The 113,517-nt window shown below is 64.6% G+C and carries 103 protein-coding genes, 6 tRNA genes and 1 pseudogene (2 of these 110 running past the window's edge); 41 read left to right on the forward strand and 69 right to left on the reverse strand.

What is annotated here, in order from left to right; translation table 11 throughout:
• The 5 genes from E1N52_RS14880 to crcB form a co-directional block, all read left to right on the forward strand.
• A protein-coding gene (locus E1N52_RS14880; RefSeq protein WP_133183521.1) for a primary-amine oxidase crosses the window boundary here: on the forward strand, positions 1-1,466 show its 3' portion. It extends 517 nt beyond the left edge of the window; the window shows 1,466 of its 1,983 coding nt (coding positions 518-1,983); its start codon lies off the left edge, out of view; its stop codon occupies positions 1,464-1,466.
• A complete protein-coding gene (locus tag E1N52_RS14885) occupies positions 1,426-2,454 on the forward strand; it encodes a hypothetical protein (protein ID WP_133183522.1) in 1,029 nt (342 codons plus the stop codon). Before E1N52_RS14880 ends, E1N52_RS14885 begins: the two co-directional genes overlap by 41 nt.
• 49 nt (positions 2,455-2,503) lie before the next feature.
• The gene (styD, locus tag E1N52_RS14890) at positions 2,504-3,982 is read left to right on the forward strand and encodes a phenylacetaldehyde dehydrogenase StyD (protein WP_133183523.1); all 1,479 of its coding nucleotides are present in this window, start codon (positions 2,504-2,506) and stop codon (positions 3,980-3,982) included.
• A 123-nt stretch (positions 3,983-4,105) separates the two neighbouring features.
• Positions 4,106-4,849, forward strand: a complete 744-nt coding sequence (locus tag E1N52_RS14895) for an SDR family oxidoreductase (RefSeq protein ID WP_133183524.1) — start codon at positions 4,106-4,108, stop codon at positions 4,847-4,849.
• A 179-nt stretch (positions 4,850-5,028) separates the two neighbouring features.
• Positions 5,029-5,409, forward strand: a complete 381-nt coding sequence (gene crcB, locus E1N52_RS14900) for a fluoride efflux transporter CrcB (protein WP_133183525.1) — start codon at positions 5,029-5,031, stop codon at positions 5,407-5,409.
• 67 nt (positions 5,410-5,476) lie between these two features.
• Here the strand turns inward: crcB and cfa are convergent, their stop codons facing one another.
• Entirely contained in the window at positions 5,477-6,640 is a 1,164-nt protein-coding gene (gene cfa / locus E1N52_RS14905; RefSeq protein ID WP_205965616.1) for a cyclopropane fatty acyl phospholipid synthase, read from the reverse strand.
• 233 nt (positions 6,641-6,873) lie between these two features.
• Here cfa and E1N52_RS14910 point away from each other — a divergent pair, with 233 nt between their 5' ends.
• A complete protein-coding gene (locus E1N52_RS14910) occupies positions 6,874-7,290 on the forward strand; it encodes an HIT family protein (protein WP_133183527.1) in 417 nt (138 codons plus the stop codon).
• A 36-nt stretch (positions 7,291-7,326) separates the two neighbouring features.
• On the opposite strand, the gene E1N52_RS14915 is transcribed toward E1N52_RS14910, so the two are convergent.
• Positions 7,327-7,998, reverse strand: a complete 672-nt coding sequence (locus tag E1N52_RS14915; RefSeq protein ID WP_133183528.1) for a nitroreductase — start codon at positions 7,996-7,998, stop codon at positions 7,327-7,329.
• Between the two features lie 86 nt (positions 7,999-8,084).
• Positions 8,085-8,345, reverse strand: a pseudogene (locus tag E1N52_RS14920) (porin); the annotation flags it as partial.
• 159 nt (positions 8,346-8,504) lie between these two features.
• On the opposite strand from E1N52_RS14920, the gene E1N52_RS14925 reads away from it, so the two are divergent.
• Positions 8,505-8,595, forward strand: a tRNA-Ser gene (locus tag E1N52_RS14925).
• Between the two features lie 113 nt (positions 8,596-8,708).
• Here the strand turns inward: E1N52_RS14925 and E1N52_RS14930 are convergent.
• The 4 genes from E1N52_RS14930 to acs all read right to left on the reverse strand — a co-directional run bounded on the left by E1N52_RS14930 (position 8,709) and on the right by acs (position 13,928).
• A complete protein-coding gene (locus E1N52_RS14930) occupies positions 8,709-9,071 on the reverse strand; it encodes a hypothetical protein (RefSeq protein WP_052405710.1) in 363 nt (120 codons plus the stop codon).
• 393 nt (positions 9,072-9,464) lie between these two features.
• Positions 9,465-11,483 (reverse strand): sodium:solute symporter family protein, encoded by a 2,019-nt coding sequence (locus tag E1N52_RS14935; RefSeq protein ID WP_133183529.1) that lies wholly within the window; start codon positions 11,481-11,483, stop codon positions 9,465-9,467.
• Complete coding sequence (locus E1N52_RS14940) at positions 11,480-11,845, reverse strand: DUF4212 domain-containing protein (RefSeq protein WP_133183530.1); 366 nt, start codon at positions 11,843-11,845, stop codon at positions 11,480-11,482. The genes E1N52_RS14935 and E1N52_RS14940 overlap by 4 nt, the downstream gene beginning before the upstream one ends.
• Positions 11,846-11,945: 100 nt before the next feature.
• Entirely contained in the window at positions 11,946-13,928 is a 1,983-nt protein-coding gene (acs, locus tag E1N52_RS14945) for an acetate--CoA ligase (protein WP_133183531.1), read from the reverse strand.
• 338 nt (positions 13,929-14,266) lie between these two features.
• On the opposite strand from acs, the gene E1N52_RS14950 reads away from it, so the two are divergent.
• The 9 genes from E1N52_RS14950 (at position 14,267) to E1N52_RS14990 (ending at position 22,042) form a co-directional block, all read left to right on the forward strand.
• Positions 14,267-15,163, forward strand: a complete 897-nt coding sequence (locus E1N52_RS14950; protein WP_133183532.1) for a DMT family transporter — start codon at positions 14,267-14,269, stop codon at positions 15,161-15,163.
• Positions 15,164-15,337: 174 nt separating this feature from the next.
• Positions 15,338-15,982 carry a TIGR00645 family protein gene (locus E1N52_RS14955; protein WP_133183533.1) on the forward strand — a complete coding sequence of 215 codons (645 nt, stop codon included), beginning with the start codon at positions 15,338-15,340 and terminating at the stop codon, positions 15,980-15,982.
• A 53-nt stretch (positions 15,983-16,035) separates the two neighbouring features.
• Positions 16,036-17,559 carry a fumarate hydratase gene (locus E1N52_RS14960; RefSeq protein WP_069262504.1) on the forward strand — a complete coding sequence of 508 codons (1,524 nt, stop codon included), beginning with the start codon at positions 16,036-16,038 and terminating at the stop codon, positions 17,557-17,559.
• A gap of 201 nt (positions 17,560-17,760) precedes the next feature.
• A complete protein-coding gene (gene bfr, locus E1N52_RS14965) occupies positions 17,761-18,240 on the forward strand; it encodes a bacterioferritin (RefSeq protein ID WP_110857464.1) in 480 nt (159 codons plus the stop codon).
• Between the two features lie 70 nt (positions 18,241-18,310).
• Positions 18,311-19,171 (forward strand): glutamate racemase, encoded by an 861-nt coding sequence (murI, locus tag E1N52_RS14970; RefSeq protein ID WP_246089072.1) that lies wholly within the window; start codon positions 18,311-18,313, stop codon positions 19,169-19,171.
• Positions 19,172-19,535: 364 nt separating this feature from the next.
• A complete protein-coding gene (locus E1N52_RS14975; protein WP_028208420.1) occupies positions 19,536-19,790 on the forward strand; it encodes a (2Fe-2S)-binding protein in 255 nt (84 codons plus the stop codon).
• 288 nt (positions 19,791-20,078) lie between these two features.
• The gene (locus tag E1N52_RS14980; RefSeq protein WP_133183535.1) at positions 20,079-20,810 is read left to right on the forward strand and encodes an energy transducer TonB; all 732 of its coding nucleotides are present in this window, start codon (positions 20,079-20,081) and stop codon (positions 20,808-20,810) included.
• 47 nt (positions 20,811-20,857) lie between these two features.
• A complete protein-coding gene (locus E1N52_RS14985) occupies positions 20,858-21,604 on the forward strand; it encodes a MotA/TolQ/ExbB proton channel family protein (protein WP_133183536.1) in 747 nt (248 codons plus the stop codon).
• A gap of 18 nt (positions 21,605-21,622) precedes the next feature.
• Entirely contained in the window at positions 21,623-22,042 is a 420-nt protein-coding gene (locus tag E1N52_RS14990) for an ExbD/TolR family protein (RefSeq protein ID WP_133183537.1), read from the forward strand.
• Positions 22,043-22,459: 417 nt separating this feature from the next.
• Here the strand turns inward: E1N52_RS14990 and E1N52_RS14995 are convergent, their stop codons facing one another.
• Complete coding sequence (locus E1N52_RS14995; RefSeq protein WP_246089073.1) at positions 22,460-23,500, reverse strand: LysR family transcriptional regulator; 1,041 nt, start codon at positions 23,498-23,500, stop codon at positions 22,460-22,462.
• A gap of 121 nt (positions 23,501-23,621) precedes the next feature.
• On the opposite strand from E1N52_RS14995, the gene E1N52_RS15000 reads away from it, so the two are divergent.
• From E1N52_RS15000 to hemP, 4 genes are all read left to right on the forward strand, one after another.
• On the forward strand, positions 23,622-24,503 hold the full coding sequence (locus E1N52_RS15000; RefSeq protein WP_133183538.1) for a pirin family protein: 882 nt from the start codon (positions 23,622-23,624) through the stop codon (positions 24,501-24,503).
• 137 nt (positions 24,504-24,640) lie between these two features.
• On the forward strand, positions 24,641-25,039 hold the full coding sequence (locus E1N52_RS15005) for an OsmC family protein (RefSeq protein ID WP_133183539.1): 399 nt from the start codon (positions 24,641-24,643) through the stop codon (positions 25,037-25,039).
• A gap of 38 nt (positions 25,040-25,077) precedes the next feature.
• On the forward strand, positions 25,078-25,563 hold the full coding sequence (locus E1N52_RS15010; RefSeq protein WP_133183540.1) for an SRPBCC family protein: 486 nt from the start codon (positions 25,078-25,080) through the stop codon (positions 25,561-25,563).
• 174 nt (positions 25,564-25,737) lie between these two features.
• Positions 25,738-25,998, forward strand: coding sequence for a hemin uptake protein HemP (gene hemP / locus E1N52_RS15015; protein ID WP_133183541.1), 261 nt, complete (start codon positions 25,738-25,740; stop codon positions 25,996-25,998).
• A gap of 277 nt (positions 25,999-26,275) precedes the next feature.
• Here the strand turns inward: hemP and E1N52_RS15020 are convergent, their stop codons facing one another.
• The 6 genes from E1N52_RS15020 to uvrB all read right to left on the reverse strand — a co-directional run bounded on the left by E1N52_RS15020 (position 26,276) and on the right by uvrB (position 32,520).
• The gene (locus E1N52_RS15020; protein WP_133183542.1) at positions 26,276-26,683 is read right to left on the reverse strand and encodes a GlcG/HbpS family heme-binding protein; all 408 of its coding nucleotides are present in this window, start codon (positions 26,681-26,683) and stop codon (positions 26,276-26,278) included.
• Between the two features lie 142 nt (positions 26,684-26,825).
• Positions 26,826-28,253 carry a 4Fe-4S binding protein gene (locus E1N52_RS15025; RefSeq protein WP_133183543.1) on the reverse strand — a complete coding sequence of 476 codons (1,428 nt, stop codon included), beginning with the start codon at positions 28,251-28,253 and terminating at the stop codon, positions 26,826-26,828.
• A complete protein-coding gene (locus E1N52_RS15030; protein ID WP_133183544.1) occupies positions 28,250-29,095 on the reverse strand; it encodes an FTR1 family iron permease in 846 nt (281 codons plus the stop codon). The genes E1N52_RS15025 and E1N52_RS15030 overlap by 4 nt, the downstream gene beginning before the upstream one ends.
• 52 nt (positions 29,096-29,147) lie before the next feature.
• The gene (locus E1N52_RS15035) at positions 29,148-29,492 is read right to left on the reverse strand and encodes a cupredoxin domain-containing protein (protein ID WP_425468067.1); all 345 of its coding nucleotides are present in this window, start codon (positions 29,490-29,492) and stop codon (positions 29,148-29,150) included.
• A gap of 91 nt (positions 29,493-29,583) precedes the next feature.
• Positions 29,584-30,132, reverse strand: coding sequence for an iron transporter (locus E1N52_RS15040; protein WP_133183546.1), 549 nt, complete (start codon positions 30,130-30,132; stop codon positions 29,584-29,586).
• A gap of 306 nt (positions 30,133-30,438) precedes the next feature.
• On the reverse strand, positions 30,439-32,520 hold the full coding sequence (uvrB, locus tag E1N52_RS15045) for an excinuclease ABC subunit UvrB (RefSeq protein WP_133183547.1): 2,082 nt from the start codon (positions 32,518-32,520) through the stop codon (positions 30,439-30,441).
• A 345-nt stretch (positions 32,521-32,865) separates the two neighbouring features.
• Here uvrB and E1N52_RS15050 point away from each other — a divergent pair, with 345 nt between their 5' ends.
• Positions 32,866-34,065: an amino acid aminotransferase gene (locus tag E1N52_RS15050; protein WP_133183548.1), complete on the forward strand. Its 1,200-nt coding sequence runs from the start codon at positions 32,866-32,868 to the stop codon at positions 34,063-34,065.
• Positions 34,066-34,188: 123 nt separating this feature from the next.
• Here the strand turns inward: E1N52_RS15050 and E1N52_RS15055 are convergent, their stop codons facing one another.
• Together E1N52_RS15055 and E1N52_RS15060 are read right to left on the reverse strand one after the other, a co-directional pair.
• Positions 34,189-35,469: a DUF3734 domain-containing protein gene (locus E1N52_RS15055; protein ID WP_133183549.1), complete on the reverse strand. Its 1,281-nt coding sequence runs from the start codon at positions 35,467-35,469 to the stop codon at positions 34,189-34,191.
• A gap of 29 nt (positions 35,470-35,498) precedes the next feature.
• Positions 35,499-36,302: a 3-hydroxybutyrate dehydrogenase gene (locus E1N52_RS15060; RefSeq protein ID WP_133183550.1), complete on the reverse strand. Its 804-nt coding sequence runs from the start codon at positions 36,300-36,302 to the stop codon at positions 35,499-35,501.
• A 261-nt stretch (positions 36,303-36,563) separates the two neighbouring features.
• On the opposite strand from E1N52_RS15060, the gene E1N52_RS15065 reads away from it, so the two are divergent.
• Both E1N52_RS15065 and E1N52_RS15070 read left to right on the forward strand, forming a co-directional pair.
• Positions 36,564-37,535: a potassium channel beta subunit family protein gene (locus E1N52_RS15065; RefSeq protein ID WP_133183551.1), complete on the forward strand. Its 972-nt coding sequence runs from the start codon at positions 36,564-36,566 to the stop codon at positions 37,533-37,535.
• A gap of 195 nt (positions 37,536-37,730) precedes the next feature.
• The gene (locus E1N52_RS15070; protein ID WP_133183552.1) at positions 37,731-38,576 is read left to right on the forward strand and encodes a 23S rRNA (adenine(2030)-N(6))-methyltransferase RlmJ; all 846 of its coding nucleotides are present in this window, start codon (positions 37,731-37,733) and stop codon (positions 38,574-38,576) included.
• Positions 38,577-38,605: 29 nt separating this feature from the next.
• Here E1N52_RS15070 and E1N52_RS15075 read toward each other — a convergent pair whose 3' ends face one another.
• The 3 genes from E1N52_RS15075 to cueR all read right to left on the reverse strand — a co-directional run bounded on the left by E1N52_RS15075 (position 38,606) and on the right by cueR (position 40,051).
• Positions 38,606-38,995 carry a hypothetical protein gene (locus E1N52_RS15075; RefSeq protein ID WP_205965617.1) on the reverse strand — a complete coding sequence of 130 codons (390 nt, stop codon included), beginning with the start codon at positions 38,993-38,995 and terminating at the stop codon, positions 38,606-38,608.
• Between the two features lie 183 nt (positions 38,996-39,178).
• Positions 39,179-39,328 (reverse strand): DUF3563 family protein, encoded by a 150-nt coding sequence (locus E1N52_RS15080; RefSeq protein ID WP_083245111.1) that lies wholly within the window; start codon positions 39,326-39,328, stop codon positions 39,179-39,181.
• A gap of 297 nt (positions 39,329-39,625) precedes the next feature.
• On the reverse strand, positions 39,626-40,051 hold the full coding sequence (gene cueR, locus E1N52_RS15085) for a Cu(I)-responsive transcriptional regulator (RefSeq protein ID WP_133183553.1): 426 nt from the start codon (positions 40,049-40,051) through the stop codon (positions 39,626-39,628).
• Positions 40,052-40,213: 162 nt separating this feature from the next.
• Here cueR and E1N52_RS15090 point away from each other — a divergent pair, with 162 nt between their 5' ends.
• Together E1N52_RS15090 and E1N52_RS15095 are read left to right on the forward strand one after the other, a co-directional pair.
• On the forward strand, positions 40,214-40,420 hold the full coding sequence (locus E1N52_RS15090) for a heavy-metal-associated domain-containing protein (protein WP_133183554.1): 207 nt from the start codon (positions 40,214-40,216) through the stop codon (positions 40,418-40,420).
• 11 nt (positions 40,421-40,431) lie between these two features.
• Positions 40,432-41,349, forward strand: coding sequence for a dTDP-4-dehydrorhamnose reductase family protein (locus E1N52_RS15095; protein WP_133183555.1), 918 nt, complete (start codon positions 40,432-40,434; stop codon positions 41,347-41,349).
• Between the two features lie 73 nt (positions 41,350-41,422).
• Here E1N52_RS15095 and E1N52_RS15100 read toward each other — a convergent pair whose 3' ends face one another.
• The 5 genes from E1N52_RS15100 to E1N52_RS15120 all read right to left on the reverse strand — a co-directional run bounded on the left by E1N52_RS15100 (position 41,423) and on the right by E1N52_RS15120 (position 49,442).
• Entirely contained in the window at positions 41,423-44,905 is a 3,483-nt protein-coding gene (locus E1N52_RS15100; protein WP_133183556.1) for an error-prone DNA polymerase, read from the reverse strand.
• A 34-nt stretch (positions 44,906-44,939) separates the two neighbouring features.
• Positions 44,940-46,538, reverse strand: a complete 1,599-nt coding sequence (locus tag E1N52_RS15105; protein WP_133183557.1) for a Y-family DNA polymerase — start codon at positions 46,536-46,538, stop codon at positions 44,940-44,942.
• Positions 46,447-47,298 carry a translesion DNA synthesis-associated protein ImuA gene (imuA, locus tag E1N52_RS15110; RefSeq protein WP_133183558.1) on the reverse strand — a complete coding sequence of 284 codons (852 nt, stop codon included), beginning with the start codon at positions 47,296-47,298 and terminating at the stop codon, positions 46,447-46,449. The genes E1N52_RS15105 and imuA overlap by 92 nt, the downstream gene beginning before the upstream one ends.
• A 273-nt stretch (positions 47,299-47,571) precedes the next feature.
• Positions 47,572-49,194 carry an NAD(P)/FAD-dependent oxidoreductase gene (locus E1N52_RS15115; RefSeq protein ID WP_133183559.1) on the reverse strand — a complete coding sequence of 541 codons (1,623 nt, stop codon included), beginning with the start codon at positions 49,192-49,194 and terminating at the stop codon, positions 47,572-47,574.
• Between the two features lie 171 nt (positions 49,195-49,365).
• Positions 49,366-49,442: transfer RNA gene (locus E1N52_RS15120), tRNA-Pro, on the reverse strand.
• Positions 49,443-49,605: 163 nt separating this feature from the next.
• Between E1N52_RS15120 and sixA the strand changes: the two genes are divergently transcribed.
• Positions 49,606-50,070, forward strand: a complete 465-nt coding sequence (gene sixA, locus E1N52_RS15125) for a phosphohistidine phosphatase SixA (protein ID WP_133183560.1) — start codon at positions 49,606-49,608, stop codon at positions 50,068-50,070.
• 218 nt (positions 50,071-50,288) lie between these two features.
• The gene (locus tag E1N52_RS15130) at positions 50,289-51,107 is read left to right on the forward strand and encodes a GNAT family N-acetyltransferase (protein WP_133183561.1); all 819 of its coding nucleotides are present in this window, start codon (positions 50,289-50,291) and stop codon (positions 51,105-51,107) included.
• A 109-nt stretch (positions 51,108-51,216) separates the two neighbouring features.
• Here the strand turns inward: E1N52_RS15130 and ppx are convergent, their stop codons facing one another.
• Complete coding sequence (gene ppx, locus E1N52_RS15135) at positions 51,217-52,818, reverse strand: exopolyphosphatase (RefSeq protein WP_425468065.1); 1,602 nt, start codon at positions 52,816-52,818, stop codon at positions 51,217-51,219.
• Between the two features lie 214 nt (positions 52,819-53,032).
• Here ppx and ppk1 point away from each other — a divergent pair, with 214 nt between their 5' ends.
• A complete protein-coding gene (gene ppk1, locus E1N52_RS15140) occupies positions 53,033-55,096 on the forward strand; it encodes a polyphosphate kinase 1 (protein WP_133183719.1) in 2,064 nt (687 codons plus the stop codon).
• 80 nt (positions 55,097-55,176) lie between these two features.
• On the opposite strand, the gene phoR is transcribed toward ppk1, so the two are convergent.
• The 11 genes from phoR to E1N52_RS15195 form a co-directional block, all read right to left on the reverse strand.
• Positions 55,177-56,490, reverse strand: a complete 1,314-nt coding sequence (phoR, locus tag E1N52_RS15145; protein WP_133183562.1) for a phosphate regulon sensor histidine kinase PhoR — start codon at positions 56,488-56,490, stop codon at positions 55,177-55,179.
• A 132-nt stretch (positions 56,491-56,622) separates the two neighbouring features.
• Complete coding sequence (gene phoB / locus E1N52_RS15150; protein WP_042261377.1) at positions 56,623-57,324, reverse strand: phosphate regulon transcriptional regulator PhoB; 702 nt, start codon at positions 57,322-57,324, stop codon at positions 56,623-56,625.
• Between the two features lie 33 nt (positions 57,325-57,357).
• Positions 57,358-58,062, reverse strand: a complete 705-nt coding sequence (phoU, locus tag E1N52_RS15155) for a phosphate signaling complex protein PhoU (RefSeq protein WP_069262534.1) — start codon at positions 58,060-58,062, stop codon at positions 57,358-57,360.
• A gap of 19 nt (positions 58,063-58,081) precedes the next feature.
• Positions 58,082-58,930: a phosphate ABC transporter ATP-binding protein PstB gene (gene pstB, locus E1N52_RS15160; protein WP_133183563.1), complete on the reverse strand. Its 849-nt coding sequence runs from the start codon at positions 58,928-58,930 to the stop codon at positions 58,082-58,084.
• Between the two features lie 18 nt (positions 58,931-58,948).
• Entirely contained in the window at positions 58,949-59,833 is an 885-nt protein-coding gene (gene pstA, locus E1N52_RS15165) for a phosphate ABC transporter permease PstA (RefSeq protein ID WP_425468068.1), read from the reverse strand.
• A gap of 8 nt (positions 59,834-59,841) precedes the next feature.
• Positions 59,842-60,828 carry a phosphate ABC transporter permease PstC gene (pstC, locus tag E1N52_RS15170; protein WP_133183565.1) on the reverse strand — a complete coding sequence of 329 codons (987 nt, stop codon included), beginning with the start codon at positions 60,826-60,828 and terminating at the stop codon, positions 59,842-59,844.
• A 207-nt stretch (positions 60,829-61,035) separates the two neighbouring features.
• Positions 61,036-62,067, reverse strand: a complete 1,032-nt coding sequence (gene pstS / locus E1N52_RS15175) for a phosphate ABC transporter substrate-binding protein PstS (RefSeq protein ID WP_133183566.1) — start codon at positions 62,065-62,067, stop codon at positions 61,036-61,038.
• A gap of 429 nt (positions 62,068-62,496) precedes the next feature.
• Positions 62,497-63,849, reverse strand: coding sequence for a phosphoglucosamine mutase (gene glmM, locus E1N52_RS15180; RefSeq protein WP_133183567.1), 1,353 nt, complete (start codon positions 63,847-63,849; stop codon positions 62,497-62,499).
• A gap of 99 nt (positions 63,850-63,948) precedes the next feature.
• On the reverse strand, positions 63,949-64,854 hold the full coding sequence (gene folP / locus E1N52_RS15185) for a dihydropteroate synthase (protein WP_133183720.1): 906 nt from the start codon (positions 64,852-64,854) through the stop codon (positions 63,949-63,951).
• Positions 64,855-64,973: 119 nt separating this feature from the next.
• Positions 64,974-66,860 carry an ATP-dependent zinc metalloprotease FtsH gene (gene ftsH / locus E1N52_RS15190; RefSeq protein WP_133183568.1) on the reverse strand — a complete coding sequence of 629 codons (1,887 nt, stop codon included), beginning with the start codon at positions 66,858-66,860 and terminating at the stop codon, positions 64,974-64,976.
• Between the two features lie 198 nt (positions 66,861-67,058).
• A complete protein-coding gene (locus E1N52_RS15195) occupies positions 67,059-67,721 on the reverse strand; it encodes an RlmE family RNA methyltransferase (RefSeq protein WP_133183569.1) in 663 nt (220 codons plus the stop codon).
• Between the two features lie 274 nt (positions 67,722-67,995).
• On the opposite strand from E1N52_RS15195, the gene E1N52_RS15200 reads away from it, so the two are divergent.
• Entirely contained in the window at positions 67,996-68,541 is a 546-nt protein-coding gene (locus E1N52_RS15200; RefSeq protein WP_133183570.1) for a YhbY family RNA-binding protein, read from the forward strand.
• Between the two features lie 56 nt (positions 68,542-68,597).
• Here E1N52_RS15200 and E1N52_RS15205 read toward each other — a convergent pair whose 3' ends face one another.
• The 6 genes from E1N52_RS15205 to gloB form a co-directional block, all read right to left on the reverse strand.
• Entirely contained in the window at positions 68,598-69,059 is a 462-nt protein-coding gene (locus tag E1N52_RS15205; protein ID WP_133183721.1) for a DUF4149 domain-containing protein, read from the reverse strand.
• Positions 69,060-69,146: 87 nt separating this feature from the next.
• Positions 69,147-69,623, reverse strand: coding sequence for a transcription elongation factor GreA (gene greA, locus E1N52_RS15210; RefSeq protein ID WP_133183571.1), 477 nt, complete (start codon positions 69,621-69,623; stop codon positions 69,147-69,149).
• A 219-nt stretch (positions 69,624-69,842) separates the two neighbouring features.
• Positions 69,843-73,097 (reverse strand): carbamoyl-phosphate synthase large subunit, encoded by a 3,255-nt coding sequence (gene carB, locus E1N52_RS15215; protein WP_133183572.1) that lies wholly within the window; start codon positions 73,095-73,097, stop codon positions 69,843-69,845.
• A 141-nt stretch (positions 73,098-73,238) separates the two neighbouring features.
• Positions 73,239-74,378, reverse strand: a complete 1,140-nt coding sequence (gene carA / locus E1N52_RS15220; protein ID WP_133183573.1) for a glutamine-hydrolyzing carbamoyl-phosphate synthase small subunit — start codon at positions 74,376-74,378, stop codon at positions 73,239-73,241.
• A gap of 602 nt (positions 74,379-74,980) precedes the next feature.
• Entirely contained in the window at positions 74,981-76,624 is a 1,644-nt protein-coding gene (locus E1N52_RS15225; RefSeq protein WP_133183574.1) for a transglycosylase SLT domain-containing protein, read from the reverse strand.
• Positions 76,625-76,778: 154 nt separating this feature from the next.
• The gene (gene gloB / locus E1N52_RS15230) at positions 76,779-77,615 is read right to left on the reverse strand and encodes a hydroxyacylglutathione hydrolase (protein ID WP_133183575.1); all 837 of its coding nucleotides are present in this window, start codon (positions 77,613-77,615) and stop codon (positions 76,779-76,781) included.
• A gap of 20 nt (positions 77,616-77,635) precedes the next feature.
• Here gloB and E1N52_RS15235 point away from each other — a divergent pair, with 20 nt between their 5' ends.
• The 4 genes from E1N52_RS15235 to E1N52_RS15250 all read left to right on the forward strand — a co-directional run bounded on the left by E1N52_RS15235 (position 77,636) and on the right by E1N52_RS15250 (position 79,904).
• Entirely contained in the window at positions 77,636-78,529 is an 894-nt protein-coding gene (locus tag E1N52_RS15235) for a class I SAM-dependent methyltransferase (protein WP_133183576.1), read from the forward strand.
• Entirely contained in the window at positions 78,526-78,975 is a 450-nt protein-coding gene (gene rnhA / locus E1N52_RS15240) for a ribonuclease HI (protein ID WP_133183577.1), read from the forward strand. Before E1N52_RS15235 ends, rnhA begins: the two co-directional genes overlap by 4 nt.
• A 58-nt stretch (positions 78,976-79,033) precedes the next feature.
• Positions 79,034-79,780: a DNA polymerase III subunit epsilon gene (dnaQ, locus tag E1N52_RS15245; protein ID WP_133183578.1), complete on the forward strand. Its 747-nt coding sequence runs from the start codon at positions 79,034-79,036 to the stop codon at positions 79,778-79,780.
• Positions 79,781-79,829: 49 nt separating this feature from the next.
• Positions 79,830-79,904, forward strand: a tRNA-Val gene (locus E1N52_RS15250).
• A gap of 219 nt (positions 79,905-80,123) precedes the next feature.
• Here the strand turns inward: E1N52_RS15250 and E1N52_RS15255 are convergent.
• From E1N52_RS15255 to E1N52_RS15265, 3 genes are all read right to left on the reverse strand, one after another.
• Complete coding sequence (locus E1N52_RS15255; protein ID WP_133183579.1) at positions 80,124-80,579, reverse strand: DUF2214 family protein; 456 nt, start codon at positions 80,577-80,579, stop codon at positions 80,124-80,126.
• Between the two features lie 91 nt (positions 80,580-80,670).
• A complete protein-coding gene (locus tag E1N52_RS15260) occupies positions 80,671-81,654 on the reverse strand; it encodes a hypothetical protein (protein WP_133183580.1) in 984 nt (327 codons plus the stop codon).
• A 385-nt stretch (positions 81,655-82,039) separates the two neighbouring features.
• Positions 82,040-83,104 carry a glycosyltransferase family 4 protein gene (locus E1N52_RS15265; RefSeq protein WP_133183581.1) on the reverse strand — a complete coding sequence of 355 codons (1,065 nt, stop codon included), beginning with the start codon at positions 83,102-83,104 and terminating at the stop codon, positions 82,040-82,042.
• A 781-nt stretch (positions 83,105-83,885) separates the two neighbouring features.
• Between E1N52_RS15265 and E1N52_RS15270 the strand changes: the two genes are divergently transcribed.
• Complete coding sequence (locus E1N52_RS15270) at positions 83,886-85,721, forward strand: ABC transporter ATP-binding protein (RefSeq protein ID WP_133183582.1); 1,836 nt, start codon at positions 83,886-83,888, stop codon at positions 85,719-85,721.
• Between the two features lie 85 nt (positions 85,722-85,806).
• Here the strand turns inward: E1N52_RS15270 and otsA are convergent, their stop codons facing one another.
• Positions 85,807-87,237 carry an alpha,alpha-trehalose-phosphate synthase (UDP-forming) gene (gene otsA / locus E1N52_RS15275; protein ID WP_133183583.1) on the reverse strand — a complete coding sequence of 477 codons (1,431 nt, stop codon included), beginning with the start codon at positions 87,235-87,237 and terminating at the stop codon, positions 85,807-85,809.
• Between the two features lie 112 nt (positions 87,238-87,349).
• Positions 87,350-88,102 (reverse strand): trehalose-phosphatase, encoded by a 753-nt coding sequence (otsB, locus tag E1N52_RS15280; protein ID WP_133183584.1) that lies wholly within the window; start codon positions 88,100-88,102, stop codon positions 87,350-87,352.
• 390 nt (positions 88,103-88,492) lie between these two features.
• Between otsB and E1N52_RS15285 the strand changes: the two genes are divergently transcribed.
• The 3 genes from E1N52_RS15285 (at position 88,493) to E1N52_RS15295 (ending at position 90,570) form a co-directional block, all read left to right on the forward strand.
• Positions 88,493-89,062 carry an SCO family protein gene (locus E1N52_RS15285; RefSeq protein WP_246089080.1) on the forward strand — a complete coding sequence of 190 codons (570 nt, stop codon included), beginning with the start codon at positions 88,493-88,495 and terminating at the stop codon, positions 89,060-89,062.
• A 66-nt stretch (positions 89,063-89,128) separates the two neighbouring features.
• Positions 89,129-89,596 (forward strand): copper chaperone PCu(A)C, encoded by a 468-nt coding sequence (locus E1N52_RS15290; protein ID WP_133183585.1) that lies wholly within the window; start codon positions 89,129-89,131, stop codon positions 89,594-89,596.
• A gap of 89 nt (positions 89,597-89,685) precedes the next feature.
• Positions 89,686-90,570, forward strand: a complete 885-nt coding sequence (locus E1N52_RS15295) for a cytochrome c oxidase assembly protein (RefSeq protein WP_133183723.1) — start codon at positions 89,686-89,688, stop codon at positions 90,568-90,570.
• Positions 90,571-90,609: 39 nt separating this feature from the next.
• On the opposite strand, the gene E1N52_RS15300 is transcribed toward E1N52_RS15295, so the two are convergent.
• The 7 genes from E1N52_RS15300 to uvrC form a co-directional block, all read right to left on the reverse strand.
• Positions 90,610-91,098 (reverse strand): GNAT family N-acetyltransferase, encoded by a 489-nt coding sequence (locus tag E1N52_RS15300; protein ID WP_133183586.1) that lies wholly within the window; start codon positions 91,096-91,098, stop codon positions 90,610-90,612.
• An 86-nt stretch (positions 91,099-91,184) separates the two neighbouring features.
• Entirely contained in the window at positions 91,185-91,457 is a 273-nt protein-coding gene (locus tag E1N52_RS15305; protein ID WP_133183587.1) for a DUF2164 domain-containing protein, read from the reverse strand.
• 123 nt (positions 91,458-91,580) lie between these two features.
• Positions 91,581-91,654, reverse strand: a tRNA-Cys gene (locus E1N52_RS15310).
• A 128-nt stretch (positions 91,655-91,782) separates the two neighbouring features.
• Positions 91,783-91,858: transfer RNA gene (locus E1N52_RS15315), tRNA-Gly, on the reverse strand.
• A gap of 78 nt (positions 91,859-91,936) precedes the next feature.
• Positions 91,937-92,012: transfer RNA gene (locus E1N52_RS15320), tRNA-Gly, on the reverse strand.
• Positions 92,013-92,199: 187 nt separating this feature from the next.
• A complete protein-coding gene (gene pgsA / locus E1N52_RS15325) occupies positions 92,200-92,790 on the reverse strand; it encodes a CDP-diacylglycerol--glycerol-3-phosphate 3-phosphatidyltransferase (protein ID WP_042261239.1) in 591 nt (196 codons plus the stop codon).
• Between the two features lie 123 nt (positions 92,791-92,913).
• A complete protein-coding gene (gene uvrC, locus E1N52_RS15330) occupies positions 92,914-95,139 on the reverse strand; it encodes an excinuclease ABC subunit UvrC (protein WP_133183588.1) in 2,226 nt (741 codons plus the stop codon).
• 201 nt (positions 95,140-95,340) lie between these two features.
• Here uvrC and earP point away from each other — a divergent pair, with 201 nt between their 5' ends.
• The 4 genes from earP (at position 95,341) to E1N52_RS15350 (ending at position 99,490) form a co-directional block, all read left to right on the forward strand.
• Entirely contained in the window at positions 95,341-96,525 is a 1,185-nt protein-coding gene (gene earP / locus E1N52_RS15335; protein WP_133183589.1) for an elongation factor P maturation arginine rhamnosyltransferase EarP, read from the forward strand.
• A 171-nt stretch (positions 96,526-96,696) separates the two neighbouring features.
• Positions 96,697-97,254 carry an elongation factor P gene (gene efp, locus E1N52_RS15340; protein WP_133183590.1) on the forward strand — a complete coding sequence of 186 codons (558 nt, stop codon included), beginning with the start codon at positions 96,697-96,699 and terminating at the stop codon, positions 97,252-97,254.
• 304 nt (positions 97,255-97,558) lie between these two features.
• Positions 97,559-97,768 (forward strand): CsbD family protein, encoded by a 210-nt coding sequence (locus tag E1N52_RS15345; RefSeq protein ID WP_028206671.1) that lies wholly within the window; start codon positions 97,559-97,561, stop codon positions 97,766-97,768.
• A 336-nt stretch (positions 97,769-98,104) separates the two neighbouring features.
• Complete coding sequence (locus E1N52_RS15350) at positions 98,105-99,490, forward strand: sigma-54-dependent transcriptional regulator (protein ID WP_133183591.1); 1,386 nt, start codon at positions 98,105-98,107, stop codon at positions 99,488-99,490.
• A gap of 91 nt (positions 99,491-99,581) precedes the next feature.
• On the opposite strand, the gene nagZ is transcribed toward E1N52_RS15350, so the two are convergent.
• The 15 genes from nagZ to fabF form a co-directional block, all read right to left on the reverse strand.
• Positions 99,582-100,622, reverse strand: coding sequence for a beta-N-acetylhexosaminidase (gene nagZ / locus E1N52_RS15355; protein WP_133183592.1), 1,041 nt, complete (start codon positions 100,620-100,622; stop codon positions 99,582-99,584).
• A gap of 44 nt (positions 100,623-100,666) precedes the next feature.
• A complete protein-coding gene (gene acpS / locus E1N52_RS15360) occupies positions 100,667-101,065 on the reverse strand; it encodes a holo-ACP synthase (RefSeq protein WP_069262930.1) in 399 nt (132 codons plus the stop codon).
• Between the two features lie 55 nt (positions 101,066-101,120).
• Positions 101,121-101,885 (reverse strand): pyridoxine 5'-phosphate synthase, encoded by a 765-nt coding sequence (gene pdxJ / locus E1N52_RS15365; protein ID WP_133183593.1) that lies wholly within the window; start codon positions 101,883-101,885, stop codon positions 101,121-101,123.
• The gene (gene recO, locus E1N52_RS15370) at positions 101,882-102,895 is read right to left on the reverse strand and encodes a DNA repair protein RecO (RefSeq protein WP_246089075.1); all 1,014 of its coding nucleotides are present in this window, start codon (positions 102,893-102,895) and stop codon (positions 101,882-101,884) included. The genes pdxJ and recO overlap by 4 nt, the downstream gene beginning before the upstream one ends.
• An 18-nt stretch (positions 102,896-102,913) precedes the next feature.
• Positions 102,914-103,819: a GTPase Era gene (gene era, locus E1N52_RS15375; protein WP_133183594.1), complete on the reverse strand. Its 906-nt coding sequence runs from the start codon at positions 103,817-103,819 to the stop codon at positions 102,914-102,916.
• 54 nt (positions 103,820-103,873) lie between these two features.
• The gene (gene rnc, locus E1N52_RS15380) at positions 103,874-105,043 is read right to left on the reverse strand and encodes a ribonuclease III (protein ID WP_133183595.1); all 1,170 of its coding nucleotides are present in this window, start codon (positions 105,041-105,043) and stop codon (positions 103,874-103,876) included.
• A gap of 220 nt (positions 105,044-105,263) precedes the next feature.
• Positions 105,264-106,160: a signal peptidase I gene (gene lepB, locus E1N52_RS15385; RefSeq protein ID WP_133183597.1), complete on the reverse strand. Its 897-nt coding sequence runs from the start codon at positions 106,158-106,160 to the stop codon at positions 105,264-105,266.
• Between the two features lie 33 nt (positions 106,161-106,193).
• Entirely contained in the window at positions 106,194-107,987 is a 1,794-nt protein-coding gene (lepA, locus tag E1N52_RS15390; RefSeq protein WP_133183599.1) for a translation elongation factor 4, read from the reverse strand.
• A 175-nt stretch (positions 107,988-108,162) separates the two neighbouring features.
• Positions 108,163-108,486, reverse strand: coding sequence for a glutaredoxin family protein (locus E1N52_RS15395; RefSeq protein WP_133183601.1), 324 nt, complete (start codon positions 108,484-108,486; stop codon positions 108,163-108,165).
• Positions 108,487-108,503: 17 nt separating this feature from the next.
• Positions 108,504-110,009: a DegQ family serine endoprotease gene (locus E1N52_RS15400; protein WP_133183603.1), complete on the reverse strand. Its 1,506-nt coding sequence runs from the start codon at positions 110,007-110,009 to the stop codon at positions 108,504-108,506.
• A gap of 24 nt (positions 110,010-110,033) precedes the next feature.
• Positions 110,034-111,095 (reverse strand): MucB/RseB C-terminal domain-containing protein, encoded by a 1,062-nt coding sequence (locus tag E1N52_RS15405; protein WP_133183725.1) that lies wholly within the window; start codon positions 111,093-111,095, stop codon positions 110,034-110,036.
• A gap of 5 nt (positions 111,096-111,100) precedes the next feature.
• The gene (locus tag E1N52_RS15410; RefSeq protein ID WP_133183605.1) at positions 111,101-111,742 is read right to left on the reverse strand and encodes a sigma-E factor negative regulatory protein; all 642 of its coding nucleotides are present in this window, start codon (positions 111,740-111,742) and stop codon (positions 111,101-111,103) included.
• A gap of 90 nt (positions 111,743-111,832) precedes the next feature.
• Entirely contained in the window at positions 111,833-112,432 is a 600-nt protein-coding gene (gene rpoE / locus E1N52_RS15415) for an RNA polymerase sigma factor RpoE (protein WP_027795258.1), read from the reverse strand.
• Positions 112,433-112,545: 113 nt separating this feature from the next.
• Positions 112,546-113,043: a protein YgfX gene (locus E1N52_RS15420; protein ID WP_246089076.1), complete on the reverse strand. Its 498-nt coding sequence runs from the start codon at positions 113,041-113,043 to the stop codon at positions 112,546-112,548.
• A protein-coding gene (gene fabF, locus E1N52_RS15425) for a beta-ketoacyl-ACP synthase II (RefSeq protein ID WP_133183606.1) crosses the window boundary here: on the reverse strand, positions 113,040-113,517 show its end. Its footprint extends 764 nt past the window's final position; the window shows 478 of its 1,242 coding nt (coding positions 765-1,242); its start codon lies off the right edge, out of view; its stop codon occupies positions 113,040-113,042. The genes E1N52_RS15420 and fabF overlap by 4 nt, the downstream gene beginning before the upstream one ends.

Consider the following 113,517-nt stretch of genomic DNA (forward strand, 5'->3'; position numbering starts at 1 on the left):
ACAATGGTTACGCGCACCCAATCGAAGGCGTCGTCGCCGTGGTGGACCTGCTGGCGCACAAAGTGATCGAGCTGATCGACGACGGCCGCATCATCCCCATTCCGCGCGCCAAGCATAACTACGACACGCCGAGCCTCGGCGAACCGCGCGACACCGTCAAGCCGCTCTCAATCAACCAGCCCGAAGGCCCGAGCTTCACGATAGACGGCTGGCAGGTTAGTTGGCAGAACTGGAAATTCCGTGTGGGCTTCACGCCGCGCGAAGGGCTCGTGCTGAACCAGATCACATGGGACGACGGCAAGAGCGCGCCGCGCCCTATCGTCTACCGCGCGAGCGTGACCGAGATGTGCGTGCCCTACTCGGACCCCACCACGAACCACTACTGGAAAAGCGCGTTCGATGCGGGCGAATACGGACTCGGCAAGCTCGCGAACCAGCTCGAACTGGGCTGCGATTGCCTCGGCACGATCCGCTATTTCGACATTCCTTCCGCCGACGACTTCGGCAACGGCTTCACCATGAAGAACGCCGTGTGTCTGCACGAAGAGGATTACGGCACGCTCTGGAAGCACTATGAGTTCCGCACTGGCGTGTTCGAGATGCGCCGTTCACGCCGCCTCGTGATCTCGTTCTTCGCGACCGTGGGCAACTACGATTACGGCTTTTACTGGTACTTCTATCAGGACGGCACGATCCAGCTCGAATGCAAGCTCACGGGCATCATCCAGACTTCCGCAGTGGCGGAAGGCGACAGCTACCCGTGGGGCGGCATGGTCACCGAAAACCTGGGCGGCCCGACGCATCAGCACTTCTTCAACGCGCGCTTGCACATGATGGTGGACGGCGAGAAGAACTCCGTCACCGAGCACGAATTCGTGCCACGTGCGATGGGTGCGGAGAATCCGTACGGCAACGTGTTCGATACGACGAAGCGTGTGCTCAAGACCGAGCAGGAAGCGGCGCGTAACGCCAACGGCCAGACCGGGCGTTTCTGGAAAGTCGTGAACCCGAACGTGAAAAACCGCGTGGGCGCGAATCCGGGCTACAAGCTCATCATCAACGACTCGCCGCTCATGCTCGCCGATCCCAACTCGAAGGTGCGCCAGCGCGGCGGCTTTGCCACGCGCCACGTGTGGGTCACGCCGTACGACACGACGCAGCGCTACGCAAGCGGCGACTACCCGAACCAGCACGCCGGCGGTGACGGCCTGCCCCGCTATATCGAGGCGAACCGCAACGTGGAGAACGAGGACATCGTGTTGTGGCACAGCTTCGGCCACACGCACGTGTGCAAGCCCGAGGATTTCCCCGTGATGCCGGTGGAGTATGCGGGCTTCATGCTCAAGCCCAACAACTTCTTCTATGGCAATCCCGCGATGGACCTGCCGGGCGGGCGCGATCCGCACAGCGTGCAGGACGGCGCAGATGCGCCCGAAGCAAAATCGTGCTGCCACAGCAAGCAGTGAGCACGCGATGATGCCGCGCGAGCGCCGCCTTGTTGTGATGCACGCGATACGCCCGCTGTGTGTCTGGGCGTCGATCACGGGCGGCGCGAGCGCGCTTGCGGCAGGCGTCATGATCGCGGCGATGCAGGCGGGCGCGCCGTTTTCCGCATTCGCCGCAAGCGCGCTTGCCTTGCTTGCGATGGCGCTCATTCCTGGCGCGCTTGCGCGCGGCTTCGCCACGCACTCCACCGTGCCGATCGCGAGCGCACTCGTACTCACGATGGCCGCAATGAGCGCCGGGGCACGCTCAGGCGAAACGCTCGCGCAGACGCCGCTCATATTGGGCGGCGCTGCCCTGATCGCCGCCGCGTGTCTGCACTTGCGGCGCACGCGTGATCACGCGGCAAGCTCGATGCATCAGCACACGACGGCGCCCGTGTGGCGCAACGGCGTGCTGCTCGTCGCACCCGCGTTGCTTGCGGGCCTGTCGAGCGGCGTGCTCGCGCGCTTCCAGTTTTTCGCGCTCTGCGGCGCTGCTGCAATGTCCGTGACGCAGGTCGTGACGTCACTCGCCGTGGTGAGTCTCGCAGGCTGGCTCGCCGATCGCGTCGATTACCGGCGCGCGCTGCTCGTGCTCTTCGTACTGCGCGGCGCGCTGCTCGCGGCGCTCACGCTCGATTGCTTCGCGCCGTGGGCCACGCTCGCCGCACCGGCATTCGCCGTGCTCGACTACCTGACGCTCCCCACGCTCATGCGAGGCGGCCGAGCGTTTCGCGCATCGGGTGCCGGCTGCCCCGGCCTCGCACATCATGCGGGCATGGTGGCAGGCGCGGCGCTCGCCACCACGTCATGGGGCTTTGGACAGGGTTTTTACGCGCTGTTCATCGTTGGGGGCACGCTCAATCTTGCATGCGCATACGCATTCGCGACGCCAAGCCGATTCGGCACCCACACGCCCTACTCGGCTTCAGCCGCACTCGCTGCGGGTAGCACAATCGAATTACGCTGACCAACCCCCGAAAAAAACATTCGCATTACTACCGAAATCAGGAGACGGTATGGACCGCCAGGACTTCACGCACACGATTCGCACACAGATGTTCGTCGACGGACGTTTTAGCGAAAGCGGCAACGGCCGCACGTTTGCCGTATTCAATCCCGCCACGGGCGAAGAGATCGCCCAGGTGCCCGACGCCAGCGACGCCGACATCGACGCCGCCGTCACCGCCGCGCGCCGCGCTTTCGAAGCCGACACATGGCGGCGCATGCCCCCCGCCGCGCGCGAGCGCCTGCTGCTCAAACTCGCCGACCTCGTCGAGCAGCACGGCGACGAACTCGCTGCGCTCGAAACGCTTAACCAGGGCAAGCTGCTCGGCTTCTCGAAGATGCTCGAAGTGGGCGGCAGTGTGCAGTGGCTGCGCTATATGGCCGGCTGGGCGACCAAGATCGAGGGCAGCACGGTGGATCTCTCGCTCGCGTTCCCGCCCGGCGTGCGCTACAACGCCTCGACGCGGCGCGTGCCTGCGGGCGTGGTCGCCGCGATCGTGCCGTGGAATTTCCCGCTGCTGATGGCGGTCTGGAAAATCGCACCCGCACTCGCCTGCGGCTGCACCGTGGTGCTCAAGCCCGCCGAAGAAACGCCGCTCACCGCCATACGCCTCGCCGAGCTCGCGCACGAAGCCGGCTTTCCGCCGGGCGTGTTCAATGTGGTCACGGGCCAGGGCGAAACGGCTGGCGCGGCGCTCGTTCGCCATGCACAGGTGGACAAGGTCACTTTCACGGGCTCGACCGAAGTGGGCCGCATCATCGGCAAGCAATGCGCGAGCGATCTCAAGCGCGTCTCGCTGGAACTGGGCGGCAAGAGCCCCGTGATCGTGCTCGACGACTGCGATCCGCAGCGTGCGATCGAAGGCGCGGCCGGCGCGATCTTCTTCAATCACGGCCAGGTCTGCACGGCAGGCTCGCGCCTCTATCTGCCGCGCGCGCGTTTTGATGAGATCGTCAATGGCATCGCTAACGTTGCGCGCACAACCGTGCTCGGTTCGGGTTTCGATTCGGCCACGCAGATGGGCCCGCTCGTTTCTGCGCGCCATCGCGCCAAGGTCACCGGAATGATCGCGCAGGGCCGCGCCGAAGGCGGCGAGATCGTGGCGGGTGGCGGCGACGGCAATCGCCCCGGCTTCTTTATTGAGCCCACGGTGATTGCGAACGCGGCCAACAAGCCGCTTACCGTCGTGCGCGAAGAGGTGTTCGGCCCGGTGCTCGTCGCCATGCCGTATGACGAGGTCGAGGAAGCCGTCGCCGCGGCGAATGCTTCGGAGTACGGTCTGGGCGCGAGCGTCTGGACCAACCAGCTCGACCGCGCGTTGCGCGTGGTGGACGGCGTGCAGGCGGGCACGGTATGGGTGAACACGCACAACATGGTCGATCCGGCGCTGCCCTTCGGCGGCTTCAAGGCTTCAGGCATCGGCCGCGAGCATGGTCGCGCGATCATCGACGCGTACACGGAGACGAAATCCGTCTGCATCGCCTACTGAGCGCCGCCATGCAGCATTGTTAATCGAAATGGAATGATGAAACCCGGCGGCAAGCAATGATCGCCGCCATGGTTTCGTTCATGATCGGGCCCGTTCTTACCACCCACGAGAAGGACTCCAATCATGAACGCATCCACGAACTCGCGAGGCGTCGCCATCGTCACGGGCGCCTCGCGCGGCATCGGCGCCGCGATTGCCGAACGTCTCGCGCGCGACGGTTACGCCGTCGTCATCAACTACGCTTCGCGCAGCGCCGAAGCCGAGGCGCTCGTCGCGAAGATCGCGGCGGGCGGCGGTCGCGCGATTGCCGTGCAAGCGAACATCGCGAAGGCCGACGAGGTGCGCCGTCTCTTCGAAACCGCCGAGACGCTGGGCCAACCCACACTGCTCGTGAACAACGCGGGCATCATGAAGACGGTCACGATTGCCGATTCGACCGACGCGATCTACGACGAAACCTTCGACATCAACGTGCGCGGCACGCTGAACACGCTGCGCGAAGCGGCGACGAAACTCGCGGACGGCGGCCGCGTGATCAACTTCTCGACATCCGTGCTCGCCATGAATCTGCCGGGCTACGCGCTCTATACGGCGAGCAAGGCGGCCGTGGAGACGATCACGCGCGTGTTCGCACGCGAACTGCGCGGCCGCTCGATTTGCGTGAACGCAGTGGCGCCGGGGCCGGTGGCGACAGAGTTGTTCCTCAGCGGCAAAACCGAAGAACAGGTCCAGCATTTCGCGAACATGCCGCCGCTGCAGCGCCTCGGGCAACCCGATGACATTGCAAGTGTCGTGTCATTCCTCGCGGGCCCGGACGGCGGCTGGGTCAACGGCCAGGTACTGCGCGCGAACGGCGGGATCGTCTGACACGCCGCCCGGCGTAGCTTCGCGGCGGAACCTGGGCAGGACGTGGTCTGAGGGCAAGCAGCCGTGGCGTGTAACCGCTGGTCGCGGCCGGTGCTACACTCCGTGCTCGAAAACGGTAGTAAGACGGAGCCGGCGGCATGGCGCGCCGGCTCATATTGCGCCCTCAACCACTCCAGACCATGTATTTGTCCATCCTCGCCGTCGGCATTGGCGGCGCGCTCGGTTCGCTGCTGCGCTGGGTTCTCGGGCTACGCCTGAATGCGCTCTACCCTGAACTGCCGCTTGGCACGCTTGCGTCGAACATCATCGCGGGCTATGTGATCGGCGTCGCAGTCGCGTATTTCGGGCGCATGCCCCAGCTCTCCAACGAGTGGCGCCTCTTCGTCATTACCGGCCTGATGGGCGGCCTCTCCACGTTCTCGACCTTCTCCGCCGAAGTCGTTTCGCATCTGCAGCACGGACGTTTCGGCTGGGCCGCGGGTGAGATCGCCATTCACGTGTGCGCCTCGGTCGTCATGACGATCCTTGGCATCGCAACGGTCTCGGCACTGATTCGCTGATCTGCAACGAAAACGGCCGCGTTCGCCATTCGCGAAACGCGGCCGCATGAGTGATGCGACGGGAAGATCAGGCAGGACGCCGATAACCGCCCAGCAAACCGTTCTTCGAAAACACCCACTGCCACAGCTGGATATCGCGCGCACGGAACGCTCCGGCGCACGAAAGCAGGTAGTAACGCCACATGCGGTAGAACCGCTCTCCCATCTGCGCCTTGAAACGCGGCCACGCGGCCTCGAAATTCGCGTGCCATGCCATCAGCGTGCGGTCGTAGTCGGCGCCGAAGTTATGCAGGTCTTCGGCGACGAACAGACCGCCCGAAGCGTCGGCGATCTGGCCGATGGTCGGCAGCTCGCCGTTCGGGAAGATGTATTTGTCGATCCACGGATCGGGCGTGGTGTCGCGGCGGTTCTTGCCGATGGTGTGGAGTACGAACAGACCGTCGTCGGTAAGACAGCGGTTCGCGACTTCCATATAGGTGCGATAGTTCTTCGGGCCCACGTGCTCGAACATGCCCACGCTCGCAATGCGGTCGAACTTCTCGTCGAGCAACCGGTAGTCCTGCAGGCGGAATTCGACGGGCAGATCCTTGCAGCGCTCTGCGCCGAGCGCGGCCTGCTCCTTCGAGATCGTCACGCCCACGCACGACACGCCATAGTGTTCGGCCGCGAACTTCATGAGGCTGCCCCACCCGCAACCGATGTCGAGCAGGCGCATGCCGGGCTTCAGGCCCAGCTTGCGGCAGATGAGATCGAGCTTGGCGTCCTGCGCCTCGTCGAGCGTCTTCGCGCCGCCCGACCAGTAGCCACAGGTATAGGCCATGTTCTTGTCGAGCATGGCCTCGTAGAACTCGTTGCCGATGTCGTAGTGCTGCTGGCCCACCTTCCATGCCCGGCGCACGGTCTGGCGGTTCATGAGGCGCGCCTTGAGCGCGTGGAAGACGAGACGGGAGGGATCGATCTGGTCGTCTAGATGCGCGCGCAACACATGTGCGAAGAATTCGTCGAGCTGCTCGCAATCCCACTGGCCGTCCATGTAGGCCTCGCCGAGGCCCAGGTTGCCTAAAGCCAATACGCGCTCGGGCAACTGCGGATCGTGGATGCGCATGTCCCACGGCCGGGCGCCGTTGAACTTCACGTCAGCGCGCGCCAATAGCTGGGCTATAAACCGCCAGGCCCCGGAAACGGTGGCCTCACGAACGGGTTGAGCTGCTTCGAGATCAGTCGTTGCCATACGTGCTCCATGCGGCCGGAGCGGGTCCTTGGTACCTTGCTCCGATGCCATTCAAGAGGTTGCTATCAAGACATTCGTCGTCGCGCGCGCTGCGAGAAACTCTATGATGCACCTACTTCAAAAATTGTGCAGGAACACGCACAGCCCATACAGGGCGGGCCATAATCGCAAACTCGACGAAACCCATCGCCCTGGCGCTAGCAAACGGCGCGCCCGAACTGGAGAGACCGACAATGGCCTACGACGACAAGAACATCTTCGCGCGCATCCTGCGCGGCGAAGCACCCTGCATCAAGGTGTACGAGGACGACGCTACGCTCGCGATCATGGACGTCATGCCTCAATCCGAAGGCCACCTGCTCGTGCTGCCGAAGGAAGGCGCCGAGTTCATCTATGAGCTTTCACTGGAAGCCGGCGCCGCTGCGATGGCGACGGTGCAGAAGATGGCGATCGCGGTGCGCAAGGTGCTTGCGCCCGAAGGCCTGCTGATCGCGCAGTTCAACGGCGCCGCCGCCGGGCAGACCGTACCGCACGTGCACTTTCACCTGATTCCGCGCCGCGCGGGCGAAGAGCTGCGCCCGCACGCGCGTGAAATGGCCGACATGGCGCAACTCGAAGCGCTGGCCGCACGCATTCGCGCCGCACTGTAAGCAATATGTATTACTAACGTTAGTTATTATTAAAGCTCAAATGCCGTCGAATTGAACGAATTCGTCGAGCGGGACGCGCTCCGAGCGCCACTGGTTGATGGGCGCGTCCGGGTCTTCGTGACCGATCGCCATGCCGCAGAACACCATGCGTTCGCGCGGCAAGGCGAGAAACTCGCCAACGCTTTGCGCGTAGCGCGCCCAGCATTCCTGCGCACAGCTATGCAGACCGGCTTCGCGCAGGAGCAGCATCACCGTCTGCAGGAACATGCCGAGGTCGGCCCATTGCGGCGGCCCCATCCGACGATCCACGCTGCAAAAAAGCGCAAGCGGCGCGTCGAAAAACGCGTAGTTGCGCGCGAATTGCCGTAGCCTGCCCGGCCGGTCCTCGCGAGCGACGTCGATGCTGCGGTAAAGATCCTCGCCCACCTGATAACGACGCTCGCGATACGGCGAACCCAACTCACGCGGATACACGTCGTACTCCATCTGTTCGCCCGCAGGCGCCTGCGCGATGCGATCGGCCATGATCGACTTGAGCTTCGCGAGCGATTCTCCGCCCACGACATGAACATGCCACGGCTGCAGATTGCCGCCCGAAGGTGCGCGTGCAGCAGTATCGAGCACGCGGCGAATGATGGCGGGGTCCACCGGATCGGACAAAAACTGACGCACGGACTTGCGGCTGGTGACGGCTTCGCTGACCTTCAAGCAGATTCTCCTCGGGGATCGACGAAGCATTATCGACGATCCCCCTGTGCGGCTGCCGACGCTCGCCGCATGGGTCCGCGCTGGCGTCAGAACTTATGACGGATCCCCACTACGACGAGCGCCTGATTGTCGGCGCCCGAACTCACGCCGAAGTCGCCGATCGATGCCTGCGCAACGACACTCGAACCCTTCGCGTCGAGCGTGCGGCCGCTCGCCTTCTGGTAGCCGGCGAGTGCGTAGAGATCCGTGCGTTTGGAGAGCGAGCAATCGCTGCCGAGGTTCACCTGGTTGTAGTGCGCGGACGAGGGCCCGGTGAGCGATGTGTAGTTGTAGCCCGCGCGCAGCCGGCCGGTGCGGCAACGTTACGGAATGCCCGGCAAGCGGGGAACGAACGATTTCTGCGTTGCTTAAGCGGCGTGAGGGACTTTGCAAAGCGCAGATCGTGCCAGGCTCTGCGCGAGCGCTTTCCTCCGGCGCGCGGAGTCTGCTATAATTCGCCTCCCGCCGGAGAGATGGATGAGCGGTTTAAGTCGCACGCCTGGAAAGCGTGTATAGGTTAATAGCCTATCGGGGGTTCGAATCCCCCTCTCTCCGCCAGAACAAAACGCCGAAACCCCGTAAGCTCAATGACTTACGGGGTTTTTGTTTTTCCAGCCGATCAAATAGCCCGCCAGAGAGGGACAACGTGCGCGAGGCACGTCCAAACACCCTCAATTACACCCACTCGCAGTGCAATACTTGTTGTACACAAGACCCTTCCCATCCATCCCCGAGATCGTTCGCGTGCCGTTGCCGTAGTTCGTGATCGTCTCGGTCCACGTCGACCCATCCGCAGCCTGCCCGGTGATGAACGTCGTGTCGCCAATGGACGCACCGGTCTGCTCCCAGGCCTCGCCCGGCAGCTTCTGCTGATACCCGTTGACGGTAGACGTATTGCCGAAACGCTGCACCGTATACGAATTGCCCGATTCGTCGACGCAGTTCTGGAAGGCATCGTTGCCCCAGCATTTGGCGAAAGCGGCGGGCGCCGCAAAGGCGCCGAAAATGATCAGGCTGAGTGCAATGCGCTTCAATGACTTCCCCGAGAAAACGCCCTTTTCTGGCTCGATTCACCGCGAACTCCAGGCCGGCGGCGCGCGAAATTGTACCGTAGCCGCCGAGGCGATCTATCAGTTGCGCTGGACGCGTTGCATCGCGCGCTCCCGCTAGTTATCGGACAAAAAACGGATGACTTGATGGGCGAAAAGAGAACCACAGCGCCGCGAGTCGTTGAACACTCAACGCTAAAAGGAACACAGGATCGGCCAGAACAGGCAAGCAGAAAAGGACGTCGGGCCGCAGCCCGACGCCGAATTCCCGCGTACTGCTTCGAGGACCGGCGCGGGAACGAGAGGACTTCAGTATCTCCTCGCCCGCCCTTTTTTTAAGTGCTCGACCGCACACCGGCAATCAGGTGCCTGCTGCCCTCACGGATGGCGGATATAGTCCACCAGCGCGAGCGTATACGCGTCCGGCTTGCGATCGATGAGACTCACGCCGATCGCCACGAGAAAGCCTGCGGGCACACCGAACACGCCAGAGCTGATGGGCTCGATGCCAAACCATCGCGGGCCCGCAAAGCCCGTGAGTTGCGTGAAGAACGGGTACGTCGAGACGATGTAATAGACGCACACGGTCAGACCCGCGATCATGCCGGCCACGGCGCCCAGGCGCGTCGTGCGCTTCCAGAACACGCCGAGCACGAGCACGGGAAAAAGACTCGACGCCGCGAGCGAAAACGCGGCCCCCACCAGAAAAAGAATGTTCCCTGCGTTGAGCGACGCCACATACGAGGCGAACAGCGCCACGCCGAGCAGCAGGATCTTCGACATCGTCACGCGCCGCTGGCTCGACGCGCTCGGATCGACCATGTGGTAGTACACGTCGTGCGAAAGTACGTTCGAGATCGTGAGCAGCAGACCGTCCGCAGTCGAAAGCGCGGCCGCGAGCGCACCCGAGGCGATGAGCCCCGACATCACATACGGCAGCCCCGCAATTTCCGGCGCGGCGAGAACGACCATGTCAGGCTGCATCTGAATGTCGCTCCAGCGCACCACGCCGTCGTTGTTCATATCCGCAATGCTGATGAGGTACGGCTCGACGCGCCGCCATTGCATGACCCAATGCGGCAGGTCGTCGAAGCGCTGCCCCACCAGATGCGTGAGGATCTCGAACTTGATCAGCACCGCGAGCACCGGCACGGTCAGATAGAACAGCGCGACGAAAAAGAGCGTCCAGCCCACCGAGCGCCGCGCCGAGGCCACCGAGGTCGTCGTGTTGTAGCGCGTGAGTATGTGCGGCAGGCTCGCCGTGCCAAGCGAAAGGCACAGGAGCAGCGAAAGGAAGTTGCGTTGATGAATGCGGCGCTGCGCTTCGTCGCCGGCGGGAAACGGTTCGTTCATCGGCACGGGCGGCGTGGCGCGCTCGAGCAGGTCGTCGCGCTGGCGCGTCCACACCATGCGTGCGGCGTCCACGTCGCGCGGAAAGGCGTTGAGTTCACGCTGGAGTGAATCGATATCGCGCAGCGGGCCGTTGTGGCGGCGCAGGTCCGCGATCGATTCGACTAGGTGCGTCTTCTCCGCAACGTACGACTGCGGCAGCGTGTCGAGCCGCGTCTGCCATTGCGCCGCGCGCTGGCGGTAGGCGTCGCGTACGGTGGCTTCGGCACTCGCGCCGCGCACGTCGTGCTCGAGCGCTTCCACGCGCTGCATCACGTTGCCGTAGTCGACTTGCGGCAGCCAACCCAGGCCGTCGCGATGCGCGATCAACGAGACCGGAATCAGGATGGCCGCGATGAGAATGATGTATTGCGCGACCTGCGTCCACGTTACGGCACGCATGCCGCCGAGAAACGAACACACGAGAATGCCCGCCAGCCCGCAGAAAATGCCGATGGCGAAATCCACACCGATGAAGCGCGTGGCGATCAGCCCCACGCCCTGGATCTGCGCGACCAGATAGACGAACGAACAGAGGATGGTCGCGAGCACGGCGAGCGCACGCACGAGGTTGCTCGAAAAGCGCGTGCCGAGGAAATCGGGAATCGTGTAGCGGGCGAGCTTGCGCACGTACGGCGCGAGCAGGAAGGCGACGAGGCAATAGCCGCCCGTCCAGCCCATCAGGTAAGCCAGGCCGTCGTACCCGCTCGCGTAGAGCGAACCCGCAAGGCCGATGAACGACGCGGCGGAAAGCCAGTCGGCGGCCGTCGCCATGCCGTTGAAGAACGAGGGCACGCGCCGCCCCGCCACATAGTATTCAACGAGGTCCGAGGTGCGCGAAAGCAGCCCGATCACTGCATATACCGCGATCGGCACGAACAGGAACACATAGCCGATCCACATGCCGGGGCCGGTGGAAAGCTCGATGCGCCACATCACGTAGACGAAGGCGAGAAAGCCCAGCGTGTACAACGCGTAAGAGCGAATGAGCCGGTGCGCGAGCTTCATCGTTGCTGGGCCCTGCTCGCTTCGCGAATCGCAACGTCGGCTTCGAGTGCGGCTTGCAGCACGCGGTCGGCACGCTGCATCAGCACGATATAGATCGCGACGAGCAGCACGTAGAGCAGGATCGCGCCCTGTGCGCCGAGGTAGAACGGCAGGCTGAAGCCCGCGAAGCGCAGGTCGGCGAGCGCGCGCGCGAAGAGCGGCGCGACGAACGAGACGAGGAAGCCGATCGTCATCAGCACGGCGATCAGCGCGAGATTGAAGCGCCAGTATCGGCGATGCGCGCGCGCCATCGCCTCGCTCACCGGGGGTGGCTCAGGCAATGGATTGAGATTGTTCTGCGGAGTAGTGTGTGGCGCGGTCATGCGCCTGTGTAGCAAAAACGCGTATGACCGGCAATCCGGGGCAATGCGGGGATCGATGCGGCGCGCGGCGCCAGGCAAGGCGCCGCGCGAACCTCGGCGTTTAGAGCGATTCGCCGAGCTGGTCCAGAATCGCCGGGTTTTCCAGCGTGGAAACGTCCTGCGTGATCGCCTCGCCCTTGGCCAGCGAGCGCAGCAGACGGCGCATGATCTTGCCCGAGCGCGTCTTCGGCAGGTTCTCGCCGAAGCGGATGTCCTTGGGCTTGGCGATCGGCCCGATCTCCTTGCCCACCCAGGCGCGCAGATCGTTGGCGAGCTTCACGGCTTCGTCGCCCTGCGGACGCGTGGCCTTGAGCACCACGAACGCCACCACGGCTTCGCCGGTGGTGTCGTCGGGGCGGCCCACCACGGCGGCTTCGGCCACGAGCGGGTTCGCCACCAGCGCCGACTCGATTTCCATCGTGCCGAGGCGGTGGCCCGAGACGTTCAGCACGTCGTCGATCCGGCCCATGATCGTGAAGTAGCCCGTGTCCTTGTCGCGCACGCTGCCGTCACCGGCCAGATACAGCTTGCCGCCCAGTTCCTCGGGGAAGTAGCCCGACTTGTAGCGATCCGGGTTGCCCCAGACGTTGCGGATCATCGCGGGCCACGGACGCTTCACGACGAGAATGCCGCCCTGCCCGTTCGGCACGTCCTGGCCGGTTTCGTCGACGATCGCGGCCATGATGCCCGGCAGCGGCAGCGTGCACGATCCCGGCACGAGCGGCGTCGCGCCCGGCAGCGGCGTGATCATGTGGCCGCCCGTTTCGGTCTGCCACCACGTGTCGACGATCGGGCAGCGCTTGCCGCCCACGTTTTCGTAGTACCACATCCACGCTTCGGGATTGATCGGCTCGCCGACCGTGCCGAGAATGCGCAGCGAAGAAAGGTCATAGCTCTTCGGGTGCACCTTCGCGTCGGCTTCGGACATCTTGATGAGCGAGCGGATCGCCGTGGGCGCGGTGTAGAAGATCGTGACCTTGTGCTTCGCGATCATGTCCCAGAAGCGGCCTGCGTTCGGGAACGTCGGCACGCCTTCGAACACGACCTGGGTCGCGCCGATCGACAGCGGACCATAGGCGATATAGCTGTGGCCCGTGATCCAGCCGATGTCGGCCGTGCACCAGAACACGTCCGAGGGTTTGTAGTCGAAGGTCCACTTCATCGTTTGCGCGGCCCACAGCAGGTAGCCGCCCGTGCTGTGCTGCACGCCCTTCGGTTTGCCCGTCGAGCCCGACGTATAGAGGATGAAGAGCGGGTGTTCCGCGCCCACCGGCACCGGCGCACACGTATCGCTCTCGGCCGCCGAAAGTTCATGCATCCACTGGTCGCGGCCTTCGTGCCATGCAACCTTGCCGCCCGTGCGCTTGTAGACGATCACGCTGTGCACCGCTTCGCAGCCGCCCATGGCGAGCGCTTCGTCGGCGATGTTCTTCAGCGGCAGCGCCTTGCCGCCGCGCATCTGTTCGTCGGCGGTGATGAGCGCGACCGCGCCCACGTCGACCATGCGTTCGTTGAGCGACTTCGACGAGAAGCCGCCGAACACCACCGAGTGCGTAGCACCAATGCGCGCGCAAGCCTGCATGGCGACCACGCCTTCCACCGACATCGGCATGTAGATGACCACGCGGTCGCCCTTCTTCACGCCGCGTTTCTTCAGCGCATTGGCGAAGCGCGAAACGCGCGCGAGCAGGTCCTTGTAGGTGACGTTCGTGACGGTACCGTCGTCGGCTTCGAAGACGATCGCGACGCGCTCGCCATTGCCGGCTTCGACGTGGCGGTCGAGGCTGTTGTACGACGCATTGAGTTCGCCGTCTTCGAACCACGTGTAGAACGGCGCCTTCGATTCGTCGAGCACCTTCGTGAAGGGCTTTTGCCAGCTCAGGGTTTCGCGCGCGAGGCGCGCCCAGAAGCCTTCGTAATCGCGTTCGGCTTCGGCGCACAGCGCCTTGTATGCGTCCATGCCGGACACCGTGGCGCCAGCCACCGTTTGCTCGGAAGGCGCAAAGACGCGGCGTTCCTGAAGAACCGATTCAATCGCAGACATCGACAACCCCTTGGTGAAGATGAAACGTCAAATTCGTGGACACGCATGAGCATCTTCAATGCCCGTGCGCGCCGTCTCCGTGCGCTGCCGCCCGCATGCGGGCGCGCGCTATTGGCTTGCGCTGGGAGCCACCATTGTGGCATCGCAGCATGCATGGGTGCGCGAGACAAGCACGAACGTGCGCGATCTTCGCAAACCAACCCATGGCAGCAAGATTAAGCGTAGCAACTTACCGGCCACTTACGCGCGCCCATGCACCCAAGTGCAAGCAGCGCGCCATGGCACGCAAGTAAGCAGACATTTAGAATGCTAACTGAACTGCGCACCCGGATTCCAGCTTGAATCGCTATTCCCTGTTTCTCATTGCCTCGATGCTGCTCGTGGGCAGCAACGTCGGCATCGGCAAGTCGATTGTCGCCTTCATTCCCGTTCCACTGTTCGCGCTGCTGCGCTTCGTGATCGCTCTCGCGGTGCTCGGCCCGCTCCTGCGCCGCTCCAAAATGCGACAGGTGAAGCGTGACGAGTGGATCAATCTGTTCCTCCAGGCGCTGTTTGGGACATTCGGGTTTACGCTGCTGATGCTCGGCGGCGTGCATCGCACGAGCGCGGTCGCAGCCGGCGTCATCACGAGCACGATTCCCGCCGTGGTCGCCCTCTTCTCATGGCTCTTCCTGCGCGAGCGCCCCGACGCGCGCGCGCTCGCTTCCATCGTGCTCGCCATTGCGGGCATCGCGGTCATCAATCTCGCGCACGTGGGCGGCAACGGCGACACCGGCGCAAGCTCGTTCATCGGCAACCTGATGGTGCTCGGCGCGGTGTGCTGCGAATCGCTGTATGTGATCCTTTCGCGCCGTCTCACCCAGACGCTGGCGCCGCTCGATATCTGCGCATACACACACCTGTTCGGCTTTCTGCTGATGCTGCCCGTGGGGCTGCCCGGCGCACTGTCGTTCGATTTCGCGAGCGTGCCCGCGGGCATCTGGTGGCTCGCGCTCTGGTACGGGCTTTCTGCAAGCGTGTTCTCGTTCTGTCTCTGGATGATGGGCATTCGCCACGTGCCGGGCAGCATCGCCGGCGTGTTCACGGCCGTGCTGCCGGTGGCGGCGGCCGTGTATGGCATCGCGTTTCTCGGCGAGCGCCCCACGCCCGCGCACGGCATTGCGCTCGCCTGCGTGGTGGCCGGCATCGGGCTCGCGAGCCTCAAGATCAAGCGCCTGCCGCCGGTGGCCTCGTGACGACTTCGTAACCATGTTGAAAGTATTGGGGCACGTGCTGCGCTGCCGGAATCGCGGCGAGCCCTTCCTGCGACGCTGTACAATAGCGCCCGCCCGGCCCCTCGCGCGCTTCTTCTGGCCCTAACCAGACGACTCCGCTCAAGGCCCCGCCTGAATTCGCCACCGTGATTGCCCATGTCCGCCGCACGCCCCCAGCCGCCTTCCGCCGCCGCCCCGGGTAAAGCCCGTCGCCGCATGCGTCCGTTGCCCAGCATCATCTTCATGAGCCGCTGGCTGCAGGTGCCGCTCTACCTGGGCCTGATCGTCGCGCAAGCCGTGTACTGCGTGCTGTTCCTCAAGGAGGTCTGGCACCTCGTGAGCCACGCCACCACGCTCGACGAAACCAGCATCATGCTGGCCGTGCTCGGCCTGATCGACGTGGTGATGATCTCGAACCTGCTCATCATGGTGATCGTGGGCGGCTACGAGACCTTCGTCTCGCGCCTGAATCTCGAAGGCCATCCCGACGAGCCCGAATGGCTCGATCACGTGAACGCCGGCGTGCTCAAGGTGAAGCTCGCCATGGCGCTCATCAGCATTTCGTCGATCCACCTGCTCAAGACCTTCATCAATCCCGATGCCGCCTCGGCGCATACGGTGATGTGGCAGGTGATCATCCACGTGGCGTTCCTCGTCTCCGCGCTCGTGATGGCATGGATCGACCGCATCACCACGCATACGCACCCCGAACACTATCAGGAGCTCGCCGCACGCCATCCGGTGCCAGGCGGGCCCAACGCTGCGCGTCACGCGGTTCCCGAGCACGCCGAGTCCGACTAAACAGCGCACGCGGCACACATTATTCAAAACACCCGTCCCCACAGAAGCTAGCCATGACCGTCATCAAACAGGAAGACCTCATCCAGAGCATTGCGGATTCGCTGCAGTACATCAGCTACTACCATCCGCAGGACTACATCGAGGCGCTCGGCCGCGCATACGAGCTCGAAGAGAGCCCGGCCGCGAAGGACGCGATCGCGCAGATCCTCACCAACAGCCGCATGTGCGCCGAGGGCCGTCGCCCGATCTGCCAGGACACCGGCATCGTCACGATCTTCGTGAAGGTCGGCATGGACGTGCGTTGGGACGGCGCCACGATGGGCGTGACCGACATGATCAACGAAGGCGTGCGCCGCGGTTACCTGAACCCGGACAACGTGCTGCGCGCCTCGATCGTGAGCCCGCCCGAAGGCGGCCGCAAGAACACGAAGGACAACACGCCGGCCGTGATCCACTACGAGATCGTGCCGGGCGACAAGGTCGACGTGCAGGTTGCAGCCAAGGGCGGCGGCTCGGAGAACAAGTCGAAGTTCGTGATGCTCAACCCGTCCGACTCGATCGTCGACTGGGTGCTCAAGACCGTGCCGACGATGGGCGCGGGCTGGTGCCCGCCGGGCATGCTCGGCATCGGCATCGGCGGCACCGCTGAAAAGGCGATGCTGATGGCGAAGGAATCGTTGATGGAATCCATCGACATCCAGGACATCATCAAGCGCGGCCCCAAGGACTGGATCGAAGAGTTGCGCGTCGAACTGCACGAGAAGGTCAACGCGCTCGGCATCGGCGCGCAGGGTCTCGGCGGTCTCGCCACCGTGCTCGACGTCAAGATCATGGCCACGGCCACGCACGCGGCTTCGAAGCCCGTCGCGATGATCCCGAACTGCGCCGCCACGCGCCACGCGCACTTCGTGCTCGACGGCTCGGGCCCGGCGAAGCTCGAAGCGCCCTCGCTCGACGCATGGCCGAAGGTCAACTGGGAACCGAACACGGAAACGAGCAAGCGCGTTGACCTCAACACGCTCACGCCGGAAGAAGTCGCTTCGTGGAAGCCGGGCCAGACGCTCCTGCTCTCGGGCAAGATGCTCACGGGCCGCGACGCCGCGCACAAGCGCATCGCCGACATGCTTGCCAAGGGCGAGAAGCTGCCGGTGGACTTCAAGAACCGCGTGATTTACTACGTCGGCCCGGTCGATCCGGTGCGCGACGAAGTGGTCGGCCCGGCAGGCCCCACCACGGCCACGCGCATGGACAAGTTCACTGAGCTGATGCTCTCGCAAACGGGCCTCATCTCGATGGTCGGCAAGGCCGAGCGCGGCCCGGTCGCCATCGAGGCGATCAAGAAGCACAAGGCGGCTTACCTGATGGCGGTGGGCGGCGCGGCTTACCTCGTTTCGAAGGCGATCCGCGGCTCGAAGGTCCTCGCGTTCGAAGACCTCGGCATGGAAGCCATCTACGAGTTCGACGTGCAGGACATGCCGGTGACGGTCGCCGTCGATTCGTCGGGCACCTCGGTCCACAAGACGGGTCCCGCCGAATGGCAGGCGAAAATCGGCAAGATTCCGGTCGCCACGGTTTGATGCCTGCCTGATGCCTGTTTAAAAACCGGGGCCGCGCGCCCCGGTTTTTTTTGCGTCACGCGAGGCGTACTGAGATTAATTCTCAGCACTGAGTAAATCGCCGATATATACCGCAATTCAACGTGTATTCGGCCTTGGCTTTTGTGTATTGAGCGTTTATTGTTGGAAACCAGTCACCGCCCCACAAAGAAAGGAAAGACTATGCAAGGCGACAAGAAGGTCATCGAATATCTGAACGCGCAGCTCAAGAACGAGCTCACGGCTATCAATCAGTATTTCCTGCATGCCCGCATGTACAAGCACTGGGGCCTCGAGAAACTCGGCAAGCATGAATACGACGAATCGATCGGCGAAATGAAGCATGCCGATATGCTCATCGAGCGTATTTTCATGCTCGACGGTCTGCCGAACCTCCAGGACCTGCATAAACTGCTGATTGGCGAGGAAACCAAGGAAATTCTCGAGTGCGATTTGAAGCTCGAACAGATTTCACAGTCCACCTGCAAGGAAGCCATTGTTTATTGCGAATCGGTACGCGACTTCGTTTCGCGCGAGATTTTCGTGACGATTCTCGAAGACACCGAAGAGCACATCGACTGGCTCGAAACGCAGATCGACCTCATCGGCAAGATCGGCATCCAGAATTACCAGCAGTCGGCCATGGGTTCGGTAGAATCCTGATCGCGCGCCTCGCGCCCGCGCGCATCCGTCCGCCTTGCGGGTGCGCCCCAACCCTTTTGCGCCCACTCCCGTGAACCTACCGGTCTCTTCCAGCGCTGCGCCCGTCGGTATCTTCGACTCCGGCCTCGGCGGCCTCTCGGTGCTGCGCGCCGTGCGCGCGCTGCTGCCCGCGGAACGGCTCGTGTATGCCGCCGACTCGCGCTATGCCCCCTACGGCCAGCGCGACGACGACTTCATCGCGGACCGCACGCTCGCGATCTGCGAATGGCTCGTGGCGCAGGGTGCGAAGGCGCTGGTGGTGGCCTGCAATACGGCCACGGCGCAGTCCATCGCGCTCGTGCGCGAGCGGCTCTCCGTCCCGCTCATCGGGGTGGAGCCGGGGATCAAACCGGCGGCGCTGGTGTCGAAATCGCGCGTGGCCGGCGTCCTCGCCACCCAGGTCACGCTGCGCAGCGCGCGCTTTCAGGCGCTCGTGGAACGCCACGCGGCCGACCTGCGTGTGCTGTGCCAGCCGGGCCATGGCCTCGTGGAGGCCGTGGAGCGCTGCGACATCGGATCGGCGGAATTGCTGGCGCTGCTGCGCGCGTACGTCGAGCCCATGCTCGACGCGGGCGCGGACACGCTCGTGCTCGGCTGCACGCACTACCCGTTTCTCGACACGGCGATCCGCTCGATCGTCGGCGAACGCATGACGCTCGTCGACACGAGCGTCGCCATTGCGCGCCAGCTCGAACGTGTGCTCGACCAGCACGGCCTGCGCGCGAGCGGCGAGCCTGCCGGCGCGGGCGGCGACGACATGCGCTTCTGCTCGACGAGCGACGGTGCGCACTTGCACGAACTGGCGGCAGCGCTGCTGGGTCTCGACGCCAACGTCGAGCGCGTGGTCATCCCCTCGCGCCGCACGCGGGAGCTGGAAGCGAACGCGGCCTGACGCGCCGGCACCACACCAGGCGCGATTTGAGGTTTGCGATTCACACCTCGCCCGGGAGATGACGTTTCAACCCCGTTTCGGCGCACCTGACTCACCTGCCTCGTCCAGTCTGGCTCCTGTCAAAAGCCCCGCGGCTGGCTCCTGCGGCGATGCGCCACCCTCCCGACAGTAACGCAACGGGTAAGCTCTAGCCGGCTCGTCAAACGCCTTGACGAGCGCCCCACCTTGGCTCGTCTTTTCCTGACGTAAAGCAAAACCCCTGCTAACCATCCGGTTTTGTTACAAAAAATCCGTCTACCCGCTTGCCAAACCCAGCAAACATAATGATAATAATTCGCATTAACTCTCTCTATTGCGGTCCATCATGATTGTCTGCGTTTGCAAATCCGTCTCCGACCGGACGATCCGCGCCTCCATCCAGGAAGGCATGGATTCTTTCGACGAGCTGCAGTTCGAGCTCGGCGTCGCGACCTGCTGCGGCAAGTGCGAAGAATCCGTTCGTGACGTGATGGCGCAAAGCGGTGTCTGTGCGAGCCGCTGCGGGGTCACGCAACCGGCGCACCCCGCCGTGGTCCCCCATGCGGTTCCGCTCACGTTTTACGAGCGCAAGGCTGCCTGAAGCCATGGCGCGCATCCGGCTACCGATGCGCGCCCGCCCCGTCCGCCCGCTTAGCCAGCGGCGCCTCAGGCGCCACGCGCCGCGGACATCAAACCGCCGCCGACAGCAAGCCCGTCATCCGACCAGCCAGCTACCGCTCGTACCCCTCAAAGGAGGTCGTGATGGAATTGCTGCTCGGATTCGTAACGACGTTGTGCATCTCGCTGTTGATCTTTCGCAAATAAAGCTGCCCGACACAGCGCGCCGGTTCGCCTGCGCGCTGTCGTCCGCATGGCAGCCACGCTAAACATGCAGGCTTTCCAAACCACCGCTGGCACGCTGTCGTCTCCCTCCGTTCGCGTCAATCGTCGTGTCGTCACCGCGAGCGCGATCGTGATCGCGCTGCACGCCGCGCTCATCGCCGTCGTGCTGATGAAGCGCGAACCCGTGACGCCCGTCGCGCTTCAGTCGCAGACGATGACGGCCGAACTGCTCAAGCCCGAGCCGGTCGCCGCCCCCGCTGCGATTCAGTCCACGCCCACGCCGCCTCCACCGAAGCCGGTCCCGCACGTGACGCGCGAGAAGCCGAAGGTTCAGCCCAAGCCCAAGCCAACTCCGCTGCCCGTGGCCGAAGCGCCCTCGCAGCACGCAATCGAGTCGGCCGCGCCCACTGCGCCTACGCCTCCCGCTCCCACGCCGCCTGCTCCCGCTCCGCAAGCCGCGGCTGCCACCGACGCGAAGCCGACCATGGCGCTCTCGGCGCCGAAGAACGTCTCGCACCTCGACTGCCGCATCGTGCAGCCCGACTACCCAACGCTCTCGCGCCGGCGCGGCGAAACCGGCACGGCATTCGTGCACTTCGTCGTGGGCCTCACGGGCAAGATCGAGAACATCGAGCTGAAGAAGACGAGCGGTTCCACCCGCCTCGACGACGCCGCGCTCGACGCGATGCGTCAAAGCTCGTGCAAGCCGTACCTGGAAAACGGCGAAGCCGTCCGCGCGGCCTACACGCAACCATTCGAGTTCAGCCTGAACAATTGACCGGCTGAAGTCACACGCTTCCATGAATTGAATAAAGAGGATCAGGAATGCAGAACTACGGTATCGCCCACGTCTGGGCGCAAGGGGATTTCGTGACACGCGGCATCGCGCTCGCGCTGTTGATCATGTCGGTGCTGTCGTGGTGCGTGATCGTCGTGAAAGGCTGGAATGTCGCGCGCCTCAAACGCCTCACGAAGAACGCAGAGCAGCAGTTCTGGCACTCGGACGATCTCGCCGACGGCGTGAAGAAGCTCGGCAGCGGCTCGCGCGAAGACAACCCGTTCCTCGCGCTTGCGCTTTCGGGCCAGGAAGCCGCCGATCACCATCACCAGACGCAGCCGCATCTGCACGACCGCATGGACGTGTCGGACTGGGTTACGCGCTGCCTGAAGGACACGATGGACGAATCCGTCGCGAAGATGCAAAGCGGCCTCGCCATTCTCGCCTCGATCGGCAGCACGGCGCCGTTCGTCGGCCTGTTCGGCACGGTGTGGGGCATCTATCACGCACTGCTTACGATTGGTGCGACGGGTCAAACCTCGATCGACGCCGTGGCCGGTCCCGTTGGCGAAGCGCTCATCATGACCGCCTTCGGCCTCTTCGTCGCGATCCCCGCCGTGCTCGGCTACAACGCCCTCACCCGCGCCAACAAGGCGATCGTCACGAAGCTCAACCGCTTCGCGCACGGCCTGCATGCCTTCTTCGTGACGGGCGCGCGCCTCACCTCCACCGCACGTGGCGGCGCAAAAGACGGCAACACGAGCAACCTGCGTGTCGCTGCACGTAGCCACTAAAGAGCGGAGGCAAGCATCATGGCGATGAGCCCCTTTGCCAGCGACGACGACGATGGCCTGATGAACGAAATCAACATGACGCCGCTCGTCGACGTCATGTTGGTTCTCCTGATCGTTTTCATGGTGACGATTCCGGTGATTCGTCACGCCGTGAAGATCGATCTGCCGCATGCGAGCAGCCAGAAGGAAGACACGAAGCCCGCGCAGATCAACATCTCGATCGAAGCGGACGGCACCGTGCTGTGGGACGGCACGCAGGTCGACGACGCGGCGCTGAACCAGAAGATCGCGGCCGCTGCGCAAACCACGCCGCAACCGGAACTCCATCTGAACGCGGACCGCAAGGTGCAATACGAACGCGTCGCGCAAGTGATGTCTGCGGCGCAAAGCGGCGGCCTCACGAAGCTCGGCTTCGTCACCGACCCTGCGCATCACTGATCGCAATACTGCGCGCAGTACGCTTAATTCAGCGGTACAAAGTAAAAGGCCTTCATCGTCAGATGAAGGCCTTTTTTCGTGCGCACGCGGCGCATTCGGGCGGTGGCGGCGACTCCCCGACAATCGATCGGTTCACGCCGGCACATGCGACTGCCGTGGGCAACACGGACTGCGCTTTCGGCCCTGAAGGCCCACTATGATAGCGGCCATCAATTCCCGCTCAAGACCGGTGCTTGGCGAGAAGGACTCCAATATATTCCTCTCGAGTCGCACCTTCAAGAGTTAGGCCATTGAAAGTAGCGATGGCCGCTCACGCTTGAATGCCTAAAAACAAATGGCGCTATACGTTGCGCAAAAATGCACTGCGTGAAAACTCAAGTTTCATACAAGCGCACGCGCGTGCACGTTCGCAAAGCTTCATGCAGTTTCGATCCTGCTCGCGCTCTTTGTGCGCGACAGCCCAACCTGCCCGGCGGGTGCACTCTGCCCTTCCGCTTTCGGCGCAAGCGCGGCGATGTCGCTTTTCAGCGGACATTCCTGCTGCAAGCCCTTATCGGCATCGAGCACTTCCACGAGGTAATCGACGAAGGCACGCACGGCCGGAACCATGCCCTGGCGCGAGAGAAATACCGCATAGAGTTGCGGCACCGGCAGCGTCCAGCCCGGCATCACTGGTGAAAGCTTGCCCGAGCGCAGTGCAGCACCGTACATCATCTCCGGTAATGCCGCGATGCCGAGGCCTTGCAGCGCCGCTTCACGAATCGTCGTGAGGTCCGCGGTGATGAGGCGCGGCTCGTGTTCGTGCGCGTGGCGCGTGCCATCGGGGGCGATGAGCTGGAACACGTGGCGGCCGTCGCCCGTGGGCGTATCGAGCGTTTCGAAGCGCGCGAGGTCTTCCGGCGTGAGCGGCGGCGCGTTCTGCGCGAGCAGGCTCGGCGCGCCCACCAGCATCTGCTCGGTGCGCCACAGCGGACGCACCACGATATTGGCGTTCTGTGGCGGTTCCGAGCGCACGCGCAGCGCAATATCCACGGAGTCTTCGAACAGGTCGATCACGCGGTTCGTCACGCGCATCACCACCCGCACCTCGGGGTAGCGATGCATGAATTCCGGAATGACCTGCGAAAAGATCGTCTGCGAAAGCGTGACGGGCACGCTCACGCGCACCGTGCCGCGCGGCGACGAGCGCAGCGACTGAACGACGTTCACCGCCGCCTGCGCTTCGGCGAGCATCGATCGGCAATGCTGGTAGAAGAGTTCGCCCGCTTCGGTGAGCGCGAGCTTGCGCGTGGAACGCTGTAACAGGCGCACGCCGAGCGAGGCCTCGAGTTCGCTTACCCGCCGCGACAGACGCGACTTCGAGATGCCGAGCACGCGTTCCGCAGCGGAAAAGCCGCCATGCTCGATCACCTGCGAAAAGTACATCAGGTCGTTGAGGTTATGCGAATCGATTTTCATGTCGTCGTTCCAGCGATGGGACAATCCATTGCGATGAGGCCGTAAAACAGGCCAAATTGGCTACCTATAATAGCGGTTTGTTTCGCATATAACGCAATTCCCACAATTCGAGGTGATATCCATGACCACGACCCGTACGATCGAACGCGTGTATCCCGCGGTTCGCACCACCGAGGGTGGCGGATTCATCGTCCATCGGCCGTTCCCGACCCGCCAGTTGATGGACTTCGATCCGTTCCTGTTGCTCGACGAAATGGGCCCCGTCGATTACGCGCCCGGCGAGGCCAAGGGCGCGCCCGACCATCCGCACCGCGGCTTCGAAACCGTCACCTATATGGTCGAAGGCCGCTTCGGCCACAAGGACTCGGCGGGCCATTCGGGCACGCTGCGCCCCGGCGACGTGCAATGGATGACGGCCGGCGCGGGCGTGATCCACAGCGAAATGCCCGACCCCGAATTCACGCGTACGGGCGGCCGCATGCATGGCCTGCAGTTGTGGGTGAACCTGCCCGCGCGCGACAAGATGATGGCGCCGCGCTACCAGGAGCTGCCAACGGAGCAGATTCCGGTGGGCCGCTCGAAGGACGGCAACGTCTCGGTGAAGGTGATCGCCGGCGAAGCGCTGGGCGTGAAGGCCGCGATCGAAACGCGCACCCCCATCCTCTACCAGCACTTCACGCTCGCGCCCGGCGCGCGCGTGGAGCAGCCGGTGCCGAGCGACTATCGCGTGTTTGCGTACGGCCTCTCGGGCACGGGTCTGTACGGGCCCGACGCTCAGGCCATCGATGCCCAGCAGATGGTGACCTTCGCGAGCGACGGCGACACCGTCACGCTCGCCGCCCCGGCTGACGCGAGCGGTCCGCTCAGCGTCCTGTTGATCGGCGGCGTGCCGCTGAACGAGCCGGTCGTGCGCTACGGCCCGTTCGTGATGAACACGGAGCAGGAGATCCGCCAGGCCGTGCTCGACTATCAGGCCGGGCGCATGGGGCGCATCGCTCACTGAAACCGGGCAGCGCAGCGACGCGGGTTTCCGAAGCATCGCTACAGGTCCGCCCGCTTTCCGTCACAATAAGGTTTCTGGGGCGCGCATCGCAGGGTGCGCGCCCGTCCCTCTTTAACCGTCCCGCCCGCGAGGAGCGCATGGCCGAACCCGCAGTCACCGCACACATTGGCTCGACGAACTACCAGGTCCAGTTCGACGACGGCACCCACACCTGGATCGCCGACGAACCCGCCTCCCTCGGCGGCGGCGACCGCGGACCGTCGCCCTTCTCGCTCCTGCTCTCGAGCCTGGGCGCCTGCACCTCCATCACGCTGAAGATGTATGCGCAGCGCAAGGAGTGGCCGCTCGAAGGCGTACGCGTGAAGCTCACGATGGAAACCGGCAGCGAAGGCACGAAGATCGACCGCCAGATCGTGCTCGAAGGCGCGCTCACCGAAGAGCAGCGCGAGCGCCTGCTGCAGATCGCCAACGCCTGCCCGGTCCACAAGGTTCTCACGAACACGATCACGATCCGCACGGGTCTCGTCGTCGCCTGAGCGGCGGCGCACGGACACAGACACAGGAAGGCGCCGCCTTGAATTTCGAACACCTCATCCAGATCAACGATCCGCTGAACCCGCTCGTGGAGGCCATGACGCGCGAGCAGCTCTGGGAAGGGCTCGTGCTGCGCGCCGAGCAGCCGCAGCTCTTCGTGATCGGGCTAGACAGCTGCACGATCCTCTCGCGCACCGAGAGCACGATGGAGCGCGAGTTGCACTATGGCCACGCCACGGTCCGCGATCGCGTCACGCTCACGCCCAACGAGAGCGTGCGCTACGACATCATGGCGACCGCCGAGTACGTGGGCGGCTCGCTGACGATGACGATCGAACAGCCCGATCCGCTACAGCTCTTTCTGCGCTTCGAGTACCGCACGACGCTGCCGACTGCCGATACCGAGGACGACCGGCAGACGTCCGAGATCGTGAAGTCGGCCTATCGCGAGTCGGACATCGACACCGTGCGCCTCATCCGCCAGTTCGTGCAGGGTGACGGCAGCGCGCCGAACGCGCTGCACTGAAGCCCCCGGCGCTTGCCCTCCCGCCCTGCGCGGCGCGGCAAGCGCCGATTCACGCTACGGCTCGCTTCGGCTCAGGCTATCGGCATTCGATTTCGATGAATATCTCGTAGTTGCAAATACGAACTATTATCATTTAGAATTCATCCATCGAATCGAGACAAAGACGTCACGTTCATGACCGAACTGAACCGCACCTCCACGCTAAGCCTGCGCCGCAACGGCAGCTCGGCATTGACCAGCGCGCGGCCGAAGCCCGTCGTCGCAGAGCCCAAGCCGCGCAAGAGCACCGCGCCGGCAGCCGCCGCGGCAAGCGACGAGAGGAAACTGGATAGCGCGGCGCTGCTGCAAGGCCGCAGCCATGTGAGCATCATGCACAACGGCGAAACGTATCAGCTGCGGGCCACCCGGCTCGGCAAGCTGATCCTGACGAAATAGGTTTCACGCAGTTTTCAACCGGGTATTGTGGGGACCGCCTCCACCGAGAGGCGTTGGGGCATTAGCCAGCAACGACGGCTTGCACGCGAGATCTAGACCCCTTCGTGCAGACATCCTTCAAGCTTCAAGCCAGCCGTCGAAGCAAGCCACGCCATTTTTTTGTTCTCATACCAGATCGGGGCGGCGCGCGAAGCGTGAGCCGCCCGAGGCAAGAGCCGCGGCATCCGTCCGCGGCTTTTGTTTTTTCTGGCGTCGTCGAGCGCGACGGTGGATGGGCCTACTCCGCGCCGAGCGCTGCGATGCCCGCGCGCGCAATGGCGGCATCCTGATCGGACTTCACGCCCGAGACCCCTACCGCGCCAATGACGTCGCCCTTCACGATCACGGGGACGCCGCCTTCCAGCATGCCGGTGAGGGGCGCGCTCAGGAACGCCGTGCGGCCCTGCTTGATCACTTCCTCGTACACCTTGCTCTCGCGGCGGCCCAGCGACGCGGTGCGGGCCTTGGCCACGGCGATCTCCGCGGTGATGGGCGGGGCGCTATCGAGGCGGCGCAGATACAGCAGATGGCCGCCATCGTCGACGATGGCGATCGTCACGTTCCATTCGTTCGAGCGGGCGTGCGCGACGGCTGCGTCGGCTACCCGGATCACGTCTTCATCGGTCAGTACTGCTCGCGTTCGCATGCGTGTCTCCGAAAAGTCAAAAACCGGGCTTGGCGAAATCGCCAACCCGGTTTTGAGAGTAACACCCAGACTTGCGCTGCGACGCGCTGATCCCTCGTATGTCGCCTATATCAGCGGCAGATGAAGAAACGCCGAAACAGGCTCAGCGCACCCAGCCCCAGAACATGAGCCACCACGCGCTGTCCACCACGGCGAGCGCGAGCGCGAAGCCCGCGAGCGCAAGCGCGCGCTGCCAGAACCGCGTGCTGTAGCGCCCCGTCACGCGCCAGGCGAGCCACGCGCTCCAGAGGTTCGTGATGACGAGAATCGCAATGCGCACTTCGGCGGCCCAGTCGAGCGGCACATGCTCCGCGCGCAGCAGCGAGAGCGTCGTGGCCGACAGGCCGAGGAACACACCCGCCCCCGCCAGCGGGATCAGCGACTGCGCGAAGTGATGCAGACGCCGCATCTCGAAACGCCCGAGCACGGCAGCCGAGCCCGCAAGGATCGCGAGCAGCACCGTGCCATAGACGAGCCCCGTCGCGACGATATAGCCGACGATCATCGCGCCGTCGAGCCACGAGAACACGTCGTTCTGCGCCGGGTAATGCGTGAGCAGGAACCACGGCGCGTTGGTGTCGAGCGGCCAGGTGATGTCGCGGTCGATGAGCCAGCCCGCGAGCCACTGCTTGATGCCGATGAACCACGGCGAGCCGGTCCAGTGGAACGCGCCGATCGCCACGCCGAGCAGGCCGTAGAGAATCAGCGCCGTGTCCCACGCGCTGGCCTGGCTGTCGCCGAGTTCGACCACTTCTTCCGCCGGCGAGCGCCACGAAAGCGCGATGGCGTCGCGGTGACCGCTGCAGCGCCCGCACATGTGGCACTGCGCCGCGCCCTTCATGTTGCGCAGCGGCACGAGCGGCGCGCAATTCACGGGAATCACGCGATGCCCGCCGTGCTCGCCGTGCGTGTAGGAGTTGCGCCAGGCGTCTTCGTCGACCTTGTAGCGAAACGGCGCGAGACGCGCCAAAAGCGCAAAAACCCCGTTCACGGGGCAGAGATATTTGCACCAGACGCGCTTCTCGCGCCCGTACAGAAAGCCGATCACCATCGCGCCGAGCGTCGATCCGCCCAGCACCAGCAACACCGCCTTGGGGTACTGGTAGACGCTCACCATCTGTCCGTAGATCGTGGTGAGCCCGAAGGCCACGAAAGGCCAGCCGCCCCAGCGCATCCAGTGCGGAATGGCACGGCCGCGGCCGAACTTGCTGGCGAACTCGGTGAGCGCCCCTTCGGGGCAGAGCACGCCGCACCACACGCGGCCGAGCATCACCATCGAGAGCAGCACGAACGGCCACCAGATGCCCCAGAACACGAACTGCGCAGCGAGCGTGAGGTTGTTCCACAGATGCGCCGTGTCGCCGGGCAGCGGCATCGCCGCCGGCACGAGAATCAGGAACGCGTAGACAGCGACCACGACCCACTGCACGGCGCGGATCGCCGCGCCGTTACGTTGCATCCACTGGCCCGCCTGGGCGAGCTTGCCTGGGCGACCCGTTGCCTGCGTCGGGCGAGCGGATGCACAACTCATGCTGCCTTCCTCTTCGCAACCGCGCCCGCGCGGCCGGTGGCGCGCCGCACGAGGAACCACACCACGAGCCAGTACACGGCATAGGCGATCAGGTTCATGAGCGCCGGATGCGCGCGGTAGCCCGTGAGCGTCGCGACGAGCGAGCCGAAGGTGCTCGAGTCGTCGAGGATCGCCGAGGAGTTCCACACCTGGTCGACGATGGTCGGCAGGATTTCCTTGTCGATCAGCTTGTCCACGCCGGTCTGGAACAGACCCGCGCCGAGGAACAGCAGCATGATCTCCGTGATGCGGAAGAAGTGCCGCCACGAGAAGATCTTGCCGCCCAGCTGCAGCAGATAGAACGTGAGGAACGCAAGCGCGAGACCGATCAGCACCGCGAAATACTGACTCGCGTCGACATGACCCGACTGACCGAAGCCGAGGCCGTAGAGAAAGATCACCGTCTCGCTGCCCTCACGCGCGATGGCAAGCGCAACGAGAATCGTCACGCCCCACCAGTTCGCGTCCTGCGTGCTCTTTTCCAGCGACTCTTCCATCTCGCGTTTGAGCGTGCGGCCATGCTGCTTCATCCACAGCACCATCTGCACGATCAGCACGCACGCCACCAGCACCATGCCGGTCTGGAAGTAGTCCTGCGCATCGCCCGACAGCACTTCGGTAAAACCGACCAGCGCCGCGCCGAGGCCGATGGCGGCAAGAATACCGAGCGCCACGCCGCCCCACAGGTACGGCACGCCGCGCCGCGCATCCGCGTCGCCGTTTTTCAGCCACGCATAAAGAATCCCGACGACGAGCAGCGCCTCGACGCTCTCCCGCCATACGATGAACATCACCTGACCCATTCAACACCTCCTGCTACCGGCGATACACGCCAGCGGCCTCACTTCTCAATGCTCATTTGGCGACAATCACGCCTTGCGCCTGCTGATGGAAATCGTCGAAAAACTTGTACTCGCCCGGATCGAGCGGCGCGATCACGACGAACGAGTCCGCGCCCGGCGCCAGGACCTTTTCCTTGCGCAGCTGAACGCTCTCGAACTCCGCCGCGCCCTTGCCCGTATTGCGCACCTCGATCTTGATGCGCTTGCCCGCCGGCACTTCGATACGCGCGGGGTTGAGCTTGCCGTCCGCCATTTCGAGCTTGAACGTGGGCAGATCTTCGGCATGCGCCATCGTGGCCACGCCCGCCAGCGACACCGCAAAAGACGCGCTCGCCGCGAGCGCCGCAAACTTCCGCATTCCAGTCATTGGTATTACCTGCTCCTTGCTGCTATTCATGCGGCGACGCTGCACGAGATGCGCGCCGCCGCTCGAGCTGCCTCGCGACGGCTTAGTAGCCGCCCTTCTTGCCGATGCCCGCGAACGGGAAATCGTATTCCAGCGTGATCGGCTTGAACCACGGACCCACGCCCGTTTCCTTGTCGACGTGACGGCCGAACGCCATGTGGCCCGTCTGCATCGGCGCGTCCACGATCAGCTTGAGGTGGTACTTGCCGGGACCGGCGAGCTTCACGTTGTCACCGTAGTGCGGGCCGTCGTTCGCGACCATCGGCATCAGGTCGCCCTTTTGCACATAGCTCGAACCCGGCTTCGTGAGTTCGTAGTGAACTTGCAGATACGGCATCCAGTCGCCTTCGGCGAAGCCGGTCGGGTTGTTCTTGACCGCGTGAATGTCCGATTCGAGGTGAATATCGGAATCCGACGCCTTGCGCATCATGCCTTCCGGCTCCATCGTGATCGGCTGCAGATAGACCGCGCCGATTTCCATGCCGCCCTGGATGGCTTGCTTGCCGATCGGGTATTCAGCCGCATTGGCAGCAAATGCCGCCGTGGCGGCCGCGATGACGGCAGTGCCGCGCAAGAGAGTGTGAATCCGCATCGAAACTCCTGGTTTTTATATGAGGGTTACATCCCACTGAGCCTGCCGCATGCACATAAGAAAGTTAATGCGAACAATTCTCAATAATGCCGAAGTTTAACACCGATGCAGATGAGGGACAAATTCAGCGCCACCAAAAGCCTCAGTGGAACAGGGTTTTAGCAGCGCTTAGTTAACACAGGCTTAGGACGCGTTTCCGGCATGGTTCCGCAGCCGCGAAGCAGGAGTGGTATCGAAGCAATCCTGGGCGCAGAGCGGCGTGCATGCCGCCCTGCGCTCCCGAGCGGACAGCCCGCTCGAAGCCCGTCAGATCGGATGGTCGCCCACGTTCGCCCCGAACACACGCTGGCGCAGCACGGCGAGCTGGTCACGCGCCTGTGCGGCCTTCTCGAATTCGAGGTTTTTCGCGTAGTCCATCATCTGCTTTTCGAGCTTCTTGATTTCCTTCGCGATCTGCTTCTCGGACATATCCTCGAACTTCGCGCGCTCCTGCTCCTCGCGCAGCTCGGCGCGGGCTTCATCGACGTTGTAGACGCCGTCGATGATGTCCTTGATGCGCTTCACGACGCCGCGCGGCACGATGCCGTTCTCTTCGTTGAACAGCATCTGCTTGGCGCGGCGGCGCTCGGTTTCGTCGATGGCACGGCGCATCGAGTCGGTGATGCGGTCGCCGTAGAGGATCGCCTTGCCGTTCACGTTACGCGCGGCGCGGCCGATCGTCTGGATAAGCGAGCGCTCGGCGCGCAGGAAGCCTTCCTTGTCGGCGTCGAGAATCGCCACGAGCGAGACCTCGGGAATGTCGAGGCCCTCGCGCAGCAGGTTGATGCCCACGAGCACATCGAACGTGCCCAGACGCAGGTCGCGGATGATCTCCACGCGCTCGACCGTGTCGATGTCGCTGTGCAGATAACGCACCTTCACGCCGTGGTCGGCCAGGAACTCCGTGAGCTGCTCGGCCATGCGTTTGGTGAGCGTGGTCACCAGCACGCGCTCGCCCACCGCCACGCGCTCGTTGATCTCGCCGAGCACGTCGTCCACCTGCGTGGAAGCCGGGCGCACCTCGATCGTCGGGTCGACGAGGCCCGTTGGCCGCACCACCTGCTCGGCGATCTGGCCGGTGACCTTCTTCTCGTAGTCGGCGGGCGTGGCGGAGACGAACACCACCTGGCGCATCTTGCGCTCGAACTCGTTGAACTTCAGCGGCCGGTTATCGAGCGCCGAAGGCAGCCGGAAGCCGTAATCGACGAGATTTTCCTTACGCGCGCGGTCACCGTTGTACATACCGTTGAACTGGCCGATCAGCACGTGCGACTCGTCGAGGAACATCATGGCGTCGGTCGGCAGGTAATCGACGAGCGTGGGCGGCGGCTCACCGGGCAGCGCGCCCGAAAAGTGCCGCGAGTAGTTCTCGATGCCCTTGCAGAAGCCCAGCTCCTGAAGCATTTCCAGGTCGAAGCGCGTGCGCTGTTCAAGGCGCTGCGCCTCCACGAGCTTGCCTTCCGTGTGGAAGAACTCCAGCCGGTCGCGCAGTTCCGTCTTGATCGTTTCGACGGCGCGCAAAACGGTCTCGCGCGGCGTCACATAGTGCGACGACGGATACACCGTGAAGCGCGGAATCTTCTGGCGCACACGGCCCGTGAGCGGATCGAAAAGCTGCAGCGTCTCCACTTCGTCGTCGAACAGTTCCACGCGCACGGCCATTTCGGCGTGCTCGGCCGGAAAAATGTCGATGGTGTCGCCGCGCACGCGGAAGGTGCCGCGCTGGAAGTCCTGCTCGTTGCGCGTGTACTGCATGGCGATCAGGCGCGCGATAACGTCACGCTGGCCGAGCTTGTCGCCGTGGCGCAGCGTCAGAATCATCTGGTGGTACTCGGACGGATTGCCGATACCGTAAATCGCCGAGACGGTTGCGACGATCACCACGTCGCGCCGCTCCATCAGGCTCTTGGTGGCCGACAGCCGCATCTGCTCGATGTGCTCGTTGATCGACGAATCCTTCTCGATGAAGAGATCGCGCTGCGGCACATAGGCTTCCGGCTGGTAGTAGTCGTAGTACGAGACGAAGTACTCGACGGCGTTGCGCGGAAAGAACTCGCGGAATTCGGCGTAGAGCTGTGCGGCGAGCGTCTTGTTCGGCGCGAACACGATGGCCGGACGGCCGAGGCGCGCGATGGTGTTCGCCATCGTGTAGGTCTTGCCCGAGCCCGTCACGCCGAGCAGCGTCTGGAACGAGAGGCCGTCTTCCACGCCTTCCACGAGCGTTTCGATGGCCGTAGGCTGGTCGCCGGCCGGCGGGTACGGCTGGTAAAGCTGAAACGGCGAGCCTTCGTACTGGATGAATTTCGACTCGTCGAGCGCGGGTGCGTCGGCGACGGGGTGGTCGGACATGGGGGGCATCCTGTGCGCGGAGCAAACAACTATTTTAGCGTCTCGCCGGATCTTGCCGGGGGGCGAGCCTGGGAGGGTCTGGGTGGACCTGGGCGGTCTGAACGCTAGATGGGGTGCGGCGGGCGGCACTGCAAGGGCCACCGGCGGCGGCGAGCGTCAACAGGCGGCAAGAGCGAAGCGGCCGTGCGGCAGAAATCGCCCAATCGTGCCGGAAATAGCCCTGAAAGCGGCGCAGGGAATGGCAAATCCGCGGAAATCCGGCTTGAGGATTCGTTACAATAGCGAGTTCCGTGGCCGGTGCAGCATGTGGCCCAACCGATCTTCCTTCACTTTTGCCGAACGATCATGTCCCTCTTTTCCGCTGTCGAACTCGCCCCCCGCGACCCGATCCTGGGTCTGAACGAAGCCTATAACGCCGATGCGCGCGCGACCAAGGTGAACCTCGGCGTGGGCGTGTACACCAATGAGGAAGGCAAGATTCCGCTGCTGCGCGCAGTGCGCGAAGCAGAAAAGGCCCGCGTGGAAGCCGGCCTGCCGCGCGGCTATCTGCCGATCGAAGGTCTGGCTGCCTACGACGCCGCGGTGCAAAAGCTGCTGCTCGGCGACGACTCGCCGCTGATCGCCGCGGGCCGTGTCGTGACGGCGCAAGCACTCGGCGGCACGGGTGCGCTCAAGATCGGCGCGGACTTCCTCAAGCGCGTGAACCCGAACAGCAAGGTCGCGATCAGCGACCCGAGCTGGGAAAACCATCGCGCCCTCTTCGAAAGCGCAGGCTTCGAAGTCGTCGCGTACCCGTACTACGACGCGCAGACCAACGGCGTGAACTTCGAAGGCATGCTGAGCGCGCTGAACGGCTACGCCGCCGGCACCGTCATCGTGCTGCACGCGTGCTGCCACAACCCGACCGGCGTGGACCTCACGATCGACCAGTGGAAGCAGGTCATCGAAGCCGTCAAGGCGCGCGGCCTGGTGCCGTTCCTCGACATCGCCTATCAAGGCTTCGGCGACGGCATCGCGGAAGACGGCGAAGTCGTGCGCCTCTTCGCCGCTTCGGAACTCAACGTGTTCGTCTCGTCGTCGTTCTCGAAGTCGTTCTCGCTGTACGGCGAGCGCGTGGGCGCGCTGTCGATCCTCACGAGCAGCAAGGAAGAGTCGGCGCGCGTGCTCTCGCAACTCAAGCGCGTGATCCGCACGAACTACTCGAACCCGCCGACGCACGGCGGCTCGGTGGTCGCAGCCGTGCTCGGCTCGGCCGACCTGCGCACGATGTGGGAAGCGGAACTCGGCGAAATGCGCAATCGCATCCGCGCGATGCGCACGGGCCTCGTCGAGCGCCTCACGGCCGCCGGCGTGGACCGCGACTTCAACTTCATCAACGTGCAGCGCGGCATGTTCTCGTACTCGGGCCTGACCGCTGCCCAGGTCGACCGCCTGCGCGAAGAATTCGGCATCTATGCCGTGAGCACGGGCCGCATCTGCGTGGCTGCGCTGAACTCGCGCAACCTCGACGTCGTGGCGAGCGCAGTCGCACAAGTGCTGAAGTAAGTTCGTTCGTCAGCAAGACAGGCCGCTGCGAAGCGGCTTGCTGGCGCGACAAAAAAGGCGTCCGTTCTTTCGAACGGACGCCTTTTTCTTTGGCGAGGATTGCGGAAAACCTCCCGGCACGTATCAGCCGCCGTGGCCTCGCGAATCGCGATGGATATCGTGCGTGACGAAGCCCGAGTCGTTGTCCGGCTTCTCGAGCCAGCCCGGCTGCGCAAGCGAGGCGCGGATGTCCTGCAATCCGCTGGCCCAATGCTCGTGCATGGTCGAGAGGCCGAACTGGTAGTCCTTGAAGTGGCCCTCGTATTCCTTCTGCCGGTAGATGAGGTGGATCACGTTGTACTTCTTCGAGCACGAAAGCTCGTCCGCCAGCGCGACCCACGGGTCGTTGCGATGCTCAGGCGCGACGCGGTCGAGAACCTCGCGCAGCACATGCCGGTAACGCTGCGAGCGCTGCAGGATATCGGTCACGAGGCGCGTGCGGCTCGAGTACTGAATGTCCTTCACGCGGCCCTGCACGTCGATGAGGTTGTCGGGAACCGGCCCGCGCGCGCTCCAGAGATCGACCTGGAACGCGAGCGTGTCGCGCCGCGGCGTGGTCTGGATCACCTCGTAGAGCGGCGTGTTCGACATCAGACCGCCGTCCCAGTAGTACTCGCCGTCGATCTCCACCGCCGCGAAGCCGGGCGGCAGCGCGCCCGAGGCGATGAAATGCTCGGGACGCAGCGTCGTGGTCTTGTTGTCGAAATAGACGAAGTTGCCGCTGCCCACGTTGACCGCGCCCACTGACACGCGCGTTTCACCCGAGTTGATGCGCTCGAAGTCGCACAAGCGCTCCAGTGTGGCCTTGAGCGGCTTCGTGTCGTAATAGCTCGCCGTTTCGGGCGAACCCGATCCGTTGGGCAGCGGCGGCGGAAAGCGCGGCACGAAAAAGCCCTTCTGCCCTTCCACGATCGCGCCTGCCGCCTGCATGGCCGTGAAGGTCTTGCGCACGGCGGCGTTCGAATTGAAGAGCGCGTGCTCGACGAAGGACGGCAACGGGAAGCTGAAGGCAGGCTGGCAGATCGTCTCCCAGAACTCGCGCAGCCGCGCCACGCGATGTTCGGGCGCATTGCCCGCGATGATGGCCGTATTGAGCGCGCCGATCGAGATACCCGCGATCCAGTTGGGCGCGATGCCGGCCTCGACGAGCCCTTCATACACGCCCGCCTGATACGCGCCGAGCGCACCGCCCCCCTGCAGCGTGAGCGCGATGGTTTCCCACTCTTTGGCCTCCGCGCCGCACTGCGAAATGTGCGGCTGCGGTGCGTTCCCCTGCGGTGCGTTCCCGACATGCGCGCCGGTATGCGCGCCGACCTCGTCGTCGACTGCGCTCGACTGGACCTGCCCCTTCTTGCGTTGCGCCATTGCCGCGCCTCCTGCGCCCGATGTTTGCGTTATTGCATGAACCAGCCGTGGCTCACCACGAAAGACTGGCCAGTGAACGCAGCGCTCGGGAACGCCGAGAGGAACAGCACGGTTTGCGCGACATCCTCGACGGTCGTGAAAATGCCGTCCACCGTGCCGCCGAGCATCACGCGCTTGACGACTTCTTCCTCGGAGATGCCGAGTTCCTTCGCCTGCTCGGGAATCTGCTTTTCCACGAGCGGCGTGCGCACGAAGCCCGGACACACCACATGCGAGCGCACGTTGTGCTTGCCGCCTTCCTTGGCGAGCACGCGCGCAAGGCCGAGCAGCGCGTGCTTGGCCGCGACATAGGCCGACTTCAGCGGCGACGCTTCGTGCGAGTGCACCGAACCCATGTAGATCACGACGCCGCCGCGGTCGTCCTTGTACATGTGCTTGAGCACCGCCTTGGTGGTGAGGAACGCGCCGTCCACGTGGATGGCTTGCATCTTCTTCCAGTCGGAGAACGCGTAGTTCTCGATCGGGTTCACGATCTGGATGCCCGCGTTCGAGATGAGGATGTCGACCGGGCCGAGTTCGGAGCCAACACGGTCGATGCCCTGATTCACGGCATCTTCATTGGTGACGTCCATGGCGACGCCGATGGCCTTGCCGCCTGCACCCTTGATCTCTTCGGCTACGGCGTCCGCGCCGCTCTGGTTCAGGTCGGCGATGGCAACCGCGGCACCCGCTTGTGCGAGCGTGAGGGCGATCTGCTTGCCAATGCCGCTGGCCGCGCCGGTAACGACTGCAACCTTGCCATCGAGCTTCGTGTTCAGAGAGAGAGACGACATCGGGCACCTCCAGTTGAGTGAACGGGACAGGATGAAACCTCGGAGCGCGCGCCGTCAAACCTGACGAATGGCTTATGCCATCCGGCCGGATGTTGCGTCGCGGCCAACCAGGCTATTGTGCATGAAGGCGCCTCGTCGAAGCATCGAGCACGACAGGCAAAAGAGATTTTCGCCGCACTGCAAGGCGCGGCGCGTGGCGCAAGCCCTTTCAGCAGCAACGGCCAAGTCGTGCTAGCTTTATCGGCTCACAAGGAGGCGTTCATGAACTATCGGCGACTGGGCCGCTCAGGCCTGCAGGTAAGCGAACTGTCCATCGGCTCGTGGGTCACCTACGGCAACCAGGTCGACGCCAGGCTCGCGCGCGAATCGCTCGCAGCGGCGCGCGACGCGGGCATCAACTTCTTCGACAACGCCGAGGCCTACGCCGGCGGCAAGTCCGAAGAGCTCATGGGCCAGGCGCTCAAAGAGCTCGCATGGCCGCGCGTGAGCTATGTGGTCTCGACCAAGTTCTACTGGGGCTTGAACGAAGCGCCCAACCAGTACCACACGCTCAACCGCAAGTACCTCATGGACGCCATCGACGGCTCGCTCAAGCGGCTGCAACTCGAGTACGTCGATCTCGTGTTCTGCCACCGCCCCGACCCGAATACGCCGGTCGAAGAAACCGTCTGGGCGATGAGCGACATGATCACGCGCGGCAAGGCGCTCTACTGGGGCACCTCGGAGTGGAGCGCCGACGAAATCCGCGCCGCGTGGGAAATCGCGGAACGCCATCACCTGCACAAGCCGGTCATGGAGCAGCCCCAATACAACCTGTTCCACCGCACGCGCGTGGAAGACGAATACCGCCGGCTCTACGAGGACATCGGCCTCGGCCTCACCACGTGGAGCCCGCTCGCCTCGGGTCTGCTCACCGGCAAGTATCGCGGCGGCGTGCCGTCGGGCAGCCGCGCGGAACTGCAGGGCTACGACTGGCTGCGCAAGAACGTCACCGACCCCGACAAGAACGAGATCGTCGGCAAACTCGCCGAGTTCGCGAAACAACTCGACTGTTCGGTGGGGCAGCTGGCGCTCGCGTGGATCCTGAAGAATCCGCGCGTGAGCACGGTCATCACCGGGGCCTCGCGCATCGAGCAGATCGGCGAAAACATGAAGGCGCGCGACGTAGCGGAAAAGATCACGCCCGACATCAAGGCGCAGATCGAAGCGATCGTCGGCGACGCTTACGACTGACGTAGCGCGCATGCCCGGAAGGCGCGGCGCGCCCGAAACCTTGGGGCAGGCTCACGCGCGAGCGTAGCCAGGCGGACAGCGTGCTGCGGCTCACGTATTGCGGTGGCGTACAATACGCGGCCTCGCAGGCGGCGCAGTCATCGCGCCGCCGCTGCCGTCTTCCCCGTTTTCACCGGACCTCGTGTCCCGCCCATCATGCTGAGCTACCGTCACGCCTTCCACGCCGGCAATCACGCCGACGTCCTGAAACACGCTGTCGTCGTGCAGCTGCTGCATTACCTCGGCAAGAAGGACAAGGCGTACTGGTACATCGACACCCACGCGGGCGCCGGCGCCTATGCGTTGCGCGAAGGCTACGCGACGAAGAACGCCGAGTTCGATACGGGCATCGGCAAGCTGTGGGGCCGCAACGACCTGCCTGCGGCGCTCTCGGAGTACGTCGACGAAGTGGCGGCGTTGAACCCCGACGGTGAGTTGCGCTTCTACCCCGGCTCGCCCTATCTCGCGTGGCGTCTCATGCGCGAGCAGGACCGCATGCGGCTCTTCGAATTGCACAGCACGGAAATTGACGTGCTGCGCCACCGCTTCCACGACGCGGGCCGCCGCGTGATGATCTACGCAGGCGACGGCTTCGACGGCATCAAGGCGCTCCTGCCCCCGCCGCCGCGCCGGGCGCTCGTGCTGATCGACCCGTCTTTCGAGGACAAGCGCGACTACGCGCGCACGCTGACGTGCGTCGAGGAAAGTCTCAAGCGCTTCGCGAACGGCACCTATGCGGTCTGGTATCCGCAGGTCACGCGTCCCGAATCGCAGCGCTTCCCGGAGCAGCTCAAGCGCCTGCAGAACAAGAACTGGCTGCACCTCACGTTTTCGGTGAGCAACCCGCCCGAAGACGGGTTCGGCCTTTACGGCAGCGGCATGTTCATCCTGAACCCGCCCTACACGCTCGAAGCGGCAATGAAAGAGGCGCTGCCATGGCTCGTGAAAACGCTCGGCCAGGACGCCGGAGCGCAATTCAAGATCGAGTCGCGCGGCGACTGAGCAGCACACTCAACTCCGCGCGAGCGGGCTCACTGCCCGGACGGTAGCGGCTGGGGAAGCGGCGGGTTTGGGCGATGAGGGGGGCGTGGCGGCCGCGGCGGTGTCGGCCGCCCGCCGCCCTGCTGCACTTCCACGTACGGCGCGACGACATACGGCTGCGACGAATCCGGCGCGAGACCCGCCGGTTGCGCCGTCTGAACCATCGGCTCGTGCGAGAGCGGCGCGTTTTGCAGCACCAGGCCCGGTTGGCCGTCGCTGATCCCTCTTTGTGTATCCAGAATGAGCGGCTGCCCGGCATGCGCGCCGGCGCTGGCGCACGCCATGACGATAACGATCAGGCCAGCACGGGCAACAGAAAAACGACGCAATGCGCGGCGAGGCAGCACAGGCGTGCGGTGGGAAATGCGGTCTTGCACCATGAACGGCCCCCGGAGAGAAAGCGACACCATTGCTATGACGGCTTGTCGCAAAAAGACTTTACCTTACCCCGGTGGGAAGGCTCAGACTCTGTTCCATCGGCGGTGCAGAAATGACAAAGCCCCGCCAATGCGGGGCTTGAGACACTGCTGCGCTAGCCGGACTGAAGCCCGGTCAAAGCTGGCTTACAGCGAGTTGTAGCCGTTCGTTTCGATCGAACGAAGGCGCTGCTCGAGCTGGACGATATCGGCCGACGATGCGAGATACGCTTCGCGGCGACGACGTTCAGCAGTTTCAAACCAGTTGCTCAGCTTTTCAAGAAGGAATGCAAACATGATGGTGTGCTCCAAGGATTCGGTTCGGCGATCCCCGGTGAAGTCGCATCAGGGATAACCCTCATTAGGGATAACCCGCATTATAACGGTTGCACCGAACTTTGCTAGTGAATTGCCCGAATACTGTGCATTCCATTTTGGAATGACCTTGGAACGCGAATCGGCAACATCATGTTTTATCGATACATTTTCCAGCGACTTTACAGACGCTTGGCGGCAATCACGGCAAGACGCACCAATACGGTGCACATAGCCGACGTGGTTGCGTCAATTTGCCCGCCGCGGTTGCACCTGCGTTCAGTGCGCGTGGCCGGGCTCGTGGCAGTCCGTCGTGGCGACGTCGGCAAGCCGTTCGATGATCGGGCAGTCGGGCCGGTCGTTGCCCTGACAATGCGAGGCCAGGTGGGCGAGCGTGTCGCGCATCTGGGACAGTTCGGCGATGCGCTGGTCGAGTTCGGCGACATGTTCGAGCGCGATCGACTTGACCTCGGCGCTCGCACGGGAGCGGTCGTGCCAGAGCGCCAGCAGGCGCCGGATGTCCTCTACCAGAAAGCCAAGCCGGCGCGCCTGGCGGATGAAGCGCAGCGAATGCACTTCCTCCGCGCCATAGACGCGGTAGCCGGACTCCGTACGCCCTTTGGGCGCCAGCAGCCCGACGCTTTCGTAGTACCGGATCATTTTTGCCGTGACGCCCGATTCGCGCGCCGCTTCTCCGATGTTCACGCCGTTCTCCCGCTGTCTGCTCGATCGTTTGATCAATGTTCTGATCGTACACCTTCCCACGATGGGAAGGTCCAGCGCGACATCCGGTCCCCGCTGGCATAATCCGCCGACGGCCTCATATCGAGTAGTAACAAGCCTCAATCTCTGAAAAAGGAACACACGATGATCCAGTTCAACGTCGAAGGCATGAGCTGCCAGCACTGCGTCGGCGCCGTCACGCGCGCGATCCACGAACACGACGCGCAAGCCCGGGTCGAGATCGATCTGGCCGCCGGCCGCGTGAAGGTCGAATCGAACCAGAGCGCCGAAGTCCTGAAGTCGGCGATCGACGAAGCCGGCTACACCGTCGTCGGCACGGCCAACGTCTGACGGGCCGAGCCATGTTCAAGGTTGCCGTGATCGGCGCGTCTGGCCTGCTTGGGCGCGCCGTGGTGCGCGAACTCGCCGCCGCTACCGCCTGGCAAATCGTGCCGACCGCGTTCCGTCACGGCGGACCGCAGCAGACTGTGCTCGATGTGCGCGACGCGCAGGCCGTAAGCGCGTTCGTCGAGCGCGAGGCGCCCGACGCGATCGTACTGGCCGCTGCCGAGCGCCGCCCCGACGTGTGCGAGCACGATCCGGCGGCGGCGCGCGCGCTCAATGTCGATGCGGTGCGCAGCGTCGCCGCGGCGGCGCTGCAGCGCGGCGCGTGGGTGCTCTCGATCTCCACCGATTACGTCTTCGACGGCACGCAGCCGCCCTACCGCGTCGACGACACACCGAATCCGCTCAACGCCTACGGCCACAGCAAGCTCGAAGGCGAACGGGCCCTGTTCGAAACCAGCGACAACGCACTCGTGCTGCGCCTGCCGTTGCTGTACGGGCCGATCATCGGCTGGCACGAATCGGCGGTCACGAGCCTCGTGCCGGCCATCGTCGCTTCTGGCAAGCCTGGGGCGCAGGTGGCGCCGATGGACGCGTGGGCAACCCGCTACCCCACTTTCACGCCCGACGTGGCGTTCGTGATCCGCGAACTGTTGCTGCGCTGTGCAGACGGCAATCCCGTGCGCGGGGTCGCGCAGTGGTCCGGCGACGAGCCGATGACGAAGTACGACATCGCCCAACGGATCGCGCAGGCGCTTGGCGTGGAGGCGCGTCTGCTCGCACAGCCGACGCCCACCGACGCCACGCCGCGCCCGCGCGACTGTCATCTCGATTCGAGCCGCCTCGAAACGCTGGGGATGGGCCGCCGCACGCCGTTCGACGTGGCGATTCGCGCCGTGCTCGACGCGTTCATGAGAGACGGCGAGCAGCACTGAGCAGCGCCGCAACGGCCAGTAACGACGCCGTTGCGCGGCGAGTTTCTACATAGAAACTCGCCGCGAATATCCCTCAATGAAAATTGCGGCTCTCTGTTGCGAGCCGCCCGAGCAGCCGGCTGTGGTCCTCCAGCCGGTGCGCCACGAGGTGCACGACCTCGCCCTCGCGCTGCACCACGCCCGCCACCGCCAGCAGCGAAGACCCTAGCAGTTCCTTGCGCTGCGACTCGACGAGCGACGCGTGCACGATCACGTTGACGCTGCCGGTCTCGTCCTCGAGCGATACGAAGATCGTGCCGTTCGCCGTGCCCGGCCGCTGGCGCACCGTCACGATCCCGCACACGCGCGCGAGCATGCCGTGCCGGCAATGCGCCAGCTGCTCCGCCGTGCGAAAACGCTGCTTGGTGAGGCCGTGGCGCAGCAGTTCGAGCGGATGGCGATTGAGCGTGAGACGCAGGCTCGCGTAATCGGCGACGATTTCCGCGCCCTCGGAAGCGCGCGGCAACGCAAGCGGCGCCTCGGCGACCGGCGCATCGCGCAAAAGCGCGGGCACCGCGTGCTGCGCGGTCACGGCCCACCACGCCTCGCGCCGATGGCCCGCGATGCTCTCGAGCGCGTTCGACGCCGCGAGCGCCTCCAGCTCGCGCCGCGTGAGCGCCGCGCGGCGCGCGAGATCGTCGACGTCGGTGAACGGTGCACGCTCGCGCGCTTCCATCACCCGCCGCGCGGCATCTTCGGAAAAGCCCTTGATGAGACTGAAGCCAAGGCGCACGGCAGGCCCGCCGCGTCCATAGCGCCGCGGCGCAAGCGCAATGCGCGAGCACACGACGCGCTTGAGTCCGTCCATGAACCTGTGCCGCCGGCCGCCGCGCTTGAGCGTGCCCCTGCGCGTCAGCGCGGCCGCACCCAGCAGCGCGCCATAACGCAGCACCTCGGCGTTGCGCGCACGAAGTGCCTCGCCATCGAGCCGCTCGCCGGGCACGCCACGCCGCTCCAGCACCGACGCCCAGTCGCTCAACGCGATATCGGGCGCGCGCACCTGCACGCCGTGACGCTTCGCATCCTGCACGAGCTGGGAAGGCGAATAGAAACCGAGCGGCTGACTGTTCAGCAGTCCTGCCAGAAATGCGGCGGGCTCGTAACGCTTGAGCCACGAACTCGTGTAGACGAGCAGCGCGAAACTCGCCGCATGGCTTTCCGGAAAGCCGTAGTCGCCGAAACCCTCGATCTGCTTGCAGATGCGCTCGGCGAATTCCAGCGAGTAGCCCTTCTTGAGCATGCGCTTCGTGAGATCGGCCTGATACGGCCGCAGATCTCCATCGCGCCGCCATGCGGCCATCGCGCGGCGCAGCTTGTCGGCTTCCTCGCCGGTGTAGTCCGCGGCGACCATCGCGAGATGCATCACCTGCTCCTGGAAGATCGGCACGCCGAGCGTGCGTTCGAGCACCGGGCGCAATTCTTCCTTCGCATATTCCACTGGCTCGTCGCCGTGCCGGCGCTTGAGGTACGGATGCACCATGTCGCCCTGAATCGGCCCCGGCCGCACGATCGCCACCTGGATCACGAGGTCGTAGTACGTGCGCGGCCGCAAGCGCGGCAACATGCTCTGCTGCGCGCGCGACTCGATCTGGAACACGCCGACCGTATCGGCCCTGGCGCACATGTGGTACACCGCCGGGTCCTCGACCGGAATGTCCTGCACGCGCATCTCGGCCAGCCCGCGTCTTTGCGCGACGAATTCGAGCGAGCGGCGGATCGCCGAGAGCATGCCGAGCGCGAGCACGTCCACTTTCAACAGCCGCAGCGCGTCGATATCGTCCTTGTCCCACTCGATCACGTAGCGGTCCTTCATCGCCGCGTTTTCGATCGGCACGAGGCGCGAGAGCTTGTCGCGCGCGATCACGAAACCGCCCACGTGCTGCGAGAGATGGCGCGGAAAACCGCGCAGTTCGCGCGTGAGGCGGATGAGCTGCTGCGTGACGTGCGAGTCGGGCGAGAAGCCCGCTTCCTCGAGATGGCGCGCGATCGAATCGGGGCCGTCCCACCACTGATGCGCGCCCGAGAGCTTTTCGACGAGCGCACTGTCGAGGCCGAGCGCCTTGCCAACATCGCGCAACGCGCTGCGCGAGCGATAGGTGATGAGCGTCGCGGCCAGCGCGGCGCGGCGCGTGCCGTACTTGCGGTAGATGTACTGAATGACTTCTTCGCGGCGCTGATGCTCGAAGTCGACGTCGATATCGGGCGGCTCGTTGCGCGCACGAGAGAGAAAACGCGCCACGAGCATGTTCATGCGCACGGGGTCGATCTCCGTGATCTTCAGGCAGTAGCAAACCACCGAGTTCGCCGCCGAGCCTCGCCCCTGGCACAGGATCTTCTGATCGCGCGCGAAGCGGACGATGTCGTGCACCGTGAGGAAATACTTCTCGTACTTCAGCTCGTCGATGAGCCCGAGTTCCTGTTCGATCTGATCCCGTCGCTTGTCGTTCAGGCCGTCGGGCCAGCGCTCCAGCGCGCCCTTCATCACGAGCTTGCGCAGCCACGACTGCGGCGTCTCGCCGGGCGGCACCAGTTCCTCGGGATATTCGTAGGCCAGCTCGCCGAGCGAAAACGTGCAGCGGCGCGCGACATCGAGCGTCGCGTCGAGCGCCTCGCGCGGATAAATCGCGCCAAGCCGCACGCGCGAGCGCAGATGACGTTCCGCATTCGCCTCCAGCGCGCGCCCGCACGAAGCGAGCGGCTTGCCGATACGGATCGCGCTCAGCGTATCCTGCAACGGCTTGCGCGAACGCGCGTGCATCAGCACGCCGCCCGCCGCGACGAGCGGCAGGCCGCTCTCCTGCGAGACATGGCGCAGCACTTCGATCTGCGTGTCGTCGCCGCCGGTCTGCCAGAGTTCGAGCGCGAGCCAGGCGCGCTCGGCGGCGAAGCCCGCGAGCCAGTGCGCGGCGCGCAGCGTTTGCGCGAGCGTGGCCGCGCGTTGCGGCACGAGCAGCAACACGCACTCGCGCAAGTGCTTCAGATGCTCGAAGCCCGGCTCGGGCTCGGTGAAATCGGCGGGATGCACGCGATAGCTGCCCTTTGCCGCCCGCGAGCGCGCAAGCGTGATCAGCTCGCAGAGGTTGCCGTAGCCTTCGCGTGTCGTTGCGAGCGCAACGATCGTGCAGAACGGTGCGCCATGTTCGTCGACGAGATTCAGCTCGCTGCCGATCAGCAGATGCAGCGACGGCTCGAACGGACCCAGGGCCGCGGCGGCGGTATGGCCGCCGCGTTCGCGGGCCTCGCGCACGGCTTCGTCATACGCCTTTTTGCGCGCCTCGTCGTATTCGTTGAGCGCGCTCCAGGCGCGCACGACACCCGCGAACGAGCATTCGTCGGTGATCGCGAGCGCGCGGTAGCCGTGGCGGATCGCCTGCTCGACCATCTCACCCGGGCGCGACGCGCCGTGCAGGAAGGTGAAATTGGTCAGGCAGTGCAGCTCGGCGTAGTCAGGCAGCTGCGCGGCCCACTGCGCCGGCAACTGTGGAGGCGACGACGCGCCCGTCCCGCTGATCGACATGATTCCTGAAACCCGATTGAACGACGAATAAGCGCTAGCCGAACAGCCCTTGCAGATACCACTGGCCGCCAATGCGCTCGCGATACAGCCAGAACATGCGGCCCTGGTCGTCGGCGGCGACGTAATAGTCGCGCCCGACGCCCTCGCCGTCCCACCAGCCGGACTCGATGCGCTCGGTACGCGTGAGCGTCTTCAGCGGCCTTCGATAAACGGGCCGGTCGCCGCGCGTCGCGAGCTTGAGCGGCTTTTCGAGCAGCCACGCCGGACGCGGCTGGGTCGGCAGCGGCACCTCGGGCAGGTCGAAGGCGCTTTGCACGGGCGCGCTCGCGCCGGCTTCCTGCTGCGGCTTGCCTGCCTTGCGCGGCTTGCGCGTACGCTTCGCGCCGCTCTCGCGGTAAGGCCGCGCCGACATCGCCAGCTCGGGCCGATGATCGTCCTCGATGAAAAGCTGTAGCACGTTCTGCTCGCCAAGCCGCGCGCCGATGCGCTCGAAGAGCTGCCCGAGCGACGCCTCGGCGGCCTCGGCCATCGGAAAGAGCGTGTCGGTGGGCGCCGCGTATTCGCTCACCTGCGAGGCGACGAGCGCAAGGCAGATCACGGGCGCGGCGAGTTCGGTCTGATTCAGGCGCTCACGAAGCAGCCACAGCAGATGCTCGGCGTCGCGCGAAGGCGACGCCCAGGCGATCGTGAGGCTAGATGTGCGCGGCGCGTGACGCGAAGCCAGTTCGTGCTCCAGACGCAGCTCGAAGCCGCTCAACGCCGCGTGCTGCGCAGCCAGCCAGCCGGCCAGCTGCATCACGAGCCGGCGCGCGGCAAAGAGCAGCGCTTCGGCGCTCTCCACGCGCGCCTGCAATTCGAGCGACGCGTGAAACGACGGCGGCGCGGCGAACCAGACGCGCGGATCGGGCGCCTCGCCGCGCGCCTGCGCGAGCCAGCCGAGCACGCCATCGCCAAAACGACGCACGATGCCGTCGCGCGGCAGCCGCCGCAGATCGCCGAGCGTCGCGCAGCCGATCTGCGTGAGCGCGTGGTCGTGCTGCGCGGCGAACGGCGCAAGCGTGACCGGCAGCGAATCGAGCACGCGCGCGAGCGTCGTTTCCTTGAGCACGTGCCAGCGACGCGACGAACGCGTGACGTGCGCCTGCGCGAGCGTCCACGCCCCCCACGCCGTGGGCGCGCACGCCATGCGCGCGGCGTGCCCGCAGCCGGCCACCGTCGCCGCGACCCTGGCGAGCAGCGCACGCACGCCGCCGAACAGACGCAAGCCCGAGCCGACTTCGAGCAGCAGCGTGTGCGACTGCGCGAACGACACCTTGGGTGTATAGGCGAGCAACGCGAGCGCGAGCGCCTCGAACGCGCGGGTCTCGCGCGCCGGATCGGCTTCGAGCAGCACGAGCCCCGGCGCGAGCGCGAGCGCATGCGAGCGCGTGTTGCCGGGCTCGACGCCTGCGCGCAGCGCGTCGAGATCGGCGATCAGGATGCGCGTGTGGTCGGCGAGCGCGTAGCAGCGCGGCGCGCTGGCGACATCGGCATCGACGCTTTCAGGCAGGAGCGGCGTTGACGGCGCCGGCGGCATCAGAGGTCTGACGGCCTCCAGCGGCAACAACGGCAAGGTGACGGCGATCCACAGCATGATTGACCCCGGGCCACGGCATGACGACGGAAGCTGCGTCCGGCTGGGGCAGCACCGCATCCTGCAGCGGCAATGTAATGACGAGTGGCTGGGCGGGCGGCGGCCCGCGGCGCTTGAAGATATCGACGGAGAGCGCGGCGAGCTGCATCCATTGCCGGCGGTTCAGGCTCGCGTCGTCGGGCGGCGGCACCGGCGAGCAGGTCATGCGCAGCGGCGCCGGCGACGACTGGTTGCGCGCGACGAGCGGCCGCACGAGAAACGCGAGCGCCTGCGAATCCTGGGCGGCGACCTGCAGACGGCGCACGGCGTCGGCGCGCGCCTTCGTCTGCCAGAGCAGCACGGCGCCCATGCCTTCCTGCTTGAGCGCCTGCTCGGCCACCCAGCCGGCCTCGTCTTCGGCCGCGCGCACCCAGATCACGCGCTCGAGCGCGACTCCCCATGCCTTGAGCGCGCAGGCGTAGGGGCGCCACGGCGGCGCGACGAGCAGCACATGCCGGCCCGCCGCGGTGAGCGCTCGCAACGCCGGCGCGACGAGCCGCATCTCGCCCACGCCGCCCTGCTCGACGAGCAGCTCGGTCAGGCTGCCCGAGGGCCAGCCGGCGCCAGGGAGCTGGGCGTCGAGCGTAGCGTGGCCGCTCGGCACCGTGCGCTCGCTGGCGCGCGCGAGCTGATCGCCTTGCCACACGCGGCTTTGCAGCCGGGGGGGCAAGTGCGCGGCGAGTTGCGCGGTGGTCTGCGCAGTGATCTGGGCTGCTGCCATGGTCCGTGGCCTGGTTAATGGGAACGCTCCGCCCTGCCCGGCAAGAAATGGGGCATCGGCAGGAAGGAGGTCGGCTCGCCTCCACCTGTATATTTATACAGTATTTTGGGAGATTGGAGGAGGCGGAAATTGGGGGTGGGTCACTTTGCGATCGCCGAGCGGCGACCGGACCGCCGCCGGACGTCGTGCTGACGTCCGGGGCAAACGCCGCTTAATACACACCGCCAGCCCGATGCTGGCGGTATGCGATAAGGGCGGTGGAGCTTGTTGCTATCAGGACGCGTGCGCCGATGTCAGACTGAGCGCCACGGCTTGCGCCACTTCGATGCCGTCGATGGCCGCCGAGTAGATACCACCGGCATACCCGGCGCCTTCGCCGGCCGGATACAGACCTTCGACGTTCACGCTTTGGTAGTCGTCTTTGCGACGAATACGCAGCGGCGACGACGTGCGCGTCTCCACGCCGGTGAGCACGGCATCGTGCATCGCGAAGCCTGCGATCTTCTTGTCGATCTGAGGCAGGGCTTCACGGATGGCTTCGATCACGTAGTCGGGCAGCGCGGTGCTCAGATCGGTCGGATGCACGCCCGGCTTGTAAGACGGCACCACGGAGCCGAGCGACGTCGACGGACGGCCGGCGATAAAGTCGCCGACCAGTTGGCCCGGCGCCTGGTAATTGCCGCCGCCGAGTTCGAACGCCCGCTCTTCCCACTTGCGCTGGAAGGCGATGCCGGCGAGCGGACCGCCCGGATAGTCCTCCGGCGTAATGCCGACGACGATGCCCGCATTCGCGTTGCGCTCGGCCCGCGAATACTGGCTCATGCCGTTGGTGACCACGCGGCCGGGTTCGGAGGTCGCCGCGACCACCGTGCCGCCCGGGCACATGCAGAAGCTATAGACCGCCCGTCCATTGTTGGCGTGATGCACCACCTTGTAGTCGGCCGCGCCGAGTTCCTTGTGGCCTGCGAATTTGCCGAAACGGCTGCGGTCGATCACCCCCTGCGGATGCTCGATCCGAAAGCCCAGCGAAAACGGCTTGGCTTCCATGAACACGCCGCGGTCGTGCAGCATCTGGAACGTGTCGCGGGCGCTGTGGCCGACGGCCAGCACGACGTGGTCGCACGGCAGCGTCTCGCCGTTCGAAAGCTTGAGCGCGCGCACCTTGCCCTGTTCGATCTCGATGTCTTCGACGCGGGTTTCGAAGCGCACTTCACCGCCCAGTTCGTGGATGGTGGCGCGCATTTTTTCCACCATGCTGACGAGACGGAACGTGCCGATGTGCGGCCGGCTCAGATACAGGATGTCTTCCGGCGCGCCCGCCTTGACGAACTCCTCGAGCACCTTGCGGCCGTAGTGGTGCGGATCCTTGATCTGGCTGTACAGCTTGCCGTCGGAAAACGTCCCGGCCCCGCCTTCGCCGAACTGCACGTTGGACTCGGGGTTGAGCACGGACTTGCGCCACAGCCCGAAGGTGTCTTTGGTGCGCTCGCGCACGGCCTTGCCGCGTTCGAGGATGATGGGACGAAAGCCCATCTGCGCGAGGATCAGTCCCGCGAACAGGCCGCACGGCCCCATGCCGATCACCACCGGACGCGGACGCGTCGAGTGCTCGGGCGCCTTCGCAACAAAGCGGTAGGTCATGTCCGGCGTCACCCCGCAATGCGGCTTGCCGGCGATCCGCTTGAGCGCGGCCGCTTCGTCCTTGACTTCGACGTCGACGATATAGGTCAGCTTGATATCCGAGCGCTTGCGTGCGTCGTGCGCACGGCGGAATACGGTGTAACGCACGAGCGCATCCGCCCCTACGCCGAGATCCGCGAGGCGTCCCCGAATCGCGGCTTCAAGTTCGCTTTCGGCGTGGTCGAGGGGGAGTTTGACTTCGGATAAACGTAACATGGCTGCCAGGGTGCGATCGCCACGGGAGTTGTGGCCGATCCATATTTTATAAGCTCGGCGGCTTTTCAAATGGAACGCAAGCCGTACGACGAAACGCGAGCGCGTTGGCCCAACGTGGGAGAAAAAGAAAAAGGGGCTACAGGCCAATGGCGTGTAACCCCTCGGTATTGCTGGTCGGAGCGATAGGATTCGAACCTACGACCCTCTGATCCCAAATCAGATGCGCTACCAGGCTGCGCTACGCTCCGACGAATCAGAGATTGTATCGGTACTGTGGCTGCGCCGTCAAATCCTCGCGAGCGGCAGTGATGAAAATCGATCCGCATCACGCGCTTGCCGCACATCTGCCTCGCGTGCACCATGACAGGACACGCCGCACGTGCACCCCATACAGCCCAAAAAGGAGACGCCATGCATCTCATCCTCTGGCGCCACGCCGAAGCCGAAGACATCGCCGCCAGTGACCTCTCCCGCCAGCTCACCACGCGCGGACGCAAGCAGGCGCAGAACGTCGCGCGCTGGCTGCGCGCGCGCCTGCCCGACGACGCCGTGATCCTCGCCAGCCCCGCCGCACGCACCATCCAGACCGCCGAGGCGCTCACGGACCAGTATCGCGTCGTGCGCGAACTCGCACCCGATGCGAGCGTCGAGCAGGTGCTGGCCGCCGTCGGCTGGCCCGATGGCCTCGCATCCACGGTCGTGGTGGTCGGCCACCAGCCCACGCTCGGTGAAGTCGCGGCGCAGCTGCTCTCGGGCGGCGCGGACCCGCGCAGCTGGGCCGTGAAGAAAGGCGGCGTGCTCTGGCTCGCGAGCCGCGAGCGTAACGGCGGCGACGAGGCCGTTCTGCACGCGGCCATTACACCCGATCTCGTCTAATCCTCCAACCCGCCTCCGCCTCCCCACCGGGCCGCCTGCACGCGGCCCCTACAGCGGATCAAACACGGCTCAAACGCTCCTTCCGCCCCGGCGTTTCGGCCCGCCTCGTCTGTCTGCCTTACACCACGTCATCGAATCGTCACTGCGTTTTCATGGAAACGTAACCGCGTATTACTAAATTGCCGGGAAAGTTCTCTTACTTCCGACCAGGACGCCCCATGCGAGATATGCCGACGCCCACCCTGCCGTTCGCCTCGACGCTGTTCGAGTCGAACCGACGCTTGCCGCGTGCCGAAGAAACGGTCACCGCGCAGCATCGGCTGCAGGTGGCCTGGGCTCGCACCGACGAGGAACTGCGCGAGGCCCAGCGTCTGCGCTACCGCGTTTTCGCCGAAGAGATGGGCGCACGCCTGACCGGCCCCGCCGGTCTCGACGTCGACGCCTTCGACGCCTACTGCGACCACCTGCTCGTGCGCGACCTCGACACGCTCAAGGTCGTCGGCACCTACCGCGTGCTGCCGCCGCACCAGGCCGCGCGCATCGGCCGCCTCTATGCCGAAAGCGAATTCGATGTCTCGCGCCTCGCGCATCTGCGCCCGAAAATGGTCGAGGTGGGCCGCTCGTGCGTGCACCCCGACTACCGCAGCGGCTCGGTCATCATGTCGCTGTGGGGCGGTCTGGGCGGCTACATGAAGCACAACGGCTACGAGACGATGCTCGGCTGCGCGAGCGTCGCCATGGCTGACGGTGGCCACTACGCGGCAAACCTTTACTGCGCGCTCGGCGCGGACGCGCTGACCGCGCCCGAATACCGCGCGTTCCCGCACACGCCGCTGCCCGTCGAGGAACTGCGCACCGGCACGCACGCCGTGCCGCCGCCGCTCATCAAGGGCTACCTGCGTCTTGGCGCGAAGATTTGCGGTGCGCCCGCCTGGGACCCCGACTTCAACACCGCCGACTTCCTCACCCTCTTCCGGCTCTCGGAAATCAACGAACGCTACGCGCGCCACTTCCTCGGCGAAGCCGTTACGCGTTAAGACTTGATCTGCCCTTCAGTGGGCAGGATCAGCAGACAAAAAAAGCCCGGCTCACAAACGAGCCGGGCTTTTTTATCGGCGCAGTAAGGCGAGGCGCTGCGCGCTACGCTCACTCCTCCGCATACACCACGCGATACGGAATGCCGATCTTGCCCCACTCCGCCGCTTCCTGAACGAGGTTGTAATCGGTGAGCGGATTGTTCTGGACCCACGCATTGGGCAGCAGCACTTCGTAGCCGTTGCCCTCCGCCTCGACCGTGATGTGCGGCAGGCCGACATCGGCGCGGCGGCGCGTCAGCAGCGCGGCGAGACGCAGGCAGAACAACAGCGTCCATTCCACATCGCGCGTTTGCGAGAGCTTGCCGAGCTTGCCCACGTGGCCGAGCACGAGTGCAGCGAGGCGCGCCTGGTCGGTGCGCGAGAAGCCGGGCATGTCCGCGTTGCTGGCGATGTAGGCCGAATGCTTGTGGTACGCGCTGTGCGAGATGGAAAGTCCGATTTCGTGCAGCGAAGCCGCCCACGTGAGGAACATGCGGTTCTCTTCGCGGCGCTCTTCGTCAGGCTCCTCGAACTGGTCGTAGAACTTCACGGCGAGCTCGCCAATGCGCCCCGCCTGCGCGCGATCGACGCCGTAGCGGCGCATGAAGCCCTCCACCGTGACCGTGCGCATGTCCTCGTGCTGCGAACGGCCCAGCAGGTCATAGAGCACGCCCAGGCGCAGCGCGCCGTCCGTAGTATCGACATAGTCGATGCCAAGCTCCTCGAACACCGCGATCATGATCGAGAGGCCGCCCGCCAAAACAGGGATGCGGTCGGGCTTTAGCGCGACGAGCTTGAGCCGGTTGACGTTCTCGGCCTTGATGAGCGCGCGCTTCAAGCGCTCGAGGCCACCGCGCGAAATGCCGTGCGTGATGCCGGCATCGTTGAAGCCGTTCGCCTCGACGAGTTCCGCGAGCGCGCGCGCCGTGCCCGACGAGCCGATCGCCTGGTCCCAGCCGGTCTTGCGGTAGTCGCCGGAAATGATCTGGATTTCGCGCGTGGCCGCGAGTTCGGCCTGGCGCATGGTGTATTCGTCGACGTTGCCCGAGGGGAAGAACTGGCGGCTATGGCTCACGCAGCCGATATAGAGGCTTTCCATGCGGATCGGCGTGTAGTGCGCGCCGATGATGAACTCGGTCGAGCCGCCGCCGATGTCCACCACGAAGCGCTTGCCCGCGCTCGCCGGCACCGAGTGTGCAGCGCCCGCATAAATAAGGCGCGCTTCTTCGCGCCCTGCAATCACTTCGATCGGGAAGCCGAGCGCAGCTTCGGCTTCGGTCAGGAACTCGCGCGCGTTCTTCGCGACACGCAGCGTGTTGGTCGCCACCGCGCGCACCTGGTCGGGATGGAAGTCGCGCAGCCGCTCGCCGAAACGCTTGAGCGCGTCCCAGCCGCGGACCTGCGAGGCGCGGTCGAGCAGCTTGTCCTTCGAGAGGCCGGCCGCGAGGCGCACAGGTTCGCGCAGTGCATCCACCGGATAGATCTGGCTGCCGGCGTCGGTTTCCTCGACGCGGCCTACAATCAGACGAAAACTGTTCGAACCGAGATCGACGGCGGCAAGCAGTTGGGGGTTGGTGACCATCGAGGGGGCAGGCTCCATGCGTGCATACGTAGACGAACGCGCGGCCATGCGGGCTTGTTGCGCCGCCGCCGCACTGTCCAAATGCGTCATTTTAAGCGTAGCCGACTTCACCATGTCGCTCCTCGCATTGGTCATGACCATGGGTACTTCTACCCAGCGTGCATGTTCGCAACGCGAATTGTCGAATTCGTGAAAATGCGGCGTAAAATTTATGACACTTTGAATGTCACAATAAAGTCATATTACTGTGAGAATTTCCGAGCGTCCGTTCGAATCCATTCCTGACATTCCGTTTTCATTGCCGATGTCCATCCGCTATCCCCTACTCAATCGCGAACTGGGCATTCTGGGATTCAATGAGCGCGTGCTCGCACAGGCGTCCGATCCCGCTGTTCCTTTGCTGGAGCGCTTGCGCTTCATCTGTATCACCAGCAGCAACCTCGACGAATTCTTCGAAGTCCGTATGGCCGGGCTTCAGGAGCAGATGCGCGACAACCCGGGCGTGCTCTCGCCAGACGGCATGTCACTGCAGCACGTGTACGACCTCGTGGTCGAGCGCGCGCAGCGTCTCGTGCATCGCCAGTACCGCATGCTGCACGACACCGTGCTGCCCGCGCTCGAACAGGAAGGCATTTACTTCCACGGCACCGACGCCTGGAACGAAGCGCAAACCGCATGGGCGCGCAAATACTTCTTCGACGAACTGCTGCCCGTTCTCACGCCCATCGGGCTCGATCCCGCGCACCCGTTCCCGCGCGTGCTCAACAAGAGCCTGAACTTCGTGGTCGAACTCGAAGGCAAGGACGCCTTCGGGCGTCAGGCCGTCATGGGCATCGTGCAGGCGCCGCGCGCACTGCCGCGCCTCGTGCGCATGCCGCAGGAGCTTTCCGGTTTCCAGCACGGCTTCGTGCTGCTTGGCTCACTGCTGCAACGCTTCGTGGGCGAGTTGTTCCCGAGCCTCGTCGTGCGCAGCTGCAACCAGTTCCGCATCACGCGCAACAGTGAACTCTTCGTCGACGAAGACGAAATCACCAACCTGCGCGTGGCGCTGCAGGGCGAACTGCCCGCGCGCCATCTGGGCAATGCGGTGCGGCTCGAAGTGTCGGCGGAAACGCCCCCGCATCTCGTGAAGCGCCTGCTCGACGAAAGCGGCCTCAACGAAAAGGACTGCTATTTCGTCGATGGCCCCGTGAATCTCGTACGGCTCATGCAGCTGCCCGAGATGGTCGATCGCCCCGACCTCAAGTTCGTGCCGCACGTGCCCGCGATTCCGCGACGCATCGCCGCGAACAGCAACATGTTCGATGTGATCGATCAGGGCGACGTGCTCCTGCATCATCCGTATGAGAGCTTCCAGCCCGTGCTCGAACTGCTGCTGCAGGCCGCGAACGATCCGAACGTGGTCGCGATCAAGCAGACGATCTACCGCACCGGCACCGACTCGCCGCTCATGGACGCGCTCATGCAGGCCGCGCGCAACGGCAAGGAAGTGACGGTGGTCGTGGAGCTGCTCGCGCGCTTCGACGAAGAGACCAACATCAACTGGGCCGCGCAGCTCGAAGCCGTGGGCGCGCACGTGGTGTACGGCGTGGTGGGCCACAAGTGCCACGCCAAGATGATGCTGATCGTGCGCCGCGTTCCCGTGAACGGACGCATGGTGCTGCGCCGCTACGTGCACCTGGGTACGGGCAACTACCATCCGCGCACGGCGCGCCTCTATACCGACTTCGGCCTCATGACCTCGGAGCCGAAGATGTGCGAGGACGTGCACCACGTCTTCCAGCAGCTCACGGGCATCGGCGGCGAGTTGCAGCTGCACGATCTGTGGCAGTCGCCGTTCACGCTGCATCCGAAGATGATCGAGGCGATCCGCAACGAAGCCGACGCCGCGCGCGCGGGCAAGAAGGCGCGCATCGTCGCGAAGATGAACGCGCTGCTCGAGCCGACCGTCATCGACGAGTTGTACGAAGCATCGCAGGCAGGCGTGAAGATCGACCTGATCATCCGTGGCGTGTGCTCGTTGCAGCCGGGCGTGCCCGGGCTCTCCGAGAACATCACGGTGCGCTCGATCGTCGGGCGTTTCCTAGAGCACCACCGCATCTACTACTTCTATGCGGGCGGCAAGGAAGACGTCTACCTGTCGAGCGCGGACTGGATGGATCGCAACCTCTTTCGCCGCGTCGAAGTGGCGTTCCCGATTCACGACCGCAGGCTCAAGCGCCGCGTGATCGCCGAAGGGCTTTCCACCTTCCTCGGCGACAATCAATCGGCGTGGCTCATGCAAAGCGACGGCCACTATCGCCGCCGCCGCGCAGGCAAGGCCGTGCGTAATGCGCAGTTGAGCTTGCTGGCGAAGTTCTGCCCGTGATGCCCTGATGGCTCGATAACGCCGGACGCAAAAAAGCCGCTTCGATTGAAGCGGCTTTTTTCATTTGCGGCTACGGGGCGTTACACCGGCGCCGGTTGCCTTCTCGTCGTGCGCGCGGCCGGGAAGCGCACCGTGAACGTGCTGCCCCGCCCTTCCTCGCTCTTCACTTCGAGCGCCGCATCGTGACGCTGCAGCACGTGCTTGACGATCGCGAGACCCAGTCCCGTGCCGCCCGTGTCGCGCGAGCGGCTGCGATCGACGCGATAGAAGCGCTCGGTCAGGCGCGGAATGTCCGCAGCCGGAATGCCGAGGCCGCTGTCGGTGACCGAAAAGACCGCGCTGCCCTGATCCGAGCGCCAGGACAGATGCACAGTGCCACCGTCCGGCGTGTAGCGCACCGCGTTGGTCGCGAGATTGCCGAGCGCGCTCATGATCTCGGTTTCGGAACCGGTGACGCTCAATCCATCGTCGAAATCGGCCGTGATACGGTGACGCCCGCCCGAGAGGCTTTCGGCGTCCTCGCGCACGTGCCCGAGCACCGCGCGCATGTCGACCATATGGTCGCCGGGCTGGCGCCCCTCGCCTTCGAGCTTGGCGAGCACGAGCAGGTCGGTGACGATGTGGCGCATGCGCGAGGCCTGCTGCTCCATCAGCTCGAGGTAGCGGTTGCGCTCGGCTTCGCCAAGCGGCAGCTCGCGCATCGTCTCGAGGAAGCCCGAGAGCACCGTGATCGGCGTTTTCAGCTCGTGCGAGACATTGGCCACGAAGTCGCGCCGCATGGCGTCGGTGCGTTCGAGTTCCGTGATGTCCTGCGAAAGGATGAGCTTGCGGTTCTCGCCGTACGGAAACACCTGCACCGAGATCACGTTCTGGCGCTTCGCACCCATGCCGCGCATGATCAGCATGTCCTTGTAATCGTGCGAATTGAGGTAGCGCACGAAGTCGGGCTGACGCACGAGATGCGTGATGTGCTGGCGCAGGTCGCGCTTGGCGTCGAGACCGAAGTGAACTTCCGAGATCGCGTTGCACCACTCGATCTGGTCGTGATCGTCGAGCATGGCGACGCCGTTGGGCGAAGCCTGGATCGCCTGAATGAAGCGCGAGTGCTGCTGCTCCACCTGGCGCACCTGAGCGTGCCAGCGCTTCGCGAGCTTATGCAGACGGTAGTAGATTTCGCCCCAGATGCCGGGAGCGCTCGGCACTTCGCCGTAGACCGGCGCGTCGAGCAGACGCCAGAGACGCTGCTTGTGAAACGTGCTGAAGAGCATTTGCGCGAGCAGCGCCAGCACGGCGAGGCCCAGCGCGATCTTGACGCCGAAAATCGCGCCGATACCCGCGCAGATGAGCGCGAGCAACACGATCGATACGAGGGAGCGCGCCCAGATGATGTTCATGTTCCTGCGATCGAAGATAAATACGGTCGGATGCGGGCACGCGACATCTAGTTACCACCACGCGAAAACCGGCGGCAGTGAAACGGTCGCGCCGCCCGGTGATTCACCCTGCGGCGCGGCCATGGATCCAGCTTAGGCGCTCTTGGCGAGACGGTAGCCGCTGCCGCGGACCGTTTCGATCATAGCATCGCACCCCGCCGGCTTGAGCGCGGCACGCAGACGCTTGATATGCACATCCACCGTGCGCTCTTCCACGAACACGTGATCGCCCCAAACCTGATCGAGCAGTTGCGTGCGGCTGTGCACGCGCTCCGGATGCGTCATGAAGAAGTGCAGCAGGCGGAACTCGGTCGGGCCGAGATCGAGCTTGATTTCCGAGCCTTCGGCGGCGGCCGCCACGCGGTGCGTGGCCGGATCGAGCTTCAGACCGTTGATCGCCACCACGTCTTCCGTGAGTTGCGGCGCGCGACGGCGCAGCACCGCCTTGATACGCGCCATCAGCTCCTTGGGCGAGAACGGCTTGGTCACGTAGTCATCAGCGCCGATTTCGAGGCCGAGCACCTTGTCCTGCTCGTCGCCGCGCGCGGTCAGCATGATGATCGGAATATGCTTCGTGCGTTCGTTGTTACGCAGGTCGCGCGCGAAGTTCACGCCCGACTTGCCCGGCAACATCCAGTCCAGCAGGATGAGATCGGGCAGCACGTCGCTGATCAGGTTCTGCGCCTGCTCCGCGTTGTAGGCGCGGATCGGGCAGTGGCCTGCGTGCTGCAGGTTCACCGAAATCAGCTCGGAAATGGCGGGCTCATCTTCGATGACGAGAATGCTGCTAGGCATCGGCACCTCTTAACCTTGTTACCTGTGGAGTGTTTAGCTGAGTGCTTCGCGTTCGAGTGCGTCGCGCGACTTGTGGCGCACGTCGGTACCCTTCACGATGTAGATGATGAATTCCGCGATGTTCTTCGCGTGGTCGCCGATCCGCTCGATCGCCTTGGCGATGAACAGATAGTCGAGGCCCACCGAGATCGTGCGCGGATCTTCCATCATGTAGCTCACGAGCTTGCGCACGAAGGCGCGGAATTCCTCGTCGATCGCCTTGTCGTCGCGCACGATCTGCGCGGCGGCCACGGTATCGAGGCGCGCGAACGCGTCGAGCGCGCGGCGCAGGATCGACACGGCCATTTCGCCCGAGACCTTGATCTCGGCGATGTTGACCGCGCGCGAAGCGCCGTCTTCCATCAGGCGCTTGGTGCGCTTGGCGATCTTCTCGGCTTCGTCGCCGGCGCGCTCGAGGTTCGTGATGGTCTTCGAGATGGCGAGCACGAGGCGCAGGTCACGCGCGGCCGGCTGGCGGCGCGCGATGATGTTGCTGCACTCCTCGTCGATCTCGACTTCCATCGTGTTGAGGCGGTCTTCCGCGGCAATCACGCGCTCGGCGGCGGCGCCGTCGAACTCGTTCAATGCCTGCATTGCCGTGATGATCTGCGATTCGACGAGGCCGCCCATTTCGAGCACCTTCGACGAAATGAGGTTCAAATCGGCGTCGAACTGGCTGGACAAGTGTTTGTCGGACATGATTTGCTCCCTGCAACGATCAGCCGAAGCGGCCGGTGATGTAGTCTTCCGTTTCCTTGCGGACCGGCTTGATGAAGATCTTTTCGGTGTCGCCGAATTCGATCAGCTCACCAAGGTACATGTAAGCAGTGTAGTCCGAGCAACGCGCGGCCTGCTGCATGTTATGGGTGACGATCACCACCGTGTAATCGCTCTTGAGTTCCGCGATCAGCTCTTCGATGCGGCCCGTCGAAATCGGGTCGAGCGCCGAGCACGGCTCGTCGAGCAGCAGCACTTCGGGGCGGATCGCAATGCCGCGCGCGATACACAGGCGCTGCTGCTGGCCGCCCGAGAGGCCGTAGCCGCTCTGGCCGAGCTTGTCCTTCACTTCGTTCCAGAGTGCGGCCTTGGTGAGCGCCCATTCCACGCGGTCATCCATTTCCGGACGCGAAAGCGATTCGAACATCTTCACGCCGAACGCGATGTTGTCGTAAATCGACATCGGGAACGGGGTCGGCTTCTGGAACACCATGCCGATACGCGCGCGCAAAAGCGAGATGTCGCGCTTCGTGGTCAGCAGGTTTTCGCCGTCCATGAGGATCTCGCCCTCGGCACGCTGCTCCGGATAGAGCGCGTACATCTTGTTGAACGTGCGCAGCAGCGTGGACTTGCCGCAGCCCGACGGGCCGATGAACGCCGTCACCTTGCCTTCGGGAATCTGCAGGTTGACGTTCTTCAGCGCGTGATACTTGTTGTAGAAGAAGTTCAGGTCCTTCACTTCGATCTTCGGCTTGCCAAGGGCCGGCGCGCGGCCGTTCTGGGCGGGGTCGAAGCCGGAGGGCGCAGTACCGTGCGCATCGGTGTTGAGGTGACTCTCTGCCATGTTCATCGGGAACTCCGCCCTTGCTTACTTTTTCGAAAAGATCGTGCGCGCGAGGATATTCAAACCCAGCACGCCCAGCGTGATCAGGAACACACCGGCCCACGCAAGCGACTGCCACTGTGAGAACGGGCTCATCGCAAACTTGAAGATCGTGACCGGCAGATTCGCGATCGGTTGATTCATGTTCGCCGTGAAGAACTGGTTCGACAGCGCCGTGAAGAGCAGCGGCGCGGTTTCACCGGCGATACGTGCAACCGCCAGCAGCACGCCCGTCACGATACCGGCGATCGACGCCTTCAGCGTGATCGACATCACCATCTTCCACTTCGGCGTGCCGAGCGCGAATGCGGCTTCACGCAGATTGTTCGGCACGAGCTTGAGCATGTTCTCGGTCGTGCGAATCACGATCGGAACCTGCAGCAGCGCCAGCGCAATCGCGCCCGCCCAGCCGCTGAAGTGCCCCATCTTCGCCACGACGAGGGCGTAGACGAACAGGCCCACGACGATCGAAGGCGCCGACAGCAGAATGTCGTTGATGAATCGCGTGACGCTCGCGAGCCAGCTCTTCTGGCCGTATTCCGCGAGATAGATGCCCGCGAGAATGCCAATCGGCGTGCCGACGAACGTTGCGATCCCCACGAGCATCAAGCTGCCGACGATGGCGTTGGCGAGACCGCCGCCGTCAGTGTTCGGCGGCGGCGTGGACTGCGTGAACAGTTCCACCGAAAGGCCGCCGATGCCAAGCGAGAGCGTCGTGTAGAGAATCCACACGAGCCAGATAATGCCGAACGCCATCGCAGCGAGCGAGCACGTGAGCGCGATCGCATTGGTCACGCGGCGGCGGCGTTGCAGCTTGCCGCGCATGCGCTCCAGTTCGGGCCCATAAATCGCGCCCGGAATCTTCATCATCGGTTCGCTCATCGCGCACCCTCCGCTTTTTCAAGGCGCACCAGCATGAGCTTCGAGATCGAGAGCACGATGAACGTGATCACGAACAGGATCAGGCCAAGTTCCATCAGCGCGGCCGTGTGCAGGCCCGGGCTCGCTTCCGCGAACTCGTTGGCGAGCGCCGAGGTGATGCTGTTGCCGGGCGAGAACAGCGACACGTTGTCGAGCAGGTTCGTATTGCCGATCACGAACGTCACTGCCATCGTTTCGCCGAGCGCGCGGCCAAGGCCGAGCATCACACCGCCGATCACGCCCGTCTTGGTGAACGGCAGCACGATCTTCCACATGACTTCCCAGGTCGTGCAGCCAATGCCGTAGGCCGACTCCTTCAGCAGCACGGGCGTGACTTCGAACACGTCGCGCATGACCGAGGCGATGTACGGAATGATCATGATGGCGAGAATCACGCCGGCGCACAGAATGCCGATGCCAATTGGCGCGCCCTGGAACAGCGCGCCGACAATCGGCATACCGCCCAGCAGCGTGCCGAGCGGCTTTTCGAACCATTGCGCGAAAATAGGCGCAAACACGAGCAGACCCCACATACCGTAGACGATCGACGGAATGGCGGCGAGCAGCTCGATGGCGATGCCGAGCGGCCGGCGCAGCCACGCGGGCGAAAGCTCGGTGAGGAACAGCGCAATGCCGAAGCTCACGGGCACAGCAATGATGAGCGCGATAAGCGAGGTAGCGATCGTGCCGTAGATGGGCACGAGCGCGCCGAACTGCTCACTGGGTGGATCCCAGTCGGCAGTCCAGAGGAATGCGAAACCGAATTTCTGGATCGTCGGCAACGAGGCGATGATCAGCGACACGATGATGCCGCCGAGCACCAGCAGCGTGACGATGGCGGCGAGGCGTGCGAGGCCGCCAAAAATGATGTCCCCTGCCGGGCTGGGCGCCTTCTGCTGCGCGGTGTTGCCGGGCGGGTTCGACACGAGCGGGACGTCGGACATGGTGACCTGTGTTCCAGTTGCCGCGAGCGCGGGGCTCACGACGTTGATGCAGCCGTGGGACTGCAGATCGCCCGACTTCCGGCCGTTAATACTGACAACCGGAAGGCAGGCGGCACATCAGGGACAGCGCGGTTTCAGGCAAGCCACAAGCGAACAGGCCGCGCGCGTCACGCGGCGGCCTTTTTTTACGCTTGCCTGACGCCTTGCTTACTCAGCGATTGCTTTGCCGCTCGCGTCCTTGACCTTCTCCTTCCACTGCGACTTGATTTCGGTCACGACCGACTGCGGCAGCGAGATGTAGTCGAGGCTGTCAGCAGCCGGCGTGCCATTCTTGAACGCCCAGTCGAAGAACTTGAGCGTTTCCTTGCCCTGGTCCGGCTTGTCCTGTGCCGTGTGCAGCAGCACGAAGGTCGCGCCGACGACCGGCCATGCGTCCTTGCCCGGCTCGTTCGTGAGGATCTGGTAGAACGACTTCTTCCAGTCCGCGCCAGCGGCCGCTGCCTTGAACGTTTCGGTGTCCGGCTGAACAACAGCGCCCGACTCGTTCTTCATGGCAGTGTAGACCATGTGGTTTTGCTTGGCGTACGCCCATTCGACGTAGCCGATCGCGCCCGGCAGACGCTGAACGAAGGCTGCGACGCCGTCGTTGCCCTTGCCGCCCGTACCCGTCGGCCATGCCACGGTCGTGCCTTCGCCGACCTTCGTCTTCCACTCGGGGTTGACCTTCGAGAGGTAGTTCGTCCAGATGAAGCTGGTGCCCGAACCGTCGGCGCGGCGGACCACGGCGATGTCGAGATCAGGCAGCTTGACCTTCGGGTTCAGTGCGACGATGGCCGGATCGTTCCACTTCTTGATCTTGCCGAGGTAGATGTCGCCGAGCACCGGGCCCGACAGCGTGATTTCGCCGGCCTTCACGCCCGGCACGTTGATTGCCGGCACGACGCCGCCAACCACCGTCGGGAACTGGAAGAGGCCTTCCTTGGCCAGTTCGTCGTCCTTCAGCGGAGCATCCGAGCCCGCGAAGTCAACAGTCTTGGCTTGAATCTGCTTGATGCCGCCCGACGAGCCAATGCCCTGGTAATTCACCTTGCCGCCGCCCGACTTCTGATAGGCATCCGCCCATTTGGTATAGATCGGTGCTGCGAAGGTGCTACCCGCGCCGGTGATGTCAGCAGCCTGCGCTGCAATCGCGAAGAGCGCGCCAGCAACGCCAGCGAGCGCGGTTTGCATCAATTTCATGAGACCTCCAGTGTGTGAGCGGATGAACGACACCGCGAAGCTTAGGGGGTCTCTGTGACAGTACTGTGACGATTCATGAAGCGAACGTGACAGTTCGATTACTGGCTGAAAGGCGCGTGGATATGCGTTTTGCGCGCTTTGCGAGGCGTGGTTGCAGCATGAGCTGCGAGGACTGCGACGGCCGGGAAGGCCGCCAGGCGGGCGTTTGGCGGCCCTCTACGGGGTCCGGTGAAAAATTCGAGGATTCCCTCGAAAATCGTTTGCAAACGGTTATGCGATTGTTTTAAACGTTTGCCTGCATCCGTTGGGACATCGAAAAAATCGCAAAAAAAGATGAGCACAAAAGAATGAGCACGACGGCAAGTTGCAACGTCGTGCTCATCGGTTTGGCGCCGGCGTGATCCGGCAGCGCAGTTCAATAGCCGGCGATCACGCGATCGAACGCTTGACCACGCTGGCGATCGCCTCGGCGTAATGCACGGTGTCGCGCTCTTCGCGGGCCTCGACCATCACGCGCAGCACCGGCTCCGTACCCGAAGCGCGGATCAGTACGCGGCCACGGCCCTTCAATTCGGCTTCGGCGGAAGCGATCGACTGCTGGATCTCGGCGTTGCCCTTCCAGTCGGCGCCCTGCGCGATGCGCACGTTGATGAGCTTCTGCGGAAACAGTTTCACGCCGTCGAGCAGCTGCGCGATCGACTTGCCGCTGCGCTTCATCGCCGCGAGCACGAGTAGCGCCGAGACGATGCCGTCGCCGGTCGTGTGGCGGTCGAGCGACAGAATGTGGCCCGAGCCTTCCGCGCCGAGTTGCCAGCCGCGCTCGCGCAGTTGCTCCAGCACGTAGCGGTCGCCCACGTTCGCGCGCACGAGCTGCACCCCAAGACCTTCGAGCGCCTGCTCCACCGCGAGATTGGTCATGAGCGTGCCCACCGCGCCTTCGACCTTGCCGTCGGTCGCGATGCGGTCCTTCACAAGCACGTAGAGCAGCTCGTCGCCGTTGTAAAGGCGGCCCTGTGCGTCGACCACCTGGAGACGGTCGGCGTCGCCATCGAGCGCGATACCGAGGTCCGCGTGATTCGCGCGCACGGCGCGCACGAGCGCGTCAGGCGCGGTCGCACCCACGCCGTCGTTGATGTTGAAACCGTTCGGCGACACGCCGATCGGGATCACGTCCGCGCCCAGCTCGTGGAACACGTGCGGCGCGATGTCATAACCCGCACCGTTGGCGCAATCGATCACGAGCTTCAGGCCGCGCAGATTGAACGCCTGCGGGAACGTGCTCTTGCAGAACTCGATGTAGCGCCCGCCCGCGTCGTGCAGGCGGCGTGCGCGGCCAAGCTGCTCAGAGGGCGCGCAGGCCAGCGGCTGCTCGAGCTGCTCCTCGATTTGCGTCTCCACCTCGTCGGGGAGCTTGTTGCCGTCGGCGGAGAAGAACTTGATGCCGTTGTCGTAGTAGGGATTGTGCGACGCGCTGATCACCACGCCCGCGGCGAGCCGCAGCGCGCGCGTGAGATAGGCGATGCCGGGCGTCGTCATCGGACCGGCCAGCATCACGTCGATGCCCGCAGCCGAGAGCCCAGCTTCGAGGGAGGCTTCGAGCATATAGCCCGAAATACGCGTGTCCTTGCCGATCAGCACGGACGGGCGCGGCCCGGATGCCGCCGCCGAGCCCGCGAGCACCTTGCCCGCGGCGTAGCCTAGCCGAAGCACGAAATCGGGCGTAATCGGCGCCTCGCCGACCTTGCCACGTACTCCATCAGTTCCGAAATAACGACGTCCCATCTTTCTACCCCTCGGTTTGGTGCTGCTTTGTCCTGTATTGTGCCGCCTGGATCCGCTCGGACGCACTTCGCGCCGGTCAGCGTTCTTCCTGGCGATGGCTCAGCCTTGTGTGTGCGACGTGCCGGCGGACATCGCGTCGCGCATCGCCGCCCAGATCTTCAGTGCGTCCACCGTGGGCGCAACGTCGTGCACGCGAATGATCGCCGCGCCGCGCTCTGCCGCGCACACGGCCGCTCCTATGCTCGCCGCCACGCGTTCGGGCGCCGGCCGGTTCACGAGCGCGCCGAGCATCGACTTGCGCGACATGCCGGCCAGGATCGGATACGGTGCGACGCCTGCCGCAACCTCGGGTGCCGTCTGCGGCAGGTGCGCGAGCAGCGCGTAATTGTGCTCGACCACCGACTTGCCGAAGCCGAAGCCCGGGTCCACGCTGATACGCCCCTTCGCCACGCCGGCCGCTTCGAGTTCGGCGCAACGCTCGGCGAGAAACTCGCGCACCTCGCGCACGACATCCACGTAATCGGGCTCGCCCAGCTGCATCGTCTGCGGCTCGCCGAGCATGTGCATCACACACAGCCCGCACTCGCTGCCGCGCACGGCCTCGATCGCGCCGGGCATCCGGAAACCCCAGATGTCGTTGATCATGTCGGCGCCCGCCGCGAGCGCCGCGCGCATGACTTCGGGCTTGTACGTGTCGATCGACAGCGGCACATTCGCGCCCTTGAGCCTTTCCACGAGCGGAATCACACGTTCGAGTTCCTCGTCGAGCGGCACGGGCGGCGCGCCCGGCCGCGTCGATTCACCGCCGATGTCGATGATATCGACGCCGTCGAGCATCATCTGCTCGGCACGGCGCAAGGCGTCGCCGAACGCGATATAACGGCCGCCGTCGGAAAACGAGTCGGGGGTTGCGTTGAGGATGCCCATGACGAGCGGACGCTCGAAAGTCAGCGTGAAGCGGCCACATGCGAGCGGTTCAGGTGGGAGACTACCTTGCGAGGAGATGTTGGGCACGTCAGAAAACGTCAGATGTGTAACGAGATGCGGCAGCGCTGCGGCTCGCAAGAAATGCAAAACGGGCCGATGTGAACATCACACCGGCCCGCAACTTTACTCGATAAGGATTACGCCGGTGCGGTGGCGCTACCGGGCTTGACCTCAGTGCCCGTGCTGCCGCCCGACGACGCGTCGCCCGGCGACGGCGTGCTCTTCGGCGAGCGCGGCGGACGGCCGGCCATGATGTCGTTGATCTGGTCGGCGTCGATCGTTTCCCACTCCATGAGTGCCGCGGTCATGGCTTCGACCTTGTCGCGGTTCTCGTCGAGCAGGCGCTTCGCGAGGTTGTACTGCTCGTCGAGCACGCGGCGGATTTCCGCGTCGACCTTCTGCTGCGTCGCTTCCGAGATTGCACGCGTGAAGCCCTTGCCGAACGGGCCGCCGTCGTTATCGTCGTCGGCATAGACCATCGGTCCGAGCGCGTCGGTCATACCGAAGCGCGTGACCATCGCGCGAGCCGTTTGCGTCGCCTTGTTGAAGTCGTCCGAGGCGCCCGTGCTGATCAGGTTCATGAACAGCTCTTCCGCCACACGGCCGCCGAACAGGATGGCCAGACGATCCAGCAGATAGTCCTTCGAGTACGTTTCGTTGTCGTGCTCGGGCAACTGCCACGTCACGCCCAGCGCGCGACCGCGCGGGATGATCGTGACCTTGTGCACCGGGTCTGCCTTCGGCAGCAGCTTCGCGATAACCGCGTGACCCGACTCGTGGTACGCCGTGGCGCGCTTCGCTTCCTCGCGGATAACCGCCGACTTGCGCTCCGGACCCATGAAGATCTTGTCCTTCGCGTCTTCGAAGTCCTGCATCTCGACGATGCGCTTGCCGCGGCGTGCCGCGAAGAGTGCGGCTTCGTTGACGAGGTTCGCGAGGTCGGCACCCGAGAAGCCCGGCGTGCCGCGTGCGATGACCGCTGCGTCCACGTCGTTGGCGATCGGCACCTTGCGCAGGTGCACCTTCATGATCTGCTCGCGGCCGCGGATATCCGGCAGGCCCACATACACCTGGCGGTCGAAACGGCCCGGACGCAGCAGCGCCTTGTCCAGCACGTCCGAACGGTTGGTTGCCGCGATCACGATCACGCCCGAGTTCGCCTCGAAGCCGTCCATCTCGACCAGCATCTGGTTCAGCGTCTGTTCGCGCTCGTCGTTGCCGCCGCCCATGCCGGCGCCACGATGGCGGCCGACCGCGTCGATTTCGTCGATGAACACGATACACGGCGCATGCTTCTTGGCCTGCTCGAACATGTCGCGCACACGGGCCGCGCCCACGCCGACGAACATTTCGACGAAGTCCGAACCCGAGATGCTGAAGAACGGCACCTTCGCTTCGCCGGCAATGGCACGCGCAAGCAGCGTCTTACCCGTACCCGGAGGGCCGACGAGCAGCACGCCGCGCGGAATGCGTCCACCCAGCTTCTGGAATTTTTGCGGATCGCGCAGGAAGTCGACGAGCTCGGACACTTCCTCCTTCGCTTCGTCGCAGCCCGCGACGTCGGAGAAGTTGACCGCGTTGTTGTTCTCGTCGATCAGGCGGGCGCGCGATTTACCAAAGGAGAACGCCCCGCCTTTGCCGCCCCCCTGCATCTGTCTCATCATGTAGAACCAGAACACGATGATAAGTATGGTCGGCCCGAGGTAGTACAGCGCGGAAACGAGCGCGTTCGGCTCTTCGTCAGCCTTGCCGCTCACCTGCACGCCATATTTCATCAGGTCGCCGACCATCCAGATGTCGCCCGGGGAGACGATCTGGTATTTCTGGCCATCAGCCGGAGTGACCGTGAGGTTCCGCCCCTGCACCACGACGCTCTTGACCTTGCCGTTCTTCGCGTCGTCCATGAACTGCGAATAGGAAACGCCTTCCTGGACACGGGGCTTGTCGAACTGCTTGAACACCGTAAACAGCACCAGTGCGATTACCAGCCACACTGCTGCCTTCGAAAACATGTTGTTGTTCAAAGCACCACTCCTTCACTCATAGATGGGCGCCTACATTTGCCTTGCGACTGCGACACCACCAAAGCATTCTAATCCAGTACACGGACCCCTGCCATAACGTTTCGCTACCGCAGGAATAGCCCGAGCGCCTTGTCCTGACCGCCTCTTGCGGTCATTTTGCGACCAGATTGCGCCTTTTGCACGGCAATCATGCCCCGTTTAACAGGGCCGCTTCAGATGTTTACCCAATATAAACGTTTCGGACGATTTATCACGCGAAGCCTTCGGTTTGCGTGCCGCCACGACCTTGAATTGCTGCTTGAACTTCTCGACGATCTGACTGTAACCGCTGCCGTGGAAGCATTTGACTAAAAGGGCTCCATCGGGTTTCAGATGATTCTGCGAAAACTCGAGCGCGAGGTCGCACACGTGCTCGATACGCGCCGCGTCGGCCGACGCGACCCCCGAGAGATTGGGCGCCATGTCCGAAATTACAAGGTCGACCGGACGGCCGCCCACCAATTCTTCCAGTTGCGCGAGCACGTCGTCCTCGCGGAAGTCGCCCTGCAGGAACTGCACGTCGGAGATGGGTTCCATCGGAAGGAGGTCGAGCGCGATGATCGTGCCGTCGATCCCACCCTGCCGCTCTTCGTCGCGCTTCGAGCTTTGCGCGAGCTTGTTGCGGGCGTACTGGCTCCAGCTGCCGGGCGCCGCGCCCAGGTCCACGATCACCATGCCGGGGCGGATCAGCTTGTCCTGCTCGTCGATTTCCTTCAGCTTGTAGGCAGCGCGGGCACGATAGCCCTCCCGCTGTGCCATTTTCACGTACGGATCGTTGATATGGTCGTGCAGCCACGACTGATTGAAGCGATTTTTTGCCATTAAAGATGAACTCTTGCTGCGTGATTCCGCGCTTTTAGCGGATAATACGCGTTTTATTCGTGCGGCCGTCGCGGCCCGCCTGGCCGGATGTTCGTTTCTCCGCCAGCGTTTTTTGCCCGCGCCCTGCCGTTCCCCACGGTTTTCCGTTGTTCCGACGCGCTTTGCCCGCTGGCGGTCCGCTATTCGCGGCCCGCATTCACGTCTGCCCAGGTTGTCAATTCATGCCTGTCGACCCCGCGCGGCGCCGTCATTTTAGTCGAGTCTGCCACATCCCATGCCCGCCCTCACTCTTTCCGCCGAGCAGCGCTCCGAGCTGCGCTCCCAGGCTCACGCGCTCAAACCGGTCGTGCTTATCGGCGCCGAGGGACTGACCGACGCCGTCCTCAAGGAAATCAAGGTTCACCTTGGCGCACACCAGCTCATCAAGGTGCGCGTGTTCGGCGACGAGCGCGAAGAGCGCCTCGCGATCTACGAAGAGATCTGCGACCGCCTGAGCGCCGCCCCGATCCAGCACATCGGCAAGCTGCTCGTCATCTACAAGCCCGAGGAAGCCAAGGCGAAGACCACGACCGTGCGCGCCGGCGCCCGCGGCACCGTGTCGCGCCCGGCCGCCGACGTGCCGAGCGCACGTGAAGCGGGCAAGCGTGGCGCCGCGCCGCGCACCGTCAAGGTCGTCAAGGCCAGCGACAACCCCATGCGCAAGCCGAAGGCGCAAAAGGTGACGGTCAAGGGCAACGAACGCGTTACGCAAGGCGGCAACATCAAGCGCGCCAAGAAGCGCCAAACCAGTTCCAAGCGAGCCCACCAGGGTTCGAAGTAAAAAAGCGCGGCCTTCGAGCCGCGCTTTTTTTCGCCTGAACCGGCTTCAGGCCACTTTCAGCGCGCAGTGCTTTCCACGCGCTGCGGCAGCGAGGCGCGCGCCGAAGGCAAGAGCCAAACGAGCCACGCACCGAGCAGGCTCTGTACGAGATAGAACAGACTCGACACACCGTGCAGCAAGCCGAAGCGGCTCGCATACGGCGAACTGGCCACATCCATGCCCGCGCTCATCGCTTGAACGCGCAACGCGTTCATGAACGGCTGCAGCGCGAAATAGCCGATCAGCACGCACAGCAGCATGGCAGCCAGAATCCAGCGCAGCCGGCGATAGCCCAACGCGCCGCGGCGCGCGAGCACGTTCGAGAGCCCGAGCATCAGCACGCCGCACACCACACCGATCATGCCTTCAAGGCGAAAGAGCTGCGCGGCGAGTTCGCCGGCCACCGGCCTTTCGAGCGACGCGAACAGGACGGGTGCGACCGCATAGCCGATGGTCAGCTGACTGCCGACCCACAGCATGGCCAGCAGCCCGAAGAGCCGGTGCGGAACGAGCGAAACGGGAGTGGCGGAACCCACGTGGCTTGCAGTACTCACGTCGATGCGCCCTCAGACGTAGCGAACCTCGATGACCTCGTACTCGCGCACGCCGCTCGGGGCCTGCACTTGGGCGACATCGCCTTCGGACCTGCCGATCAGCGCGCGCGCGATGGGCGAGCTGACCGAGATCAGGCCGTGCTCGAGGTCGGCTTCGTCGTCGCCGACGATCTGGTAGGTCACCGTCTTGCCCGAATCCAGATCTTCGAGATCCACGGTCGAGCCGAACACCACGCGGCCGTCCGCTTCGAGCGTGGCCGGGTCGATGATCTGCGCGGCCGCCAGCTTCGACTCGATCTCGGCGATGCGGCCTTCGATGAAGCCCTGCTTTTCCTTTGCGGCGTCGTATTCCGCGTTTTCCGACAGATCGCCCTGCGCACGCGCTTCCGCGATCGAATTGATGACCGCCGGACGCTCGACGGACTTGAGGCGCTGCAACTCTCCGCGGAGTTGGTCTGCACCGCGCTTGGTCAAGGGAATCGTGCTCATAAACAACTCGTACGGCCCACGAGGGCCTAAAGGAGACCACGCCACGCACGCTTGTCGCGCACGTTGCGGCCATAAAAAAAATTCCGCGGTTAAGTGCATCCCGCGAGGGCGGCTGCGCGGTCTGGCGCAGCCTGAAAACCCTGTTGGGACGCCGCTTAACCGCGGCACATTCAGCTTTTTTAGCCTGCCTCGTTGAGTGTTAGACAGACAATTGAAGCCTTAGTTTAGGCGAGCATGGAGGCCTTGTAAATCATAGACTTCCAGGTTCTTCAGGTAGCGCAGACCCTCGACGGCCGCGCGTGCGCCCGACATCGTCGTGTAGTACGTGACCTTGTTGGCCTGCGCGCTCATGCGGATCGAACGCGAATCGGCGATCGCCGAGCGGGTTTCGTCGACGGTCGTGAAGACGAGCGAAATCTCGCCGTTCTTGATCATGTCGACGATGTGCGGACGGCCGTCCTTCACCTTGTTCACGACCTTCACCGGCACGCCAGCCGCCTCGATCGCGGCAGCCGTGCCGCGCGTGGCGACGATCGGGTAACCGAGCTCGTGCAGCATGCGCGCGACTTCGACAGCCTTGGGCTTGTCGGCGTCCATCACCGTGATGAAGACGGTGCCCGACTCCGGCAGGCGCGAGCCCGCTGCGAGCTGCGACTTGAAGAGCGCTTCGCCGAAGGTCTTGCCCACGCCCATCACTTCGCCCGTGGAACGCATTTCCGGTCCGAGCACCGGGTCGACGGTCGGGAACTTGATGAACGGGAATACCGCTTCCTTCACGCTGAAGTACGGCGGCACGACTTCCTTCGTCACGCCCTGCTCCGCCAGCTTCTGGCCGACCATCGCGCGCGCAGCGATCTTCGCGAGCGGCAGGCTGGTCGCCTTCGAAACGTACGGCACGGTACGCGAAGCGCGCGGGTTCACTTCCAGCACGTAGATGATGTCCTTCTTCGAACCGTCATCCTGCGGCACTTGCTGGATTGCGAACTGCACGTTCATCAGGCCGACCACGTTGAGCGCCTTGGCCATTGCGGCCGTTTGACGCTTCAGTTCGGTGACCGTTTCCTGCGACAGCGAGTACGGCGGCAGCGAGCAGGCCGAGTCGCCCGAGTGCACGCCCGCTTGCTCGATGTGCTCCATCACGCCGCCGATGAAGACGTCCGTGCCATCGGAGATGCAGTCAACGTCGCATTCGATCGCGTCGTTCAGGAAGCGGTCGAGCAGCACCGGCGAGTCGTTCGACACCTTCACGGCCTCGCGCATGTAGCGCTCGAGGTCGCGCGGCTCGTGGACGATTTCCATGGCGCGGCCGCCCAGCACGTACGACGGACGCACGACGAGCGGATAGCCGATTTCGTCGGCGAGCTTGAGCGCTTCGTCTTCGGCGCGCGCCGTGCGGTTCGGCGGCTGGCGCAGGTTCAGGTCCTGCAGCAGCTTCTGGAAGCGCTCGCGGTCTTCGGCGGCATCGATCATGTCCGGCGACGTGCCGACGATGGGCACGCCGTTCGCCTCGAGGTCGAGCGCGAGCTTCAGCGGCGTCTGGCCGCCGTACTGCACGATCACGCCAACCGGCTTTTCCAGATCCACGACTTCGAGCACGTCTTCGAGCGTGAGCGGCTCGAAGTACAGACGGTCGGACGTGTCGTAGTCGGTCGAAACGGTCTCGGGGTTGCAGTTGACCATGATCGTTTCGTAGCCGTCTTCGCGCATGGCGAGCGCGGCGTGCACGCAGCAGTAGTCGAACTCGATACCCTGGCCGATCCGGTTCGGGCCGCCGCCGAGCACCATGATCTTCTTGTTGGTGGTCGGGTTGGCCTCGCACTCGTCCTCATAGGTCGAGTACATGTAGGCGGTTTTCGTGGCGAACTCGGCCGCGCAGGTGTCCACGCGCTTGTAGACCGGGCGCACGTTCAGCTCGATACGGCGCTTGCGCACGTCGGCGGCATTCGCGCCGAGCAGCTTCGCAAGACGGCGATCCGAGAAACCGCTTTGCTTGAGGTAGCGCAGCTCGTCCTTCGAGAGGCTCTCGAGCGTGCGACCCTTGACGGCCTCTTCCTTCTTGACGATCTCTTCGATCTGCGCGAGGAACCACGGGTCGATCGCGGTTTCTTCGAAGATCTCTTCGCGCGTCATGCCCACGCGGAACGCGTCGCCCACGTACCAGATGCGGTCCGGACCGGCTTCGCCGATCTCGCGGATGATCTCGTCGCGGCTCGTGGTCTTTTCGTCCAGCCCGTCCACGCCGACTTCGAGGCCACGCAGCGCCTTCTGGAACGACTCCTGGAACGTGCGGCCAATCGCCATGACTTCGCCCACCGACTTCATCTGCGTGGTGAGGCGCGGGTCGGCTTCGCGGAACTTCTCGAACGCGAAACGCGGAATCTTCGTGACGACGTAGTCGATGGTCGGCTCGAACGAAGCCGGCGTCTGACCGCCGGTGATTTCGTTCTTGAGCTCGTCGAGCGTGTAGCCCACGGCCAGCTTCGCTGCGACCTTGGCGATCGGGAATCCCGTGGCCTTCGAAGCCAGCGCCGACGAACGCGAGACGCGCGGGTTCATTTCGATCACGATCATGCGACCGGTTTTCGGGTCGATCGAGAACTGGACGTTCGAACCGCCCGTATCCACGCCGATCTCGCGCAGGACAGCCAGCGAGGCGTCACGCAGGATCTGGTATTCCTTGTCGGTGAGCGTTTGCGCCGGCGCGACCGTGATCGAGTCGCCGGTGTGGATGCCCATCGGGTCGAGGTTTTCGATCGAGCAAACGATGATGCAGTTATCCGCCTTGTCGCGGACCACTTCCATCTCGTATTCCTTCCAGCCGAGCAGCGACTCTTCGATCAGCAGTTCGCGCGTGGGCGAAAGGTCGAGACCGCGCTTGCAGATCTCTTCGAACTCTTCACGGTTGTAGGCAATGCCGCCGCCCGAGCCGCCCAGCGTGAACGACGGACGGATCACGACCGGGTAGCCGCCCGTGCCGGTGGCTTCGGCGATTTCGCCTTGCACCTTGATCGCTTCTTCCATCGAGTGCGCGACGCCCGACTTCGCCGAGCCAAGGCCGATCTTCGTCATCGCGTCCTTGAACTTCTGGCGGTCTTCGGCCTTGTCGATGGCTTCCGGCGACGCGCCGATCAGCTCGACGTTGTACTTCTTCAGCACGCCGTGGTGGTGCAGGTCGAGCGCGCAGTTCAGCGCGGTCTGGCCGCCCATCGTCGGCAGGATCGCGTCGGGACGCTCCTTCTCGATGATGCGCTCCACCACTTCCCACGTGATCGGCTCGATGTAGGTGACGTCGGCCGTGTTCGGGTCGGTCATGATCGTCGCCGGATTGCTGTTGACGAGGATGACCTTGTAGCCTTCTTCACGCAGCGCCTTGCATGCCTGCGCGCCCGAATAGTCGAACTCGCACGCCTGGCCGATGATGATCGGACCCGCGCCGATGATGAGAATGCTCTTGATGTCTGTCCGCTTGGGCATAACGCTCTCGCTAAATATTCCTGTGTCTTTTACGTCTGGCGGCTCGCGGGTGACTCAGCTTGCCGCCCGGGTGCGCGCGTGGGCCGTTCTTCGAACCGGCTCGCTGCGCACCCTGCTCTGCGCTTTCGCTTCATACGGCGCTTACGCCGCCTTCGCCTTGTCCATCAGCGCCGTGAAGCGATCGAACAGATAGCCGATGTCCTGCGGACCCGGCGATGCTTCCGGGTGGCCCTGGAAGCAGAACGCGGGCTTGTCGGTCAGCTCGAAGCCTTGCAGCGTGCCGTCGAACAACGAAACGTGCGTGACGCGCGTGTTGGCGGGCAGCGTGGCGGCGTCCACCGCGAAGCCGTGGTTCTGCGACGTGATGACGACACGACCGTCGGCCAGATCCTTCACCGGATGGTTCGCGCCGTGGTGGCCCGTTTTCATCTTCATGGTCGTCGCGCCGACGGCGAGGCCCATGATCTGGTGGCCGAGGCAGATACCGAAGGTCGGGATGCCGCGCTCGATGAAGGCTTGCGTCGCCTTGATCGCGTAGTCGCAGGGTTCCGGATCGCCGGGGCCGTTCGAGAGGAACACGCCGTCCGGGTTCAGTGCGAAGGCGTCTTCAGCCGTCGCTTGCGCCGGCAGCACCGTGACGTCGCAGCCGCGCTCGGCCAGCATGCGCAGGATGTTCTGCTTCACGCCGTAATCGAACGCCACGACCTTGTACTTCGGCGCCGATTGCGTGCGGTAGCCTTCACCCAGACGCCATTCGGTGGTGTTCCACTTGTACGGCTTGTCGGTCGAGACGACCTTCGCGAGGTCCATGCCCGCGAGGCCCGGGAACGAGCGCGCGAGTTCGATGGCCTTCGCTTCGTCGTCGGAGCCCGCGAGGATCGCGCCGTTCTGCGCGCCCTTGTCGCGCAGGATACGCGTGAGCTTGCGCGTATCGATGCCGGCGATGGCGACGACGCCTTCGTCCTTCAGATACTGGCCGAGCGTGCGCTCCATGCGGAAGTTCGAGGCGAGCACAGGCAGGTCGCGGATGATCAGACCGGCGGCATGGACTTTCGTGGCTTCGACGTCTTCGGCATTGACGCCGACGTTGCCGATATGCGGATACGTGAGGGTGACGATCTGGCGAGCGTAGCTCGGGTCAGTCAGGATTTCCTGATAACCGGTGATGGCCGTGTTGAACACGACTTCACCGATCGTATGACCCGGCGCGCCGATCGAGTAACCACGAAAGACCGTGCCGTCGGCGAGCGCGAGCAGAGCGGGAGAGAATGACGGCAACACGGGAGACTCCTTGGGGGAGCACCCTGTGCCGACCTGTTATCCGACGTTGCGATCTTGCGACCTGTGGGAGCGGCTGCGGCGTCGGCACCCCTTTCCGTGAGGATCAGGATGCGCGCGCGGCTCGCTCGCTTGCGCGTTTCTTCGTGCGGTCGACCGTTGTGGCGCCGGGCCACGAGCGCGCGTTTGTGACGCAAGATCGGGCGGCAGCCGGCCAGTTGACGATGAAGCGCGGGCGGCGGATGAACGGATGGGAGGAGGTAGGCGCTAGGGTGCGGGTTGATAAGCTCAAACCTTCGAATTATAGCGCGAAAGTCACCTTTCCTTCAAATTTCAGGATGATGCTGCCGATGGGGAGCGTCCTCGCAGCCCGGTGCGCGGCCCTTTCCACTATAGCGGGCGGGGGCGTGGCGGCAAGCACCAACCCGACGTTTGCCGCCCGGAATCGCCCCTTTATTCGCGCCCTCTATTTTTGGCACCCACCAATGAAAACGCCGCCACCTGGCGGGGTGACGGCGTCAAACACAACAAAAACGGAAAAGTGATCGGAGCGAAATACCATGCGCTGCCCCCGCAACGCATGTTTGAGCACCCTTCGCCAGCCGCTATTTTGTATGGTGCTTCTGCGTATGGGTTTCGGCCTTCGGGCGGCTCGCCGTAACCTTCGACGCCTTGCTGGGCGCAGCGCTGACCGTCTTGGCCTTGACAGGTTCGGAAACCTTGACGACCTCGGTGCGCGCGCGACCGTGCTTCTTATCGTATCGCGACTTCGACCCGGTGTCTGCAACGCGGGTGCCAATTCGCTGCACGCCACCACCAGAAACGTTCGTTGCCAGACGTTCCGGGCCCGGTTCGCTCGGCATTGCCTTGTTGACCGGCACGTGCAAAACCAGCACCTGGCCCGGCGCGACGTAGTCGCGGCGGGTCTTGTTCCACGCCTTCAACTGGCCGAGCGACACGCCATAGCGGCTCGCCACGGCTTCCATCGACTGCTTGCGGCGCACGCGGATCAGCATCTTGCGCGTGTCGGGCACGTCGGGCTCCATGGCCAGCACGGCGCTTTCCGCGACGTCGGCGCTGATGTCCTCGTCGTCGCCGTCGTCGGTGCGCGGCACCACGAGCGTCGAGCCCGCTTTCAGGCGCATGCCCGCCGGAATCTTGTTCACCGACATCAGCGTGTCGGCGTCCACGCCGATCTTCTGCGCAATCGCCGCCGGCGTGGCGCGCGAGTCGGTCGTGTAGACGGTCCAGGACGAAAGCTGGCCGGAATAGGCCTTCAGGTTGCGCTCGAACGCGCTCGCGTTGTCGAACGGCAGCAGGATCTGCGGGTCGGTCGCGCCGAGGATCACGGGCTTCTTGAACGACGGGTTGAGCGAGCGGAACTCGTCGGTCGTCATGTTCGCGAGCTTGGCGGCGACGTCCACGTCGATGTCGTGCGAGGTCGTGACCGTGACGAAATACGGGTGGTTCGGAATCGACGGTAGCGTGAGCCCGTACTGCTGCGGGTTCATCACGATGTTCTTGACCGCTTGCAGCTTCGGCACGTAGTTACGTGTTTCGCTCGGCATGCGCAGGCTCTGGTAGTCGGTCGGCAGGCCCGCCGCCTCGTTGCGCGCGATGGCGCGCTGTACGTTGCCCTCGCCCCAGTTGTACGCGGCCAGCGCGAGATACCAGTCGCCGAACATGTCGTGCAGGCGCGAAAGATAGTCGAGCGCGGCGCTGGTCGAGGCCAGCACGTCGCGGCGCTCGTCCTGCCACATGTTCTGCTTGAGGTTATAGGTGCGGCCCGTGCCCGGCACGAACTGCCACATGCCGGCGGCCTTCGCGACCGACAGCGCCTGCGGGTTGTAGGCGGACTCGATGAACGGGAGCAGCGCGAGCTCGGTCGGCATATGGCGCGCCTCGAGCTCTTCGACGATGTGATAGAGGTACTTCTGCGAACGCTCGGTCATGCGCGCGACGTAGTCCGGCCGCTGGGCGTACCAGTTGGCGTTCATGTCGACGAGGTCGCTTTGCAGGTCGGGCATCTGGAAGCCGCGGCGAATGCGCGCCCAGAGGTCGGCGTCGGGGCTCGTGAGTTGATCGACGGAGCCTTGATCGACGTTAATGGTTTCCTTCGCAGCGGAGGTCTTACGAATGAGGTCGGCGTTGGCCTGGGCGTTGGCTGGTGCTTGAGAACTCGCAGACGGTCCCCCGCTCGCACAGGCGGCAAGCATGAGGACCAGCAGCGCACTGATTATGAATCGCATGAAAATCTACATCCGCATGGCTGGAATTTGCAGCCGATAGTACGGAACGTGCCCGTTTCCGTCAATCGGAATTATTCGAAAAAAAGCCATGAAATCCGCAGCTTGGGCGTGATTCCATACGATTGGGTTGAGCATGCCCCCTGACTTTGCTGGGTCAGCGGAACCGATTCTTCCATTCACGCATCATTGCGAAAGCCGCCAGCCGGTCCGGCACCGATTCGTGCAGCGCCTCGGTGAGCGCGGCTTGCACCGCCGCGTCACCCGCGCGCAGGAAAGGATTGACGGCGCGCTCGTGCGCGATCGTCGTGGGCAGTGTCGGTACGCCGCGCTCGCGCAGCGCCGCCGCCTCGCGGCTCCAGTCGCGCAGATCGGCGTTCTCCGGATCGCAGGCGAGCGCGAAGCGAATGTTCGACAACGTGTATTCGTGTGCGCAATGCACATGGGTATTGCCGGGCAGCGCCGCGAGCGCGTCGAGCGAGTCGAGCATCTGCGCGGGCGTACCCTCGAAGAGGCGGCCGCAGCCGCAGGCAAACAGCGTGTCGCCGCAGAACACGTGGGGCGTACCGGCCGCATCCGCCGCCTGGAAATACGCAATGTGGCCACGCGTGTGGCCTGGCACATCGATCACCGTCAAGTCGAGCGCGGGCGCATCAAGATGGACGGCGTCTCCACCCTTCACGCGCGTGACGAACGCATCGAGCGGGCCAAGCGCCTCGCCGGCCGGGCCATATACAGGCACGCGGGCGTCGGCGAGCAGGTCCGCCACACCGCCGACGTGGTCGTTGTGGTGATGGGTGAGTAAAATAGCGACGAGCCGCCAGCCGCGCTTCGCGAGGTACGCGCGAACCGGAGCGGCGTCGCCCGGATCGACGGCAACGGCATTCCGGCCGTCCGAAACGACCCAGATGTAATTGTCTTCAAAAGCCGGAACCGGTACGTACTCGTAGGCGCACGCATCGCTCGAACGCGCGTACTCAAGCGGACTCTTCATGGGGCGACGTATTCTTCGACATGTCTGACCGATTGATTATAGACTGGCCCGCCTGGACCGCCTCGCCCGCTGGCAGGTATGTGCTCGGCTGGGAGCAGGAGCAGCTCGACCGCGTGGTATCGAACATATTCGGCTACCATGCGCTGCAGCTCGGCCTGCCGCAGCTCGACGCCCTGCGCGAGAACCGTATGTCGTGCCGCGGCCTCGTGCTCGACGCCGCCAGCGCCGCAAGCGCCCCCTACTCCGTACCCGGCGCACCGGCCCACGCGCACCCGAACGGCGGGCAAACCTTGCCCGGCGCGGACGGCGCAAGGCAAGACCGCCCCCAGGCTGCGGACGGCGGTTCGTCGCTTCACGCGCCCGCGGGCCGCAGCACCGTCTGGTGCGACTATCTCGATTTGCCGTTCGAGGCGCAGAGCGTCGATCTCATCGTGATGCCGCACACGCTCGAATTCACGAGCGACCCGCACCGTCTGCTGCGCGAAGCCGAACGTGTGCTGATGCCCGAAGGGCAACTGCTGATCGTCGGGTTCAACTCGCTTTCGCTGTGGGGTGCGCGCCAGTCGGTCGGCAAGCTGACCGGCCATCCGTTCCTGCCCGCGCGCCAGGACCTGATCGCCTTCACGCGCCTGAAAGACTGGATCAAGCTGCTTGGCTTCGAGCTTGAACGCGGGCGCTTCGGCTGCTATCGTCCGCCGCTCGCAACCGACCAGTGGCTCGGCCGCTACGGCTTCATGGAAGCCGCGGGCGACCGCTGGTGGCCGATTTTCGGCGCTATCTATATGGTGACGGCGATCAAGCGCGTGCGTGGCATGCGCCTCGTCGGCCCACTGAAGGTCAAGAAGCCGGTGCTGGCCGCGAGCCTGAAGCCCGCGGCAACCACCCCTTCCCCAACACGCAACAAGGACTCATGAGCACACCCGACTTCGTCGAAATCTTCACGGACGGCGCCTGCAAGGGCAACCCGGGCCCCGGTGGCTGGGGCGCGCTGCTGCGCTTCGGGACGCAGGAAAAGGAACTGTTCGGCGGTGAGGCCGGCACCACCAACAACCGCATGGAACTGATGGGCGTGATCGCCGCGCTCGAGGCACTCAAGCGCCCGTGCAAGGTCATCGTGCACACCGACTCGCAGTACGTGCAAAAAGGCATCAGCGAGTGGATTCACGGCTGGAAGAAGAAGAACTGGATGACGGCCGCCAAAACGCCGGTCAAGAACGACGATCTCTGGAAGCGTCTGGACTCGCTCGTCGCCCAGCACGAGATCGAGTGGCGCTGGGTGAAGGGTCACGCCGGCCACCCCGAGAACGAGCGCGCCGACGCGCTCGCGAACCGCGGCGTCGCCACGCTCGCCGAACTCTGAGACCGCGTCTTTCCAGGACCGCTTCGCGGCTGCCCCACGCTTTCACGCTTTACAAGACATGCGCCAGATCATTCTCGATACCGAAACCACCGGCCTGAACGCCCGCACGGGCGACCGCATCATCGAAATCGGCTGCGTCGAGCTGGTGAACCGCCGGCTCACGGGCAACAACCTGCACTTCTACGTGAACCCGGAGCGTGACAGCGATCCGGGAGCACTCGCCGTGCACGGCCTCACGACCGAGTTCCTCTCCGACAAGCCGAAGTTCGCCGAAGTCGCGGACGAGATCCTCGACTTCATTCGCGACGCGGACATCATCATTCACAACGCGCCGTTCGACATCGGCTTTCTCGACGCCGAACTTGGCCTGCTCGGCAAGCCGGGGTTCAAGGAGCACTGCGGCGAGGTGATCGACACGCTCGTGCAGGCCAAGCAGATTTTCCCGGGCAAGCGCAATTCGCTCGACGCCCTGTGCGATCGTTTCGGCATCAGCAACGCACACCGCACGCTGCACGGCGCGCTGCTCGACTCGGAGCTGCTCGCGGAGGTGTACCTGGCGATGACGCGCGGCCAGGAAAGCCTCGTCATCGACATGCTCGGCGAGCACGCCGCTCCCGGCGCGGCCGCCGCGCCGCGCGCGCAGTTCGAGTCGATCGATCTGCCGGTCATCATGGCGAGCGACGAAGAAGTCGCCGAACACAACGCCGTGCTCGACGGACTCGACAAGGCGATCAAGGGGACGTCGGTTTGGCGCACCGAGCCGGCTGCCGCCGAAGCCAATGCGGCCGATGCGCAAAATGCTTAAGAAAGGGCTTTACAAGATCCGAAACGCCCGGCATAATCTCAATTTCTTCGGGTGGTTAGCTCAGCGGTAGAGCACTGCCTTCACACGGCAGGGGTCACTGGTTCGATCCCAGTACTACCCACCAGAATTCCTGGTGTTGGTAACGACAAACACCGAAGAATAAAAGGCCTCGTTGCGAAAGCAACGAGGCCTTTTGCTTTGGGCTTCGGTTTTGCGTGAAGCATCCCGTCACTTCTGGCGTTGTGCTTGGCAGCCAAAGTCGTGGCTGGCGCCGTCGCTCCACTGTAAGCAATCCGAACCAAATAACCGAAGACGATAGCTAGCGCAGGTAACCCCGAGATGCTCAGGTGTCGACACCGATGCCACGCGCCATGCCCGTGGCCGCGATCACCATCACGACGACCAGCAGCGTCTGCAACCTGCCGATGCGTGCGTATTTCGGCGCGCCGGTAAGATCCGGCACATCGCCGCGCCGCACGGCGAGGCGCCAGCGCAGCAGCGCCATCATGGGTGCGATTTCGAGCAGAAGGATCAGCACGAGTGCGCCCATCTTCACAAGAAAGAGCGGTTCGTGGATGTAGTAATCAGCACCCTTCTCAAAACCGCCGAACGCCCGCATCGCGCCAGTCACGATCAGGACGACCGCGGAGCCGCCCCAGCCGTTGTCTGCGCTGAAGATCATCGGCAGGTCTTCGGTGGACGTGCAGCGGCGCAGGCCGCGCGTGCGCCGCAGGATCGAAGCGAGCGCAAAGCCGAAGGCGAGCAGATGAACCGCGGCGAGCAACCAGCGTATCAGCATTGCGACTCCTTCGAGTGGGCGACAGGAACGGCAAGCAATGGTAAAGCGGCTCAAGCGTGGACGTGGTGCAACGCGGCCGGGCAGCGGGTCGTCAGGCCTGCTTCAGCGCGGTGTCGAGGGCGCGTGCAGCCGTGCGGTCGCCTTCGGAAGCAAGCCCCACTCGAAACACAGTCTGACGGTTGTGGCCCGCCGCAGCCGGCGAATCCCAGAGCAATTCAATCTTTGGGCGGCGCGCGGGCTTGCCCGCAGGCGCCGCGGTCGAGCGTGCCGATGCCGCCCGCTGCGCAGCGGCCGCGCCCGGCTCAGGCGTGACCGCAGACTGGCCGGCTACTGGCGCTGCAGTGGAATCCACAGCATGCGCGGAATCCGAAGCGGAATCCGAAGCAGCAACCGGTTCGGCAACGCCTGCCGCTGGCGCAGGATCGTCGTTCTGCACCGGCGCCGGCAAGAGCGCGGGTGCGGACGCAACTGCCCCGCCCTGCGGCGCACCGGAGAGCCAGCGCACCGACAGCTCGCGGGCATCGTACTGGCCGACCTTGCGGCTCTCCTGCCAGACGACCGTCGTGCGCGTCGCGGCATCGATCGAAACGGCGAAACGCCCGATCGCGAAGCGCCGCGCCGCGAAGTTGCTGCGCCAGAGCGCGCGCGGCCGGCAGATCCAGACCACGGCGGCATAGAGCGCGGGCGCGGCAACGAGCCAGCCGTTGGTATCGGCCACGGCGTGGAAGGTACGCCGCCAGCCGGCGGTCCACACGAACACGCCGATCGAGCCGATCGCGAAGAGAAAGCCGAGCAGGCCGAAAAAGCGCAGCGCCTGACGCAGCCACTGCGGCAGCGGGTGAAACGGCCGCTCGACGCGCGCCTTGGCGCCCGGCAGCACGATCAGCAGAAACAGGAAGACGAGATTCAGGCTCGCCGCCGGCGAAGACGCCATGCCTTCCAGCGCGGCGAGGAAATTCATTTGCGCCATGGAGTGCAGCCAGCGCGCGAGGATCACGAGCCCGATCGCGCGCAGCGCGAAAAGCGTCCCGGCACCGGGTACGGTGGCCGTGGGCGTCGGTCGGGTTCTGGCCAAGGGTCTTCTCCTCTGTCGACCAGAGTTGACGCTTTAGCGTCTTACTCTGGTCCCATGCATAGCTGTCGACCGGAGTTGACGCTTTAGCGTCTTACTCCGTTCCCACGCAAAGCTGTCGACCGGAGTTGACGCTTTAGCGTCTTACTCCGTTCCCATGCAAAGCTGTCGCCCAGAGTTCGCGCTTCAGCGCGTAACTCGGGTCCCATGCAAAGCACGCTTTCGTGGGCGCCGCGGATTTTACGGCACGGCCATTATAGGGACATTAAGCGTGCGCCTCACTCGCTCGCGCAGCGAATGTGACAACGCCCCGGTGCACGGCACCGGGGCGTTGGGGAACAGCGGGCAAACCGGGCGCGCCGCAGCGCGTCCGGCTTCAGTACGTAGCTTAGCCGGCGTTGACTTCGCGCAGCACGGTGCGATGCTTCTGGCGCAGCAGTTCTTCGTACACGGCCACGTAGTTACGTGCCATCACCTTCGACGAGAAGCGTGCTTCGAACGCGGCGCGCACCTTCTCGCGCGGCAGCGTCGACAGGCGCTTGACCGCCGCGACTGCGCTGATTTCGTCTTCCACAACGAAGCCCGACACGCCGTTCTCGATGACTTCCGGCACCGAGCCGCGCTTGAACGCGATGACCGGCGTACCGCAGGCCATGGCTTCGATCATCACGAGGCCGAAAGGCTCCGGCCAGTCGATCGGGAACACCAGGGCGTGCGCATTGCCGAGGAACTCGCGCTTTTCGTGCTCGCCGATTTCGCCGATGTACTCGACATGCGGCAACGCCATCAGCGGCTTGATGACTTCTTCGTAGTAGGCGCGGTCGGCCTTGTCGATCTTGGCGGCGACCTTGAGCTTCATGCCAGCCTGGCCGGCGATGCGGATCGCGCGGTCAAGACCCTTCTCCGGCGAAACGCGGCCGAGGAATGCGAGGTAGCCGGGTTCGACGTTCGGGATCGGCGTGAGCACGTCTTCCGGCAGGCCGTGGTACACGGTCTGCTGCCAGTTGGCTTGCTGCAGCGGAATACGCTGGTTGTCCGAGATCGACACCACGGGCACATCGCTGAACGCGGTGAACACGGGCTGCAGTTCCGGCAGGTCCAGACGGCCGTGCATGGTCGTGACGAACGGCACCGGCTGGCGCTGGAACAGCGAGAACGGGTAGTAGTCGATGTGGAAATGCAGGACGTCGAACTCGTCCGCGCGGCGGCGAACTTCTTCGAGCAGCAGCATGTGCGGAGCCATCACGTCGCGAATCGTGGGGTCGAGGCGCAGCGCCTGCGGCCAGAACGCTTCGAGCTTTGCCGAGGTGATCGAATCGCCGCTGGCGAACAGCGTGACATCGTGGCCCTGTTCGACCAGCGCTTCGGTCAGGTAGGAGACCACCCGTTCCGTGCCGCCGTACAGCTTGGGAGGAACCGCCTCGTGCAACGGAGCGATTTGAGCGATTCGCATAGTGGTGAACTCCTTCCTCGTAATAAATCGGGCAATAGACTGCAAATTTGACAATCGACCTATGCAGGCTGCGGCTTCCTTGTCGCCACGCGCCTTACAGGCGTTCCGTACCGCTAACCGCGCCGGGAAATCCGGACACAGACCCGACGCAGTTGTGAAGCGGCAAGAGAGCGCACACGCGGCGGTTCAGGCGGTAAACGCGCAGGGTTCGCGGCCGTTGACACAAAAGCTGTCAAATTCCCTACGCTGTCCGAGTCGGCATTATCCCGGTCCAGGGTAAATACCGGCTAGATCATTTCAAAGTCTTTAGGTTGTTACAAACCGGAAACACTCCGCAACCCATTGTTTTCCAAGAGAGTTCTAGATTGGGTGCTGCGCTGCGGGAAACAACTGCGCGCGATTGTCGCGGCCCTTGTGCGCATTGATCGATCCTGTTCGTTTCCTGGTTCGCAACCGGCGGACAGCGTCTTGCGAGCAAGCACACCGCTTTTCCGAATGCAATCCGTAATTCTATCTCTAAAACACCTATCTCTAAAACGGTCCACGATTCCTGTTGAACCTCCGCTGCAACAACGTGTCCCCAATCTGTATCCCGCGCTATCGTGTCGCGATATGATGCGCGTCCGCCGGGCACAGGCGGTGCGCGAGGCGCATGGGGTGTTTACAATGCGGTAAGTCCGCCTTCGTTGCCGCGCGCCCGAAGCCCTTCGTCGCCTCAGCGCCCGCTATCTTCCTTTGAACTTGCACGGACGAAATTCCGTCAGACCGACCACCCGATCAATTGGAACATCTGACCACCGCTCAGCGTAACGCCCACAACGCAAAGCTCGCGAGCTATGCGCGGCGCCCGCTCGCGTTCCTTTTCCGCTACATCAAGCGCCATCCGTTCGCCCATTCTGTCGTGCTCGCCAGCGTGTTCGCGGCCGTCGGCTGCGCGCTTGCGTCGCAGTACGCCATCAAGCATCTGATCGACGTGCTCGGAGCGGGACGCCATCATCCGGGCCCGTTGTGGACCGCGTTCGCCATCCTCGTCGGCCTGATCGCCGCCGACAACCTGCTCTGGCGGGTCGGCGGCTGGTTCGCGGCGCACACCTTCGTCGCCGTGACGGGCGACCTGCGGCGCGACCTCTTTCAGTACCTGAGCGGACACTCGCCCACTTACTACGCCGAAAAGCAGCCCGGCACGCTCGCCAGCCGTATCACCGCGACATCGAACGCCGTCTACACGGCCGAGAACACCACCGCCTGGAACGTGCTGCCGCCCTGTATCGCCGTGGCCGGCGCGATCGTCATGATCATCGCCGTGAACCCGCTGATGGCGGCGGGCCTCCTGCTCTGCTCGGCGATCCTTTCGGTGATCCTCTTCAAGCTGGCCGGGCGCGGCTCGTCGCGCCACCACACCTTCGCCTCGAAAGCGGCCGCGGTGGATGGCGAACTCGTCGACGTGATCGGCAACATGGCGCTCGTGCGTGCCTTCGGCATGACGTTCCGCGAGCAAAAGCGCTTCGGCTCGACCGTCAAGGCCGAACTCGACGCGCGCCGCTCGAGCCTGCTCTACCTCGAAAAGCTGCGTCTGCTGCACGCCGTGATCACGGCGATGCTGTCCGCCGGCCTGCTCGGCTGGGCGCTGTGGCTCTGGGATCAGGGCAAGGCGACGTCGGGCGACATCGTGCTGGTCAGCTCGCTCGGCTTCACGATCCTGCACGGCACGCGCGATCTGGCTGTGGCGCTCGTGGACGTGACCCAGCACGTGGCACGCCTCGCCGAGGCCGTGCAGACGCTGCTCGAGCCGCACGGCATGCCCGACCGCGACGACGCCAAGGAGCTCGTGGCCCAGGGCGGCCGCGTCGATTTCGAGGGCGTGACCTTCGCGTATCCGCACCGCAAGCCGATCCTCGACCATTTCGACCTGCGCATCGAGGCCGGTCAGCGCGTGGGGCTGATCGGCAAATCGGGCGCGGGCAAGACCACGGTGCTCGCGCTGCTCCAGCACTTCTACGAGACCCAGGGCGGCGCCATCAAGATCGACGGCCAGGACATCGCGCACGTCACCCAGGACACCCTGCGCCACGCCATTGCGCTCGTGCCGCAGGACATTTCGCTGCTGCACCGCTCGATCTACGAAAACATCGCCTACGGCCGCCCCGAGGCGAGCCGCGAGGAAGTGCTCGCCGCGGCCCGCGAGGCGCGCTGCGCCGAATTCATCGAGGCGATGCCCGAGGGTTACGACACGATCGTCGGCGACCGTGGCGTGAAGCTGTCGGGCGGCCAGCGCCAGCGCATTGCGATCGCGCGCGCCATTCTCAAGAATTCGCCGATCCTGCTGCTCGACGAAGCCACCTCGGCGCTCGACAGCGCGTCCGAAGAGGCGATCCAGCAGGCGCTCGACCGGCTGATGGTGGGCCGCACGGTGATCGCGATCGCGCACCGCCTCTCCACGCTCAACAACTTCGACCGCATCATCGTGATGAGCACGGGAAAGGTAATCGACGACGGCAGCCCCGAAGAACTGCGCAACCGTCCGGGCCTCTACCGCGACCTCCTCGCCAAGCAGTACGGCAAGCAGTCCACGCTGCATCTGGGCAGCAAGAAGGCCGACGAAAAGCACGTGGCCTGACACCGTCCAGGCGCAAAAAAGCCGCTTCAGTCCATCGACTGAAGCGGCTTTTTTTTGCTCTCGCGTGGGTACGAGGCGCGAGTGCTCAGCCCTGCGCGCGCTCGAGCGGCGGCAGGTTCACCCCTTGCCGCACGCTGACCCGGCCGAGATCGCGCATGAAGCGGTCGCGCCAGACCGAGACATTGTTCTCGCGCAACTGGGCCATCATGTCCTGATAGCGCGCGAGGCGCTCGGCAAGCGGCATCGCAAGCGCGGTGCCGAGCGCATCGGCCATGCCGTCGATATCGAGCGGATTGACGATCAGCGCGCCCGACAGCTCCTGCGCCGCGCCGGCGAAACGCGAGAGCACGAGCACGCCCGGATCCTCGGGATCCTGCGCCGACACATATTCCTTGGCGACGAGGTTCATACCGTCGCGCAGCGGCGTGACGTAGCCGACATTCGACGCCCGGAACAGCGCGGCCAGCACCGCCCGCTCGTACTGGCGGTGGATGTACCAGATCGGCGTCCAGTCGAGTTCCGCGTAACGGCCGTTGATGCGGCCCGACTCCGCTTCGAGGCGCAGCCGGATGTCCTGATAGGCATGCAGGTCGGCGCGCGTGGGCGGCGCGATCTGCACGAACGAGACCTTGTTGCGCTGCGCCGGCGCGTGGTCGAGCAGGCGTTCGAAAGCGCGAAACCGCTCCACGAGCCCTTTCGAGTAGTCGAGCCGGTCCACGCTCATGATGACCTTGCGCCCGTGCAGCGTGGACTTGAGCGTGCGCACCGGCTTGCCGCGCTCGCCGGCCTTCGCGAGTTCCGCGATCTCGTCGGGATAGACGCCGATCGGGTAATCGCCCGCGCAGAGCGTCTGCCCGAAGGCCTCGATGCGCGTGAGGCCGTCCGGCTGCATCGCCGTCGTGCCCCCCGCCTCGTTCACGATGTAGTCGCAGAAGGCGCGCAGATCGGGTTTGGTCTGGAAGCCGAGCAGGTCGAACGCGCACAGCGCCTCAACCAGCTCGCGATGCGGCGGCACCGCCAGCAACACCTGCGAGGCCGGAAACGGAATGTGCAGGAAGAAGCCGATACGATTCTTCACGCCCGCCGCGCGCAGCGCCTGGGCGAACGGAATGAGGTGATAGTCGTGGACCCAGATCACGTCGTCTTCGCGCAGCAGCGGCACGAGCTGCTGCGCGAGCCACGCGTTCACGCGGCTATAGCCCTCGTACTCATGGCGGTCGTACTGGACGAGATCGGCGCGGTAGTGGAACGCGGGCCAGAGCGTCGCGTTCGAGAAGCCGCGGTAGTACTGGTCGTAGTCGCGCCGCAACAGGCCGATGGTGGCGAAGGTCACGGGCCCGCGCTCTTCGAGGGCGATCTGCGGCTGGCCGGAGGTGAGCACGTCCCCGCTCCAGCCGAACCACATGCCGCCGGTTTCCTTGAGCGCGTCGTACACGCCCACCGCGAGGCCGCCCGCGGCCGGACCGCCTTCGGAAATCGGCGCGACGCGGTTCGACACGATGATCAATCGGCTCATGAGGGGCGGGGTCCGTGCAGGAAATCGGGAAGGCGTGGCGCGCGCGAGGCGGGGCTTCGGCTCGGCCAGGTCAGACAGTCTATGTGGGTGATGAAGTGAGGCATGCGTGCGGTCATCGGGCGCCCGGCATGGCCGCGACGAGCGATGCGAGCCAGCCGATCAGCGCGTCGACCGAGTCGACACGCGTCTGCGCGATGGAGTCGCCGCCGCCGACCTTGATCGACAGCCCACCCAGCGCGTTGACGACGGCGAAGCCCTTCTCATCGGTCAGGTCGTCGCCGGCGAACACAGGGCTGCGGCCCGCGAACGGCGGCTCGTCGAGGAATGCGCGCAGCGCGCGGCCCTTGTCGACATCCTTTGGCTTGATTTCGTAGACCATCTTGCCGGGCTGCAGCACGTAGGCGTCGGCGTAATCGGCGGCGAGGCGCTCGGTCGCGGCGCGCGCTTCGGCTTCTCGCTCGGGCGCGTTGCGGTAGTGCAGCGCGAGCGACGCGCCCTTGATCTCGAGCAGCATGCCAGCATGCGTGCGCACCACTTCCGCGAGCACCTGCTCCATGTGCAGCAAGCGCTGGTCGTTGAAGCCGACACGCTGCGTGTCGCCGTTGGCGTCGCGCCGCTCGGCGCCGTGCAGGCCGGCTACGGGCAGATCGGGCATGCCGAGAAAGCCGTCGATGCTCTCGATGCCGCGCCCGGACACGATCGCCACCGCGCCGTGCGTCGCGCGGCGCAACTCGTGCAACAGCGCGAGCATGTCGGGACGCACGAGCACGCCATCGGGCGTGGGCGCGAGATCGACGAGCGTGCCGTCGAAATCGAAGAAAAATGCCGTCTGTTCAGGCGGCAGGACTGCCGGAAGTGCTTGCATTGCGTTCGTTTCACCCGTCGGCCGGTTGGCCGGGTATGGCCCCGGGCTGCGCCCAGGGAAAGTGTGCGAATCTTACCGCGCCTTGGATCGATTATCGAGAAAGTAAGGGGCTGACCGCCTGTGCAGGCATTTCCGGGCTTGAATCCGCGATTGCGGCATATCGCCGCGAGCGATCCCCGCGACTGGGCCATTCGCGACCGCGCGGACCCAATTTTGCTACAGTCGCAGCGACAAGCCGAGCCTGGTCGCCTGAGCGAGCACGGCCAACGTAATCCAATCGAGTCGACGAGATTGCCTTTGTTCCCCACCTTCGAGCCCACGCTGCGCACGTTCCGCGCCCGCCTGAGCGGCCGCCCTCGCGGCGGCATGCGCAGCCTGCGGCACGCGGCGATGGTGGCTGGCGCGGCACTGCTCGTGGCGTGCTCGCACCCGGGCGAGCCGTGGCAACTCACGAATGTGAGCGGCCATCTGCCCGACCTCGACTTCGCGCTCACGGCCGATAACGGCCAACCCGTGACAGGCGACAGTTATCGCGGACGCACGACGCTCGTCTACTTCGGCTACACGCATTGCCCTGACGTCTGCCCGGAAACCATGGCGCGCCTGATGCAGGTTATAGCGAAGCTCGGCCCCGATGCCGGCAAAGTGCGGATACTCTTCATCAGCGTCGATCCGGCGCGCGACACGCCGCAGGCACTGCACGCCTACGTCGACGCGTTCGACGCCCAGCATGCGCGCGGCCTGACCGGCACCGACGCGCAGATCGAGTCGCTCGCGCGCCGCTACCGCGTGGCCTACCAGATGGAAAAGCGCGATCCCGACGGCAGCTACGAAGTCACGCACAGCTCGGCCGTCTATGTGTTCGACGCGCAAGGCCATGCGCGCCTGCTCGCCACCGACCACGACTCACCGGACGCGATCGCGCATGACCTGCGCCGCGTCATAAACGACACGGCGTGAACGCGTGCGGCCTCGCCGGTCCAATCATCGGGTTTTGATGCAACCGCAATCGCAACAGGAAACGTTATGACGAAGAACCTCAAGTCACTCACCGTCTCGCTCGGCTGCGCGCTGAGCACCTTCGGTGCGCTCGCCGCCTTCGCACCCGCCGCACACGCCGCTGCCGGCGCGCTGAGCGCGCAGGACGCATGGGTGCGCTGGCTGCCCAACGACCTGCCGGCCGCGGGCTACGTGACGCTCAAGAACGATGGCGACCAGCCGGTCGACCTCATAGGTGTATCGAGCGACGCTTACGGCATGGTCATGCTGCATCAGACAGTCTCGAATGGCTCGACGCAGAAGATGATCATGGTGCACAAGGCGACGGTGCCCGCGCACGGCACGCTCGCCATCGCACCAGGCGGCTACCACCTGATGCTGGAGAAGGCGAAGCACAAGGTCGCGCCGGGCGACACGGTGAACGTGAAGCTGCAGTTCTCGGACGGCGAAACGCTCGACACGCCGTTCGCAGTCAAGCCGCCCTCGGGGCAGTGAGGCCGCAGTCACGCCACCGCGCGCGCATTCAAGACTGGTTGCGCGCGCAAGCATGTTGAATCCGCGATGAGGCCGCTGCCATGCTCGCGATGACCCTGCTCTACTGGCTCCAGCCCTGGGAGCCCTCGCCGACCGTGATGATCAGCACCCTGCTCGCGGCGGTGCTGTTCGTGCGCGGCAAGCGGCACGCGCGGGTGTCGCTCGCACGCCAGATCTCGTTCTGGTTCGGGCTTGGCGCGCTCTATGTCGTGCTGCATACGCGTCTCGACTACTACTTCGAGCACGAGTTCTTCATGCATCGCGCGCAGCACCTGGTGCTGCACCACCTGGGGCCGTTCTTCATCGCGCTCGCCTACCCGGGCGCGGCGCTGCGCGCGGGCATTCCATTCAAGTGGCGGCAGCGCTTCGTGCGCCCCGCGCTCGCCGCGCCGCCTGTGCGCGTGGCGCTCGACATCGTCATGCATCCCGTCGTCGCGGTCGGGCTCTTCGTCGGGCTCATCTACTTCTGGCTCTTTTCGCCAATCCACTTCATCGCGATGCTCGACTGGCGTCTCTATCGCGTCATGAACTGGAGCATGGTGATCGACGGGCTGTTGTTCTGGTGGCTCGTGCTCGACTCGCGCCCCGCGCCGCCCGCGCGCCTCTCGCCGGGCAAGCGTGTCCTTGTCGTGATCGCAGCGATTCCGCCGCAGATCGTGCTCGGCGCGTTCATCTTCTTCACGCCGCGCGAGCTTTACCCTGTCTATTCGATCTGCGGCCGCGCGTTCACCTGGCTCTCGCCGATGCGCGATCAGCAGATCGGCGGGCTGTTGCTGTGGATTCCGGGGTCGATGATGAGCGTGGTCGGCGCACTGGTCGCGCTGCGTCACTGGATGCGGCTATCCGCACGCGGACGTTTGCAGCGGGACCGGAGCCCCGGCATGCGTCCGGTGGACGGCGAGCGCCAGAAGGAAGGGCGCACCCTGCGTACGTAAAGCACGCGGGTGCCGGCGGAACATGGGACAACCGTCACATCAAGCCGAGCGCATCCATACGTGAGGAATGCCGTCCTCGTCATGAATCTCGCCAACGGGTGAGAAGCCGAACGCACCGTAGAACTTCTGCAGATGCGCCTGGGCATGCAGACGCATCGCGACATCCGGCCATTGGCGCTCGATCTGCGCGATGGCGCGTTCGAGCAGCGCATTGCCGAGCTTGATGCCGCGGTGGTTTTGCGACGTCACGACGCGGCCGATGCGCACGTCGGCGTCCTGCGCATCGGGAAGCAGCACGCGCAAATAACCCGCAAGCTCTCGCGCGCCGCCCTGCTCGCTCCACGCGAACAGATGCCACGCGTCGAAGTCGAGACCGTCGATATCGCCATACACGCAGTTCTGCTCGACGACGAACGCGTCGGAGCGCAGTTTGAGCATGGCATAGACTTCGCGCGCGTCGAGCGCATCAAAGGCTTTCCATTGCCAGTCGAATTGGGGCAGCGGCAAGGCGGTGGACTGCACGGTCATGGTCGGTGATTTCCATCAAGGCGTCGTGAATGACCACGATTATGCCGCGCGCCGCGCGCGCCACAAACCCGCGACTCAGGCCGCGCTCACTTTTGCCGGCGCGGTTGCTCGTATTTGCGCCAGTACTGGAACGGCTCCTCGTGCAGATCGATGTCGAGATCGACGATGCGCGCCTGCATGCTCTCCTGCGCGTCGGCAATGGCCTTGTTGTAGACCGCCGGCGCGATCTCTTCGAGAAAGAAGCCCAGCAGCGCGCCCGCCGCGATGTTGCCGATCGGCTCTTCCATGTTGGCGTCGAAATAGCGCTGGATAGAGGCGATCGCTTCGGTGCGCGCGTCTTCGGGGAGTTCGATGGACATGTCGGCAAACCGCAGAGGAAGGGTTGCGGCTATTCTGCGCCAGGTGGGTCGGCGCGTGGCGAAAACGCAGCAAGGCAGGCGCAAAAAACAAAAGCCACCCGAAGGTGGCTTTTGTTTTGCATCTGGAGGCGCGAGCCGGAGTCGAACCGGCCTACACGGCTTTGCAGGCCGCTGCATAACCGCTTTGCTATCGCGCCAGAAGCGGACTGACCGGGGTGCGGAAAACTGCTTGCGCTCGCAACGACCGGACAGATTTGTTTGATGGCTTGATACGCTGATCAAAACCTGCCAAACAAAAAGGGAAGCGCTGCTTCCCCTTGGCATTTGGAGCGGGAGACGAGTCTCGAACTCGCGACCTCAACCTTGGCAAGGTTGCGCTCTACCAACTGAGCTACTCCCGCAAATGTCCTGCTTTACTGCGACTTTTACTGCTTCGGCACTTCGTTTTCCCTGCTGAAAAAACGCCGCACCTTAAAATCTGGAGCGGGAGACGAGTCTCGAACTCGCGACCTCAACCTTGGCAAGGTTGCGCTCTACCAACTGAGCTACTCCCGCATATTTGCTTCAGATTTCGCCGAATTTTCAACTAACTCCAGCTTATCTTCTGCTATCTCCACCGCATCTGCTTGCTTGCTACTGCGTCGTGCAGCGGAGAAGTGAGATTATGTATAACCCGCAGAATCGTGTCAACCCCTTCGCGTGATTTTTTGGAAAAAGACATAAGGGATTCACAGCACAGGGGTCACAAACTCCCTCGTTCGCGGATCTGGGGCCACGCGAGTTTCATGTAGTAGAGCATCGACCAGATCGTGAGGAACGCCGCCACGTAGATGAGCCACGCGCCCCACACGCGCGAGTCGAACAGCGTCACGCCGCCGAGCGTGAGCGGCGCGTAAAACAGCAGCATGGGAATCGCGACCATCTGGCACGCAGTCTTGAACTTGCCGAGCGAATTGACGGCCACGCTCTTCGACGCGCCGATCTGCGCCATCCACTCTCGCAGCGCCGAGATCGCGATCTCGCGTCCAACGATCACGAGCGCGATCACGGCGTCGAGCCGCTGCAGGTGCACGAGCACGAGCAGCGCCGCGGTCACCATCAGCTTGTCCGCGACGGGGTCGAGGAATGCGCCGAACGACGAGGTCTGATTCCACTTGCGCGCGAGAAAGCCGTCGAACCAGTCGGTGAGCGCTGCCAGCACGAAGAGCAGCATCGCCAGCACGTTCTGCTGCATCGGGGAAAGCATCGTCTGCGGCAGATAGAACACGCCAACCACGAGCGGAATCGCCAGGATCCGCAGCCAGGTCAGGAGAATCGGAATATTGAACGGCATCGGCTGGCGCTATCTGTCGGGGGAGATGCAATTATGGGAGATGCAATTGTGCCGCGTCGCCGCACGTGCCACAAGCAACCGTAAGGAAAGGCCAGGCCGGACCTGGCCAACGAAGCCGCCGCATCAGTGAAGCTGCTGGTAGATCTGCTCGGCGAGCGAGTGCGAGATGCCCTCCACGCTCGCCAGATCCTCGACGCTCGCCGCCATCACGCCGCGCAGGCCGCCAAAGCGCGCGAGCAGGCGCTGGCGACGCTTCGCCCCCACGCCCTCCAGTTCTTCGAGACGCGAAGTCTGACGCGTTTTGCCGCGCTTCGCGCGCATGCCCGTGATGGCGAAGCGGTGCGCCTCGTCGCGGATCTGCGCGACGAGCATGAGTGCGGCGCTCTCCTTGCCGAGTTCGAGCGGCGCGCGGCCATCGGCGAACACGAGCGTTTCGAGGCCGACCTTGCGGCCCTCGCCCTTCGCCACGCCTACCAGCATCGCCGGATCGAGACCCAGTTCGGTGAACACCTGGCGCGCGATCTCGACCTGCCCCTTGCCGCCGTCGATCAGCACGATGTTGGGCAGCATGCCGCCGGGCGTCGGCGCTTCGACTGTCTCGCTGGCCTCCACGGTTTCAGCCTCCGCATTCGGGTCGGCGGGATCGGGAGCCGGCACGGGCGGCGGAGGCGCCTCGCCGGCTTCGGCGCGCGCCGCCTGCGCGACCATCTTCTCGTAACGCCGCGTGAGCACCTGGCGCATGGCGGCGTAGTCGTCGCCGGGCGTGATGCCGGTGATGTTGTAGCGCCGGTACTCGGCCGACTGCATCTTGTGATGGTGATAGACCACGCATGAGGCCTGCGTCGCCTCGCCCATCGTGTGGCTGATGTCGAAGCACTCGATGCGCAGATGCGCGAGATCGTCGAGTTCGAGCCCGAGCAGTTGCGCGAGCGTGCGCGTGCGGGCCTGCTGCGAGCCCTGCTCGGAAAGCAGCCGCGCGAGCGCGAGCCGCGCGTTCTGTTCGGCCATCGCAAGCCATGCGCGCTTTTGACCTTGCGGCTGACGCAGCACCGTGACCTTGTGCCCCGCCTGCTCGCTCAGCACGTCCACGAGTTCGCGGTTCGCGGGCGGATGGCTCACTACCAGCACGGGCGGCACGCGGTTGCCGAAGTAGTGCTGCGCGATGAAGGCGTCGAGCACTTCAGATTCGATGCCGATCTCGCGCTTTTTGCTCGAGTCCGCTTGCGGCTCGAGCGCGGGCGTGGCGGGTTCGGCATCGCTTGCCACGTCGTCATCATCGCCGGCAAGCTCGGCCGCGATGGCGAGCGGATCCGCTTCGAGCGCCGCATCGTCTTGTGCTTCGTCCGCCTGCGCTTCCTCGACGTAGTCCTCCACCGTCTTGCGCGCGAGTGTTGGCAGCGACTTCAGCGCGCTCGCAGCGACCACGGTCTCGCTATCGATTTCCTCCGCGACGCCGCCCTCCTCGTCGGTCAGCGCGCGCTCCACATGCGTGGGGAAATAAGCCTTGTCACCCAGATGCCGGCCGCCGCGCACCATCGCGAGATTCACGCAGACGCGGCCGCCCAGCGCCACCACGGCAAGAATATCGACGTCGCTCTCGCTGCCCGTTTCGATCGCCTGCTGATGCAGCACGGTCGAAAGCGAACTCATCTGGTTGCGCACGGACGCCGCCTGCTCGAACTTCAACTCGGAGGCGAACGCGTGCATCTTCGTCTCCAGCTCCTTCATCACTTCGTTCTGACGGCCGAGCAAAAAGCGCGATGCGTTGTTCACGTCGCGCGCGTAATCCTCTTCGTTGATCGCAGCGACGCAAGGCGCCGTGCAGCGCCCGATCTGATGCAAGAGGCAAGGCCGCGTGCGGTTGTTGAACACCGAGTCCTCGCAGGTGCGCAACTGGAATACGCGCTGCAGGATCTGGATGCTCTCGCGCACCGCCGAAGCGCTCGGAAACGGCCCGAAGTACTGGTTGTTGCGGTCCACCGCGCCGCGGTAGTACGCCATGCGCGGGAACTTGTGCCCCGTGATCTTGAGAAACGGGTACGACTTGTCGTCGCGAAAAAGGATGTTGTAGCGCGGCGTGAGCGCCTTGATGAGATTGTTCTCGAGCAGCAGCGCTTCGGCCTCGGAACGCGTGACCGTGGTTTCGATGCGCGCGATACGCGTGACCATCATCGCGATGCGCGGCGAAAGCTGCGTCTTGGTGAAGTAGCTCGACACGCGCTTTTTCAGGTCGCGCGCCTTGCCGACGTAGAGGACCGCGCCTTGCGCGTCGTAGTAGCGATACACGCCCGGCAGATGCGGCAGCTGCGCGAGCGCCTTTTTCGGGTCGAAAACGTCGGTGTCGGTCATCCAGTTTCGGGGACGGGCGGTGCGTCGAGAGAGGTGAGACGTTGCTAAGCGCGCCGCCGTCGCGACGCGTTCATGGCTGTGTCCTAGAATCGCAAGTTTAGATCATTCCATGCCGCCCGGAACCTGCGCCGAACTTGCCGGCCGGGCGTTCTGCGCCCGCTTGCGGCATGGCGCTCATGATTCCCCGCCTCGCACGTACCCATGACAAAAGCCCACACTCCTGCAGCCGCCAGCGATAGCGCCATTGCCTGTGACCTCTTTTGCGCGGTCATCGACAATTTCGGCGACATCGGCGTGTGCTGGCGGCTCGCGCGCCAGCTCGCGCACGAGCACGGCTGGCAGGTGCGCCTCTTCGTCGACGATTTGCACGCGTTTCAGAAGCTCTGCCCCGCGCTCGACCCGAGCCGCGCCACGCAATCGGTCGAAGGCGTACTCGTTGAGCACTGGCACGCGCCGGAGCATGCGGGCGACACGCTGCAGATCGCCGATGTCGTGATCGAGGCGTTCGCGTGCGAGCTGCCGGGCGTCTACGTCGCGGCGATGGCCGAGCGTGCGCGCAAGCCCGTCTGGCTCAACCTCGAATATCTGAGCGCCGAGGACTGGGTGGCCGACTTCCATCTGCGCCCCTCGCCTCACCCGCGCTACGCGCTCGCCAAGCACTTCTTCTTTCCCGGCCTCGGGCCCGGCACGGGGGGCGTGCTCAAGGAGCGCACGCTCGACGCCGCGCGCGCGGATTTCGAGCGCTCGCCCGACGAGCGCGCCGCATGGTGGCAGCGCGCCACGGGCGTGCCGCTCCCCGGGCCGGAAGCCACCGTGATCTCGCTCTTCGCCTATGAGAACCCCGCCGTCGACCCGCTGCTGGAGCAATGGCGCGACGGCGCGAAGCCGGTGGTCCTGCTCGTGCCCGAGGGCCGCATCTCTGGCGCGCTCGCGCGCTTTTTCGGGGAGCCGGCGTTCGGGGCAGGCTCGCAGGCCACACGCGGCGCGCTGCGCGCGCACGCGCTGGCGTTCACCGAGCAGCGCGGTTACGACCCTCTGCTCTGGGCGAGCGACCTGAACTTCGTGCGCGGCGAGGACTCGTTCGTGCGCGCGCAATGGGCCGCACGACCGTTTGTGTGGCACATCTACCCGCAAGCCGACGACGCCCATCTGCCGAAGCTCGACGCCGCGCTCGCGCACTACGGCCGCACGTTGCCGAAGGCGCCGCGCGCCGCGCTCGAACGCTTCTGGCATGCGTGGAATGGCCGCGGCACGCCGGACTGGGACGATTTTGCGCAGCATCTGCCCGTCTACACGGCGCGTGCAAACGCCTGGGCCGCCGAACTGGGGCAGGTTGGCGATCTCGCCGGAAATCTCGCCGAGTTCGCAAAAAGTCAGTTAAAATAAGCGGTTATCCGACGGCAGCCGTCTCAAGCGCTTCGAGTTTCGCGACCCTCTTCGTGCATGCATGAAAGAGGGTCGCAGCAACTACACCAGCATCATCAACCGAATCCGCTTGCGACGTTTGCCGTCGAGCACACTCGAAGCTACTCAATCTGGACAGGACAGTTTTTTACTATGAAGACCGCACAGGAACTCCGCGTCGGCAACGTCGTGATGATCGGTAACGACGCAATGGTCGTGCAGAAGGCCGAATACAACAAATCGGGCCGCAACTCCGCCGTCGTGAAGATGAAGTTCAAGAACCTGCTGACCGGCGCGGGCATGGAAACCGTGTACAAGGCGGACGACAAGTTCGACGTCGTCGTGCTGGATCGCAAGGAAGTGACGTACTCGTACTTCGCCGACCCGATGTACGTGTTCATGGACGCCGACTACAACCAGTTCGAAGTCGAAGGCGAGATGATGGGCGACGCCCTGAACTACCTCGAAGACGGCATGGCCTGCGAAGTCGTGTTCTACAACGAGAAGGCCATTTCGGTCGAACTGCCGACCGTGCTGGTGCGCGAGATCATCTACACGGAACCGGCCGTCAAGGGCGACACGTCGTCGGGCAAGGTCCTGAAGACCGCCAAGCTGAACACCGGCTTCGAACTGCAAGTGCCGCTCTTCTGCAACATCGGCGACAAGATCGAAATCGACACGCGTACGAACGAGTACCGCAGCCGCGCTTAAAAGCTGCCTGAAGGCAGCGTCAGGCCAAAAGGCGCCTGCCCCTGCCCCAGCGGCAAAAGGTGGACACCGCTATGAAAGCGCCCCCTCGGGGCGCTTTTTCTTTTTTTGCCGAACGTGTATGTTTGAGAGTGCTACGGAAAACCTTACCGGTTATGCGCAACGAATTGCATGCTTGCCGTCTTCAGCGGGCAAGCAGCGAGCAAGCGCGGCGCGCACCGGTCAGAGTGACTCCCGCGGCACGGTTTCTGCTGTGGGGTGAGAGGGCATGCGTTCCATACTCTTTCCCCTTATCAGGAGAAACACAATGAATAACGACATTGCCGAAGGCAAGTGGAAACAGTTGATCGGCAAGGCCAAAGCGGCATGGGGCGAGTTGACGGATGACGAACTCGCAAAGGCCGAAGGCCGCGCAGATCGGCTCGCCGGGCTTATCCAGGAACGTTACGGCAAGACGCGTGACGAGGCAGAACTGGAAGTGCGCCGCTGGTTCGACGCACACCGGCCGCGCGACTGACGTACCGTCCACGGCATGGCCGGTACGGCCGTCGCCCACTTGCAGGCAAACAGGGGGTTGCACGCATGCCAAAGCGCCTGGCGCTTCGGGCTTGCGTTGCTGCTCGGCCCCGCCGGCGGTTCACTGCCCGGCAACGCCGTCGCGCCCCCGTTCTGGCGCAGCACAACTGGGAGGACCGGAACTGAACACCCTGCTACGAGACATCTCCGTGATCTCGGTGAAATCTTTCGCATCGTGCCGCGCTCCCGCGCGCCGCGCGGCTGCCTGCCGGGGCGCACGCGCTACCCGCGCGCGCAGCGCCGGCGCGACTGCGCTCATCCGTAAGCCGCTACCGCCATGCCACACGCCCTGATTGTCGAAGACGATCCCAATAGCCTGTCAGGTCTCTCTGCGATCCTGTCGGCCGACGGGTTCTCCGTCGACACCGCCGCCACACTCGCCGAAGCGCGCGCCGCACTTGCGCGCTTCATCCCCGACGTCGTACTCGTCGACCTGAACCTGCCCGACGGCGGCGGCCTCGAGTTGCTGCCGCATTTGCCCGCGCAGCCGCCAGGCGGCGCGCTGCCGGTGATCGTGATGACCGGCAACGCCACGGTCGAAAGCGCGATCGAAGGCCTGCGCCACGGCATCTGGGACTATCTGCTCAAGCCCGTCAACATTCCGCGCCTGCGCAGCCTGCTCGCGCGCATTCCGCGTCCCTACGAGCTGACCGAGGAGGTCAGCGCGCTGCGCGCGACACTGCGCAAGATGGGCCACTTCGGGCCGATGCTCGGCCGCAGCAGCGCGATCCAGCATGTCTACGACACGCTCGAACAGCTCGCGCCCACCGAAGCGGCGCTGCTCGTGCACGGCGAAGCCGGCACAGGCAAGGAAGTCGCCGCGCGCACGCTGCACCAGCTGAGCCGCCGCCGCAAGGGGCCGTTCATCGTGTGCGACGCGCGTTCGCTCGTGGCCGAGGCGGCCGCGGGCCGGCCGCTTGCGAGCGTGCTGTTCGGCCACGAGCGCGGTGCGTTCACGGGTGCGGAACAGCGCGAGCCGGGTCTCGTCGATCAGGCGAGCGGCGGCACGCTCTTCATCGACGAACTGACCGATCTGCCGCGCGAGCAGCAGGAAACGCTGCTGCGCGCGCTCGATTCGCAGACCTTCATGCGCGTGGGCGGCAACAGCGAGGTGGGCACCGATTTCCGCCTGATCGCGGCAACCCGTGCGGTACCGCGCGAAGCCGTCCAGCAGGGCGCGCTGCACGACGATCTGTGGCTGCGCCTCGATGCCGCGGCGATCCAGTTGCCGCCGCTGCGAGAGCGCGACGACGACGCCGCCCTGCTCGCGCTCGCGTGCATCGACGAACTCAATCAGGAAGCCCAGGCGCACGGTCTGGCCGGCGCGACGCGGCTCGTCGCGCCCTCGTTCATCCGCGAGTGCCTCGCATATGACTGGCCCGGCAATGTACGCGAACTGCACGAGCGCGTGAGGCGCGCGTGGCACGCCTCGGGCGAGGTGCTCGAAACGCTGCAGGCCGAGGAAAGCAGCGGCGCGGGCCCGCGCGAGATGAACGGAGGCCGCGTGCAGGTCACCGTGGGCACGCCGCTCGCCGACGTGGAGGAAATGCTGATCCGCGCGACGCTCGACGCCGTGGGCGGCACGCGGCACCGCGCCGCGTCGCTGCTCGGCATCAGCCCCAAGACGCTCTACAACAAGCTGCAGCGCATGCGGCTGAACTAAACCCGCATCGCTCACGCACGTTGTAAAAAGGGCTGCCCTTCGTTTCCGAAGGACAGCCTTTTTTCATTGCACCGATGCGGCAATCAGGGCGTCAGGGCAGCACGCTGCGCAGTAATGCCTGCGCCTCGATGTACCCCGGGTCCGCCACCATCCTGTCCCAGCGCTGCGGCTTGCCGCGCGCGCGCATGCGCCTGATGCGCAGGCCCGAAGCCTTGGCCGCGCGGCGCGGCTCCATGGTGCGCAACGCGTCGAGCACCTTTTCGGCCTCGTGCGGCTGATTGCAGATCAGCACCATGTCGCAGCCCGCTTCGAGCGCGGCGCGCGCGCCTTCGGTGAGCGTACCGCCCTGGCGTGCGGCCTCCATCGAGAGGTCGTCGCTAAAGATCGCGCCCGTGAAGCGCAGCCGCTTGCGCAGCACTTCCTCGACCCAGGTGCGCGAAAAGCCCGCGGGCTTCGAATCGACCTTCGGATAAATCACGTGCCCCGGCATCACGGCCGTGAGCGACAGACCGAGCCAGTCGTAAGGCTGCGCATCTTCGCCGAGGATCGCTTCGAGCGGACGCTCGTCGACGGGCACCGCGACGTGCGAGTCCGCCGTCGCGAAGCCATGACCCGGGAAATGCTTGCCGCAATTGGCCATGCCGGCGAGCGAAAGCCCGTGATTGAGGCTCTTGGCGAGCAGCGTGACGACGCGCGGATCGCGATGGAACGCGCGATCGCCCACCACCTTCGACTGGCCGTAGCCGAGATCGAGCACCGGCGTGAACGAGAGATCGATGCCGCACGCGCGCAGCTCGCTCGCGAGGATGTAGCCCACTGCCGTCGCGAGCTTGGTGGCGAGCAGCACGTCCTTGTCCCACAACGCGCCGAGGCGCCCCATGGCGGGCAGTACCGTGAAGCCGTCGGTGCGAAAGCGCTGCACGCGGCCGCCTTCATGGTCGACGGCGATCAGCAGGTCCTCGCGCACCGAGCGGATGGCGTCGGTCAGCGCGACGAGCTGCGCGCGGTTTTCGTAGTGGCGCGCGAACAGGATCACGCCGCCCGTCATCGGGTGCGCGAGGCGGCGCACGTCGTCGTCGTTCAGCGTGGTGCCGACCACGTCGAGCATTACTGGCCCGGGATTATTCTTCATCGATGAGTTTTGCGTAGATGCCGCGCGACGCACGGCGATAGATATCAGCCGTTGATTTCCGCAACCACGAACGACACCGCGTAGTCATGCTCGTCGGTGATGCTCACGCGCGCCGTGATACCGCGTTCGTCGAGCCACCGCGCGAGTTCGCCCGAAGCGACGATCACCGGACGGCCGCCCGGCTCGTTGAGGGTCTGCATGGCGCGCCAGGTCATCGGCATGCGCATGCCGAGGCCGATCGCTTTCGAGAACGCCTCTTTCGCGGAGAACCGCGTGCACAGATACGCGAGACCCCGCGCCGCCGAGCGCGCCTTGCGCGCCTCATAGACGGCGAGTTCGTCCGGGCCGAGCACGCGCGGCGCGAAGCGCCCGTTGGTGCGCTCCATGACCGCCGCCACGCGGCTCACCTGGATGATGTCGGTGCCGATACCGTAGATCGCCATGAGACTCCCGTCGATGTCTGTCGATTGCGCGCGGCGCGATGGCGCGGGGTAGCAGTCAGCCGCGTGTGCCGAGGCGCGCCGCAACCATGATCGCCTTCATTTCGCGCACCGCGTTTTCCCAGCCCGCGAAAATTGCGTGCGCAACGATCGCGTGGCCGATGTTCAGCTCGACGATGCCGTCGATGGCCGCGATCTGCTGCACGTTCGTGTAGTGCAGACCGTGGCCGGCGTTCACCTTCAGTCCGAGGCTGTTGCCGCAGTTCACGCCGGTGACCACGCGCTCGTATTCGCGCTCCTGTTCGCCGGCGTCGTGCGCTTCGGCGTAGCGGCCCGTGTGCAGCTCGATCACGGGCGCGCCCGTTTCGTGCGCCGCACGGATCTGCGTTTCGTCCGGGTCGATGAAGAGCGAGACGCGGCAGCCCGCATCGGCAAGCTGACGGCAGGCGGCGGCAACGGCGTCGAAGTGGCCCGCGACGTCGAGGCCGCCTTCGGTCGTCAGCTCAGCGCGCTTTTCGGGCACGAGGCAAACGTCGTGCGGCTTGATCTCGCACGCGATGTCGAGCATCTCGGCTGTCACCGCGCATTCGAGGTTCATGCGCGTTTTCAGCTGCGGGCGCAGCGCGCGCACGTCAGCGTCGACGATATGGCGGCGATCCTCGCGCAGGTGCAGCGTGATCGCGTCTGCGCCCGCCTCTTCGGCGAGAAGCGCCGCGCGGATCGGATCGGGATAAGCGGTGCCGCGCGCGTTGCGCAGCGTGGCGACGTGGTCGATGTTCACACCGAGGTCGATCACGTTGGGCGAAGTGAGAAAGAAGCTCATAGGTTCTGCAAGTCGATCAGAATCTGGCGCGTCGCGAGCGGCGTGCCGCCAAGGTAAGTGTTCAGCAGGAAGCGCATGAGCGCCTTGCTCTGCGCAACCGTCTGGGGTCGATGGTAATCGTCCTCTTCCATGTCGAGCAACGTCTGACCCGAAAGCCTGGGCCATTGAGAAGGCCATTCATCCGATGCTTCGCGCACGCCACGTTCCGGATCGAACACGTAGCGCCCTTCGGCCACTACGGTCTTGCGGTTCACGGTGCGGTTGAGTGCTAGCGCATAGCCCGCCTCCCGCAGCAGCACGCGCTCGAACGAGCGCAGCACCTGCACGGGCGGCTCGTCGTGTGCGAGACGCGTGAGCGTCACGACGTAGTGGCGAAAGAGTTCGGGGTGCGGGTCTTCGCGCGCGATGAACTTCACGAGCAGCTCGTTCACGTAGAAGCCGCACAGCAGCGCGTCGCCGGTCAGCGGCAACATGCCGCCGACCCACTCGGCGCCTGTGAGCGTGCGCACCTCGCCCTTGCCGGTCCACGAAAGCGCGAGCGGCTGGAAGGTTTGCAGCACGCCGCGCAACGCCGAATGCGGACGCTTCGCGCCCTTCGCGACGAGTGCGACGCGGCCGTGATCGCGCGAGAGCACATCGATGATGAGGCTCGTCTCGCGGTACGGATAGCTGTGCAGCACGAAAGCCGGCTGCTCGGCGATGCGGTAATCGGGGGTCGTGCTGCGCGACGCGCGCGGCAATTGCGAGCGCGCGGTGGTCTTGCGGCCGCTGCGAGATTCGGTGCGGCCTTCGAGCGTGGCGTCGGCGCCTTCGGTCATCGCGTTGCGCGTGGCGGCGCCTTTGCTCACCTTCGTGCTTCGTGTGCTCGTCGCGCTTTGGGTGCTTTTCGCGGACGAGCGCCGCGCGCCGCGGGATTCGGGCGCTTCGCCCGGTGCGAATGCCTCGTCGGCCTGCGCGTCATCGTGCGCGGGCCAGTCGTCGTGCAGGGTTCCGGCTGCGCCGTCACTCATACGCGGTGCCCGTCGTGCTTACTCGTAACCGTAGGCGCGCAGCCCGGCTTCGTTGTCGGCCCAGCCGCTCTTCACCTTCACGAAGGTTTCGAGGTAGACGGGACCGTCGAACAGCTTCTCCATGTCGAGTCGCGCCTCGGTGCTGATCTGCTTGAGCTTCGCGCCCTTCTGGCCGATCACCATCGCCTTCTGCGTGTCGCGCTCGACGAGAATCGTCGCGAAGACGCGGCGCAGCCGCCCTTCCTGCTCGAACTTGTCGATCAGCACGGTGCTCGTGTACGGCAGTTCGTCGCCGGTCCAGCGGAACACTTTCTCGCGCAGGATTTCGGCTGCGAGGAAGCGCTCGCTGCGATCGGTGAGGTCGTCCTCGCCGTAGATCGGCTCGCCTTCGGGCAGATACGGCTTGAGCGTCGCGAGCAGGCGCTTGATGTCGTCCGGGTTATTTGCCGAAAGCGGCACGATCTCGCGGAACTCGCGCAGACCCTGCACCTGCTGGATGAACGGATACAGCGTGCCCTTGTCGGTCACGCGGTCGATCTTGTTGGCGATCAGGATCGTGGGCGCATTCGGGGGAATCAGGTCGAGCACTTTCTGATCGTCGGGACCGAACTTGCCGGCCTCGATCACGAACAGCACGGCATCGACCGAGCTGAGCGTGGAGGTCACCGCGCGATTCAGCGAGCGGTTGAGCGCCGTGCTGTGGCGCGTCTGGAAACCGGGCGTGTCGACGAAGATGTACTGCGCGTCGTCGATCGTGTTGATGCCGGTGATGCGATGGCGCGTGGTCTGCGCCTTGCGCGACGTGATGCTGATCTTCTGGCCGACCAGCGCGTTCATCAGCGTCGATTTGCCAACGTTCGGACGGCCGACGATCGCGACCATGCCGCAACGGAAACCGGCAGGAGTGGAAGTGGGAGCGTTCATGATCGGACCGGAATAGAAAAACGGGAGGCGCGCTCGCGGCGCGCCTCGGTGGAATCAGTGGCCGGCATCGGCCGCGCGCACGGGAATGGCCGCCGTGGCTTCGGCATGCGTCCCGGCATCGGTGCTGGTGCTGCCGGTCGTTGCGGTTTGCGCGCGCTCGACGGTGCGCAACGCCGCTTCGGTTTTCACCGCGGCCGAACGGTGGCCGATGGAACCGGCGCTCGGCACGGCGTCGAAACCCGTGGCCTTGTCGGCGGGCTTGTCGCTGGCCTTGTCCGCACCGCGTTCGGCCTTCTCCGCGGGCTTTTCAGCCGGTTTGTCCTTCTCCGCCGGACGCTCCTGGACGTGCGCCGCGCGAATCACCGCGAGCGGCGCGCCTTCGGCTGCCGCGGTTTGCGCCGGACGATCGGCACGCGCCGAGGCGCGCTCACGGCGTTCCGGCGAGCGCAGATCGAGCGCGCCCTGCACGCCGGTCACGCCGGGGACGACCTCGGGTTCCGGTTTGGGCGCACGCGCGCCCTTCGAGCGGCGCGGCTTCGCAACGAGCGCGGGCGCCGCGGCCATGACCTCGTCGAGCGCCTTCTTCGCCGCGGCCTGCTCCGCCGCGCGACGGCTCGCACCCGAACCCGACACCTTCACGTCGAGCTTCGGCACCGTGCACTCGACTTCGAACTGCTGATTGTGCGCCGCACCATGCGTCGCGACGACCGTGTAGGTCGGCAGCGCGATCTTGTGACCCTGCAGGTATTCCTGCAGCAGCGTCTTGGAATCCTTGCCAAGCGTGCGCGGATCGATGTGATCGAGGATCGGCACGTAGAGGCGCTTGATGACCGTCTGGGCAGCGTCGAAGCCGCCGTCGAGGAAGATCGCCCCGAAGATCGCCTCCAGCGCGTCAGCGAGGATCGACGGGCGGCGGAAGCCGCCGCTGCGCAACTCGCCTTCGCCGAGGCGCAGGCCGTCGGCAATATTGAGGGCCTGAGCGATCTCATAGAGCGACTGCTGCTTGACCAGGTTCGCGCGCACGCGCGAGAGGTCGCCTTCGTCCAGCTTGCCAAAACGTTGGAACAATAGGGCAGCCACCGCGCAATTCAGAACCGAATCACCGAGGAACTCGAGGCGTTCGTTATGCGTGGCACTGTGACTGCGGTGGGTTAAAGCCTGGCGCAGCAATTCCGCATTGCGAAATTCGTAGCGCAAACGGCTTTCCAACGGAGATTGGGGCATGGGGAGAGTATAACGCGCCCGCCGCCCCCGGCGAAAACAGGGGGCGGCGGGCGAAAAACCGTGACGAAGCGACGTTACCGAGGATTCTTCAAGTAGCGCGCGAAGATGCGATGCGCGTGATGCGAGTGAGACTCGTGCTCGCGCATACGCTTTTTGCTGCTGCTTCTATGCCTCTTTCGCGCGCGTGCTCGACGTGCGTCGCACGTCGACCAAACACGAATTACTCGAACGAACCGATGCGACGCAGGTTGCTGAAGTTCATCCAGATGAAGAACGCGCGGCCCACGATGTTCGCGTCGGGCACGAAGCCCCAGTAGCGGCTGTCCGCGCTGTTGTCGCGGTTGTCGCCCATCATGAAGTAATGGCCCGCCGGCACCTTGCAGATCACACCGCGCGCGTTGTACTGGCAGTTGTCGCGATACGGATAGTCCTCTGCGCCCACGATGAACGGCGGCACCGCCGGGTTGTTGAGGATGTTGTTCTTGCGGCCGTTGCCGAGGTCTTCGGTGAACTGCTTCGCATAGCCAATGCGCTCTTCGTCGAAGAAGTCGCCCTGCGGCACTTCCGGCACCGGCTTGCCGTTGATCGTGAGCTGCTTGTCCTGATAGGAGACCACGTCGCCCGGCAGGCCGATCACACGCTTGATGTAGTCGACCGACTCATCCTTCGGATAGCGGAACACGACCACGTCGCCGCGCTCGAGCGGGCGGCCCTGCGTGATCTTCGTGTTCGTGATCGGCAGACGGATGCCGTAGTCGAACTTGTTCACGAGGATGAAGTCGCCCACGAGCAGCGTCGGCACCATCGAACCCGACGGAATCTTGAACGGCTCGACGACGAACGAGCGCACGAGGAACACGATCAGGATGACGGGGAAGAAGCTCGCCGTGTACTCGAGCCACCACGGTTGGCGCAGCTTGTCGTTGCGCAGGTTCTGCCGCGTGACAGGCGCGTTTTCATCGGCGAAGCGCTCGCCCACACGTTCCTGCTGACGGTCGAACTCCGCGACCGCCGCATCGGCGGCGAGGCGCCGACGCGGCATGAACACCAGTTTGTCTGCAACCCACGCAACGCCCGTCAAGATGACGAGCACAAAGAGTATCAGCGCAAAATTCATGTAGAGATCCGTTGTCCGGCTTATTTGCGTTACTTATTTATCTTCGACACGAAGGATGGCGAGGAAGGCCTCTTGCGGAATCTCGACCGAGCCGACCTGCTTCATCCGCTTCTTGCCTTCCTTCTGCTTTTCGAGCAGCTTCTTCTTACGCGTGATGTCGCCGCCGTAACACTTGGCCAGCACGTTCTTGCGCAGCGCCTTGATGTTCTCGCGCGCAATGATGTGCGCGCCGATCGCGGCCTGAATGGCCACGTCGTACATCTGGCGCGGAATGATCTCGCGCATCTTCGCCGCGACTTCGCGGCCGCGATACTGCGACTGCGAACGGTGCACGATGATGGACAGCGCATCGACCTTGTCACCGTTGATCAGCATGTCGACCTTCACGACGTCCGAGCTGCGGTACTCCTTGAACTCGTAGTCCATCGACGCATAACCGCGCGACACCGACTTCAGACGGTCGAAGAAGTCGAGCACGATTTCGGCCATCGGAATTTCGTACGTGAGCTGCACCTGGCGGCCGTGGTACTGCATGTTGATCTGGTTGCCTCGCTTTTGCGTACAAAGCGTGATCACCGACCCCACGTACTCCTGCGGCATGTACAGATTCACGGTCACGATCGGCTCGCGGACCTCGGCGATCTTTGAGGGCTCGGGCATCTTCGCCGGGTTCTCGACCTTGATCGTGCTGCCGTCGGCCTGCACGACTTCGTACACCACGGTGGGCGCCGTGGTGATGAGGTCCATGTCGAACTCGCGTTCGAGACGCTCCTGCACGATTTCCATGTGCAGGAGGCCGAGGAAGCCGCAGCGGAAGCCGAAGCCCAGCGCCTGCGAAACTTCCGGCTCGTATTGCAGCGAGGCGTCGTTGAGCTTGAGCTTTTCGAGCGATTCGCGCAGCGCGTCGTACTGGTTCGCCTCGACCGGATAGAGGCCGGCGAACACCTGCGGCTTCACTTCCTTGAAGCCCGGCAGCGGCTCGGCCGCCGGCTTCGTCGCGAGCGTAACGGTGTCGCCCACCTTGGTCGCGGCAAGTTCCTTGATGCCGGCGATGATGAAGCCCACCTGCCCCGCCGAAAGCTGCTCGAGGTTGCGCGACTTCGGCGAGAACACGCCGACGTGCTCGACCGGATACTGCGCGCCGGTGGCCATGAGCTTGATCTTGTCCTTCGGACGCAGCGTGCCGTTGACGATACGCACGAGCATGACCACGCCCACGTAGTTGTCGAACCACGAGTCGATGATGAGCGCCTGCAGCGGCGCTTCCGGATCGCCCTCGGGCGGCGGCACCTTGGCGATGAGCGCTTCGAGCACGTCCTCCACGCCGAGGCCGGTCTTCGCGCTGCAGCGCGTGGCGTCGGTCGCGTCGATGCCGATCACGTCCTCGATCTCTTCGATGGCGTTCTCGGGGTTGGCGGCGGGCAGGTCGATCTTGTTGAGCACCGGCACGACTTCCACGCCGAGTTCGATCGCGGTGTAGCAGTTCGCCACCGTCTGCGCCTCGACGCCCTGGCTCGCGTCCACCACGAGCAACGCGCCCTCGCACGCGGAGAGCGAGCGGCTCACCTCGTAGGAGAAGTCGACGTGCCCGGGCGTGTCGATCAGGTTCAGGTTGTAGACCTTGCCGTCACGCGCCTTGTACGTGAGCGCAGCAGTCTGCGCCTTGATGGTGATGCCGCGCTCGCGCTCGAGATCCATCGAGTCGAGCACCTGCGATTCCATTTCGCGGTCGGACAAGCCGCCGCACAGCTGGATGATGCGATCGGCGAGCGTCGACTTGCCATGGTCGATGTGCGCAATGATCGAAAAGTTACGAATATGATCCATTCAGTGCCGATCAAGCGAAAAAGGCGCGCCCCAACGATAGCTGGGCACGCCTCGTAAACAGATGAAAAACCGGACTATTTTAGCCGAAAAGGGGTCCCACAGGCTAACCGTCCGCTGATGTAACGGATGTGTCATGGCGCGGGGCAGATGTCCCGCGGCGTGCCGGCCGAAGGTTTCACGCTCCGCCCGGCGGAATCGGCGGCGCGCTCGGTGCGTCCGGGCCCAGGCCCAGCGTAGCGCGCACACGCGCTTCATCCAGATGGTAGTGGCACAGCTCGATGCCGTCGCAAAGGAGCACCGGCACGAGCTCGTCATAACGCGCCTGGAGCTCGGGGTCCGAATCGACATCGACGACGTCGAGCCGGGCGCCCGCCGCAGCGGCGAGCGGCTCGAGCGCCACGCGCATCTCCTCGCACAGATGACACCACGCGCGCCCATACAGCACGAGGTGCGCGCTCGCACGTTCGAGCGCGCCCGGCGCCGCTGACGAAGACCGCATGGGCGCGCGCATCGGCTTTACTTCTGCCCCGGCGCGCGCGGGCGCAGCGGCACGAACTGCGTGTTGTCGCCGCGACGCACGAGCACCGCCACCATCTTCTGCGGGTCGAGATGCGCCGTCACGTCCTGGAACTGCTTCGCGCTGGTGATATCCGTATCGCCCACGCGCAGGATGATGTCGCCCTTCTGCAGGCCGGCGCGCTGTGCCGGGCCATCGACCGAGTCCACCATCGCACCGCCCTTGATCTTGAGCTGGGCAAGCTGGTCGGCGGGGATATCGACCACCGCGATACCGAGCGCGTTCATCGCGCGCGGCTTGGGCTCGGGCGCCTTCTTCTGGTCGGCCTTCGCGCTCTTGTCGGTCTGCATCTCCGCGATCGTGATCGGCAGATCGCGCGTTGCGCCCTTGCGCCAGATCGTCACGGTCGCCTTGGTGCCCGGCTTCGTGTCGCCGACCATGCGCGGCAGGTCGGTCGCGGCGTCGACGGTCGTGCCGTTGAACTTCAGGATAATGTCGCCCGGCTGGATGCCCGCCTTGTCGGCTGGGCCGCCCGGCTCGACGCTGGAAACCAGCGCGCCTTGGGCCTTGGGCAGACCGAGCGAGTCGGCCACGTCCTTCGTCACCTCGCCGATGGCCACCGCAATGCGGCCGCGCGTGACCTTGCCCGTGGACTTGAGCTGATCCGCCACGCGCATCGCCTCGTCGATCGGAATCGCGAACGAAATGCCCATGAAGCCGCCGGTGCGGCTATAGATCTGCGAGTTGATGCCGATCACCTCGCCTTGCATGTTGATGAGCGGACCGCCCGAGTTGCCGGGATTCACGGCCACGTCGGTCTGGATGAACGGCAAATAGTCGCCCGTGTCGCGACCCTTCGCGCTCACGATGCCCGCCGTCACGGTGTTCTCGAGGCCGAACGGCGAACCGATCGCCACGACCCACTCGCCCACCCGCACCTTGTTCGAATCGCCCATCGTCACGGCCGGCAGGTTCGCGGCCTGGATCTTCACGACGGCAACGTCCGTGCGGTCGTCCACGCCGATCAGCTTCGCCTTGAATTCGCGCTTGTCGGTGAGCGTCACGTAGATGCTGTCCGCGTCGTCGACCACGTGCGCGTTGGTCATCACATAGCCGTCGCTCGAGAGGATGAAACCCGAGCCGACGCCGCTGTTCTGTTCGGTGTCGTTGCCGCTGTCCGGGCCGGAGTCCGAACCGCCGCCCGGACTTCCGCCCTGGCTGCCACCCTGCCCACCCTGCGGCCCTTGCGGCAGCGGGATGCCAAAGAAGCGGCGGAAGAATTCCGACATGTCGCCCTGATCCATGCCCGGCGGGAGGCCGCGCTGAGCGGAGGAGACGCGTGTAGTGGTGCGAATATTGACGACCGACGGCCCCACTTTGTCCACGAGGTCGGCGAAGTCGGGCAGGTTGGCAGCCGGCGCCGCCGATGCCACGTGCGGTGCGAACGGCAGGCACGCCGCCACGACCGCGGCCGCGAAGAATTTGCGCAGCGGGAGAATCGTCATATCGAAGTCAGCCGAAGGAAGGAGTTACCTGGGAGCCTTGTATTCTATGGCAGACGCGAACTGCTGCAACGTGGTCTGGGGCACTTCGCCAAGCAACGTGATGAAGTAATCGCCGTTGCGCTTCACGAGCACGTGGGTCGCGCCACTGCTGCCCGAGCCTTCCTTGCGACTGTTGTTCTTGACCGGCTCGATAAAGACGGAAAGCGTGGACAGTCCGTCAGAGAATACCGCCTGATCGACCGGGATGGGCGGATCGCTCGCGTCGCGCGCCGCCATCGGCCGGCGCACTTCGCGAATCTTCTGGAAGCCCGGCGCGGCCTGGCCAAACGACCAGCCCTGCGCTTCGATGTCGACCGGCTGGAGCGGCGGGCGCACCACGTTCCAACCCTCGATATTGCGGATGCCGTTGACGATAGGCGTCTTGTCGACGGGACCGCCGATGCGCACCTGCGTGAACGCGAGCTGCTGGAGCACCTGGCCATTCGACGGGTCGAGCATCTGCGAACGCAGCAGCAGACCCGTTTTCGCGTCCGCCCACAGCTTGTAGGCGAAGCGGAAATTGTCCTTCGGGTCGAGCTGGATCACCTGGCTGTCGAGGCCTGCCACGCGGTCGTTAGCAAGCATCTTCGGCTCGTAGACGCCCAGCACCTGGTCGCCGCTCGTAGAAAGCAGCGCCGGGAAAGCGTCCTTGTTCTGGCGCTTTTCGACGACGAGCAGCTTGCGCTCGGGCACGAAGGTATAGAGATCGTCGTTGTGCCGCAGCATCGTACGCGGCTTGCCGTCGAGGCTTTCGAGCTTTTCGAACTCGCCGTCCTGCTTCGAGGCGTAATGCGTGATGCGCGAGGACTGCACGAACTCGCCGCGCTGGTAGACGAAGGTGCCTTCGTAGTTTTGCTGCTGGGCGGCCTGCTGGATGCGGTCCAGCAACTGCGCCGCGCTCTGGCGCGTGGCGGCATCGGCCGCGGACGCGCCTTGCGCGCGGGCACGCGGGGCGACAGACAGAGCGGTGAACATCACGGCTGCGCAGCAAAGGAATGCCGGCAACCGCCCCCAGATTGTCTTTTTATTCAACCGCAATGTCTGCATCAAACTTATTGGCCTTGCGTGGTAAGAGCGGCTGAACGGATGTACGGCATCGAATCCGAAATGACCGGCTGCTGCGCAAACTGCTGGTGCGCCTGGAGATATTCGTCGAGGCGCGCGTCGCGGATGATATTGCCGTCCTGACCGCCTGCAACAGGCGCCGGCGTGGTGTTCATCGCCACACGCTGTACGCCGTCGCCCTGCGACTGCACAGCGGCGATTTGCGGCGCGCCGGCCATGCCCACACCGCGCATTTGCGGCATGACGATCCACGTGAGCGTGGCGGCCGCGGCGGCCACGGCCAGCGACGGCATCACGCGGCGGCGCAGCGCCAGAATACGGCCCACGCGCTCATTGCGGCCAGCCTGCGCCTGCGGCAGCGCGGCGGGTGCGAGCAGATGCGGCTCCGCTTCGAAGCGCGCCGCGAAACCCGTCATGAAGGCGCGGCTTGCCGCCTGGCTGAGGGCCAGATCGTCGGAACGCAACACGTCGCCGATCAGGTGGTACTCCGACCAGGCTGCGCGCCCTTCGCCGTCGAGTTCCAGATAATTTCCGTTCAGATGCTCCTGCGCCGACGCTTCACCGTCGACGAAGGCGGACAGACGCTCGCTGCGCGAGCTTGATACCGATTGCATCGAGACCGAACCCATGATGCTCCCCATTCCCTAACAGACGTCCCTGTGACACCAACTCATTCTGGTGAATCGCGTCGCCGCCCGGGGCGAAGCTGGTTCTTCTTCTTACCAGCGCTTGCCTTCCGGAGTGTCCAGCAGCGGACGCAATTTTGCCGCAATGGCTTCCCGAGCGCGGAAAATTCTCGATCTGACGGTGCCGATCGGGCACCCCATCATTTCGGCGATTTCTTCGTAGCTTAGGCCTTCTATTTCCCGAAGCGTAATGGCGGTGCGCAGCTCTTCCGGTAAAACCGCCATCGCAGCATTGACCGTCTGTGCGATCTGCTTGCTCATCAACATCGACTCGGGCGTATTGATATCCCTTAGTTGATCGGCGTCCGAGAAAGTTTCCGCTTCTTCTGCATCTGCCTCGGTAGAAGTCGGCGCGCGTCTTCCCTGGGTCGCAAGGTAGTTCTTCGCCGTATTGACAGCAATTCGGTACAACCACGTATAGAAAGCCGATTCGCCACGAAACTGCGGTAGTGCGCGGTAAGCCTTGATAAACGCGTCCTGGGCCACGTCCTCGACCTCGGCGGGGTCCCGCACGAGGCGCGAGATCAGCCGGATGATCTTGCGGTGGTATTTCGAGACCAGGAGCTCGAACGCGGCCTTGTCGCCTTTTTGCACGCGCTCGACCAGAACCTGATCAATTTCTTTTTCGCTCACCTGAAAAATCCGTTAGCACATGAAGTAGACGTGGGGGCACCATTGTAGCGTCCTCGCCACGGTCTCACGTTACGCGAGTAACAGCGGTTACAAGCTTTACAGCGAAGGGAGGCTCAGCGACCGGCCGCGCTGCGCGCGCGCACGGCGAGCATGCGGAAGGTTTCTGCCGGAATGGCGTCGGCGGCGACGAGAATCGTCGTGCGGCGTGCGCCCTGCTCCACGACAAGCGCGAGCAGCCATGCGCCCCATTGCGACGCGCCGGCAAGCCGCCCGGCCGCGAGGCAGGCGCCATCGCCCGACCAGGCCGCGAGAAAATCTGACCCGATTTCGAGGAAGGCCGGTTGCTTGCGACGCCACGCCGCGGCCGCAAGACCACCGGTCGCGAGGAACGCCAGCGTGAGCGGCAAGGCTTGCCAGACGCCGAGCCAGGGTGCGAGCGTCGTATAGACGGCGGCCGTGGCCACGCCCAGGCCCGCGGCAACGAGCAGTTGCAGCGCGACGGAAGAGCGCAGGGCAAGAAGCGGCGCGCCCGCGCGCCGCGAGGGGAAAGCAGGAGCAACGCGGCCGGCCGAAGCTTTCGGCGCGGCCGCTGTCTCGTCGTGTGGGATCAAGCGTGGCGCTTGAAGACGAGCGTGCCGTTGGTGCCGCCGAACCCGAACGAGTTCTTCAGCGCGACGTCGATCTTCATGTCCCGCGCGGTGTTCGCGCAGTAGTCCAGGTCACATGCCGGATCCTGGTTGAAGATGTTGATCGTCGGCGGCGACACCTGGTTGTGCACGGCCAGCACGGTGAACACCGACTCGAGGCCGCCCGCGCCACCCAGCAGGTGACCCGTCATCGACTTCGTGGAGTTCACGACGATGTCTTTCGCGTGGTCGCCGAAGGCGCGCTTGATCGCCGTGGTTTCCGCGAGGTCGCCGAGCGGCGTGGACGTGCCGTGCGCGCTCAGCCAGTTCACTTCGCTGGTGTTGACGCCCGCGTTCTTCATCGCGGCGATCATGCAGCGGCGTGCACCGTCGCCGTCTTCCAGCGGAGCGGTCATGTGATACGCATCGCCGCTCATGCCGTAGCCGCCGATTTCCGCG

Origin of the sequence: Paraburkholderia guartelaensis (assembly GCF_004353905.1) — a bacterium.
Lineage (GTDB): Bacteria > Pseudomonadota > Gammaproteobacteria > Burkholderiales > Burkholderiaceae > Paraburkholderia > Paraburkholderia guartelaensis.

What these genes read in the sequence shown, in the direction of transcription:
- E1N52_RS15115 (WP_133183559.1), bottom strand. Translation starts at nt 49,194, where the DNA reads ATGTTACGTTTATCCGAAGTCAAACTCCCCCTCGACCACGCCGAAAGC.
- greA (WP_133183571.1), bottom strand. Translation starts at nt 69,623, where the DNA reads ATGAGCACGATTCCCTTGACCAAGCGCGGTGCAGACCAACTCCGCGGA.
- E1N52_RS14980 (WP_133183535.1), top strand. Translation starts at nt 20,079, where the DNA reads ATGCAGGCTTTCCAAACCACCGCTGGCACGCTGTCGTCTCCCTCCGTT.
- E1N52_RS15130 (WP_133183561.1), top strand. Translation starts at nt 50,289, where the DNA reads ATGCGAGATATGCCGACGCCCACCCTGCCGTTCGCCTCGACGCTGTTC.
- nagZ (WP_133183592.1), bottom strand. Translation starts at nt 100,622, where the DNA reads ATGAAGAATAATCCCGGGCCAGTAATGCTCGACGTGGTCGGCACCACG.
- lepA (WP_133183599.1), bottom strand. Translation starts at nt 107,987, where the DNA reads ATGGATCATATTCGTAACTTTTCGATCATTGCGCACATCGACCATGGC.
- imuA (WP_133183558.1), bottom strand. Translation starts at nt 47,298, where the DNA reads ATGGCAGCAGCCCAGATCACTGCGCAGACCACCGCGCAACTCGCCGCG.
- E1N52_RS14955 (WP_133183533.1), top strand. Translation starts at nt 15,338, where the DNA reads ATGTCCGCCGCACGCCCCCAGCCGCCTTCCGCCGCCGCCCCGGGTAAA.
- E1N52_RS15255 (WP_133183579.1), bottom strand. Translation starts at nt 80,579, where the DNA reads ATGCTGATACGCTGGTTGCTCGCCGCGGTTCATCTGCTCGCCTTCGGC.
- sixA (WP_133183560.1), top strand. Translation starts at nt 49,606, where the DNA reads ATGCATCTCATCCTCTGGCGCCACGCCGAAGCCGAAGACATCGCCGCC.
- recO (WP_246089075.1), bottom strand. Translation starts at nt 102,895, where the DNA reads ATGAGTGACGGCGCAGCCGGAACCCTGCACGACGACTGGCCCGCGCAC.
- E1N52_RS15305 (WP_133183587.1), bottom strand. Translation starts at nt 91,457, where the DNA reads ATGTCCATCGAACTCCCCGAAGACGCGCGCACCGAAGCGATCGCCTCT.
- E1N52_RS15035 (WP_425468067.1), bottom strand. Translation starts at nt 29,492, where the DNA reads ATGCGGAAGTTTGCGGCGCTCGCGGCGAGCGCGTCTTTTGCGGTGTCG.
- pdxJ (WP_133183593.1), bottom strand. Translation starts at nt 101,885, where the DNA reads ATGAGCTTCTTTCTCACTTCGCCCAACGTGATCGACCTCGGTGTGAAC.
- E1N52_RS15295 (WP_133183723.1), top strand. Translation starts at nt 89,686, where the DNA reads ATGACCCTGCTCTACTGGCTCCAGCCCTGGGAGCCCTCGCCGACCGTG.
- E1N52_RS15040 (WP_133183546.1), bottom strand. Translation starts at nt 30,132, where the DNA reads ATGCGGATTCACACTCTCTTGCGCGGCACTGCCGTCATCGCGGCCGCC.
- E1N52_RS15050 (WP_133183548.1), top strand. Translation starts at nt 32,866, where the DNA reads ATGTCCCTCTTTTCCGCTGTCGAACTCGCCCCCCGCGACCCGATCCTG.
- E1N52_RS15205 (WP_133183721.1), bottom strand. Translation starts at nt 69,059, where the DNA reads ATGCTGTGGGTCGGCAGTCAGCTGACCATCGGCTATGCGGTCGCACCC.
- E1N52_RS15400 (WP_133183603.1), bottom strand. Translation starts at nt 110,009, where the DNA reads ATGACGATTCTCCCGCTGCGCAAATTCTTCGCGGCCGCGGTCGTGGCG.
- carB (WP_133183572.1), bottom strand. Translation starts at nt 73,097, where the DNA reads ATGCCCAAGCGGACAGACATCAAGAGCATTCTCATCATCGGCGCGGGT.
- E1N52_RS14895 (WP_133183524.1), top strand. Translation starts at nt 4,106, where the DNA reads ATGAACGCATCCACGAACTCGCGAGGCGTCGCCATCGTCACGGGCGCC.
- phoU (WP_069262534.1), bottom strand. Translation starts at nt 58,062, where the DNA reads ATGTCCGACAAACACTTGTCCAGCCAGTTCGACGCCGATTTGAACCTC.
- pstB (WP_133183563.1), bottom strand. Translation starts at nt 58,930, where the DNA reads ATGAACATGGCAGAGAGTCACCTCAACACCGATGCGCACGGTACTGCG.
- E1N52_RS15060 (WP_133183550.1), bottom strand. Translation starts at nt 36,302, where the DNA reads ATGTCGTCTCTCTCTCTGAACACGAAGCTCGATGGCAAGGTTGCAGTC.
- cfa (WP_205965616.1), bottom strand. Translation starts at nt 6,640, where the DNA reads ATGGCAACGACTGATCTCGAAGCAGCTCAACCCGTTCGTGAGGCCACC.
- E1N52_RS15070 (WP_133183552.1), top strand. Translation starts at nt 37,731, where the DNA reads ATGCTGAGCTACCGTCACGCCTTCCACGCCGGCAATCACGCCGACGTC.
- E1N52_RS15395 (WP_133183601.1), bottom strand. Translation starts at nt 108,486, where the DNA reads ATGCGGTCTTCGTCAGCGGCGCCGGGCGCGCTCGAACGTGCGAGCGCG.
- rnhA (WP_133183577.1), top strand. Translation starts at nt 78,526, where the DNA reads ATGAGCACACCCGACTTCGTCGAAATCTTCACGGACGGCGCCTGCAAG.
- E1N52_RS15410 (WP_133183605.1), bottom strand. Translation starts at nt 111,742, where the DNA reads ATGGGTTCGGTCTCGATGCAATCGGTATCAAGCTCGCGCAGCGAGCGT.
- E1N52_RS15000 (WP_133183538.1), top strand. Translation starts at nt 23,622, where the DNA reads ATGACCACGACCCGTACGATCGAACGCGTGTATCCCGCGGTTCGCACC.
- efp (WP_133183590.1), top strand. Translation starts at nt 96,697, where the DNA reads ATGAAGACCGCACAGGAACTCCGCGTCGGCAACGTCGTGATGATCGGT.
- E1N52_RS15200 (WP_133183570.1), top strand. Translation starts at nt 67,996, where the DNA reads ATGCCCGCCCTCACTCTTTCCGCCGAGCAGCGCTCCGAGCTGCGCTCC.
- E1N52_RS15065 (WP_133183551.1), top strand. Translation starts at nt 36,564, where the DNA reads ATGAACTATCGGCGACTGGGCCGCTCAGGCCTGCAGGTAAGCGAACTG.
- E1N52_RS15345 (WP_028206671.1), top strand. Translation starts at nt 97,559, where the DNA reads ATGAATAACGACATTGCCGAAGGCAAGTGGAAACAGTTGATCGGCAAG.
- bfr (WP_110857464.1), top strand. Translation starts at nt 17,761, where the DNA reads ATGCAAGGCGACAAGAAGGTCATCGAATATCTGAACGCGCAGCTCAAG.
- E1N52_RS15300 (WP_133183586.1), bottom strand. Translation starts at nt 91,098, where the DNA reads ATGACCGTGCAGTCCACCGCCTTGCCGCTGCCCCAATTCGACTGGCAA.
- E1N52_RS15095 (WP_133183555.1), top strand. Translation starts at nt 40,432, where the DNA reads ATGTTCAAGGTTGCCGTGATCGGCGCGTCTGGCCTGCTTGGGCGCGCC.
- otsA (WP_133183583.1), bottom strand. Translation starts at nt 87,237, where the DNA reads ATGAGCCGATTGATCATCGTGTCGAACCGCGTCGCGCCGATTTCCGAA.
- E1N52_RS15005 (WP_133183539.1), top strand. Translation starts at nt 24,641, where the DNA reads ATGGCCGAACCCGCAGTCACCGCACACATTGGCTCGACGAACTACCAG.
- glmM (WP_133183567.1), bottom strand. Translation starts at nt 63,849, where the DNA reads ATGGGACGTCGTTATTTCGGAACTGATGGAGTACGTGGCAAGGTCGGC.
- E1N52_RS15225 (WP_133183574.1), bottom strand. Translation starts at nt 76,624, where the DNA reads ATGCGATTCATAATCAGTGCGCTGCTGGTCCTCATGCTTGCCGCCTGT.
- E1N52_RS14960 (WP_069262504.1), top strand. Translation starts at nt 16,036, where the DNA reads ATGACCGTCATCAAACAGGAAGACCTCATCCAGAGCATTGCGGATTCG.
- E1N52_RS15265 (WP_133183581.1), bottom strand. Translation starts at nt 83,104, where the DNA reads ATGCGAATCGCTCAAATCGCTCCGTTGCACGAGGCGGTTCCTCCCAAG.
- E1N52_RS15285 (WP_246089080.1), top strand. Translation starts at nt 88,493, where the DNA reads ATGGTGGCTGGCGCGGCACTGCTCGTGGCGTGCTCGCACCCGGGCGAG.
- pstS (WP_133183566.1), bottom strand. Translation starts at nt 62,067, where the DNA reads ATGAAATTGATGCAAACCGCGCTCGCTGGCGTTGCTGGCGCGCTCTTC.
- otsB (WP_133183584.1), bottom strand. Translation starts at nt 88,102, where the DNA reads ATGCAAGCACTTCCGGCAGTCCTGCCGCCTGAACAGACGGCATTTTTC.
- phoB (WP_042261377.1), bottom strand. Translation starts at nt 57,324, where the DNA reads ATGCCTAGCAGCATTCTCGTCATCGAAGATGAGCCCGCCATTTCCGAG.
- acpS (WP_069262930.1), bottom strand. Translation starts at nt 101,065, where the DNA reads ATGGCGATCTACGGTATCGGCACCGACATCATCCAGGTGAGCCGCGTG.
- pstA (WP_425468068.1), bottom strand. Translation starts at nt 59,833, where the DNA reads ATGATGAAGATTCCGGGCGCGATTTATGGGCCCGAACTGGAGCGCATG.
- E1N52_RS14995 (WP_246089073.1), bottom strand. Translation starts at nt 23,500, where the DNA reads ATGAAAATCGATTCGCATAACCTCAACGACCTGATGTACTTTTCGCAG.
- E1N52_RS15105 (WP_133183557.1), bottom strand. Translation starts at nt 46,538, where the DNA reads ATGCTGTGGATCGCCGTCACCTTGCCGTTGTTGCCGCTGGAGGCCGTC.
- E1N52_RS14885 (WP_133183522.1), top strand. Translation starts at nt 1,426, where the DNA reads ATGCGCCCGAAGCAAAATCGTGCTGCCACAGCAAGCAGTGAGCACGCG.
- E1N52_RS15025 (WP_133183543.1), bottom strand. Translation starts at nt 28,253, where the DNA reads ATGAGTTGTGCATCCGCTCGCCCGACGCAGGCAACGGGTCGCCCAGGC.
- styD (WP_133183523.1), top strand. Translation starts at nt 2,504, where the DNA reads ATGGACCGCCAGGACTTCACGCACACGATTCGCACACAGATGTTCGTC.
- E1N52_RS14940 (WP_133183530.1), bottom strand. Translation starts at nt 11,845, where the DNA reads ATGACCGCGCCACACACTACTCCGCAGAACAATCTCAATCCATTGCCT.
- E1N52_RS14985 (WP_133183536.1), top strand. Translation starts at nt 20,858, where the DNA reads ATGCAGAACTACGGTATCGCCCACGTCTGGGCGCAAGGGGATTTCGTG.
- E1N52_RS15405 (WP_133183725.1), bottom strand. Translation starts at nt 111,095, where the DNA reads ATGCAGACATTGCGGTTGAATAAAAAGACAATCTGGGGGCGGTTGCCG.
- dnaQ (WP_133183578.1), top strand. Translation starts at nt 79,034, where the DNA reads ATGCGCCAGATCATTCTCGATACCGAAACCACCGGCCTGAACGCCCGC.
- E1N52_RS14975 (WP_028208420.1), top strand. Translation starts at nt 19,536, where the DNA reads ATGATTGTCTGCGTTTGCAAATCCGTCTCCGACCGGACGATCCGCGCC.
- E1N52_RS15290 (WP_133183585.1), top strand. Translation starts at nt 89,129, where the DNA reads ATGACGAAGAACCTCAAGTCACTCACCGTCTCGCTCGGCTGCGCGCTG.
- hemP (WP_133183541.1), top strand. Translation starts at nt 25,738, where the DNA reads ATGACCGAACTGAACCGCACCTCCACGCTAAGCCTGCGCCGCAACGGC.
- E1N52_RS15030 (WP_133183544.1), bottom strand. Translation starts at nt 29,095, where the DNA reads ATGGGTCAGGTGATGTTCATCGTATGGCGGGAGAGCGTCGAGGCGCTG.
- E1N52_RS15195 (WP_133183569.1), bottom strand. Translation starts at nt 67,721, where the DNA reads ATGGCAAAAAATCGCTTCAATCAGTCGTGGCTGCACGACCATATCAAC.
- ppk1 (WP_133183719.1), top strand. Translation starts at nt 53,033, where the DNA reads ATGTCCATCCGCTATCCCCTACTCAATCGCGAACTGGGCATTCTGGGA.
- phoR (WP_133183562.1), bottom strand. Translation starts at nt 56,490, where the DNA reads ATGAACATCATCTGGGCGCGCTCCCTCGTATCGATCGTGTTGCTCGCG.
- E1N52_RS15090 (WP_133183554.1), top strand. Translation starts at nt 40,214, where the DNA reads ATGATCCAGTTCAACGTCGAAGGCATGAGCTGCCAGCACTGCGTCGGC.
- E1N52_RS15055 (WP_133183549.1), bottom strand. Translation starts at nt 35,469, where the DNA reads ATGGCGCAACGCAAGAAGGGGCAGGTCCAGTCGAGCGCAGTCGACGAC.
- pstC (WP_133183565.1), bottom strand. Translation starts at nt 60,828, where the DNA reads ATGTCCGACGTCCCGCTCGTGTCGAACCCGCCCGGCAACACCGCGCAG.
- rnc (WP_133183595.1), bottom strand. Translation starts at nt 105,043, where the DNA reads ATGCCCCAATCTCCGTTGGAAAGCCGTTTGCGCTACGAATTTCGCAAT.
- E1N52_RS15080 (WP_083245111.1), bottom strand. Translation starts at nt 39,328, where the DNA reads ATGTTTGCATTCCTTCTTGAAAAGCTGAGCAACTGGTTTGAAACTGCT.
- E1N52_RS14910 (WP_133183527.1), top strand. Translation starts at nt 6,874, where the DNA reads ATGGCCTACGACGACAAGAACATCTTCGCGCGCATCCTGCGCGGCGAA.
- E1N52_RS15020 (WP_133183542.1), bottom strand. Translation starts at nt 26,683, where the DNA reads ATGCGAACGCGAGCAGTACTGACCGATGAAGACGTGATCCGGGTAGCC.
- E1N52_RS15235 (WP_133183576.1), top strand. Translation starts at nt 77,636, where the DNA reads ATGTCTGACCGATTGATTATAGACTGGCCCGCCTGGACCGCCTCGCCC.
- ppx (WP_425468065.1), bottom strand. Translation starts at nt 52,818, where the DNA reads ATGACGCATTTGGACAGTGCGGCGGCGGCGCAACAAGCCCGCATGGCC.
- pgsA (WP_042261239.1), bottom strand. Translation starts at nt 92,790, where the DNA reads ATGCCGTTCAATATTCCGATTCTCCTGACCTGGCTGCGGATCCTGGCG.
- acs (WP_133183531.1), bottom strand. Translation starts at nt 13,928, where the DNA reads ATGTCTGCGATTGAATCGGTTCTTCAGGAACGCCGCGTCTTTGCGCCT.
- E1N52_RS15350 (WP_133183591.1), top strand. Translation starts at nt 98,105, where the DNA reads ATGCCACACGCCCTGATTGTCGAAGACGATCCCAATAGCCTGTCAGGT.
- era (WP_133183594.1), bottom strand. Translation starts at nt 103,819, where the DNA reads ATGAACGCTCCCACTTCCACTCCTGCCGGTTTCCGTTGCGGCATGGTC.
- lepB (WP_133183597.1), bottom strand. Translation starts at nt 106,160, where the DNA reads ATGAATTTTGCGCTGATACTCTTTGTGCTCGTCATCTTGACGGGCGTT.
- uvrB (WP_133183547.1), bottom strand. Translation starts at nt 32,520, where the DNA reads ATGTCCGACCACCCCGTCGCCGACGCACCCGCGCTCGACGAGTCGAAA.
- E1N52_RS14935 (WP_133183529.1), bottom strand. Translation starts at nt 11,483, where the DNA reads ATGAAGCTCGCGCACCGGCTCATTCGCTCTTACGCGTTGTACACGCTG.
- earP (WP_133183589.1), top strand. Translation starts at nt 95,341, where the DNA reads ATGACAAAAGCCCACACTCCTGCAGCCGCCAGCGATAGCGCCATTGCC.
- E1N52_RS15100 (WP_133183556.1), bottom strand. Translation starts at nt 44,905, where the DNA reads ATGTCGATCAGCGGGACGGGCGCGTCGTCGCCTCCACAGTTGCCGGCG.
- gloB (WP_133183575.1), bottom strand. Translation starts at nt 77,615, where the DNA reads ATGAAGAGTCCGCTTGAGTACGCGCGTTCGAGCGATGCGTGCGCCTAC.
- crcB (WP_133183525.1), top strand. Translation starts at nt 5,029, where the DNA reads ATGTATTTGTCCATCCTCGCCGTCGGCATTGGCGGCGCGCTCGGTTCG.
- E1N52_RS14990 (WP_133183537.1), top strand. Translation starts at nt 21,623, where the DNA reads ATGGCGATGAGCCCCTTTGCCAGCGACGACGACGATGGCCTGATGAAC.
- E1N52_RS15075 (WP_205965617.1), bottom strand. Translation starts at nt 38,995, where the DNA reads ATGGTGCAAGACCGCATTTCCCACCGCACGCCTGTGCTGCCTCGCCGC.
- uvrC (WP_133183588.1), bottom strand. Translation starts at nt 95,139, where the DNA reads ATGACCGACACCGACGTTTTCGACCCGAAAAAGGCGCTCGCGCAGCTG.